This is a genomic window from Pseudomonas huaxiensis, from assembly GCF_003231275.1.
Lineage (GTDB): Bacteria > Pseudomonadota > Gammaproteobacteria > Pseudomonadales > Pseudomonadaceae > Aquipseudomonas > Aquipseudomonas huaxiensis.
On the sequence record NZ_QKVL01000009.1, the window covers coordinates 1 to 115,343 of the forward strand.

The following is a 115,343-nucleotide window of genomic DNA, read 5'->3' on the forward strand; positions in this document are numbered from 1 at the left end:
GAGTGTTGAGCTGAGCTCAATTTCAGTGTCTGGCGCGGAACCCTGTGGGAGCCGGTCTTGCCGGCGATGAGGCCGGCCGGAACAACGCTGTTGCGGGGCCTGGCCCAATCGCTGGCAAGCGGAGCGCCGCCCGGCCAGCGCCCATAGAGTGCTGGCCTGACTACCCCCGCAACACCCGTCCCTTGGGCACCAGCAACGGTGTCCCGGTCACCGGGTCGGCAATGATCAACGACGCCAGTCCAAACACCCGCTCCACCAGTTCCTCGGTGAAAATATCGGCCGGCGCGCCGCTGGCGACGATCGCGCCGTCCTTCATCGCCACCAGGTGCGAGGCATAGCGGCAGGCCTGGTTGAGGTCATGCAGCACCGCGACGACGGTGCGACCCTGACGGTTAAGGTCCGCCAGCAGGTCGAGCAATTCGACCTGATGAGCAATATCCAGATAGGTGGTCGGCTCATCCAGCAGCAGGATCGGCGTCTGTTGCGCCAGCACCATGGCGATCCACACTCGCTGGCGCTGGCCGCCGGACAGTTCGTTCAACGCGCGTTCGGCCAGCTCGCTGACGCCGGTCGCCGCCATTGCTTCCTTTACCACCTGTTCATCCGCTTTCGACCACTGCCGCAAAAATGACTGATGCGGATAGCGTCCGCGCGCCACCAGATCAGCCACGGTGATGCCGTCCGGCGCGGTGGCACTCTGCGGCAGCAGGCCGAGGCAGCGGGCGACTTCGCGAGCGGGAAACTCGCCGATCGGGCGTTGGTCCAGCAACACCTGGCCAGCGGCGGGAACTAGCAGGCGGGAGAGGGCGCGCAGCAGGGTGGATTTGCCGCAGGCATTGGGGCCGACGATAACGGTGAAGGATCCGTCCGGAATGCGCAGCGAAAGGTCCGTGGAAATGGTGCGCTGTTCGTAGCGCAGCGTCAGCGCATCGGCCTGCAGGCGGTGCGTCATGGGGGCGGGTTCCTCGGCAATGATGGCGCGGCAGTATTGCATGTGCGGAATTTATTCCGCAATATGGAATGCGAAACGCTCTCAAATCGTATCATTTCGCATTCAATCTGCCGATATTGACCTCACCATGACGACCTCTTCGCTGTTGCGCCTCGCCGGCGCTACCACCCTGGCCCTGTTGGCGGGCTTCGCCCAGGCCGCGGACACCCCGTCCAAACGCATCGTTTCCACCACGCCCAGCGTGACCGGCATTCTGCTGGCCATGGACGCGCCGCTGGTGGCCAGTGCTGCCACAACGCCGAGCCGGCTGTCCGACGGCAAGGGCTTCTTCACCCAGTGGGCTGAGGTCGCCGATCAGCGCGGCGTGCAGGTGCTGTACAAGAATCTGGTGTTCGACATCGAGTCGGTGATCGGCCAGGACCCGGACCTGCTGGTGATTTCCGCCACCGGTGCCGACAGCGTGATCCAGCACAAGGCCGAGCTGGAAGCCCAGGGCGTCAAGACCCTGGTGGTCAACTACTCGAACCAGAGCTGGCAGCAGATCGCCACCGAACTGGGTCGCCACACCGGACTGGAAACCCAGGCCGCCGCCGCGATCAAGCGCTTCGACGACTACGCCGCCGACGTCGGCGCGCAGCTCAAGGTGCCGGCCGGCAGCGTCAGTGTGGTGGGCTACAACATCGGTGGCAGCTACTCCATCGCCCGCGAGAACAGCCCGCAGGCGCGAGTGATCGAAGCGCTCGGCTTCAAGGTGGCAGGGCTGCCGACGGTGCTGGAATCGCAGGTCAAGCGCAGCTCCGACGTGGCCTTTATTTCTCGCGAGAACCTGTCGGCGGGGATCACCGGCGACAGCGTGTTCCTGCTCAGCGCCACCGACGCCGATGTCCAGGCGTTCCTGGCCGATCCGGTGCTGGCCAACCTGCCGGCAGTGATCAACAAACGGGTGTATCCGCTGGGGCCCAGTTCGTTCCGGATCGACTACTACTCAGGACGGGAAATGATCGACGCTGTGGCGCGGAATTTCCGTTAAGTGGCCGTCGGTTTTTCTTCGTGTGCGCCGCTGACGCTAATGGAGCGTCGGCGGCGTCGACGTTTGCGGGGGCTGGTGTTTGGTCTGACGCTGCTCGCTTTGGCGGTGGTGCTGAGCCTGATGGTGGGTTCGCGTACCGTGCCACCCGCCGACGTGCTGCAAGCCCTGCGCGCCTATGACCGGCACAACGACCTGCACCTGATCGTGCGCGAGATGCGTATCCCGCGCACCCTGGTGGCGATCCTCGCCGGGCTGGCATTAGGGCTGGCGGGGGCGATCATGCAGGCGGTGACGCGCAATCCGCTGGCCGAACCCGGCCTGCTAGGCATCAATGCCGGCGCTGCCCTCGCAGTGATCGGCGCCGCTGCGGCCTTCGGCATGGCGAGCATGGCCAGTTATGTCTGGTTCGCCTTCCTCGGCGCCGGGCTGGCTGGCGCTGTGGTGTTCATGCTCGGCCAGGCCTACGAAACCACCACCAACCCGGTGCGTCTGGTGCTGGCCGGGGCAGGACTGTCGGTGCTGCTGGCATCGGTGACCGGGGTCATCATTCTCAATGCCCCGGCAGATGTGTTCGACCAATTCCGACACTGGGCCTCCGGCTCCATCGAGCGCGCCGGCTTCGATGCCGTGGCGGTACTGCTGGTGGCGGTGCCGCTGGGTGCCCTGGCAACCTTCGCCATCGTCGGCAACCTCAATGTCCTGGCCTTGGGTAATGACCTTGGCCAGGCGCTGGGCGCCAGTGTTCGCAGTACCTGGCTGCTGGCGTGCCTGGCTGTGATGTTGCTGGCCGGCGCGGCCACTGCCGGCGCCGGGCCGATCGCCTTCGTCGGACTGGTGGCACCGCACCTGGCGCGGCTGCTGGTGGGGCCGGATTACCGTTGGTTGCTGCCTTATTCGGCGCTGTTTGCCGCAGTCCTGTTGCTGGTCGCCGACGTGCTCGGGCGGGTGGTGGGCGGCAATGCGGAAATCGCCGCCGGGGTTATCGCCGCCTTGCTGGGCGGTCCGTTCTTTATCGCCGTGGTGCGCAAATACCGGTTGAACACGCTATGAACAAAAGCGCTTCGGTTCTCCGCTTCGGCGGCTGTTCCTTGCTCTGGCGCCCACGGGTGGCGCTGGTCTGTTTGTTGCTGGCGGCGACCGCACTGACGCTGGGCGTCCTGCTGCTGGGCATCGGCAGCCTGCACCTGACCCCGGCCCAGGTCGTCGCCGGCCTGTTCGGCACGGCGGACGATCCCACCCTGCAGCGGGTGATCACCCGGGTGCGCCTGCCACGGGTGCTCACCGCCATGCTGGTCGGCGCGTCGCTGGGCATGGCCGGCTCGATCTTCCAGTCGCTGTCGCGCAATGCCCTCGGATCGCCGGACATCATCGGTTTCACCACCGGGGCGGCCAGCGGTGCGATTGTCCAGATCATCCTGTTCGATAGCGGTCCGCTCGGCACATCCGTGGCGGCGGTCGCGTCCGGCATGGCCACGGCGGCGCTGGTGTTCCTGCTGTCGATGAAAGGCCGTAGCACCGGCGGTTATCGGCTGGTGCTGGTGGGCATCGGTATCGGTGCCATGCTCTCGGCGCTCAATACCATCCTGCTGGTGACCGGCAACCTCGACCAGGTAATGACCGCGCAACTGTGGCTGGCCGGGTCGCTCAACACCCGCACCTGGTCCCATGTGCTGCCTGCCGCGCTGGGCCTGCTGCTGATCGTGCCGGTGGCGCTGTACCAGGCGCGACGGGTCAACTTGCTGGAAATGGGCGATGACAGTGCCAGCCAGCTTGGCGTGGCGGTGGAGCGCACGCGCTTGCTGATGATGCTGGCGGCGGTGGCGCTGACCGCGATTGCCACTGCGGCGGCAGGGCCGATCGCCTTTATCGCCCTGGCCGCGCCGCAGCTGGCGCGGCGCCTGACCGCCAGTGCCGGCGTGCCGCTGGTGTCAGGGGCGTTGATGGGCGCGGTGCTGTTGCTGGCGGCGGACATGCTCAGCCAGCGCTTTCCGCTGTCGCTGAACATGCCGATCGGGCTGACCACGGGGATGTTGGGTGGGGTGTATCTGCTGTGGCTGTTGGCGCGGAATCGACGGGTGTGAGGTGGGGGCCTTATCGCGAGCTCGCGCCTACAGGGATTTTAGAAATGCCAACAATGTAATGCGATCCTCACCCGATAACGCGGCAAACCGCTGCCGCGCCACCGCCGCTTCGCCGCCGTGCCACAACACCGCCTCGGTCAGGCTGCGGGCGCGGCCGTCGTGCAGGTAGCCGGCGCCGGGGTTGATCTGTTCGATCAGGCCCACGCCCCACAACGGTGGCGTGCGCCATTCGCGGCCGCTGGCCAGGTAGTCGTCACGGCCATCGGCCAGGCCTTCGCCCATGTCGTGCAACAGCAGGTCGGTGTAGGGCTCGATCTTGCGCCCGGACAACGCTTTGTAGTCCGGGTGCACCCCGGTAGTCAGTTGCGGCCGATGGCACAGGGTGCAACCGGCCTCGGCGAACAGCCGCTCGCCGTGTTTCACCGCTGGCGTATCGCGTTCCCGCCGAGACGGCGGCGCCAGATGGGACAGGTAGAAGTGCAGCTCGCTCAATTGCATCCCGTCCACTTCCGGCTGCCCGCCGCTGACGGCCTGCTGGCAGGCGCTTTGCTGCGGGGCGCAGTTTTCCTGCGGGTACAGCGACGAGGTCAGGCCCATGTCGCCGTGCAGGGCGCTGGCGATCTGCTGGTTGAGGCTTGGCTGGTTGGCCTTGAGGCCGAAGCGCCCGACTTCCAGGCGCTGGCGCTCCACGCTCCAGACCGTGTTGACCCGCCCGCGAACGCCATCCGGCTTGCGCTCGTCGGCCATGCGCTGCAGGGTGCTGGCGCTGACCGTTTCCAGCAGGCCAAGGCCGAACACCGGTGTGCCGACCCGCGCCGAGGTACGGATATCGCCCAGTGGCCCGTAGGCCAGTTCGCTGAATTTCAGTTGCGGCCGGCGCAGGTTGACGGTCTCGCCAGCAGACAGCGTGACCTGTTTTTCCTGCCAGAGAATCTGTGCCCGGCCTTCGCCGCGCACACCGGGAATGCCCAGCTCGTTGAGCTGGTCGCCATAAGCGGGATGCGGCTGCGGCCCGCCGTGGGCATCGCGGCCCGGCAACGACAGGCGGACCAGCATGGTGCGCATCGGCGAATGTTCATTGATCGGTGCCTGGCCACGGCCGTTTTTCGGGTGGCAGGCAATGCAGGTGATGCGGTTGTACAGCGGGCCGAGGCCGTCCACCGCCTCATCCCGCGACGGGGCGACGACCCAAGCCTGGCGAAACAGCCCGCGTCCGCGGAAGAAACGCTCCAGTTGCGCCTCGTCGTCCATCCCCGCCAAGGGTTGGGCGAAGGCCTCGCGGTCGGCCTCGGCGCTGGCGGAAAAACTCGCCAGCGCCGCGACTAGCGCCACTAACCAACCGCGCATTACAGGCCCATCTCGTCGAGCTGCCGCGCCGCCTCGGCATGTCGGGTGGCGCTGTAGAACTGCCAGGCGATTTCGCGCTTGCCGAGTTCGTCCTGATCGGTGACGGGCTGTTGTTCCATGCCGCTGTCCTGGCGTTGGCCGAACAGGCTGAGCAGGTCCGTCGCGGCGGCCTGTTCCGCGCTGATCGGGGGCACCGTGAGGTACGCCCGCACCGTGCTCAGATCGCGGCCCACCGCCTCGCCGGCATGCACCCGCGCCCACAAGGCCGTGAGGCGTTCATGGGGTTGGCTGAGCCATTGCGCGAACAGCGAGGTGATCAGCGCCAGGCGTTCGCGGGACATCTTGTCGCCATATTGGTACGCGCCATCGCGGGCCGCCGCAAACGGGTCGTGATAACCCGTCGGCAGCTCGGCGTAGACGCTCGGGCGCACCGGCAGCTTGCGGATGTCCGGGTCGGCCAGCAGTTTCTGCCCGGTGTCGGACAACACGAAGCGCACGAACGCCCGAGCACCTTCGACATCCTTCGCACTGCGGGTAATCGCAATGTGCGCAGGGTTGAGCCCGCCGTGGGCCGGGTAGACGAAGTCCACCGGCTGGCCGTTGCTCACCGCCGAGGCGACGAAAAAGTCGATGGACAAGCCCACCGCCGAGCGCCCGCTGGCCACCTCGTCGCTGACCAGGGTGCCGCCGCGACTGACCAGCCGCGACTGCCCGGCGATCTCGCTCCACAACGCCCAACCCCGTTCCCAGCCGTAGGCCTGCAGGACGATGTCGAGCAACACCGGAGCGAAACCGACCCGCGCCGGGTCAGGCAGGGCGATGCGTCCGCGCAGCCGGGCGTCGAGCAGGTCAGGCCAGTCCTTCGGCGGCGCCACGCCCAGTTCGGCGAGCACCTTCGGGTTGGTGGCGAAGCCATAGCCGGCCAGTTCCGTGGCCTGGTAACGGCCGTCGCGGTCGCGCAGGGCGGTGCCGCCGATTCGGTCCGGCAAGCCTTGCAGATCGACACCCAGCGGTTGCCAACTGTTGTCCCGCGCCAGCCGGGCAAAATTGCCCGGCGACGGCGCCCAGTAGACATCGACCCCGCCCTGGTCCGCCTGGCGCAGGAAGGGCAGGGCATCGAAGCCCTGGCGCCAGAGGATCTGCAGGCGGTAATCGGGGTTGGCCTGTTCGAAGGCCTCCTCGAAGCGGGTCATCATCTCTTCCGGGTAGCTGGTCATCACCACCACCGGCTGCGGCGCGGCCAGTGCGCTCGTCGAACCGAGCGCCAGGGCCAGCAGCCAGGCCTTACAGCGGAACATTGAACTGCACGAAGTAGTTACGGCCAATTTCCGGGTATCCCTCGCTGTATTCGTAGAGGCGGTCGAACAGGTTGCGTACGCCGGCTTCTACCAGCACGTCGTTGCTGAAGCGGTAGCCGGACTTGAAGTTGTACACCGCGTAGCCGCCGGACATCTGGCTGCCATCGGACACGTTGTAACGGCGCGAGGCCGCTTCGGCGCTACCGGTCAGGCGCAAGGCGTCCAGGTTCCAGGTGGCCGAGGCGAACAGGTTGTGGCGTGGCGTGTCGATCGGGTGCAGCTCGGGATTGCTGCGGTTTTCGCGGTCGAGGAAGGTGTAGCTGGCGCCCAGCTCCCAGTCGCCCAGATCACCTTTCAGGCCCAGTTCAACGCCCTGGTTACGCGCTTTGGCGATGTTCTGGTATTGCCCGCATGGCGCCGCGCAATTGAGTTGCGCCGGCACGGTGACCTGCTGGATGGAGTCCTCGATATTGGCCACGAACAACGCCGCATCCAGGCTCCACTGCGATGTCAGCGCGCCACTGTAGCCCAACTCGTAATGGGTGGCACGTTCGGACTTGAGGTCCGGGCTCGGGATGACCGTGCCGAAGCGCGTCGAGTAGCGGTCCTTGATGGTGGCGAAGCGGCTCTTGCGCGACACGGTCAGGCGCACCTGGCCGTTGTGGTCGATGTCCAGCAGCGGGCCGGTGTTCATGAACAGGCCAAGCTGGCTGTTGACCGCGTCGTCGCTGCCGGTGGGTTCGTCGTACAGGGTCTTGACCCGTGTCGAGGACGGATTGGTACCGAAGTTCTCGGCGTCCAGGCTCTTGCGGTAGTTGTACGAGACGCCGCCGACCACGCTGAAAATATCGTTCAGGCGCAGGGTGTCTTCCAGGGCGATGGATTGGGTCTGGTCGCGGAAATGGGTTTGCGGGTCGCTGCCGTCGCGGGAGCGGTGCACGTCTTCCTTGAAGTGGTACGCCACGCCCAGGCGGTTACCCTCGGTGATCGCCAGGTCGCCTTCGACCGAGAAACCGGTGGATTCATCGTCGTACTTGCTCGGGAAGCCCGACTGCAGCGTGCCGGGGATGCCGTTGTTGTAGTTGAAGCTTTCCAGCGAGTTCTTGAAGGTGTCGTGGTAGACGCGGGTCTTCAGGCCGTGGTCGCCGAAGCGGGTGTTGGTGGCCAGGAACAGGCTGGTCTTGTCCCAGGTCGGCCATTCCCACCAGCGCTTGCGCTGGCCGGTGGCGGGCAGGTCGCCGGCGTAGGGCGGCTGGCCCTTGCGGCCTTGTTGCTGGACGTAGCCGAGCACGTATTCGTCGGTTGCGTTGGGGGTGAAGCCGAGCTTGAAGCTGAACTTGCCGTCGCGCTTGTCGCTGTTCTCGCGGCGACCGTTGCCTTGCTGGTTGTTGGTCGGCTCGAAGTCGTCCGGCAGCAGGGTGTAGTCGTAATCGACGTAGGAAACGCCGCCCTGCATCCACCAGTTACCCTGGTTGGAGCCGACGTTGGCGTAGCTGCGGTAGGCGTTGACGTTGCCGTGGTCGGTCATCTCCAGGCCGCCGCCGACTTCACCCTCGAAGGCCTCGGTCGGGCGCCGGGTCACCAGGTTGATCGCCCCGCCCAGGGTGTTCGGCCCGTACAGCAGCGACGCGAAGCCCTTGGCCACTTCGATGCGCGACAGGTCGTACGTGGTGAAGCGCCCCAGGTCGATGTTGCCGTCATAAGGCACGTAGGTCGGGATGCCGTCGATGAACACCGGCACCTGCAGCCGATCGAAACCGCGCACGTACACCACCTGCTCGGCGCGGCCGCCGATGTAGCTCTGGTTCACGCCGGGCGCGAGGGCCAGGGCGCGGTCCACGGTTTCGCGGTCGTGCAGGCGCATGTCCTGCAACTCGACCACGGTGCTGCCGGTGGCGAGTTTCTCGTCCTGCGGGGCGGAAATCTGGATTTCACCGAGGCTGAAGGGCTTGCTGGTGTCGGCGGCGATAACGTACTGAGCGTTGATGGCGGCAATGGCCACGACCAGGGCGCGAGGGGTGAACGACTTCATGACTGCTCCATGTTATGGAGGCTGGTGTGTTTTCAGGTCATTTCTCTGTGTGCCCATCGCTGGCAAGCCAGCTCCCACAAGGCCCGGTGCATACCGATCCTGTGGGAGCTGGCTTGCCAGCGATGAGGCCCAAAAACAACGCTCCAACCTCATCGTTATATATTCTTGTATACAGCGACACCCGTAAAAAGACCCGAAACCTCCCTCCCCGGAGAGCTCGAATCCTGACGACCGAACGGATATCTGACCCGGAAGACAACCAGGCCGGGGCGAATACTAGCGTTGCCGACCGCCTGCTGACAACGCTGTATATCAAAATGCATAACGATATTGTCGTAATGGCACTGCCAGGCTCGCGTCGTCCCCAGCAACAGGATCATCCCGTTAGCCCGAAGCATTCGGTAACATGCAGCCTTTCTACCGTTCACGAGCCGCAAACATGGATCTTCACTCGATACTCGCCTTCACCCTGGTCGCCGCGATCGCCATTGCCAGCCCCGGGCCGGCGACCTTGATGGCCATCAACAACAGCCTGGCGCACGGCCAACGCAGCGCCGTGTGGTCGTCCCTCGGTAATGCGAGTGGTTTGTTCTGCCTGTCGGCGGCGGCGATGCTCGGTTTGGGCGCGTTGCTGCTCAGCTCGGAATGGCTGTTCAACGCGGTGAAAATCCTCGGTGCCGGCTACCTGTTTTACCTTGGCGCCAAGCAACTGCTGAACAAGCGCCCGATGCTCGCGGAAGGTATCGAGGAGGGCGCCGAGAAAGTCCGGCCCACCCGGCTCAAACTGTACAAATCGGCGTTTTTGACTGCGGTCACCAACCCCAAGGCGACGATGTTCTTCACCGCGCTGTTTCCGCAATTCATCGACCAGAGCGCGGCGCTGCTGCCGCAGTTCTTTATTCTGACGGGGATCTTCATGACGTTGTCGGTCACGTCGTTAAGCCTGTACGCCGCGCTTGCCTCGCGGGCCAAAGGCGTCCTGACCCGGCCCGCGCTGTCGCGCTGGGTGAGTCGTGTGGTGGGCACCACGTTTATTGGGTTTGGTGCGGCGATTCTCACCCTGCGTCGGCAGACGGTGTAACGCTGCTGTTGGGCAAACCCATTGGGGCCCTTCGCGAAGGTTCGGCGTGAAGGGCCCCAATGGGTTTAACGGGCTGCCATTACGCGAGTGCGCGTCTATTTGAGGTCGATCACTTCAGTGGTGATTCGATCCGGCTCAGATGAGACTTCGCCAACCTTTCGCAAATTTCCAACGAATGACAAGTCGCCCACGTCAGCTTTTTTACACTTATTTCAAGATAGTATTGAGGTCAACGCTTTTTAGGCCCAATGAGGAGCCGGGAGGCGCGAAGTTGGGGCCTTTAATATGTAAAGTTCCGTGATCAAACCCTGCAGGCACCATAAACGGTGAGAACGTAGTTTGCCACCCAGGAAGCGCCCGATAATTGAAGATAATTGTCTCCAACTCCTTGTCAGCGGCGTCGTAAAAAATGATTACCCCCTCCCCACGGATCCATTCTGTGGATTGTGGAGAAATATGGTTTACTTCCAGCCAAATCCAGGCTTCAAGTCCAGCGTCCAGGCGTGTGAATTTTTGTTCGATAAACGCCGTCGAATCAAAGTAAACATAATCGAATAAGTTTTCTCTGTCGTTGGCGTGTACGACAGTTAGCGGGGCTTTCCAATGATTCAGTTTCTCTTTGAATTCAGGGTTTCGGAGCACATTGGCGCCTTTTAAATGCATGTCAACCTTGTTTGTCGTGTTCATCTCTAGGTCCTTCTCATATTTGGTTTGATAGGGCCTGCCCTGATGAACTACAAGGTGGGCAGTCGATACAGCCTATGTCATGCGCCCAGCGCTGTGCTACTGGTAGAAATGTCAGGTTCGACGTCGAATACAAGAGCGTAATGTGGAGAGTTTCAGGTGCCTAAGTCCTTCACCCTGGTCGGCAATTCATGGCGTTGTCGGTGACGTTCTTGGGCCTGTAAGCCGCGCGGTGGTGGGCACCACGTTTATTGGTTTTGGTGCGGCGATTGTGACGGTGCGGCGGCAGGGGGCGTAAGGCTGCGGTAAAGGGGCCGCGAGCGCGGCCCCTTTACGGTCGATCACCTCACCTGCGGCCTTTCGACCCGGCCCAGCAACGACTCCACCAGTGCCTCGCAAATTTCTAGCGAATGACACGTTGCCCATGCCAATCCGCCGAGCGGCGGCGTGTCGATCATCTCGCAAAGCTGCGCGTTGGTTTCGAAGGCTGACTTCAAGCTCATGGACAGATGCACCAGGGCATCTTCGATATCGACACCTTCGCACACGGCAAACAGCGGTTTATGGCTGTCATTGCAGGTGCTGAAACGGGTGTGGACGGTGGTGAGGCGAGGGGCGGGTGGATCGGGGACGATCTTGATCATTGCGGTTCTCCAAGTTCAGTGGAGCCGCCACGCATACGTGACCAAACGATGGGTGGCGACTGTACGCAGGTTGGTCAACCGGGGAACTTGGAACCCGGCGCACACGAAGGTGCCCCACGCACAGCCGCCATAACTCGGAACAGCAGCCATTACTCGCTGCTGAATCGGATGCGCACGCCTGAGCGTTAAGTTCCAACAGGTGACCAAACCTGATCGCTGATGTGCAGCGACCGGCGAAGCGTAGGCACTGATACCGTGGGAAACAACCGCTCAGGAGGCGCGGAAGTATGATTCGGAAATTGCCTACGGGAAAGTCGTACATCGAAGGGATTTCGTAGCTTTTTGCGTCACCTTCCCCGCGAGTTCAACCGCCCGGACTGGCCGCCGACCCTGCCAACAAACCCCCGTCGATATTCACTTCCGTCCCCGTCATATACGCTGCCTCATCCGACGCCAGCATCAGCGCCACCGCTGCGACTTCCTCGACCGTGCCGAAGCGCTTGAGCGGCGTATCCGCGACCAAGGCGGCCATCCGCGTGTCGCGATCAGGCCCGTCGCCGAGCATGGCTTCCCACATCGGCGTCAGAATTGCCCCCGGATGAATCGAGTTGCAGCGAATTCGCCATCCCTGCTGCGCGCAATACAGCGCCACCGACTTGGTGTGATTACGCACTGCCGCCTTGGACGACGCATAGGCCGCCGCCCCCGGAATCCCCACCAGCCCGGAGCGCGAGGAAATATTGATGATCGAGCCCGCACCGCGCCCCTTCATTGCGCCGATCGCATAGCGGCAACCGAGAAAGGTGCCATCCAGATTCACCCGATGCACCGCACGCCAATCCTCCAGGCTCGCGTGCTCGGGATCGTGCGCCACCACACCCGTCTCGAAACCCGTGATGCCGGCATTGTTCACCAGCACATCCAGCCTCGGCACCTGCTGCGCCAGGCGCAGCCAGTCGGTTTCGTCAGCAACATCGAGCTTGATGAACTGCGCGCCGATCGCCTGGGCAACCGCCGAGCCGTTCGCCTCATCGATATCGGTCACGATCACAGTGCCGCCTTCTTCCTTGAAGCGGGTGGCAACGGCCCGCCCGATGCCGCGTGCGGCGCCGGTGATCAGGCAGGTCTTTCCCTTGAGTCGTTCCATGGTTGCTCCGGGTGGGGTGGCTTTTTGCGTGCTATCAACGCTTACACGCGCTGCAGAACGTAACTGCTTTCGAAGCCATGCACACTACCCAGCACATTGAAGCCACGGAAGAACCCTGTGGCTCTGAGTAGATCGACCGCCGGACCGACCTCAGGCGAGTGATCGAAATCGCGGTAATCGTCGAACACGATGAAGCCGCCCTTTACCACGCTCGGCGAATACAGCAGGAAATCCAGCACCACGTTGCGCGTGGTGTGTCCGCCATCGATATGCAACAGCGCAACCTTCGGTTCGAGGTTGTAGAAGCGTTCGACACTCATCTCCGAATAACCACGGATCACCAACACATCAGGCAGCAGCAGTTCCTTGTAGTGACTGAACTCTTCGAACTGGTTGGGCAGCTCGAAGGGGTCGATCCCGATAACACGACGCTGGTGGTTGCAGGCCTCGTTCATCAGCATCAACGACTTGCCTTTCCACACGCCGATTTCCACCACGTCACCTGGCAGATCTTCAATTAGCGTAGAAAGGTAGCCCAGGAGGAGCACATGGTCGTGGAACGATATCTCACGACGGCGCATTGCATGCTCAGGTGGCAAGCTGTCTTGCGCCTGTTCGAAATGCTGGCCGATCAATTCCCAGACTTGCGTTACGCAGCCAGTCAGTGTCGGGTCGCTGGTGAATTCATTAAGTTCTCGGATAGTCGTCATGTTTTCTCTACTTCGAACGGCTGGAAGGACGTTTGTTGGTAAGCAAACCGGAGTTCAGGCCAAGGCTGATGCTGCAATAGGGTGAAATTGAGGACGGCCTGATTGCGCTGGGTGATGGGGCGAGGACCAATAGGAAAGGCCGCTAATATTGGTTAACCCCATCTGGGCCCTTCGCGAGCAAGCTCGCTCCTACAGGTACAACAGCGGCACTTTTGTAGGAGCGAGCTTGCTCGCGAAAATCTCTAATTTCTGATTGGAGTGATGGGAAAACGCTGCCCGAACGGCAGTAGCGGTCATATCCCCAGAGCCGGAATAGACATTGTCGACGTAGCGCCCGTCGACCGGCGTAGCGATGGTAAAAACTTGCGGGGGATCAAGTTTGTTCGGGGTCGCCGATACATCCGTTTGCGTGTATTTGGCAGTGCAACCCGCTGCAACAATCGAGAACAGGATTATCAGAAGTTTCTGCAAGACTTCCCCTCCGTGGAAAGATGATTGCCAGTTCCTTGGCAATGCAGGCACGGTACAAGCAAAAATACTAATTTGCCATCATTCTTTGTCGCCCCTTTATCTGTGTAGGCGAAAGCGGTCGCACACTGCTTTCCTGTTTCAAACCAGCGCTTTGGCCAGCATTCCCAGCGCTATTGGATCTTAAAAATGTTGCTTATCACGGCTAGCGCCTTCTTGCCGTCAGTAGCATAAATACTATTCAGTAACGTTTGGTCGGCGAGGCGATGCAGGTGAAAGAAATTATAAAAGGCCTGGCCGAACCGTTGTTGTTTGAAGGCACCTTGGCTCCAGAGAGCCAGGAACTCATCATAAGTAGCGCGCTCGATTTCTAGTTTCGGTCCATTTTCCATATTGCCTCCACACTCGAGAGCTGTTGCGCTGAATGCGAGCGCTGGTGGGATATTCACCGCCCCCGCTTGCGCGAAACCACCGCCTCAATATTCTTGCGCCCAATCAACTTCGGCTGCTCCAACTCCCCCAACCACTTGTACATCACCAGGCAATCCACCAACCCCAACCGCCCATGCCGATACGCTTTCGGCAATCTTCCCACCACCTCGAACCCAAGTTTCTGCCACAGCGCAACCGCCGCATCATTGGTCGCGACCACGGAATTGAATTGCAGTGCGAGAAATCCTGAGGCGCGGGCCAGTTGTTGGGAGTGTTCGCACATCTGCCGGGCGATTCCGCGGCCGCGGGCGGCTTCGTTGACCATATAGCCGCAGTTGCCGACGTGGTTGCCGGGGCCGGCGGCGTTGGCTTTGAGGAAGTAGGCGCCGAGCAGTTCGTCGTTTTCTTCGGCGACCAGGGTGTGCTGCGGGACGTCCAGCCAGAGGTGGCGGGCTTGTTCGAGGGTCATGGCCGGGTCGTAGGCGTAGGTCTCCCGGGCGGCAATGATGCTCTGGAAGGTGGGCCAGAAGCGGTCGAAGTCAGCAGCGGTCATCGGGCGGATGTGAAGCATGGTGTTCCTTGGCAGGTGATCGGGCAGTGGAGAGATGCTAGCGTTGGGCCGCTAGTCATTCAATGTAAGAGAAGGATACTCATGAATTCCATTGTTCTGCGTCCGGCCAGGGCCGGCGACGGCGCCGCGGTGTTTGCGGTGACGCATCAGTCGATCAGCCGCCTCGGTCGCGAACGCTATTCCAGCGATCAGTTGCTCGGCTGGATGGGCGAGCGCACGCCGGAGGACTACGAGCGTTCGATCGCCAAGGGCGGGATGGTGGTGGCCTGTATCGCGGATCAGGTCGTCGGGTTTGTCGATGCCGAGCCGGGTGAGGTGACGCGGTTGTTCGTGCTGGAACAGGCGGCGGGCCAGCAGTTGGGCAGTCGGTTGTTGCAGGTCGGGATCAAGAAGGCGCAGACGCCGGGCGTGCAGCGGGTGCGGGTGGAGTCGACGCTGAATGCCGAGGGCTTTTATCAGCGCCACGGGTTTGTGACGCTCGGCCATGGCGTGTTTTCCCACGGGGTGGGCGGGGCGCCGATCGCGGTGGTGTATATGGAACGGCCTGTCACCGGCTGAGCCGTGGCAGGCCGTAAGGGTGTTGGTTTATTCGCTGGCCTTGCCCACGGCATCCAGCGCCCGGGCGGAATAGACCAGGGCCGCGCCGGCGTTCATGGCGACGGCGACGCCCAGTGCTTCGGCGATTTCCTCGCGGGTGGCGCCATGCTTGACCGCCTGCTGCGAGTGCACGGCGATGCAGCCGTCGCAACGGGTGGTGACGGCCACGGCGAGGGAGATCAGTTCGCGGGTCTTGGCGTCGAGGTGGTTGGTCTTGGCCCCGGCGCCGCTGGCGGTCATGTAGCCGCTGACGGTGTCGGGGGAAAGTTGCTTCAGGTCACCGATGCCGGCCATCAACTGCTTACGGTAGGCATCCCAGTCCATCATGCTCATCTGCTTCACCTTGTGCGTTGCGACAAATTGAACAGTGAAGCTAGTTTTTTCCAGATTGCCTGGCCGCTGGTCGTTGGTCGCAAGCCGTTAGTGCTTTAGGCCAGTACGTTCACCACCGCCAGCAGGCTGACCACGGCCATGACCACCGCAATCGCCATGCGCTGGATCCAGCGGCGCTGGAACGCGGCGTCGCCTCCCGCCAGTTGAATGGCCATTTCGATCTTGCCCGGCGAGGCGAGGATGGAGATCGCCGCCGCGACGTTATGGGTGGCCATGAACAGCAGCAGGTCGGCACCCAGCGAGCGGGAAATCTCCGCCTGGGTGGCGGCGAACATGGCGTTGGAACCGCTGCTCGAGCCGGTGACGAAACCGCCCAGTGCGCCGACGAAGGGCGACATCGCCAGGTAGCCCGAGCCGATTTCAGCGAGCAGGCGGGCGAGGTACGCCGCAGTGCCAGTGACGGCCATGACGATGCCCATGAAGATGAACAGCGCGGTCACCGGCGCCACTTGCAGCCAGGCTTTCCACGCGCGGGACCAGGGCTCGGCCGGCGGACGCCCCGCGCAGAACCACAGCGCGGCGACAAACAGCCAGAGCGCGGGGGAGGCGAGGTAGCGCCATTGCTCCGGCAGATGACCGAAGCGCATCACCGCGCCCATCACCAGCACGCCGCCCAGCAACAGGCCGTAGGCCTGAAGTGCGCGGCGGCCGATGGGCAGAAGGGGTTCGCTGCCGTGAGCGCGTCGGCTGCTCCAGAGCAGATGCAGGCAAATGATCGCCACGCTGCCGAGGGCGCCGGCGGGGGCGGTGCCGAAGGCGAGGTTGGACAGTCCGACGACGGTGGCGAAGACCAGCGCCGAGACCCCCGCCAATGCCAGCGCGCGGCCTCGCTCACCGGGCGCGCTGATCAGCCAGGCCGCCACGCCGCCGGTGATGGCGAAGGGGATGATGCTCAGCAGTGCCGAGGCGATGCCCAGTTCATCGAAGCCGATGCCGGCCAGGCTGGCGGCGATCATAGTGCCCGGCCCCATCGACCCCCACGGCACCGCGCACAGGCCGAGTAGGCCGATCAAAGCCGCTTGGCGCGCCGGCAGGCCCATGAATACCAGCAGCGGAATGCCGATGGTCACGCCGATACCGAAGCCGGTGACCGATTCGGCAAACGGCGTGATGCCGTGGACCACCAGCAGCACGGCGGCGACGCCGGTGCCGGCGCGGCCCTTGATCCAGTTGGCCAGCGCCGCCTGCGCGCCGGCATGGCGCAGCACTTCCGACATCAACAAACCGCCGCCGACGATCAATACGACCTCTGCTACCAGCGGCAACCATTTGAGGCTTGCATAGCCGATTTCCGTTGCGGGCAGTGGAAACGCCATAATCGCCGCAACGATCGCGGCGACCACCCCCAGCATCGCGGCATGCAAGGAGCGCATGCCGAAGCCAAGGGCCAGGATGGAGGACAACACGGGGGAGGCTGCGAGGAATGCATTCATTTCGAAACTCGACGTTTGCGTATGCGCAATTATTATTTGCGTAACGGTAAAATCGCAAGGCTAAAAAAAGGCTCAGGATGAAAGACAACAACGAACAGGCGGAGCAGGGGCAATTTGGCGCGGCGGTGCGCCAGCGGCGGCTGCAGTTGGGCGTCACCCTGGATCAGTTGGCGCAGAGCAGTGGCGTATCGGCGGCGGCGCTGTCGCGGGTGGAGCGAGGGATGCTGAGCCCGAGCCTGCGCAACGCGCTGGCGATTGCGCGGGGGTTGGGTTGCGATCTGTCTGAATTGATCGAGCAGGACTATGCCGAAGTCACCCGGGCGGGCGAGAACCTGCGCTTTGTCGACGAGGCGACGGGGATTGTCAGGCTGGCGCTGGCGCGGCCGAGTGCGGACCTGGAGTTGTTGTCGTACACCGTGCCGCCGGGGGCGTCATCGGCGCGCTTTGCGCCGCACAGGAGCGGCGGGCGGGAGATCTTCCACATCCTCTCGGGGACGCTGGAAGTGAACGCCGGGGATCAGGTGATCGAGTTGCGGGCGGGGGATACCGCGACGGTGCGGGTGGATTGCGAGCACTGGTTCCGCAATATCGGCGATGAGGATGTGCGGATTGTTTTGACCATCATGAAGTAGCGGACAGTGCAGGAGCCGTCTGGCCGGCTCCTGCCGTGGCAGATCAGATATAGATAAACACCAACGCAATCGCCGCCACCACCGCCCATTTCTCCGCGTAATACCGTGCGCGGTTGCGTTTTTTCAGGGCTTTGCCGCGTTCGCGGATTTTGTAGATGCGGGTGAACAGGCGGTTGATGCCGCCCGTCTTGTCGCCGGCATCGTTCGGTGCGGCAGCGGCGGCCATGACATTGGTGCTGAACCAGCGGTTGAACGCGGTAGCCCAGCGGTATTTCAGCGGCCGCTCGACGTCGCAGAACAGGATCACCCGGTTGTGCTCGGTCTGGTTGGCGGCGTAGTGGATGTAGGTTTCGTCGAACACCACCGCCTCGCCATCGCGCCAATGGTAGTTCTCGCCATCGACGCAGATGTAGCAGGCCTCGTCGTTCGGCGTGTCCAGCCCGAGGTGGTAGCGGTAGGACCCGGCATACGGGTCGCGGTGGCGCACCAGTTTCGAACCTGGCGGCAAGGTGGCGAACATGGCGGCCTTGACCGTGCCGATGCTCTGCAGCAATTCGGTGGTGCGCGGGCAGAGCTTCATCGCCGAGGGGTGACTCTCGCCGTACCACTTCAGGTAAAAGCGCTTCCAGCCGCTCTTGAAGAATGAGTTGAAGCCGACGTCGTCGTAGTTCTTCGAACTCTTGATCTCGCCACCGTGCAACAGTTGCAGCGCTTCTTCGCGGATCGCCTGCCAGTTGTCCTGCAGCGGTTTGAGCTCCGGAAAGGACTCGGTCGGCAGGTAGGGTTTGGCCGGCAGCTTCGAGAACAGGTAAAGGAAAGCGTTGACCGGCGCCAGGAAGCTGGAGTGGTCACCCAACTGGCGGCTGATCTTGTGCCGTACGCGACCGCGGAAGTGGACGTAGGCAATGGAGAGGACAAACAGCAGGACGATAACTACTTTCATGGGCGTTTACTTGTCGATGTGGCGATGCGCCATGGCATGAGCCCGCCAGCATAAACAATCGGCCCTGGGGTTTGTACAAAATGTTGCGCAGGGTAGGGGAGACATTGGTATCAGGCTCACCCTGGCGTATGCCGTGGGGTGAGCCGTTTCAGCAGGCGATCAGTCGGTGATGGTGATGTACGGGTCCCAGGTGTGGGTGCCGCCGATTTGTTGCAGTTCCTGGTTCAACAGCACGAATTCGATCGTGTACCAGATTTTGCCCGGCTTCTCCGCGGTTGCTTGCCACTCGGTGTAGGTCACCTTGTTGCCAGCGATCTTGATCGGGTTGTTGCTGACCAGGTAAGCCACCGGTGCGTCATACACGGTGATGAAGCTGGGAGCCGAAATGGCCCCGTCATAGCCCGGTTGAGAGCGGCCCTGAGTGACCTTGGTGATCAATGCGGTGGTGTCGAAGTTGCGCGACAGGGTAGTCGCGCGCCAGCGGATGTTGTCATTGCGCTTGACGTCGAACCACAACTCGTTGCCGCCATCGAGTTCATTGCCGGTTGCTGCCTTGTCGACCAGATCGTCGCTCACTACCAGCGAAACCGCGCCGGCGACGTCGCCGGGATTGGCAATGAGGTGATCGGCGTTGACCAGCAGCAGTACGTCGACGGTTTGTGTCGTTCCAGACATGGTGTTGCTCCTTGAGGTGTGATGGGCAGTGTGCGACCGCGCCCTTGGCCGGCTGCCAGGGGTGTCCGTTACCCCGACCTTGGGTGCGGTAGCGGATTCAAGCGTGGATGATGGCACTTCAATGTCAATTTTCCGGTTTTTGGCGCACCCCGCACGACCTATAGCGAAGGCGCATCCATCTCCTTGAATCCGTTCACTTGTCGATAATGTCGCGCGTGGATCCGGGCGATTCTCCTGTGCTGCCTATGGGAAATGGCTCACGCCCGCTGTCAGCAACTCCTGGCTGTTTCCGTTGTCGGCCCACCGCCCGCGACCCTTCATCGCGGCTTGTGATCTATCGTTCTGAGGATTTACCGGACACGGATGAGGCCAATGACCTTCAAGCACATCGACCTGCGCACGCTCATCCTGCTGTTCGCCCTGGTGACCGCCGGGGTGACCCTGGCCAACAGTTTCTACGCGGCCCGGCAGGTACAGCATCAGGTGCTGGTGGAGAACGCGCTGGAGGCCAACCGCGCCTATGCCGCCAAGGTGGCGTCGAGCATCGAGGCCTTTCTGCTGTCGGCGCAGCAGCAACTGGCCTACAGCGTCGGCCGGATGAACGTGAACTTCGACGACCCGGACCTGCTGCGCGTCGAAGCCCGGCGTATCCAGGAGCAGGACCAGGGCTTCAATGCCATCACCATCGTCGATGCCGAGGGTCATGTGCTGGCCGCGTGGCCGCCGTCGCTGTTGCGCGATGGCCAGGCACTGACCTCCAGCGGCGCCGAGCACGCGCTCAACAGCCGCGTGCCGCTGATCAGCGACGCTTACACCTCCAGCGCCGGCAACCTGGTGGTGTTCATTTCCCACCCGGTATTCGACGCGCAAAAGCGCTACCTGGGTTTTGTCGGCGGCGCCGTGTACCTGCGCGAGAAGGGCATCCTGCACACTCTGATCAGTAACCATTTCTACCGCGACGGCACCCTCAGCTATGTGGTCGACAACAACCGCCGCTTGCTTTATCACCCGCAGTTCGACCGGGTGGGCAGCGTGGTCGGGGCCAACCCGGCGGTGGACGCGTTGCTGGCCGGCGACAGCGGCGCGATGCAACTGATCAATTCGCAAGGGGTGGAGATGCTCGCCGGCTTCGCCAGTATCCCGCTGACCGGCTGGGGCGTGGTGTCGCAGAAACCCTACCGCGACACCGTGGCACCGCTCGACAGCCTGATGTGGCAGATGCTCTACCGCACAGCGCCCGTGGGGCTGCTGATTCTGCTGGGTATCTGGTGGATGACGCGGCTGATCACCCGGCCGCTGCGCCAACTGGCGGACAGCGCCAATGCCATGGAAGCCACCAGTTCGCCGGAGCGCATCGACAAGGTGCGCGCCTGGTATTTCGAGGCGGACCACATCAAGCGGGCCTTGCTGCGCGGCATCGGCTTGATGCAGGAACGCATGGGTCGGCTCAACCTGCAGGCGCAAACCGATCCGCTCACCGGGCTGTTCAATCGCCGCGCTCTGGGCGAGGTGACTGCCGTGATGACCGAGCGGCAGCAACCGCTTGCCCTGGTGACGCTGGATGCTGATCACTTCAAGTCGATCAACGACACCTACGGCCACGACGTCGGTGATGAGGTGCTGGCGCGTCTGGCCGGGTTGCTGCGCCAGTGCTCGCGGGATGGCGACCTGGCGTTTCGTCTGGGCGGAGAGGAGTTTTTGCTGCTGCTACCGGACACCTCGGTGGCCGATGCCAGCGAGGTCGCCGAGCGCTTGCGTCGGCTGGTGGAACTGACCCGGATCGAGCCGGTGGGTCACGTCACCGTCTCGCTCGGCGTGGCCCGCTGCGCCGTCGGCGGGGATTTCGCCGAGGCGCTGAAGCGGGCCGATGAGTTGATGTACCAAGCCAAGCAGGCCGGGCGTAACCGGGTGCTCAGCGAGCCGCTGTGAAGCTGGTCATGTTGGCGAAGAGTGCCAGTCAGGAGACCGGGTAATGGCGGCCAGGCGCTAGCCGAAAGGTTTTCAGCGTTCTTGAGATCGAGCGCCGTCCGCGCGGCGCATCGCCGGCAAGCTGGCTCCCACAGTGGTTGCAACGTACCTATGCCTGTCAGGCCATGGTTGGCCACCTTGGTGGTTCGCCTCGATTTCGAGGCTGACGCCTCAGCCGCCCCACACTTTCCAGCCATGCGCCAAGGCTGACAACGTAAATCCCACAGGCCGTGGGAGCCGGCTTGCCGGCGATGCGCCGCGCGGGCGGCGCTCGATCTTGAGAGCGCTAGAAAATTCCCGGCATGCGCTTGGTGGCCATTAGCCGGTTTTTTGACAGACACCTTCCAGCCATCACATGACCAAAAGATGTGTCGATACCCATGCTCTCGGCCCTGTGCCAGAGCCTTCCGGGCCGCCACCTGTTATTTCTGTCAGTAGTCGGAAAAGCAAACTCTGGTTAGTTTCGGCGGAGGGCGGCCAGTTGGCGCCGTTGCTCTACCGAAGGAGAACACCTCATGCCCCGGCGCTCCCGTGTTTCCGCACCTGCTTCCCAGCCCCGCGACCTGTTACAGGCGGGGCTCGATTCAGCCTTCAGCATCGCTCGCGGTTCTTTGGAACACCTCATGGCACAGCGACCGGACCTGGCCGATGACGAGGCGCGCACGCTGCACCAGCGCGCGAGCACGCTGGCGGTGCTGGCAGCGCGGCACTACCGCGAGCAGCGGCTGACCGGCACCGCCACCGCCAGTGCACCCTGGCGTACCGGTCTGCGTGCGCTGGTGGACGGGCCGACCTTCGAGGGTCAATTCCAGCCCAGTTGGGGAGACAACTGCGTGCCCGGTGCCATCGAGGCGACGACCTCGCCCGTGGCCTACCTCGTGGCGCTGTACCAGTGGGTGACCACGGTCATCGAGCCGATGGCCAATGACCAGGCCATCACTCTGGCGCAGCGTCGCCCGGACCTCGCTGCGTTGATGCTGGACAACCAGGCGTTCGAGCGGGTCGAACCGACCATTGGTATCGTCAACGGCATCCTCGAGCGCGCGGTACGCAAACACCTGGACGACCACAATCAGAAAGACCGCACGGTGGACGATGCTCTGGCTGAAACGCGCTATCCGTTCGCGCTGCCATTCGAGCGTTACCTGTCGCAGATTCGCGCGGTCCTGCAGCGGGAGGACTATGGCCTGGGTGACCTCATTCGCCAGTTGGACCCGGATTTTCCATACTTCTGTCAGGGCGGGCTGCATTCGCCGCGTTCCGACGACGCCCTGCAAATGGACATGGCCGTGGGGCCGGAGCAGCGTGCGCTGTTGCTGGAGAGCCCTTACTTCCCGCGTGGCGCAAGGCGTGCGAGCACGCGCTCGATCCAGACCCGCACCAACCCGCGCACGCTGTTGCGCGAATCGGTGCACGCCGCCCAGAACGGCTTTTTCATGCGTCATTACGGCGTGGGTGCGCTCAAGGACCTGCTGGACCTGAGCGCGTTCAGCCTGCGCACCTCCCTCGACCAGGACTCTGTGGCGTCTCTGTTGTCGATCGAGCACCACGCGCCGACAGCCTCGCCAAACGTTCCGGGGTTGGCGCCGGCGAGTCCGGCGCGCTTTGGCTCGACCTACATCAACGCCGGTCTGGAGCCGGTGATTTCCTTGTCCAGCAAGGAGGGTACGCACACGTTTACCAACGGGACCGAGGACCATTTCGACCGCATTCAGCGGATCGTTCGCCTGTCCCGCTGGCTGGACCTGTCGCTGGGTGAAACCGACTGTCTGCTCGATGCTGCGTTGCTGGCCGAGCATGGCGAGTCCGGACGTGGCGCGGGCATTAGCGAGAACACCTTGCGCGCGTTGGGCCTGTTCTGTCGGCTGCGCCGTGATTTCAAGGTCAGTGCCGAGGACTTCGCGGCGCTGTTGAGTGGCCTGGCGCTGTACGCGCAGGGGAGCGAGTTGGCGCAGTTCGACCGGGTATTCAACGACCCGACCCTGTTCAGTGACCCGCTGGTGCTGGATAACAGTGTCTTCGACATAGCGCCGTCCACCGACGCGGAGTACCGCAAAGTCCATCACCTGTGCAGCGCCCTGGGGATGAGCTTCGAAACCTACCTGTACGTGGCACGCTACATTGCCCAGACGTTTGGCGAGCAACAGATGCTGGATGGCGGTGTGCACCAGCAACTGCACTGGTCGCATGCGGTGGTGTCGGCCTTCTACCGCCTGACCCGTTTGTCGGCCCTGCTCGGATTGAGCAGCATCGAGGCGATCGCACTGCTGCAACTGATCGGTCAACGCGGTCATCAGTACGTGTCGCGTCTGGTCCGGCCCGCGCTCGCGGTCCATCAGTACACGCACTTGAGCGATACCCTCAGCGTGGTCCAGTCGCTGACCGACACGGTGCAGTGGTGTCGCGACAACGACCTGACCGTCGCGTGGCTTTATCAGCACTTGATGCCGCTGGCGCCGGTCGCGGCCGCCAGCGACCGTGAACTCGACCTGCTCAAGCAGATCAACGGGCGCATGCTGCCGGCGATTCTCAGTGAGACGACGTTCATCGATGCCGGCGTGCCCATGGAGGCCGGGGTCGATCATCCGGTGCCCATCGACTGGTTGCAGCAGCTCGATCATTTCGTCTCGGCGCAAGGCCTGATTCGCGAGTTGCCCGACTACCCGACCACCGATGCTTATGAAGCGGCGCTCAAGGCGCAGTTGGAACACATCATCGACAACCTGGAGCTGTCGTCGGGTCCGGACCTGCTGGTACGGCTCTTTCAGTTGGTGATGGAGGCCCGCGCTGCGCAGCAGAGTCTGGTCTGGGAATCACTGGCCAATACGCTGGGCGGCAGCGCCGAGCTGAGCCGTGAGTTATTGATCTGGACCGGTGGCAACAGTTATCAGTTGCTCCAGGAGGTGTTGCGCCTGTTCGAGGGCTCTGACCCGACGCCTTTGCCGGTGCCGGTGGGTGATGAGATCCTGACGCTGCTGGCACGCCTTACCCACCGCATGGGCATTGTCGAGCAGTTGTCGCTGAGCCCGCTGGCCTTGCGCAGTTACGTCGCGTATCCGGAGTGGTTCGATGCGCCGCGCGACACCGGGCCCGACGCTGTCGATATCACCTTTTCCCGGCTGCATGTGTTGGTGCAGTACCGCTGGCTGCTGGAGCAGACCCGCCAGGGCGAGCAGGCGATTCTCGATTACCTGAGGCTGGTCAACAGCCTGCCACCGGACTTGACCGAGCAGGACCTGCTGATGATTCGTGAAGATGCGGCCGGCAAGATCGCGCTGTTCACCGGATTCGGCATTCGTGATGTGCTGGAGACGATGGCGGAAATCACCGCGACCGGCTTTGTCACCACGGTGCGTCAACTGGATCACCTGGTCCGCGTGCGCCAGGCCTGCCAGGCCTTGCAACTGGGCAGCAGTGCGGCGATCGAATTGAGCCGGTTGCGCAGCAACAGCTCGCGTGAGCAATACCGCAATGCCGCCGAGGGCGCGCTGGCTAGCCTGTCCGAGCACTTGCATGATCAACCTGGCGTGGACCAGGGCGAGTTGGGGCAGAGCGAGGCCTCGTGGATCGTTGTGGACACCCAGAAACTGGTGGCGGGCTCCGGTGAAGCTGCCCAGTGCCTGCTGACGGTGAAAAATTTTCTCGGTCAGCCCATGGCCGGTATCACGGTTACCTGGGAGAACAGCCTGGGGCAGTTGGGTACGCCGTCCTCGACCAGTACCGACGACAACGGTCAGGTATCCGTCGAGTTGCGGGCAGCCGCAGAGATGGGGGTGGCTCAGGTCATCGCCCGCTTTGGTCTGGACCGGCGAATCCTGGCACCGGTGATTCATATTGATTGCGATGAACACTCGCTGCGTTTCAAAGACCCCGTCTGCGAGCCGACGGAGGCGCTTGCGGGCAATCTGCAAGCCATCAGTTATCGCCTTCAGTTGCTCGACCAGTACGACAACCCTGGACGGGATCGGGTGCTGGCATGGAGCACCGACCTGGGGGCGTTCGAGCGTCCGCAGACCCGTACCGACGATCAGGGTTTCAGCAGCGCATCACTGCGCAGCCGGTCGTCCGGCCAGGCACTGGTCATTGTCGATTTCGAGCCCAACGGCGAGCGCGAGCGTTTCGACCCGGTGACGTTCCTCGAGCAGCCGTACTTCCAGTACGTGCGTTTCAGCGGGCCGGTGGCGGCTACGCAGGAGGCCGTCGTGACCTGCCGGGTCGTCAATCTCGATGGCAGTCCGGTGGCCGGTGCATCGGTGGCCTGGACAGCCGATATCGGCGGCTTTGTCGAAGACCCGGCGCAGAGCCTGACCAACGAGCACGGCATCGCCAGTATCACCTACCTCAGCGAGCAGACCGGGCAGGTACGGGTGACGGTCAATGCCGAGGTGGATGATATGCCGTTGCAGACGCTGACGTCAGAAGCGGTAACGGTCTATGAGCTGCCAAGGCTCTTCTACATGTATCCGGAACAACAGTACTTCGTTGTGTACCAGAGTAAGCCGGCTCGCTTCGAAGTCGAACTGAGGCCGCAGGCCGCAGGCTATCCAGTCACATGGTGGGACGGCGAGCGGTTGTTGGCCACCAACTACACCGACCGTAATGGCAAGGCGGAGTACCAATCCCATTTCACTATTGCGCAGGTCGGTGAGCAGTCCATCCGGGTGCGCTCACTGAGAGAAGGCGATTACTTCGACTACAAGGTGTTCGTCACTCACGCTCACACGGCGCTGGAAGTACAGCTTCCCGAAGACGACCCGCATTTTCTTCCGCTGGAGGACACCGTCAACGGGTTTGTCGTAGACCGCGGAGCTACGGGAGAGGTGTTGATCCGCGCGGTTCGGGACGGTGGTCAGGGCGATGACAATGCCTGGCTCAAGGTCAGCCTGGCCTCGGGAGCCGATCCCTCGGCGCTGAAAGTGCGTTTTCTGCCTGCTTTGGGCGAAGCGCTCTACTGTGACGAACACGGTGATACCCGACTGCGCATTGACTGCTCTGAGGCCGAATACCTGCCTGGTAGCGACCCGCACAACAATGAATTCGTGCTGCTGGTGACCTCCAACCTTGGCATAACTACCCGATTGACTGGACGTCTGCGCGACTTCGTCGATCTGGCACGTTGTGATCTCAAGGTGGTCAGGGGCAGTTCGACGGTCATAGGCATCAGTGGCTATCTGAAGCGGCTGGACGACTCATCGCTAGCATTGCAGAACAGCGGCGGGAGGTTGCGTGCCTCGCCATCCGGGGATCCGAGTAACGGCCAGGTGGCGGCACTGTTCAGCGACAGCAAGGGGCGCACCTGCTTAAGGTTCGACAATCTTTACGCCAGTCAGGAACAGCAGCGAGCCTGTAGCTTCTACCCCACCGAGGGCCTGGAGAAACGGCTCCATTTCGTCGGCTCGACCGTACGCACCTTCACCGACGACGAACTGTTCGCCGACATCAACCTGGCGTATGAAGGCGCGGCAGACGTGATGTCGATCAAGGACGGGCGAGTGTATGTGGATACCCATAGCCGCGGTGACTTGAAGATAACGATCCGTAGTGGCGATGTTCCGCTGAGCGGGGTCGGTTACTTTGCCTCGTCCTTCGATGTGGGTGGCGCGAAGCTCGACCTGCAGGATGTTCTGAGTGATGAAAAAGGGCAAATCACCTTCTCGGTATCGACGACCAATGTGTTCATGACAGACGCCTCGCAGACTGATTTCCAGCTTCCAGGCAGGGCCGGTCCCGTTGCGGACCCGCTGCTGTTTTCATTGCGCGAATTCACTGTTGTGAGCGTCAGTGCAGCATTTCGCAAGAGGTCCTCGCGTGACATCTATTGTTCCTACTCGGCATCGTTCAACAGGCTGCCGGGGAAACTACTTGGAGGATCGTCAGATTTTTCCGGGACGCTTGGGGTGAATGGATTGTCAAGGTCGTTCTCCACCTCAGCCACTTCCAGTGGCGTGGTGTTGTCAGGTGAGATTGATGCCCACCAGGCCGAGATACCGGGTTCGTTCTGGGTGGACATGAGCAAGTCAAAGCGGTTTCTGCTGGTAGGTACTACCAGATTCCCGGTCGCAGACGAAACCGGCGGCGCGCCTCAACTACCCACCTCTTCGGGAGACGCATCATGAACCCTCTGTTCGGCACCCTGGCCCAGGACCACCGCGATGCCCTGGTCGCCTATTACCTTGGCCAGATTGTCCCGGAACACCTGGTGCCCGCCGGGCAGGGGCTGGTCACCGAGCAGGACCTCTACGAGTTCTTGCTGATCGACAACCAGGTCAGTGCTCAGGTGGACACCAGCCGCGTGGCCATGGGCATGGCCAGTGTCCAGCAGTACATCCATGCCATCTTCAACGGCATGGAACCCGGTTACCAAGGTGTGTTCGACAGCAAGGCGCAACAAGTGTGGCGCTCCAGCAAAAGCGAGTACGCCGTATGGGCCGCCAACCAGATGCTTCAGGATTACCCCGAGAACTACATTGATCCGGGATTGCGCCTCAAACAGACCCAGGGGTTCGGTGAATTCGTCAACGACATCAACCAGAGCCGGATCTCCACCGACTCGGTGCAAAAGGCGTTGCAGCATTACCTTGGCAAGTTCGAACACATCAGTAACCTCGAGGTACTCAGCGGCTATATCGATGGCGTGGATTTTCGCCATGCCGATTACTACCTGATCGGTCAGCAAAACGTCGAACCCCACGCCTACTACTGGCGCAAGGCTGAGGTGCGTTTCGCCGCCGAGGACGACACTGACCGCGCCGACGATTACCTGAGCCCGACGGCGTGGAGCGAGTGGTTGCCGGTCGAGATTCCCAAGGGCCACGCGGTGCTGCACATTCGCCCGGTGGTGATTGAAGGGCGCCTGCATGTGGCCTGGGTCGAGCACCGTCTGGAGCAGAAACCGATGCCGGCCAGGCGCGCCGACATACCCGGCCTGTTCGAAGAAGTTTCGCGCTACAGCATCAATCTGGCGTACCGCACCCTGGAGGGCAGTTGGTCAGTGCCGATGAGCATCCCGCTGCACAGCGGCAAGGATCATGTCGCCGACACTGATGCGTTCGCCGCCTTTGTCAGCACGTCCGACCCGTACGACAAGCGCATCGTCCTGGCCTATGGCGCTGACAATGAGTGGACCGAAGATTTCGAAGTCGTCGTGCTGAATACCCGGCTACGTACGGTGTTGCATGAGACCGTGAGCGAATTGCCAACGGATGGCAGCTACCTGAACAAGATCGTCAATGCCCTGACGCATTTCTCGACGAACAAGAACGAATTCCAGCATCCGCTGGCGACTGATCGCGCTTCGCGTACCACGGTGCATCGGGATCCTGATGGTGAACATAACGAGCAGGGGCCTCACAACACCAAGCTTGCACTGTGGGCAGCGCTGGGGCAGGACACAGCAGGCAATTACTCGCTGCTGTGCAATGGCCACGCCAATCTGCTCCTCATGGTGGGGGGGGAGCGGTCTTGGCAGATGCGGCGCGCCGCTGTCCGGCTCACCTACCACCCGAGCCAGGGCACGGATCAATCGCTTGAACAAGAGGTGTTCCTGAACGGCGCAGCCCAAACGTCGCTGATGACGATCCCGCTGGGCAATGTGTTCGATGACATTCCGCACACCCTGGCCTTGAGCTTCGGCCTGGTACCGGAAGACCTCCGGGGAGTGGTCCAGTTCGCGGTGAAAGTTGGCGCATTGACGATAAACCGTCCGAGCATCATCACCCAGCCTGACGGTGGGCAGTTCCTCGACCTGGCTGCGCTCGGCCTGCAAGGGTTGCGCTATGTGCGGCTGAACACGCTGTTCGCCAAGGATCTGGTGGCCCGGGCCATGGTGTCGGTCGATGCCCTGCTGAGTTGGGATACGCAGCATATCGAAGAGCCGCCATTGCCGGGCAGCTCGGCCCGCCAGCTCATGGATTTCCATGGTGCCAATGGCCGCTATTTCTGGGAGTTGTTCTTCCACATTCCCCACGCAGTGGCGTGGCGCCTGCATCACGAGTTCGATTACCTGGCCGCCGAGCAGTGGCTGCATTACCTGTTCAATCCACAGGCCCGCGTCAAGCCGACTCACCCGCCAAGCCCGTTCTACTGGTCGGTACGGCCGCTGGAGGAAGCGGGCCGGGGCGAGTACGAAGTGGAGGGTATCGCCGATCCGGATGCCATCTGCTACTCGCAACCAGTGCACTACCGCAAAGCGATCTTCGCCTTCTATGTGCGTAACCTGCTGGCCTACGGCGACCTGCTGTACCGGCGCCTGACCCGCGATGCGCTGACCGAGGCGCAACTGATGTACACCCGCGCGCTGAACCTGCTCGGGCCCAAGCCCGATAACCGTACGGTGGGACGCTGGGAGCCGGTGCCGCTGGAGCAGGCGGCCGAGCCCGACAGCGCGCTGCTCGCCGAGATTGGCGCGTCGCTGCCGCAGGTGATGTCGCTGCACCTGCCGGTCAGCAGCGGACCGTGGCTGGAGTTGCTCGATTCACCGCGCTTTCGCCTGCCGATCAACATCGAACTGCTGGACCTGTGGGATCAACTGGCGAGTCGCCTGAGTAACCTGCGTAACAACCGTACGATCGACGGCAAGCCACTGGTGTTGCCGTTGTACGCACCAGTGGCTGATCCCAGGGACCTGCTGCGGGCGCAAAACAGCGGCAGCGGGCTGGTGCAGCGCACGGTCGGTAGCCTGGCGCCGATTCCGCCGTTCCGCTTCCGCGCACTGTTGCCGCGCCTGCAAAGCGCCGTGGAAACCCTTGGCCGTTTTGGTGAGCAGGTGCGGCTGTACCGCGAAATGAAGGACCGCGCCCTCCAGGAAGAACTGCAGCAATCCCATGTGCTGGAGCTTTCGCAGTTCTCGATCCAGTTGCAGGGCGCAGCGCTGGAGCAGGCCGAGGCCGGGTTGTTGGCGCTGGAGGCGAGCCGGCGCGTGATCGAGAAACGCTTCGGGCATTTCCGGGCCTTGGCGGCCGAAAATATTTCTTCCGATGAACAGGGTGCCATTGCCCTGTACCTGAGTTCCTCGATCAAGAATGCCACGGCGCAAGCCGTCGAGACCGCCGCCGGCGCGATGCAGATGGGCTCGATAGTGGTCACCGCGTTCGGTGGCGGACCGAACCGATTGGGCGCTGCTTTGCTGGCGGGCGCTGCGGTGGTTCGTCTAGGCGCGGCAACTGAGCAGATGATTGGTGATCGGCTGTCGATCAACGAGCAGTACCGCCGCCGCCTGGAGGAATGGACTTTGCTGCGTGACCAGGCCGAGGCCGAACTGGAGGCCATCGACGAGCAGATCGACGGCCAGCACACCACTATCGAGATGGCCCGGATCCAGTTGGCGCAGGTGCGCAAGGGCGAGCAACAGTCGCAGGATTACTACCGTTTCCTCAAGACCCGCAGCACCAACGCCGACCTCTATCAGTGGTTGCTCGGCCAACTGTCGACCTTCTACTTCCAGGCGTATGACGCGGTAGTTGCCCTGTGCCTGAACGGGGAGGCGTGCTGGCAGTACGAGATGGGTGACTACCAGACCCGTTTCATCCAGCCCAATGTCTGGTTCGATAATTACTACGGACTGACGGCCGGCGATGCCTTGCGCCTGCAACTGTTGCGCATGGAGTCGGCGTACCTCAAGCGTTTCGAGCGGCGCCAGGAATTGGTCAAGACGTTCTCGCTCAAGACGCTCTTCGATAGCCAGGCATACCCCGAAACGTCCTGGTCGGCAGTGCTCGAAGAGCTGGCCGAAGGCGAGAGCGGCAGCCTCGGCTTCGAGCTGTTCGCCCGTCTCTTCGACGACGACTACCCCGGCCATTTCCTGCGCCAGCTGGTCAGCGTCTCGGTGACCTTGCCCGGGCTGGTGGGGCCGTATCAGGATGTCCGCGCGGTGCTGACCCAGGTGTCCAGCCGCACGGTCCTCAAAGCGGATCAACGGGCGATGAATCACCTGTATGGCAAACCCGACAGCGATACTCGCCATATCCTCTACAACCCGCGAGCCAGCCAGAGCATCTGCCTGTCTCGCGGGCTGGATGACCACGGCGTGTTCCAGCTCGACTTCAACGACGAACGCTACCTGCCGTTCGAAGGCACCGGTGCGTTGTCGAGATGGGAGCTGCGTTTCCCTCGCCATGGCTCGGAACAGCAGCAGGTGCTGTTGCAGAGCCTGACTGACATCATCGTCCAGGTCCGCTACACGGCCTTGGACGGTGGGCCGGAATTTGCCGCGCATGTGGAGGGGTTGCTGGACGGCTGAAGGGGGCCGGCATGCGTCTGGTCGCCGCTACCCGGTGTGCTGACTGGCGCCTCATGCCCACACCGGTCCCGGCGCTTTCAGAAGCGCCGCAACAGCGGCCCGATGCGTGGATTCGCGACATGCTTGCCCGCAAGCTGCAGTGACTGAACGGCAGCCTCGAATTGCGAAGCCGGCAGCAGGGCTGCATCGAACTGCGGGCCGTCCAACCGGTAATAAATGCTTTGTGCTTCGCTCAGCGAGGCCGTTTGAGACCAGGCTGAGCGGTTGTTGACCGCCTCCATGAGATTGTTCGCCAGCCAGTTCTGACTTAACGCGGGCGCTGTCGAATAATGTTGCGCGCGTAGTTCAGCGACGCGCTCGGTGCTGATTGCAAAGCCCGGGTCACCCGGCATTCGTGGTGTGAAGTCCAGCGTCGGTTGGTCGATGATGTTCTGCCCCCACGACAGCAGGTGGGGAACCGGAGCCGTCACCCATGGATCGACCACTATCGGATCGGTGAGGCGCGGATCACCCAGCAGCCCGAAGCTGTGATCGTGTGTTTGCGCGATGGATACCGGCGTTCCGGGCCATTGGGCGGATGAGGCTGCCAGGTGCACGAACACTGCCGCGTGCTCATCGCACAAGCCTGTCGCGGCGGCCAGGCCATGTTCGGCATGAACCCTTGTCCAGCGGCTGGCCGGCGTCACCGAAAAGCGTCAGGCGCCAGCCGGCGTCGGCGCTCTTGTCGAGGATGGATTTACCAGAGAGGGCCGTCTGCTGTGTCTGACTTGGCACGACGGCATGACCATGATCGAGGCAGGCGAACAGGCGCGGATCCCATTGCTCACGCATCTGGCTGGACGGGGCGTGTCGGCTCAGGGTGATCCGGCGCTCGGCGAATACCTGCGGTGCGGCTCGATGGTAGGCGATACGCCGGATCGCCAGACCGCGAGGGTCGGTCACGTTCAGCGCGGGTGTCTGTGCGTGGACGGAGCTGTTCATGCCGAGCGTCCTCTCAGCGGAAAGTGTTTATCCGGCGAGGCCCGCCCGGTCGCGATATAAATCAGTGGGGGCAGAATACCGCCGCAATTGAAACATGCCGGGAAATCCGCGCCGAGCCCATACCCTTTGCCGGCCACCAGCCGTTCAGTGAAGACATAGGTCTCACTCAAGACTTTATTGATGCCTTCCGGCGGCGTTTGGTTCAGCAGCGCGTTGACTGCCTGAACTTCCGCATGCAAGCCGGGAATACCTGCGCCGATAGGAATTTTGAAGTTGTTCTCTTCGATATGCCCCCTGATGCGTTTTTCGATGAAGGGGTGCAGCTCCTGCTGGTTCTGCTGATAAGCCTGTTTTATTCCCTTTAGAAGCGCATTGGTGTTGCTGACCAGATAGTAGCCAAGGTCTCCCAACGATGGCCTGCTCGGGCCAGGATGTCGGTCGGTGCTGCGGGGGGCGTAGCGGCTGAGCGTTGCCATCGTGGTTTGTTTCAGGGGCAAGACTCCCGGGAAGGTATTTTTCCCGATCGGGCTTCCTGAAAAATTGGTGAAGCCATCGACGGAGATCGAGGGCGTTTCAACATAGGCGCCAGCATGGGCCGCGCTGGTCTTCAGTTTTGCCTCCGTCATCAGGCCCGGATGCGCGTCAAGGTACTTCTGGCGCTGGCTGGCCTTGATGCGTTGCAAGTCCATCGAGTTTTTTCTTGCCGCACCCAGAATCGTCTGGGTTTTCTCCGAAAAGTCGCTGCGCCTGCGGGCCATTCCCGGTGCGAGGTGCAGCGCGGTCGTCATGATCTGGCGCTGGTCTACCGAGTGCAGGGCCAGATCTAGCGCCTCCATTGCTCGCTCCTTGCGCGCGAGACCGTGATCATCGCTGAACCTGAGTGGGTTGTTGGCAACCATGCAGAACAGGTTCAGCCCATCCACATCCCCGGCCGGATCCGGATTGATCCACCGCGCCAGCCATGGCGCGTAGTAGCGAAAACCATAGTCGTACAGTCCGCTGGCATCCCGTTCTTTACCCGCGTATCGGCGCACCTTGTAGCCCGCTTCCACAGCGGAATGCGCCGCCCACCAGGCGGTGCCGCCGAACGGGTAATAGCCTTCGTGGCTGATGATCCTCGCTTCGTCATCCAGTTCCAGGGCGCTGCTATCGAGGTGATCGCCGAGGCTGTAGCGCAGTTGCGGGGTGTCGATACCCTCGGGGTTGCCTTCGTGCCAGTGCAGGCAGCGCACTGCGCAGCGCCCGGCCTGGACGGTGGCCACGCTCAGGCGTTCACCCTCACGATTGCGTATTTCCAGGCCCGGCAGATAGCGCACCTCACTGCGCTGCTGGCGACCGCCAACCAGGCGTGTGGTGACTTTACGCAGCCGCAGACCATCGCCGCCGTAGCGGTAGTGCTCTTCATCGTTTTCGCCACGCTCGCGGGCCACCTGGCGGGTGCCGTGCAACTGATTGCGCGCATTCCAGCGCAAGGGCTGGCCGGCGTGCAGATTCAGCAGGTTGCCGTTGCTGTCGAATCCGGCACGGGGATCTTCCGGGGCGACGCCATCGATCCACGGCAATGCGTGGTTGCTGTCGTCCGCCACCGCCATGTGGCGGGTGTACGCCTGCCCGCCGATGTGTTTGAGGCTGAGCAGGTTGCCGCTGGCGTCGTATTCGTAGTGCTGGCGGTAGTTGAGCAGGCGGCTGGTATCGCCGGGTGCCGGGGTCAGTGGCGGCAGATCGGGGTTGATCAGCGCCCCCACGGCCTCGCGGCCAGTAGCTTCGATCAGGCGGTAGAGGGAGTCGTAGCGGAAGGTGCTGACCGGGTCGACTTTCTGATTGGAAAAATGGCTGACCGGTTGGCTGAGGTCTTCGATACGCAGCACGTTGCCGACCCGGTCATAGGCGTAGATCAGCTCTTGCAGGGCGCTGCGCCCGGGGCGGCTGGCATTCAAGCGTTGCAGGCGGCCGTCGGCGGGATCGTAGTGAGCGTGGCTGATGACGCCGTTGCCGGCGGTCTGTGTTTCGACCTGTCCGAAAGCGTTGTAGTGGATGGCGCGAAGCAGGTCGTGTTCGCTGCCGTTCTCTAGTCGCAGGGTGATAGCCGCCAGCTCTCCGGCCACGTTGGTGCGTGAGCGCTGGCGGTTGCCGAGGGCATCGGTCTGTTCCAGCACCTCACCCAGCGGGCCGTGGAGAAAGACGGTGCGCGCGCCGTCGCCGGGTTCCAGCAGGGCATCGCGTTCGCCGGTTGCGGCGGGCCAGTCGGGCTGGTCGAGGTCGGCCAGGAAGTGGCGAATCTCGCTCTGTTCCGCGCCGCCCAGGCTGTAGTCGGGAATCAGGCGGCTGCCGGCTTCATCGTCGTGGCGCAGCAAGCGACCGCAGCGGTTGTTGGTTGATTCTTCGGGGCCACCGTAACTGAAACGCTCGGCAACGCGTGCGGGCTGCCCGGCTGCGGTCTCGCGAATCAGCAGCGGGCGCAGAAGCTCGTCGTAGTCGGTGTGCCAGTGGCTGTCGCGGCTGTCCCAGTTTTCCAGCGGCTGCCCGGCGTCACCGAACAGCGTCAGACGCCAGCCGCTATCGGCGCTTTCCAGCCACAACGGCTTACCGGACAGCGACGACAACAGCGCCTGGCTGGGCAGGAGGCTGTCGTCCTGGTCCAGCCGCCGGAACAGGCGCGGATCCCATTGTCGTGACCACTGCCCGGCGGCGTCGTACCGGCTCAGGTTGATTTGGCGCTCAGCCGTCTGCTCCAAGGGGGACCGGCAGTAGGCCACGTGGCGCAACTGCCGGCCCAGGCTGTCGTCGACGCTCAGATCAGGCGTGTGCAGGTGCATTGCGCTACGCATTCTGTCCCCGCATTTCTTCCCAGGTGTCGTTTTCGTCTTCACTGATGCTGTACCACGGCAGGTAGCGCTGGCGGCGCAGGTAGCCCTTGGCGGTGAGCGTGCGCAGCACCCGGCCCTGCGGGTCGTAGAACTGTTGGTCGTTGTAGCCGAACAGGCGCAGCGAGGCATCGTTGATGTAGCGCCAGTGGTCGGCGAAATATGGGCGGTAAACCCGCACCGCCAGCCCCTTGTTGTTGTATTCGACACGCTCGCTGACCCGCCAGCGCTCGGGGCTGTCCACCAGCACGGGCTGGCCATCCTCGATCTGCAGCTCACCCCGTTCATCCACCGCGTAGGCGATGCCCGGTTCGACCTTTTGCTTGCTTTGCAGCGCCCGGCCAAAACCGTCGCTGCAACTCAGGCTGATGCGAATCTGCGCCTCGGGATCGCCGGGGTAGCGGTCGGCCAGCAGCACCGCGCTGTGCACCGGCTGGCGCGATTCGGCGGGTTGCATCCAACTGAAGGCGTCGTAGTAACAGACGCTGGCAGCCTGTTGCACGGCGCGGGCGGGGTCAGCGATGGCGTCGGCGAGGCTGTCGCTGTCGCGCTGGTAATCGCTGATGGGCGCGAAACCCACCGGCAGGCCCGCTTCGGTGCCGTGGAAGCTACTCGCCAGCAGGCGCCCCAGACCGTCATACAGGGCTTCCTGTACATTCTGGTTGGGGTCGGTGATGTGCACCGGTTGCAAGCCGTGATAGTCGAAGCGTGCGTGGATTCGGCAGCCGTCGGGCAGGGTGATGTCGCTGATCAGGCAGTGATAGGGATCATGCCCGACCAGGGTCAGGCCGTGGCTGCGTGTCTGGCGGAACGCTACGGTGCGGTGGAAGGCGCTGGCCGGGCCGTAATGCGCGAAACCCTGGCGCACCGCCCACAGTTCCAGTTCCGGTTGCTCCGGCAGAAACGCCGGCATGCGCTCGTAGCCCAGGGTCAGCAGCTTTTCGCGCAGGTCTTCGCGGCTCATGACCCGGTCGTAGGCTTGCAGCGCGGTGTCGTTCAGCTCGGCACTTTCGAGGAAGCCGGGTAGCGCCTCGAAGGTCGCCTGACCGTCCGGCAGGTCGGTGCGGTTGGCGCTGTCGGTGGCTTGGTAGCGTTGCAGGGTCTGACCGGCGAGGGTGCGCTCGGCGTCCGCATGCAGCGGTCCTTCAGCGCTGGCGAAGTGTTCGTAGTTGCGTTTTTCGGCGGGCAGTTGCGTGCGTGGCAGCACCAGGGCGTTGCCGCGCTGGCGCCATGGCAGGGCCAGGCGCCAGCCCTGCGGGTCGGTCAGGTGGATCGCCTCGGCGCGTGATTCGTTCAAGTAGTGGCTGTACTGGGCCTCGTCATGAGCGTCGCGCCACCAGGTTTGTTCGTGTTCGCTCTCGAACGGCGGAGGATCGCTGACCTGGCGGCGCCGCGCACAGTTGATCGTGACGCTATGGGTCAGTTGGCCAAACCGGTCATGGGCGAGGTTGATCTGGTGTTGGCAGCGTGGGTCGTCGGCCTGGCGCTCGTAGTCGTGGAGTACGGTTTCCAGTGTGACCGGGAGCATCCGCGCATAGGGTTGTCGGGCGGTGGCCGGTGCCAGTTCACGTACCCGGTAACGGTGCTGCTCTACCGAGTACGGCACGGTGCTTTCAGGTCCGTCGTCGAGGCCGTAGCGCTCACTGCGGATCGGCAGGCCGCTCAGGGCGTGGGCCTGGGCTCGGCGTTGCGCTTGGTCGGGATTGGTGATGGTCTGTTCGATCCCACTGAGGGTGTCGAACCGGCTGAGCAGGTCGGTGCCGAGCGAGGGGGCTTCATTGTCCTGCCAGAAGGTGTCGAGTGCCGGCGCGGGGTATTCGCCGGTGTGAAACCAGGTCTTGCTCAGCAGGGGTGCGGTGAAGTGTGCATCGTCGTTGCCCCGGGCACTCTCGCTGTCGGTTTGCAGCAGCAGGGCGAAGCCGCGCATCTCGCGCTCGTGGCTGTCGTAATAGCCACCCCGGTAGCGCATGCACTGGACCAGACGATTGCCGGTGATCTCGTCGAACTGGCTCTGCCGCGTCACCAGGTGCAGGGCGAAGGGCAACTGGCTGACCGGCGAATCGCCGGCCTGACGCCGCTCCTGCTTTTCGTCCAGCCATTCCTGCGCCGAACTGCGGTATTCGACGCAGCCGACCGCGCCCATGTGGTTGTCAGTGCACTGCAGCAGGTAGGGCTTGCGGGTGTTGAAGTCCAGTCGCCAGTGGCGAGGATTGATGTGCGGCACCGTCAACACCAGGCTGGCACAGCCGAGCCCTTGCAGGTCAGCGGCGCTGACCTGGCACAGGCGGTCGTAGCGCACGCCGTCCGGCCAGGGCTGCATAACCGGGGCTTCGAAGCCGGAGCCACAGCGATTCATGAACACCTGTACGCCGTCGCTGTGCAGGTACAGCAGGTCGCTGGCGCCGGAACCGTCCAGGTCGGCCAGGAGCAGGCGCGCGGCATCGAATTCGCTGTGGCTGAAGGGCAGGCTGGCGAGGTGAAAGCCCTTGCCGAAGCGCCCGCGGCCAAGGTTCGGCCAGCAACGCACTTCATCGTGGCGAATGCGAACCAGATGTTGCTGGCCGCTGCCGAGCACATCGCTGAAGGCCACCAGTTCGGCGCGGCTGTCGCCGATCAATGGCAGGTCGCCGTCGCGGTGTTCGACCTCCAGGCCCTGGCCGTACCCCTGTTCGCGGCGTGACGGATACAGCCGCACGCTATGCGGGCCGATCAATGCCAGGTCGCGGAGGCCGCCGCCGCCCAGGTCCGCCAGTTGCGCCAAGGGATGCAGCACCTCGCTGGGTACTGCGGCAAACGGCACGAAGGTTGACCAACTACGGTCCGGATTGAGGGTGAAAAAGCCGTTCAGCCCTGGCGCGCTGACGCACCAGTCGAGTCGGCCGTCGCCGGTCATGTCGGTCAGGTGCTGGCGCACCGGGCGCGAGCGGTCGGCCAGCGGGATGCGCGGCAGGAGGGTCCAGTCGCCGTAGGTCACGGCATCGGGATTGTCGTCCTCTTCGCGGCGCAGGGGTTCACGGTAATACCAGCCCTGATCATTGCCGTGCAGCACGCCGGGCAACCCTTCGCCATACAGGTCGACCAATTGGTAGCGCTCGCCGTCGTTGAGGCCCGGCATGGCCGGGAATTCGCTGAATGTGGGGCCGGACTGGTTGTCAAAGGCGCTGTAGCTGAAGTCCAGTGGCGGCAGGCTGCTGCGCTGACCGTTGGCGGCCCAGCCTTGTTGGTGTGCGCTAGTGAGCAGGCTGTAGGACAGATCGGTAGTCTGATAGTCGAGCAGCAGGCGGGACACCAGCACCGGGTCCGGGCCCAGCTCGTCGGGGAAATGATGGAACATCAGCAATTGGCGGCACAGGCGCAGCGTGCCCAGTTCGAAACCATAGGCGAAGGTGCTGTGTGGGTCACTGCGCACCGGCCAGGGTGTGGTCGGGGCGTAGTCTGGCGTATCGTCGATGCCGCCCGGGCGTTCACCATGGTCCAGCAGTAGGTCGAAGTGCCATTGCTGGCGCTCGATGTCGTCCGGCTGCCACAGGTACAGCCACGGATGGGCCTCGGCGTTGCCGTAACGTACTCGGCTCAGGTAACGGCGGGCGCGGAAGTCACGCGGCGTGTCCGGCGCGAGCCCGGCCAGATCCTCGGCCTTGTACTGGTAGAGGATGTGCTCGCCGTGGGCGTTCATGCTTTCTTCCAGCAGCCATTCGCCGACCCGATGAGGATCGTCCGGATCGCAGTGGCGCGAGGCAGGGTTTCGCCCGTACAGGTGCAGGCTGCCGTCAGCCCCGTGGACCAGCCAGAAACCAGGATCGCCGTGGTCCGCGCGCCAGTGTTCGATGCGCTCGAAGGCGCCCTCGATTCGCGGAAAATGGCGGATGACCTGATAGCGTCGATCCAGCGTCAAGCCACGGTAGCTGTCGGTTTCGCTGAACAGCGGTGTGCCGCTGTCATCGCGCTCCACCAGCCAGGGCTGGCCATCGGGGCCGACGATCATGTCGTCGTCGGTGTAGTGCGGCACGCCTTTGCTGGTGCGCCGGGCAACGCAGCCCACCGAGAGGCTCCAGCCCATGCCGAACACGCCATTGCTGACCGTGCTTTGGTAGTTCAGCGAAAGTACCGGGGCGTAGCCACGCCCCGGCGAGAGCGGCAAGGGAATCTCGAAGGAGCCGGCACCGCTGCTTCCGGCACCGCCCCAGCCACCGCCGAGACTCTGGATTGCGCCGCCGCCCTTGGGTAGGGCGGGCGGCGTGATAGCGGGCGTCTGATCCTGCATGTCCTTGCTCCATGTCCGGTAGGCATGGGGTCAAGAGTGCACTGTTAGGCGATTTCCGTTAACTGACAAAAATAACAGGTGGGCGCACGGCCTATGGCGTGCCGAACAACGCAGTCCAATAGATTCCCGCGTCGCTTTTCGGGTCGGTGGCATACGCCGCGCCGAGTTCACGCAGGGCCGGGTTCATCAGGTTGGCGCAGTGGCCGGGGCTGGCCAGCCAGCCTTCGAGTACTTTGCGCGGGCTGTCGAGGCCGGCGGCGATGTTCTCGCTGATGCGCTGGCCGTTGTAGCCGGCCAGTTCGGCGCGGTCGCCGGGGGTGCGGCCGTCGCGGTCGATATGGTCGAAGAAATTCTGGTTGGCCATGGCCCGGCTGTGACTCTGGGCGACCCCGGCCAGAGTGGCGTTCCAAGCCAGCGGGCTGGTGGCGGCCATCGCCTGGCTGCCGCACTGGCGAGGTTGGGCGCGGGCACTGTTGATCGCTTCGAGCAGTTGCTGGCCTTCACTCTGCCAGTCGCCCAGGCGCGCGCTGAGCAGTGGCCGGGCAACGACGATGCGCCATTCGCGGTCCACGCGGCTCACGCCGATATCGACGAACTGCGGGTCGAGCACCACCTGGCAGAAACTCTCGCGTATCGCCTGCATGGCGGCCGCCGCATCCCGCGGGCCGGACAGGCTGATGGCCTGGACATTGACCATGGGGTAAGTGGCCCGGGTCAGTTGCTGTTGCAGGTCGCCCATGCCGGTGACCGACAGGATCAGGCGCGGATCACTGGCCAGTGGCGGCAGTTCCAGTGAGGCCTGGCCTGCGCAGTGTTGAGGCTGGTTGCGAAAACTGTTGATCGCATCGATCAGTTGCGTCTCCTCGCTTGCCACGGCCTGACTGGCGAACAGCGGGGCCAGGCAGAACATGGCGATACGCAGGATGGATGAGCTGACGCGCATTTGAATCTCCCTTGATCTGGCGCCACGGGGCATGCTGGAAGGCCCGGTGTGGCACGTCTTGCAGTAAATCCGGCGGTCCGCGGTCATGGTCGGCCGGTGCTCCCCGGTCACTTGGGGAATGGTTGCCGTATGGCGTGCATGGTAGCCAGATATGACGTGCGCGTGTCGTCTTTGTCTGGCCCAGGGCCTTCAGGGTTCCGCATCGCTATTAACGGGCGGCGCCATTCTTGGGTCGGTAAAAGACGAATTTGCCGGTCTGTGCGGTTCTGAGGAAGGTTTTCGACCAATCGGGGGAGACATTGCGGTCGTGGAAGTAAAGGGCGCCGCGGCTGTTGTCCGGCAGTTGACGGTTGAGTACCTGGCGGGCGACTTCCTTGGCCTGGAGGTATTCGTCGTCTTCCTTGATCTGGTCGGCGCGGCCGTCGCACCACCAGGAGAACTGGCACGCATGGCGCTCCGAGCCGTCCTTGACCACCGCGCAGACAGTGTCGGGGAACCCGTCGTGCCCGACGCGGTTGAGCACCACATTGGCCACCGCCTGCATGTCGGCGCTGCTGGCGCCCTTGGATTCCCAATAGATGGTCCGGGCCAGGCAGGTCAGGGTGTCGTCGAGGGGCGCGGCGCCTTGCGGGTCCACCGCCTTGGCTTCGGTAGCGGTGATGGTCTCGCTGGGGGCCGGTTTGGCAGGAGCAGCCTGCGTCGCGACCGCGTGCTCCAGCGCTTCGGCTTTCTCTTCCGCCTTGGCGGCAACGGCGGGGTCGGCCGCACCGGCGGTGGCGCTGAGCACAAGCGTGATGGTCAAGCAGATGGCATTCAGCATGAGGCGCATGATCGAACCCTTCCCGCAACAGGCGCTACCTGACTCGGTAGACCTTCGATGACGTTCAATCATTCCGGGGTTGCCGCCGGACGGTAGCGTTGCGCTTGTTTTTTCGCAGCAGCAGGTGGCCAGTGGCGGCGTCAGCTCATGGCCGATCCCGTAGATACCGTTCCAGGAATTCCACGCACACCCGCAATTTAGCCGAGTCCGATAGTCGCGTCGGGTACACCGCCCAGACGTTGGCGCTCTGGGTGTAATCGTGCAGCACCTGAACCAGCTTCCCTTGTTCCAGCAGCGGTCGCACGTCCCATAGCGAGCGCAGCAGGATGCCTTTGCCACCCAGTGCCCATTGCAGGACGATCTCGCCGTTGTTCGATGATAACGGCCCGCTGACCCGAACCGCTTCTTCGCGCCCAGCGCTTTCCAGGTGCCAGACGCCGAAGGGGTTGTTGCGTTCCTTGAGCACCAGGCAGTCGTGGTCGGCCAGGTCCTTGAGGGTGTTTGGCGCGCCGCGGGCGGCAAGGTATTCCGGGGTGGCGCACAGCACCCGACGGTTGCTTACCAGCTTGCGGCTGATGTGTTGCCCCGGGATGTCGTCGCCGACGCGGATTTCCAGGTCGAAGCCTTCGGCGACGATATCCACCACCCGATCGAACACGTCCAGACGCACTTCCAGGTCAGGGTAGGTGGAGCTGAGCCCGGCAATCGCCGGGGCCACATGGTTACGACCGAAACCGAAGCTGCTGCAGATATGCAGCATGCCCCGCGGCGCCTTGCGTGCTTCGGTCAGCTCGCCGACGAAGTCGTCCAGATCATCGAGAATGCGCACCGCCCAGCGCTGGGTGCGCTCGCCGGCTTCGGTCAGGGCGATACGCCGGGTGGTGCGGTGCAAGAGGCGGGTACCCAGGGTTTCTTCAAGGATGCGAATGCGCTTGCTGACATAGGCGGGCGATTGGCCCAACTCATCGGCGGCCCCGGCGAAACTGGATTTGCGGATCACCGTGAGGAACACACGGAGGTCTTCGGGTAACGGAGATTCGATACGAAGTGTGTTCATGGCTCTTATGGTTTGCACGTTTATTCCACTAAACGCGAAGGATAGCATTCCTTATCGACGCTCCGGGCCACAGATTCGGCAGCGTCGCTACTCCTCCTACAACAACAAATAGAGGAACGACCATGAGCCTGGTTTCCGATTCCCCGGTGGCGCCTGCCGACACTGCCACCTCCTCGTTGCGCCGACTGCTGCGTTATGAAATCGGCGTGATCCCGTTGCCGTACTTCATCGGTATCGCCCTGACGGTGTTTCTGTCCGCACACTTTGGCCTGTTGCCAAAAACCATGATCGGCGGTCTGGCGGTGATCATGACCTTGGGCATGTTCTTCGGTCAGGTTGGCCAACGCCTGCCGATACTCAAGGAAATCGGCGGCGGCGCGATTCTGTGCCTGATGCTGCCGTCGGTGCTGGTGTTCTACGGCTTCTTCGGCAGCACCACCATCGACGCGACCAGGATGCTGATGAAGGACGCCAATTTCCTTTATTTCGTCATCGCGAGCCTGGTGGTGGGCAGCATTCTCGGCATGAACCGCTTCATCCTGGTCCAAGGCATGGTGCGCATGTTCGTACCGCTGCTGGTCGGCACGCTGGCCGCAGTGGGTGTTGGCCTGGTGGTAGGCTCGCTGTTTGGCTACAGCGTCTACCACACGTTCTTTTTCATCATCGTGCCGATCATTGGCGGCGGCATCGGCGAAGGCATCCTGCCGTTGTCGCTGGCTTACTCGGCGATTCTCGGCGGCAGCCCCGACCAGTACGTGGCGCAACTGGTTCCGGCGGCGGTGGTGGGCAATATTGTCGCGATCATCTGTGCCGGGGTGCTGGCGCGCCTGGCCCTGCGTCGGCCGGAAATGAATGGCGACGGCATGCTAATCCGCGCCCGGGAAGAGAACGACCGCTTCCGCGAGCCGGAAGACAAAAGCCAGGGCATCGACATGCGCTACATGGGCGCGGGAGTGCTGGTGATCTGCGCCTTCTTCGTCCTCGGCGGCCTGCTGGAGAAGGTGGTGCACATACCGGGGCCGGTGATGATGATTCTGGTGGCGGTGCTGTTCAAATACCTGCAAGTGCTGCCGGCACGGCTGGAGGAGGGCAGCAAGTCGTTCTACAAGCTGGTGTCCACGGCGTTCATCTGGCCGGTGATGATCGGCCTCGGCATGCTGTATGTGCCGCTGGACAGTGTGGTCAAGGTGTTCTCGCCGGGCTATGTGGTGGTCTGCGCCTCGGTGGTGATCGCCATGACTCTGGCGGGTTTCCTGATCGGCAACCTGCTGAAGATGTTCCCGATCGAGTCGGCGATCGTCACGTGCTGCCACAGCGGGTTGGGTGGCACCGGGGACGTGGCGATCCTGTCAGCTTCCAACCGCATGTCACTGATGCCGTTCGCGCAGATTTCCACGCGGATCGGCGGTGCTTCGACGGTGATTCTTGCCACCTTGCTGCTGGGCTTTTTGCACTGAGCCGAAGGCCACGCCAACGCCCGGAAAAATCCCCGGGCACGACGTGGCAAGCCGTCTATGCTTGGCCTTTCACCGGAGGCTCTTCATTGGGCGGGTCGCCGACGGTAGGCGGAACGGTTGGTTTGACCGGTACGCCTTCGGGCTCCTGTACCGGATCCGGTGGTGGCAGGTTCGGGTCGTCGATGTTCGGATCGGGCGTTTCTGCCGGGATAGGGATATTCATTGGCCTCACCTCGAAGGGACGTTGATTGCGACGTTCAAGGCTTCGACCTCGCACTCCCGGCATCGCTCACTTTTTATTGAACCCCCGCGCCAGCCATTGCTCTGAACCATTACCGCCAGCCGTAACGGAGCGATGTTCGATGACCCGCAATGAGCCTTTCGAAACCGAGCGAATGGCCGGTGGCGACAGCCCCGCCGACGAACCCCTGAGCCTGTCCCAGGCCCTGTTGCTGCCGCGTGTGGTGATCGAGAACACCAGTCCCGTGCTCGATGCCGGGCTGTTTCCGGTCAAGACCGAAGTGGGCAAGACGGTGACGGTGAACAGTTCGGTGTTCGCCGATGGCCATGACGTGCTGGCGGTCACCCTCAACTGGCGCCAGGCCCGCAGCCGGCGCTGGCACAGCATCCCGATGGTGGCGCTGGGCAATGACCGCTGGCAAGCGGCGTTCCGCATCAACGAGGTGGGCCGGCACCTGTTCCTGATCGAGGCGTGGATCGATGGCTACGCCACCTTTTGTCACGATCTGGAGAAGAAATTCAGCGCCGGCGTGGATATCGCCCTAGAACTGAAGGAAGGCCGCCTGCATCTGGAGCACGGCGCCGAACGCAGCGCCGGCCCGCTGCGCGAACAACTGCTGACGATCGCCAAGCGCCTGCGCAAAGGGCTATCGGCGCAGGCTCAGGTGGAACTGCTGATGGCGTCCCCCACGCGGGTGCTGATGGCCCAGGCCGAACCGCGCAGTTACCTCAGCCGCAGCCCGGAATTCCCTCTGGAAGTGGAGCGCGAGCGGGCGGTGTTCGCCAGTTGGTACGAGTTGTTCCCGCGCTCGATCACCGACGATCCACAGCGCCACGGCACCTTCAATGACGTGCACGAACGCCTGCCGATGATCCGCGACATGGGCTTCGACGTGCTGTATTTCCCGCCCATCCATCCCATCGGCAAGCAGTTTCGCAAGGGCCGCAACAATGCCCTGCAGGCCGCGGCCGACGATCCCGGCAGTCCCTATGCCATCGGCAGCGCCGACGGCGGCCATGACGCCATCCATCCGCAATTGGGCAGCCGCGAGGATTTCCGCCGGTTGGTGGCCGCCGCCGCCGAGCATGGCCTGGAGATCGCCCTCGACTTCGCCATCCAGTGCTCCCAGGACCATCCCTGGCTCAAGGAGCATCCCGGCTGGTTCTCCTGGCGCCCGGACGGCAGCATTCGTTACGCGGAAAACCCGCCGAAGAAATACCAGGACATCGTCAACGTCGATTTCTACGCGCCCGACGCCATCCCCTCGCTGTGGCTGGCGCTGCGCGATGTGGTGCTGGGCTGGGTGGAAGAGGGCGTGACGCAATTTCGCGTCGACAACCCGCACACCAAACCGCTGCCGTTCTGGCAATGGCTGATCGCCGACATTCGCGGCCGCCACCCGGAGGTGATTTTCCTCGCCGAGGCCTTCACCAAGCCGGGGATGATGGCGCGGCTGGGCAAGGTCGGTTTCAGCCAGAGCTACACCTATTTCACCTGGCGCAATACCAAGGCCGAGATCGAAGAATATTTCCAGACCCTCGACCAACCGCCGTGGTCGCTGTGTTACCGGCCCAACTTCTTCGTCAACACCCCGGACATCAACCCGTTCTTCCTGCACCACAGCGGGCGCGCCGGCTTCCTCATCCGCGCCGCCCTGGCGACCATGGGTTCGGGCGTGTGGGGCATGTACTCGGGCTTTGAACTGTGCGAAGCGACGCCGATCCCCGGCAAGGAGGAGTACCTGGACTCGGAGAAATACGAGATCCGTCCGCGCGACTTCACCCAGCCCGGCAACATCGTTGCCGAGATCGCCCAGCTCAACCGCATCCGCCGCCAGCAACCGGCGCTGCAAAGTCACTTGGGCGTGCGCTTCTACAACGCGTGGAACGACAACATCGTCTATTTCGGCAAGCCCGATCCCGATGGCGAGGGCTTCATTCTGGTGGCGGTCAGCCTTGATCCGCACAACGCCCAGGAAGCGCACTTCGAATTGCCGCTATGGGAACTGGGGCTGGATGACAACGCCACCACCCGCGGCGAAGACCTGATGACCGGCCACCGCTGGAACTGGCACGGCAAGACCCAGTGGATGCGTATCGAGCCCTGGCACCTGCCGTTCGGTATCTGGCGTCTGGACAAAGCGAACTAGAAAGGGAACCGACCATGGCGAGAAAAAACCGTCCCGCGGCCTTCATTGATGATCCCCTCTGGTACAAGGACGCGATCATCTACCAGATCCACATCAAATCCTTTTTCGACTCCAACAACGACGGTATCGGCGATTTTCCCGGCCTGCTGGCCAAGCTCGACTACATCGCGGACCTGGGGGTGAACACTCTCTGGCTGCTGCCGTTCTACCCCTCGCCGCGCCGCGATGATGGTTACGACATCGCGGCCTACAAGGCGGTGCACAGCGACTACGGCACCCTGGCCGATGTCCGCCGCTTCATCGCCGAGGCGCATAAACGCAACCTGCGGGTGATCACCGAGCTGGTCATCAACCACACCTCCGACCAGCACCCGTGGTTCCAGCGGGCACGGCACGCCAAGCGCGGCTCCAAGGCGAGGGATTTCTATGTGTGGTCCGACAGCGACCAGAAATACGACGGCACGCGGATCATCTTCCTCGACACGGAAAAGTCCAACTGGACCTGGGATCCGGTCGCCGGCCAGTACTTCTGGCACCGCTTCTACTCGCATCAGCCGGACCTGAACTTCGATAACCCGCAAGTGATGAAGGCGGTGATCGACGTTATGCGGTTCTGGCTCGACCTCGGCGTCGACGGCCTGCGCCTGGACGCCATTCCGTACCTGATCGAGCGTGATGGCACCAACAACGAGAACCTGCCGGAAACCCATCAGGTCCTGAAGCAGATCCGCGCCGAAATCGACGCCAACTATCCCGATCGCATGCTCCTGGCCGAGGCCAACCAATGGCCGGAAGACACCCAGTTGTATTTCGGCGAAGGCAAGGGCGACGAATGCCACATGGCCTTCCACTTCCCGCTGATGCCGCGCATGTACATGGCGCTGGCCCAGGAAGACCGTTTCCCGATCACCGATATCCTGCGCCAGACCCCGGAAATCCCGGAGAACTGCCAGTGGGCGATTTTCCTGCGCAACCATGATGAGCTGACCCTGGAAATGGTCACCGACCGTGAGCGCGATTACCTGTGGAACTACTATGCCGAGGACCGCCGGGCGCGGATCAACCTCGGCATCCGCCGGCGTCTGGCGCCGCTGATGCAGCGCGACCGCCGCCGCGTCGAGCTGCTGACCAGCCTGCTGCTGTCGATGCCCGGCACGCCGACCCTGTACTACGGCGACGAAATCGGCATGGGCGACAACATCTACCTCGGTGACCGCGATGGCGTGCGCACGCCGATGCAGTGGTCGCTGGACCGTAACGGCGGGTTCTCCCGCGCCGATCCGGCGCGGCTGGTATTGCCGCCGATCATGGACCCGCAGTACGGTTACCAGACGGTCAACGTCGAGTCGCAGGCCGAAGACCCGCACTCATTATTGAACTGGAACCGTCGCTTGCTGGCGGTGCGCAAGCAGCAGAAGGCCTTCGGTCGCGGCACCCTGAAAATGCTCGCGCCGAACAACCGCCGCATTCTTGCCTACCTGCGCGAGTTCACAGGACCCGATGGCGTCAGCGAAACCGTGCTGTGCGTGGCCAACGTGTCCCGCGCCGCCCAGGCGGTGGAGCTGGACCTGGCGCCGTGGGTCGACCGGGTGCCGGTGGAAATGCTCGGCGGCTGTGCCTTCCCGCCGATCGGCCACTTGCCGTTCATGCTGACCCTGGCGCCGTACGGCTTCTATTGGTTCCTGCTGGCGCCGAAGGACAGCATGCCCAGTTGGCACGTGGAAGCTGCGCAACCGCTGCCGGAGTTCACCACCCTGGTGTTGAAGCAACGCATGGAGGAACTGCTCGACGCTCCGGCGCGCGGCACACTGGAACAGAGCATCCTGCCGCAGTACCTGCCCAAACGGCGCTGGTTCGCCGGCAAGGACGCGGCCATCGATCAGGTGCAGATCGCCTACGGCGTGCGTTTCGGCTCGCCCACCAGCCCGGTCTTGCTCAGTGAGATCGAGGTGGACAGCGGTGGCCAGCGGCGCCGTTACTTCCTGCCGTTCGGCCTGATCGGCGAGGAGCAGATTCATACCGCGTTGCCGCAGCAACTGGCCCTTGCGCGGGTGCGCCGTGGCCGTCAGGTCGGCTTCATCACCGATGGCTTCAGCCTGGAGACCTTCGTTCGCGGCCTGCTCGACGGTTTCGCCCAGCACACCCGGCTGGCGGGCAGCGACGGCGAACTGCAATTCGAATCCACCCCGCAACTGGCGGAACTGAACCTGGGCGCTGACGCCGAGGTGCGCTACCTGTCCGCCGAGCAGTCCAACAGCTCGGTGGTGGTCGGCGGCAAGCTGGTACTCAAGCTGATTCGCCGGGTCAACGGCGGGATCCACCCGGAACTGGAAATGGGCGCCTACCTGACCGCCGTCGGCTTCGCCAATATTTCGCCATTGTTGGGCTGGTTGAGTCGCGTCGATGCGTCCGGCGAACCGCACCTGCTGGCGATTGCCCAGGGTTACCTGAGCAACCAGGGTGATGCCTGGGACTGGACCCAGAACAACCTCGAACGCGCCGTGCGCGATGAAATGGATGCCCCGCAACTGCGCGGCGAAGGCCACGCTGACGCGCTGGAAGACCTCACCGTCTTCGCGGCATTGCTCGGCCAGCGCCTGGGTGAAATGCACCAGGCCCTGGCATTGCCCAGCGACGACCCGGCGTTCCAGACTCGCGTCAGTGATGGCCAGGACAGCCAGCGCTGGGGCGAGCAGATCGCCGAGCAACTGCGCACCGCGCTGGACCTGCTGGTGCAGCACCGTGACCAGCTCGACGGCGAAAGCCAGGCCCTGGTCGCCGACCTCGAACAGCAGCGCGAAGGCCTGCTGCGCGAAGTCGGCCAACTGGCCCAGCAGGCCGAAGGCGGCCTGGTGATGCGCGTGCATGGTGACCTGCACCTGGGCCAGGTGCTGGTGGTGCAGGGTGATGCCTACCTGATCGATTTCGAGGGCGAGCCGGCGCGGCCGCTGGACGAGCGTCGGGCCCGGCACAGCCCCTACAAGGACGTCAGCGGCGTGCTGCGTTCCTTCGACTATGCTGCTGCGATGGCGCTGCGCGGCGCGGCGGGAGCTGGCGCGCTGCCCGACAATGTGCAGGCGCGGCAACGTGTCGCCCGCCGCTACCTGCATCAGTCACGCCACGCCTTCGTCCAGGCCTACGGCCTGGCCACCGCCAGTCTTCCCCATGCCTGGGCGCAAGACGGCGGCGAGCAGGCGGCGTTGGAACTGTTCAGCCTGGAGAAGGCTGCCTACGAAATTGCCTATGAAGCCGAAAACCGCCCGAGCTGGTTGGCCGTGCCCTTGCATGGTCTGCACGGGCTTGTCAGTACCTGGGGAGAGCAGTAGATGAGCGTGCACAAGCGGGAACATGGCGGGCTGAGTCGTACCGATGTCGATGATCTGGTGAATGCCCGGCACAGCGACCCATTTTCGGTGCTCGGTGCGCACGGCGATGGTGCGGGAGGCACCTGGTTGCGCGCCTATTTGCCCGATGCGCTGAGCGTACATGCGCTGAGCCGCGGCAATGGCGCGGAACTCGCCGAGCTGGAGCAGGGAAGCGTGCCAGGACTGTTCATCGCACACTTCACCCAGCCACCGGGCGATTACCTCTGGCGCATCCGCTGGGCCGGGGGCGAGCAGGTCACCGAAGACCCCTACAACTTTGGTCCGCAACTGGGCGATATGGACCTTTACCTGTTCAGCGAGGGCAATCACCGTGACCTCGCTAACCGCCTTGGCGCGCAGCCGATCGAGGCCAATGGCGTGCATGGCGTGCGGTTCTCGGTATGGGCGCCGAATGCCCGGCGCGTCTCGGTGGTGGGCGCCTTCAACAACTGGGATGGCCGTCGTCATCCGATGCGCCTGCGCCATGCCAGCGGGGTCTGGGAGTTGTTCATTCCGCGCCTGGGCGCTGGTGAAACCTACAAATACGAAGTGCTCGGCCAGGACGGCGTGCTGCCGCTCAAGGCCGACCCGTTGGCCCGGGCGACCGAATTGCCGCCCAGCACCGCCTCGAAAGTGGCCGGCCCGTTGGGGCACCAATGGCGCGACCAGCAATGGCTGCAGGAGCGAGAAGCGCGTCAGCGCAGCAACGCGCCGTTGTCGATCTACGAACTGCATGCCGGCTCCTGGCAGTGCGAGCTGGACGAGGTCGGCGAGGTCAGCCGGTTCTTCAACTGGCGTGAGCTGGCCGAGCGTCTGGTGCCGTACATCCAGGAAATGGGCTTCACCCATATCGAACTGATGCCGATCATGGAGCACCCGTTCGGTGGCTCGTGGGGCTATCAGCCGCTGTCGATGTTCGCACCCACGGCGCGTTACGGCTCGGCGGAGGATTTCGCCGCATTCATCGATGCCTGCCACCAGGCCAGCATCGGCGTGATCCTCGACTGGGTGCCGGCGCATTTCCCTACCGACAGCCACGGCCTGAGCCGCTTCGACGGCACCGCGCTGTACGAATACGAAAATCCGCTGGAAGGCTTCCACCAGGACTGGGACACCCTGATCTATAACCTCGGCCGCACCGAAGTGCACGGTTTCATGCTGGCTTCGGCGCTGCACTGGCTGCGGGAATTCCATATCGACGGACTACGGGTCGACGCGGTGGCCTCGATGCTCTACCGCGATTATTCGCGCAAGGCCGGCGAATGGGTGCCGAACCGCCACGGCGGCCGCGAGAACCTTGAAGCCATCGACTTCCTGCGTCACCTCAACGAGGTGGTGGCGGTCGAAGTGCCGGGTGCGCTGGTCATCGCCGAGGAATCCACCGCGTGGCCCGGCGTCAGCCAGCCGGTGCAGCAGGGCGGGCTGGGCTTCTCCTACAAATGGAACATGGGCTGGATGCACGACACACTGCACTACATCCAGAATGACCCGATCCATCGCCAGCACCACCACAACGAAATGAGCTTCGGCCTGATCTATGCGTACTCCGAGCATTTCATCCTGCCGATTTCCCATGACGAAGTGGTACATGGCAAGCACTCGCTGATCGACAAGATGCCCGGCGACCGCTGGCAGAAATTCGCCAACCTGCGCGCCTACCTGGCGTTCATGTGGTGCCATCCGGGCAAGAAGCTGTTGTTCATGGGTTGCGAGTTTGGCCAGTGGCGCGAGTGGAACCACGACAGTGAACTCGACTGGTACCTGCTGCAGTACAGCGAACACCTTGGGGTGCAGCGCCTGGTCGGCGACCTCAACCGCCTGTACCGCGAAGAGCCGGCCCTGCACCAGCAGGATTGCGCGCCCCAGGGTTTCCAGTGGCTGATTGGCGATGATGCACACAACAGCGTCTATGCGTGGTTGCGCTGGAGTGCCAGTGGTGAGCCGCTGCTGGTGGTCGCCAACTTCACCCCGATTCCTCGCGAGGGCTACCGCATTGGTGTGCCGTTCGGCGAGCGTTGGGATGAGGTATTCAACAGCGATTCGCAGCGCTATGCCGGTACCAACTACGGCAATGAAGGGGCGGTGGTCGGGCAGGCGCTGCCGAGTCATGGCCAGCCGATTTCGCTGGCGTTGAACCTGCCGCCGTTGGCGGTGTTGATTTTGCGGCCGGCTTGAGGGTTTGGCGCCGAACCGCAGCGATGCGCCGCGCAAGCGGCGCTCAATCCTCTTAACCAAACACCGCCCGCAGATGCCCGCGATAGGCATCGAACGCATTGATCGCACCCTTCACCGCATGAGCCTCTTCCTCGCTACTCAGCTCCAGCGCATCCACCAGCGCAACGAACTGCCGCCAGTGCGGCGCGCGGCCGTCCGGGTGGGCGGCCAGGTGGCGGGCGCCTTGCTCGCCGTCCAGGCCCAGGCGCTGGGTCTCCTTGAACAGAAACGCCGCACCCAGGTTCGAGCCTTCACTGCAATACAGCCAGCCCAGGGCTTCAGCCGGGTGCGCCAGTTCCACCAACGCCGGCGCGGCGGGTGTTTCCAGGCCGAGGTCACGCAGGTCCGATTCCACCGCTGCAAAACGCGACAGCAGTTCCAGGCCGGGCAGTTGCGCGTTCAGGTCGCTATCGCGGTACAGCCCCAGCAGGCTGCCGTGAAAACGGTGTTGCAGCTGCAGGAACAGCGCGTAGCGCTCGCGGCTGGCGAATGGCTGCGCGGCCATGACCAGTGCGTCAACGCTGTCGTGGTCGCTACTGCTGGCGGCTTTCAGGCGTTTGCAACGGCTGGGGGAGGGGGCGGAAACGGCGGGAGCATTCATCGGGCATTCCATCGAAGGTGACTGTGCCGGGAATGATGCGCAGCGGGGTGGGAGGGGGACAATCGTGGCTCTATTAAGATCGCTTAAGGTCAGAGAGTTGAGTCCCCGCATCGCGAGCAAGCTCGCTCCTACAGGTGTGTGTGTGAACTGTAGGAGCGAGCTTGCTCGCGATGCGCAAAACTCAGAACGCCGACTCCCGAATCACCACCGCCACCAGATTATTCACCCCCCGCCACAACAGGCTCTGCCGCTCACCTTCCAGCACCACCGTACCCCGCAGGACCATGGCGTTCTCCGGCGCATCACCACTCACCTTCAGCGTCGCCCGGTACAGCGCTTGTTCGGGCTTGGGCGGTTCGTTGCCGTCGAGGCTGGCGGCGATGCTGCCCTGGTAGGGTGAGGCGAGTTCCGGGGCCGAGCCGAGGCGGCGGCTGGCGGTCTGCGCCAGGTGTTCGAGTTGCACCGGCCGCGCGGCGCGGCTGAAGGTCTCGGGGTAGAACCAGCCGCGGCTGTCCGGTGGCAGGCGGTGCAAGTCATGTTCTTCGACAAACGCCTCGACCTGCTGGCCAGTTCCCCCCACCAGTGTGCCCAGCCATTGCCCCGCGGGCAGCCATTCGCCGACGGCCAGCGGTTCGGCCACTTCGCGGACCTCGCCGGCAAACGCCGCACGCACGGTGAGTTCCTGCCATTGCTGGCGCAGCACCTGCTGGCGCTGTTGCGCGGCAGTCAGTTCCTGGCGCACCACGCCCAATCCGGCAGCGCTTTCGCGGTCGAGCAACTGGAAGCTGGTCTGCCATTGCAGGATCAGGATGCGCCGTTCGACGCTGTCCAGTTCATGCCGCAGGTCCGGTGCATCGAGCATGAACAGCGGCTGCCCGGCCAGCACGCGGTCGCCGGGTTGTACCAGCACCTGCGCCAGCCGTGCGGCTACCGGTGTGTACAGGCTGCTCTGCTGCGCGGCCTTGAGCAGCGCCGGGGCTTCGACGCTGCTGCGCCACGGCAGGCACAGCAGCACCAGCGCCAGCAGGCAGGCGGACAGGCTGATCACACTGTTGCGGTTCATGCGGTAGTCCTTGCGGCGGGCGTACCACTGGCGGGCTTCGTTGACCAATGGCATCAGGATGAAATAGCCGATCTCCACCGCGAACAGCAGCAGGCCGAGCAGCTTGAAGGCGAAGTGGTAGACCAGCAGGGCGATGCCCAGAAACAGGAAGAACCGGTAGATCCAGGTGCCGATGGAGTAGCCGATCAGCAGCCTGCGCAAGCCCGAGGAAAACGGCTCCGGCGCGGCATCGCCGAAGCCGAACAGCATTTCGCGCAGGCGCCAGCGGGTCAGGGCGAAGGCCCGTTGTTGCAGGTTGGGCACGCCGAGCAGATCGGACAACAGGAAGTAGCCGTCGAAGCGCATGAACGGGCTGAGGTTGACCGCCAGGGTGAGAATCCAGGTGGTGCTGGCCAGGGTAAACACGGCGCTGCGCAGCATGCCGTCCTGCAGGAAACTCCAGAGCAGCGTGGCCCAGCAGGCCAGGGCCAGTTCCGCGGCCATGCCGGCGGCGCCGATGGCCAGGCGCTGACGACGACGGGCCAGGCGCCAGGCGCCGGACGTATCGGTGTAGAGCACCGGCCACATCACCAGCAGCGCCACGCCCATGGTTGCCACCCGCGCACCGTAGCGCTTGCAGGTGTAGGCGTGGCCCAGTTCGTGGAGCACCTTGGCGAGGATCAGGGTCAGTCCGGCCAATGCCGCGCCCTGGAAGGTGAAGAAGTGCAGGAAGGTGTGGGTGAAGGTGTCCCACTGGCGCAGCACCAGGGCCAGGCCGAGCAGGCCGGCGGCGACGGTCAGCAACAGGAAGGTGCGACTGAAGAACGGCGCGACCCAGGGCAACGTGCGTTGCAGAAAGGCGTCCGGGCGCAGCAGCGGTACGCGCACGAACAGGTAGTTTTTCAGCAGCCAGCGCGCCCAGCCGGTCTTGCGGCTGTGCAGTGCTTCTAGCAGGCGCCCGCGGTCTTCGTCGTCGCGGCATTGCAGCAAGTGGTTGTTGCGCAGGAAGGCGCGCAGGCGTTCGACGTCTTGGGTGTCCAGTTGCAGGGTAGTGCTGGCGCTGACCTGCTCGGCGATGCGTTGCGCGCAGCCCAGGCTCCAGCGCTTGAGGATCTCCAGTTCAGCCCAGCCAAGGCGGAAGAACTGCCCGCTGGCCGGGTCTTCCAGGGTCCAGCCGGGCGCGCCGCTGGCGTCACGCGGACCCGGGTGCAGGCGCAGTTCTTCGCGCAGTTCGCCGAGGGTGGCGCTGGCGGCGGTCACAGGGCGAACCAGATGCGCAGGGTCGCCAGCGGGCGGCGCAGCAGGTAGGTGAACAGCGTGGTGCGTTCGCCGTAGACCTTGGCCGTGCCTTTGAGGCCGATGCGGATGCGCGGGTCGGCCTCGCTGAACGCGGCTTTCAGCCGATAGGCCATGCCGCCTTCGGCGGTGGCCGTGGCGCGGTAGCCCAGGCGCTTGAGGCTGCCTTGCAGCGGTGCCGCCGGATCGGTGTTGAGGAACAGCAGCACCTCGGCGCCGCTCTGCAATTCGATGGCGTCATTGACCGGCAACTGGATCTCCAGTTGGGTGTGCGCCGGGTCGGCCACCTGCATGATCTGTTCGCCGAGGGACACCGGGCGACCCTGCCATTGCGCCGGGTCGTCGAACAGCGCGACGCCGTCGTGCGGGGCGAGGATCCGTGTGCGTTCGAGGCTTTGTTCGAGAAAGCGCACTTCGGCCATGGCCTGTTCGCGACGGCCTTGCAGCACCGCCAGCCCGGCCTTGCTGCGGGCGTCACTGAGGGCCTGTTGCTGGGCCTGGCGGAACTCGCCTTCGGCGATTGCCATGGCCTGGCGCGAGGCTTCCAGGCGGCTTTGCAGTTCACGGGCATCGAGCTGGATCAGCGGCTGGCCGGCGTTCACGCTCTGGTTCGGTTCCACCAACAGGCGTTCCACCACACCTTGCAGCGGCGCGCGCAGCACGCTGGGTTGCAGGGCGACGATTTCCGCCGGGGCGAGGGCGGCCTGGCGGATCGGCAGCAGCAAAATCACCAGCAACGCGCCGGCACCGCCCAGCCACCAGCGACGGTCACGGCGCAGGCGTTGCAGCGGACGCTGGCGCGCCGGTTGCAGGCTGGCCCAGGCGTGACCGAAAGCGTCTTGCATCAGCGGCAGCAGGCTGGCGTCGTTGCCGTCGAGCGCCTGGTCGCGGGCCAGCAGCAGGGCGCCGAGCAATTGCCCGTGGCGGTCCGCCAACGGTAGCCAGACCAGCCACGACGGCAGGTATTCGGCCCATTGCGCCTGATCGGCAGCGTCCAGTTGGCTGGCATTGAACTGCGCCAGTTTCGGTCCCGGATGTTGCTGCTGCCAGACGCGGCACTGGCTGGCGAGCCAGTGATTGAACGGCGCGTCGGCTTCCACCGTGGCCAGCCCGGATAGAGTCAGCAGCCGTTGCTCGCGGGCATCCCAGAGCATCGCCTGGCGATAGGGCAGCAGGCGCCGGCTGTCGTTGACCATGACGAAGCCCAGCGCCGCCATGTCCTCGGCGGCGCGGACCTGGCGTTCGAGCTGGACCAGACCGGCCAGCGCAGGCGTCGGCAGGGCGGCGCTCATGTCGGCGGCGCCGCTGGCGGATCGATGCGCGCCGTGCCGCTCATGCCCGGCAGCAGTTGGCCGGGTTGAGCGTCGAGGCGGCCGAAGACTTTGAGGGTCTGGCTCAGCGGGTCTATCACCGAGCCCAGCCGTTCGACCCTGGCCGGGTAGTCGCCACCGGTTTCTTCCAGGTGCACGTCGAAGCGGTAGCCCGGCTTGAGCCAGGCCATCCAGCGCGACGGCACGATCAGTTCCACCTCGAAGGCGCTGTCGTCATACAGCGCCAGCAGTTCCTTGCCTTCGGCGACGTATTCGCCCGGCTGCACCTTGCGCTCGGCAACCCGGCCGGAGAACGGCGCGGCGATGCTGCAATGCTGCACCATCACCTGGTTCACGCCGTTCTGCGCCCGCGCCATGTTCAGTTCGGCCTGGGCCTGGCTGAGGTCGGAGACGCTGATGGACTGCAACTGATCAAGCTTCTTCGCCACCCCGAGCTTCTTGTTCGCCGCTTCCTGGGCGGCGCCGGAGTGCCCCAGGCGCGCACGGTGAATGGCGCAGTCAAAGGCCACAAGGCGGTCGCCCTTGCGGAAGCTGTCGCCTTCCTTGACCTTCAGTTCGGTGATCTTGCCCGCCAGTTCGCTGGAGATCACCGTGCGCTGGCTGGCACTGAGCTGGACCCGCAGGTCCGGCGCGTTGATCGCGTTGGCCGGCGGCGCCTGCAATGGCGCAGGCTCCTCGGCCAGGGCCGTGGCGCTGCCGAGCAGCAGCGCCAGTAGCCAGGTTTCAGCGGCGGGCCGGCGCATGGCTGACCTCGACCACTTCGGTGCCATGCAGCGAACCGACGCTGCTCCACAGGTCCATGTTCACCGGCTGCAGTCGTTTCGGGGTGACGTAGTCGCTGCTGCTCACCGCGTAGCGCACCATCAGTGGTGCCTGGATCGAGCCTTGGGCCAGGGCCGCGCTTTTCTGGCCGATGGCGCGGGCCAGTTCGGCGACGCTGTCCCCGGCCAGACGCTCCGGCAGCGGGTCGAGGCCGGCAGCCTGGTAGATCGCGCCGTAGGCGGTCTGCAACTGGGCGAAGCTACGGTCGCGGCTGCGCAGGGCGAGGACGGTTTCAGTGCTGGTGCGCACTTGTTCGAGCACGGTCTGGGCGTCGCTGCGCACGGCGTTCTCGGTTTGCAACAGGATGCCGTTCTGGATCCGTTGCAGCTCATTGGAACGCTCGAACAACTGGGTCGCCTGATGGTATTGCTGCCAGGCCACGTTGACCTGGGTCAGCACCGCCATGCGCATCGCCTGGCGGCGCATTTCGCCCAGTGCTTCGCGGGCTTCGCCGGTGCGGCTGATCGCCGGGTAGGCGAGCACGTTGAACAGGTTCCAGCTCACTTGCACGCCCGCGTCGGCCCAGTGGCTGTTGGCGGTGTAGCTATTGCTGTCGTAGTTGCCGCCGACGAACAGCGAGGCCCCCGGCAGCAGGCGCAGCAGCGCGGCGCGGGTTTCCAGCACGGCGTTGCGCGCCTGGTAGCTTTCTTCGCGGACTTCCGGGCGGCGGACCATGGCCATGGCTTCCAGGTCGTCGAGGCGGTAGGCCAGGTTCGGTGCCTGAAGCTGTTGATCGCTGGGCACCACGACGTCGAAGCGGGTTGCCGGTGGCAGGTTCATCAAACCGGCCAGGCGCGCCTTGGCGGTAGCCAGTTCGCCGTCGACGGTTTCCAGTTGGCGGACCATCTCCAGCAGGCCTTTCTGGTAGCGCAGGGCGTCCACCGGGGCGAGCAGGCGCTGGCGTTCGGTTTGCCGGGCCTGTTCCAGTGCCTGGCGGGCGTCGGTGAGGGCGCGCTGCACTTGCGGTTGCAGGCGCTGGGCGGTGGCGGCTTCCCAGTAGGCGCTGCGCACCTGCTGGATGATATCGGCGATCACCCGACGGCGGCGTTCCTCGGCGGCCAGCACCTTGTTGGCCTGGGCTTTGGCGCCGAAGTAGCCGATGCCGAAGTCGAGCACGTTCCATGACATCTGCAGGTCGGCGCTGCGCACCGAGCGGTCCTGGCTGGTGGACGGCTCCAGCGACTGGTTGCCGGTGCGGATCGACTCGCTGGACGAGGCCAGGGTGTTGTCGCGGCCACGCCAGCCGGCGCGGGCGGCCAGCTTGGGCAACATGTCGAAGCTGCTCTGGTCCAGCAGGTTGTCTTCCAGGGCGCGCTCCATCAGGCCCAGCCGCTGTTGCAGGTTGTACTTGACCGCGCGGGCCATGGCCTGGTCCAGGTCGATGGCCTGGGTCACCGGTTCCTGGTTGTCGAACATCTGGCTGCGGTCGGCGCTGGCCTGGGCGAGTTGCTGGTCGAGGGTCAGCGGCTCGGGGGTGATGGCACATGCACTCAGGCCCATGGCCATGAAGCCGACGGCGAGGTTCAGCGGTAGCCGTTTCGGCGAGCCGGGCAGTTGCTTCTTGATCACGTTATTTCCCTTGAACGAATGGTAAGCGGCGAACCAGCGGCGGGCGGTCGGCTTGGTGCTGGCGAGGATAAGAATCATTCCCAATATTGGGCAATTGCGGGTTCATTAAGATTGCTTAAGGTCGGGGAGCCGGTGGTGTGGGTTCGGGCCTCATCGCCGGCAAGCCTGCTCCCACAAGGTGCGGTGCATGCAATACCTGTGGGAGCCGGCTTGCCGGCGATGAGGCCGCGAATCGGCCTCCGGGTGCTTACAGCGCAGCCAGCATCTGGCTCAGCGACTGGCTACCAGGCAAGGCAGCTTGCTGGTGCTGCCCTTCGGCGCTGAGCTGCACCTTGATCGACGCCTGCTGCCCCTGGGCATCCAGCCCGCGCAGCATCAGCTCCAGCTGGCCGAAGCGCGCCAGTTGCCGGTTATCGACCCGCAGCTCGCCGCTGCGCGGGTCGAAGCGGATCCAGCCCGGCAGGTCGAGGCCGTTGGCCAGACGCAGGCTGACCTGGGTCTGACCGCCGCGGCCTGGCAGCAACCCCGTTGGAAGCTGTACCACGCCATCGACGCCGGCCTGCACATTGATCTCGGGGGGAACGGCGGCGCTGCCGATCACCAGCGGATCCAGGGTAATGACCGTGCTGGCGACGGTATTCAGGTCGTCGGGCTCGGGCAGGTCGTCCGGCTCCGGCAGGCGGGCGATGGCCTGGCTTTCCTCGGTGAAGGCGGTCCGGCTTTCCTCGGTTTGTTGCAGTACCTGTTCGGCGCTGGCCGGGGCCTGCTGTTGAACCGCTGCTGCCGGCAAACCGATGCCCGCACCGCTCTGTCCGGCAGGTTGTGGCCAGTCCTGGTCACTGTCGCCCTGTTGGAGCACTACGGGCGTGACCCTGTCGACCACAGGCGGTATGACGGGGGTTACAGGTTCGACCGGGTCCACTGGATCTACTGGGTCGACCGGGTCCACCGGATCAACGGGGTCCACAGGGTCGACCGGGTCCACGGGATCAACAGGGTCCACTGGGTCGACTGGGTCCACGGGATCAACAGGGTCCACTGGGTCGACTGGGTCCACGGGATCAACAGGGTCCACCGGGTCGACCGGGTCCACGGGATCAACAGGGTCCACTGGGTCAACCGGATCAACCGGATCAACAGGCTCCACGGGATCAACAGTCCCCGCCGTCCCGGTCAGCCGCAGACCGCTGCTATAGGTCGCACTGTCCGACTGCCCGTCATTGAGCTGGATGATCAGGCTGATGGTTTCGTCGCCGCTGCCCGTGCTGTTGGCGAACGACAGCTGGCGCAACAGGTTGTTGACCTGTGCGGTGGTAAGCGCGGCGTCGATGCTCAGGGTCATCTGCCCGCCGGCCGATTCCAGCTGCGCCACTTCGACGCCGTTGAACAGCACCTTGCCGTCCTTGAGGCTGAAGCCATTACCCTCGATCAGGCCGAACTGGTCGGCAGACGAGCCGTCGAACTCGCGACGGATGGTCAGGCTGGCGCCCTGGTAGTTGCCCTGACCGTTATTGCCGGCGTCCAGTTCGTAGTCGCTCAGGCGCAGGGTGGGGGCCAGGGCCACTGGCTGGCCGCTGCGGTTGTACAGTGGATCGGCCGTGCCGGCGGCTTTCAGCACCGCCAGCCCGTCGCCGAGCACCAGCGCGCGGCCATCGCTGCCAAGCAGCAGTTGCCCGGCGCTGTTCAGGGCGGCCAGCGAGCCCGCCGCCTGCAAACCTTCCACCGTGCTGTAGCGCTGCACCGTGCCGTCGGCCTGGCTGATGTAGAGCAGCCGGCCATCGCCGGACAGCCGCAGGCCGCTGATGTCTTTCAGCGCCAGGGTTTCGGTGACTTTCAGGGTCTTTCCGGCAGTATCGAGGGTGAGGCGCTGCACCCCGTTGGCGTCGGCGATGTACAGGGTCTTGCCATCGCTGCTGACTTGCAGTTGTTCGATTTTGAAGGTGATTGCCACCCCGTTGGCGTCGACCTCGCCGTTGCTCAGGTTGGTCACCAGGGTCAGTTCGCCATTGCTGTTGCGGCTATAGACGATCACCCCCGCGTTCCTTTGGAACTCGGTAGTGACGATCAGGTAGTCACCGCGCACGCTGAGGGCGGACGGCTGCCAGAGCCACGGCTCGCCGAAGGCGGAGGTGGGCAGGATGCGATTGAGGGTCAGGCTGCCGTCGCTGCCACGGTTGAACACCGCAATGGTGTACTCACCGACCACATACGCCAGCTTGCCGTCGGCGGACAGGTCGAGGTCCTTGAACTGGGTAATCTCGTTGTTCATCTCGTCGGTGGTGGTCACCACTTGCACCAGGCTCAGCGCACCCAGGGCATCGCGCTGGTAGACCCGCAACTGGGCGTTGTTGTTGGCCGACACGTAGAGGTTCTTGCCGTCGCTGCTCAGGCTGATGCGCTGGATGCTGGTCAAGCCGTCGGCCAGCGCCAGGTTGCTGACCAGCGTCACCTGGCCATCGGCGCCAAGACTGAACAGGGCCAGGTGGCCTTTGGCGTCCGCCAGGTAGAGCAGCTTGCCGTCGGCACTCAGGGCCGCGCCGCTCAGTTCGCCGAGACCGGCGAGGCTGGCGGTGGTGCGGGTCACGCTGAAGTCGCCGAGGGACAGCAGGGGATGATCCTCCACCACTGGCGTGTCATTGAACAATTCGGTTTTGATCTGTACTTCCAGCACCACCGAGGCCAGGCGACCGTCGCTCAGGCTGACCGTGAAGCGCTGCACTTCATCCGGGCTGTGGCTGGTGCTGGCGTAGGTGAGCTGGTGCAGGACGTTATTGACGTCCTCCGTGGTCGGAATGGTCCCGGCATCATCGTTGAAGCGCACGGTGACCTTGCCGTTGCCACTCTCCACGCTGCCGATGACCACGTTGCCCTTGAGCAATTTGCCATCCACCACCTTCAGACCGTTGCCTTCCTGGAAGCCCAGGGTGTCGCCGGCTTTGACGTTGAGCAAGGTCACTTCCAGCGTGCTGCCCTGGTAGTTGCCCAGACCGCCGTTGAGGGCGTCCATCTGGGCGTCGCGCAGGGTGGCGGACGGTGCCAGTGCCACGGCACTCTCGCGTTCGCGATAGAGCACCGCCGCGCCCTTGTTTTCCACCACCGGCGCGGTGTTTGTCGCCGCCGGCCCGAAGGTCACCGTGACCGCGCTGGCCAGCGTGGTGAGGGTTTCGCCCTGGACGCCGTATTCGACGTATTCGTCGATCGCCAGGTTGATCTGGCGGCTGCCGCTGTTATCGCTGCCGCTGTTGTAGAAGGCCAGGCTGTCGATCAATGCGGCGGCTTCAGCGGCCGGTTTCATGGCAAAGAGAGTCAGGATGGTCGTGCCATTCTCGTAGCGCACCTGGTATTGCAGGTTGTCGCGCAGAGTGCCGAAGCCTTCGCTGTCGAGGTAGATCTTCTGGTCGCCGACCACGATCACGTCATGCTGCTTGGTCGCATCCAGAGTCAGGATGATCCGCTGTACGAGTTGCTCCGCTTCGATGGTGTCGATGCTGGTCTTGTCGAACAGCTTCACCGGCACGCCGAGGTCGATCAGGGTCGGGTTCAACGGGGTGCTGTCGAGGATTGCGGGGTCGTTGATGGCGACCAGGGTCACACCGATGTTCTGCGCCGCGCGGTTACCATCGCCGTCGAGGAAGACCATCTGCATTTTTACCTGGGCGCCGTCACGGGTCGGGTCCTGGCTGACGTTGCGGTAGTCGAGTTGACGCAGCACCTGCTGGGCATCGGCCTGGCTGACCGTAGCGGTGAAGGTCAGGGTCAGCTTGCCGCCTTGTTGCAGTAGCGTGGCGATGACCGTGCCGTCCTTGAAGAGCTCGCCGTTGACCAGGCTAAAGCCGTTGCCTTCGCTGAAGCCGAACAGGTCATCGGCGGAGGCACCGCCCTGGCGGGCGATTTCCACCGAGGCGCCGTTGTAGTCGCCCAGTGTGTCCAGTTGCAGGTCGCTGACAGTGGCCGAGGGCAACAGCGCTACTGCGCCGTCGCCTTCGGTGAAGGTCAGGCCGGTGAGGCCCGGTTGCAGGGTGTAGAGCTTGCCACCGTCGTTGTTGCCGCCTACCAGGTAGAGGCTCTTGCCATCGGCACTGAGGCTGAGGCCGGTCAGCTCGTTCAGGCCGCTTTCGTCATTGCCGTAGCGGCGACCCTCGCCGTTGAGCAGCCCGTTGCTGTTGCGGGCGTAGCCGGTCAGGGTCTTGCCGCCAGCGATGAACAACGCGCTGCCATCGGCACTCAGGGCCAGGTCAACGGCGTCGTTGGCCACCGCCCGGCTGGCGAGCAGTTGCAGGTTGCCGTCGCTGCCGAGGGCGAGGATGCGCAACTGGACGTTGCTCTGGTCCACCCGGTCGATGGCGTAGATGAAGCGACCATCGGCGCTCTGGGTCATGGCGGTGAGCGAGTGCAGGGTGGTGCCGTCGCCAAGGCCGGCGCGCGCCACTTCGGTGAGGCTGCCGTCGCTGCCGATGCGCAGGCTGACCAGCAAGTCGCTGGCGCCCAGGCTGCTGGCCAACAGGTATTGGCCGTCGCTGCTCAGCAGCAGGTGGCTGGGGTTTTCCAGGCCCGGCAAGGTGGCGAAGAGCGCCTGCTGGCTGAGGCTGCCGTCTGCGGCCTGGCGCAGTTGGAGGATGCCGGCGCTGGTGGCCAGGTACAGGTTGTCACCTTGCTGGACGATGTCCTCGATGCTGGAAAAATCCCCCAGGCCGCTGCTGGAGAAGCTCGACGCCAGTTGCAACTGGCCGCTGTCGCTGTTGCGCGAGAACACCAGGACGTTGCCGTCGCTGTCGTTGCGAGTCAGCACGTAGAGCCATTGCTGGTCGGCGGACACCAGCAGCTTCTCGGCGCCGGTGAGGCTGGCGCTGTCGCTACCGAGGGTTTGCAGGAAGGTCAGGTTGCCCTGGTCATCACGGCTGAACACGATCAGGTGCGGCGTGCTTTCGCCGGCCCAGTCGGTGCCGTCGCTGACCACGTAGAGGTACTTGCCGTCGCTGCTGAGCAGGGTGTCGCGGGAGGCGAGCAGGGCGCGGTAGTCGTAGTCGATGTTATCGATGGTCTCTACCAGTTCCAGGTCGGTGCTGGAACCGCCGAGGCTCGGCCGCTGGTCAGGCTGGGCCTGCACTTCCAGTTCGAGGCTGATGACCTGTTGCGCGCCACGGGCGTCGGTGGCGGTGAAGGTCAGCCTGTACACACCGACGGTGCCGTCGGCAGGGCTGCCGCTCAGTTCGCCCGTCAGCGGGTCGAACACCAGGCCGGCGGGCAGGCCGTCGAGGGTAAAGGTCAGGGCGTCACCATCGCTGTCACTGAAACGGTCGAGGGGCAGGGTGATCTGCAGGGCCTGGCCGATTTCGATCGGTTGCAGCGCGGCGAAGGGTTCGCTCAGTTGTGGCGCGTGGTTGACCAGCACGACGATTGGACGCTCGGTCTGCTTGACGCCGTCGTTGAAGCGAATGGTCAGGTTCAGTTGCTTGTCCGTGGCGGTGGGCCCGGCGACGTAGTTCAACTGGTGAAGAATCTGGTTGGTGACCTGGCCGTTGACCGCAGCGGTCAGGGTCACGGTGAGGGTGCCGGCGCTTTGCACGAAAGTCGCCACTTGCTGACCATCGAGCAGGATGCGCTGGCCGTCGAGGCTCAGGCCATTGCCGGCGCTGAAGTCGAAACGGTCGGCGGCGTTGGCGCTGGTGGTGCGGGCGAGGGTGATGACCAGGCCCTGGTAGCTGCCGAGCGCCTCGTAGTCGACGTCACTCAACTGCATGCCGGCGGCGACGTGGGTCGGGGTGTTTTCGTTCCAGTGCACGTTGTAGCGCGCAGAGAAGATTTCCAGGCCGCTGTTGATCAGCGCAACGCCACTGTAGATGTTCTGGCCGTCCGGGCTGACGGCCAGGAAGGCGCTGTTCTTGGTCAGGCCGCTGATGTTGCTGTCGAAGGTCAGCAGCCCGGTTGCGCTGTCACGGTTGAACACCATCAGCGAGCGGCCGTTGGTGGCGACGTAGAGCGTGCTGCCGTCGGGCGACAGGACCATGTTGCGCATGGCAGTGGCGGCCAGCAGGTCGTGGGTGTTGATGTAGCCGGTGAAGGTCACTTTGCCGGTGGCCGGGTCGCGGCTGAAACTGGTGAGGTAGGCCGTGTCGTTGGAGTTCAGGTAGACCGAGCGGCCGTCCGCCGACACCACCACATCGGTGGCATACAGGTAGCGGGTGGCGTTGTCACCGGTTGGCTGGGCGGCGCTGTTGGCATCGGCGGCAATGCTGGCCGCGGTGATGCGCTCGACAAAGGTCAGCAGGCCGGTTGCCGGGTCCCGGGCCAGTACGGTCATGCTGTTGTTGCTGGCATTGCCGATGTACACCGAGGTGCCGTCGGCCGTCAGCGCGATCGAACTGGGGCGTGGCATCTGCGCGGTGTCGTAATAGCTCCCCAGGTAGGTCAGGGCCCCGCTGTCCGGATCACGGGTGTAGATGCCGATCGCCGCCTTGCCGGTGCTCTGGAAGGCGGAGTTCATACCGTTGATGGTGTAGAGCGATTTGCCATCGGCACTGATGACGATTTCCGTGAGCATGCCGTCCAGACGGACAAGGGCCTGGGTGTCGGTTTGCTCGCGGATGATGTCGTTCTGTGTGGCGGCGACACCGGCGTAGCTGAGCAGGCCGGTGCCTGCATCGCGGCTGAAGCGCAGCAGGGTGGCGTAGCCCTTGGCACTGTCGAAACCGGCAACGTAGACCGACAGGCCGTCGCCGGAAGTGGTCAGCGAGGTGATGCGGTTCAGGCCATCCACCTCGATCGCGCTGGTGGCCGGGTCGTCGCTGGCGCCCTGGGTGAAACTCTGTACCAGGCTCAAGGCGCCGCTGGCGCCATCCCGGGCGTAGACCCGCAGGTAGCTGATGCCGCCACCGTTGCTGCCGGTGGTGCCGGACAACAACAGGGTCTTGCCGTCGGGGCTGACCTGGACGGCGGTGACGTATTCGCTGTACCCGCTCAATTGGCCGTTCAGGTAGAACAGGTCGGCCTGTGGGTCCACCTGTTCGGTTACCGTCGGCGCGGTGCCGGTCTTCACGGTCAGGCTGCTGCTGATCTGCAGGGTGCTGGTGTCGCTGCCACCGCCGCCGCTGCCGCCGTTGTCCTGCACGCTGGAAAGGGTGACGCTGCGCTGGCCGCTGACGGCCACCGGATTGTCGTTGCGGTAGCTGATGCCGTTGACCAGGGTTTGCAGAGCCGAAGGCGCAAGGCCGGCGGCGCTGCTCAACACCAGCGTCGCGTCGTCGCCGTCGACGCTGTAGGTGTACGTCATGCCGTTGGCCAGGGTGCCGCTGGCGGATTGGCCGAGGGCGATGGCGGTGTTGTCCACCAGCACGAATTCGTTACTGGCGCCGGCCACGCCGGCGAGGGTCAGGGTCAGGCTGCTGATGCTCTGGCCGGCCTCGCCGGTGTTGACCTGGGCGTCCTTGAACAGTTTCACCAGGGTGCCGTAGGTGTCGTAGGTCGGGTTGACCACTGTGGTGGCGCTCAGTTGCGGGGCGCTGTTGACAGTGATCATCAGGCTGACGCGCTGTTCGCTGCTGTCCAGTTGGCCGTCGTTGGCCACCAGACGCAGTTCCACCTGGCCGCTGTCGCTGGTATTGCGATAGATCACCTGTTGCAGTAGGGCATTGGCTTCGGCGCGGGTCAGCGCGGCGCTGATGCTCAGGGTCAACTGGCCGCCGCTCTGCACGAAACGACCGATTTCCACGCCGTTGCGCATCAAGGCTTCGCCATTGAGGCTGACACCGTTGCCGGCGGCGAAGGCGAACTGGTCAGCGGCATTGGCGCCGCCGACCCGTTCGAGGGTGATGCGCATGCCGCTGTAGTCGCCGGCGCCGGAGGCCAGTACATCGGCGTTGCTGTCGCTGAGTTTCAGGCCCTGGCCGATCACCAGGTCACTGGCGCTGAGGTAGGTGCGCACGCTGGTGAAGCGGCTGACTCCGCTGCCGGCCACCAGCATCGACTGGCCGTCGGGGCTGGCGACCACCGCCTTGGCGCCGGTCACGCTCTGGCTGCCGGTTTCGCTGAGCAGGCCGCTGCTGGTGTTGACCTGATACTGGTGCAAGGTGCCGTCGGCGCTGGTGGCGTAGAGCTGGCTGCCGTTGGCGCTGAGGGTCAGGCCGTTGACCTCTGCAAGGGCGATGCTGTCGATGCGTAACAGGCCGTCGTTGCCCAGTTGATAGACCTGAATTACCCCTTGCTCGCTGTCGCCCAGGTAGATGAAACGGCCATCGGCGCTGGCTGCCAGGCTGTGGTCGGTGGTGCCATCGAAGCTACCGTCGGTGGTGTAGGCCCAGCCCTGATCGACCACCGACAGGCTATCGTTGCTGCCGCGCTTGAGAATCGTCAGGGTGTCGCGGGCGACGAACGAGTCCGGGTCGAGCACCACGTAGACATAGTCGCCGATGCTCTGCACCAGCTTGGCCCGGCCCGACTGCAGCGTGCCTTCATTGAGGGTCTGCAGGGCGCTGGTGGCGATGGCGCCGGTCAGCGCGTCGCGGCTGCGCACTTCGAGGCCGCCGTACAGGGTGGTGAAGTAGACCTGCTTGCCATCGTCCGACAGCGCCAGCCCGCGCAGGTTGCCGACGCTGGTGCCCTGGATGCGGCTGAGGGTGCCGTCCGCCGCCACCTGGAAGGTATGGATAGTGTCGCTGCTGGCGCTGTAGAGGAATTTGCCGTCCTTGCTCAGGGCGACATCCACCAGTTCGGTCATCCCGCTGGGCGCGGCGAGGTTCTGCACCAGGCTGAGCATGCCCTTGGCATCGATGCCATAGACCAGCAGCCGGCCGTTGTCGGCGGCGGCATAGAGGAACTTGCCGTCGCCGCTGTAGATCGCCTCTTTCAGGGTGATACCGCTGGTGGTCAGGGACTGCGCCAGGTCCAGCGGGTTGTCGCGCTCCAGCACCGGCGCGCGGTTAACCCCGCTGATCAGGTTGACCGTCGCGCTGATGTTCAGCGCGGTGCTGTCGCCGCCTTCGCCGCCGTCGTTGATATCGCTGAACTGGGTCAGGCTGATGGTGCGGCTGCCGTTTTCCGGGGTGCCGTCGAGGGTCTGGTAGCGGATGCCTTCCACCAGCGCCTTGACGTCGGAGGCGCTGTTGGCGAGGCTGGAATGGAAATTGATGTCGATGGTGGTCGTGCCACCGGTGCTGCTGACGGTGTAGCTGTAGAACTTGTCCGCTGTCTCGCCGCTCGGGGGGCCGTCGAGCAGGATCTGCGTGCCGTCGATCAGCAGGGCCTCATGGCTGCCGCTGCTGTTGAGGGTGATGCGCAGGTTGTTGAAGTGCTGGCCGCTGTCGTTGGTGTCGGCCAACACATTGCTGAACAGCGGGCTGCCGCTCACCGCGCCTTCGGTCACGGTATGGGTGACCTGCGTTGCCTCGGCGCTCAGGCTCGGCGCATGGCTGGCCGCGGTCTGCTGGGCATCGGCCTGGTCGGCGGTCTGCACCGCGGTGGTCACCGCGGCGGCGTCGAACATCATCCTCGGTTCGAGGGCCAGTGCCAGGCTGGTGTGGGGCTTGCGGTTGCTCATGGCGTGTCCTTGTCGGGAAGCGGAAAGAGGGGCGGTCAGTCGATCAGGCGCACGAAGCGTTCGTGCTTGATCTTGTTGGCGATGTCGCGAAGCAGACTGCGTAGCTGGGCTTCGCCGTCGCCGAAGTTCTCGGCATTGGCGAAGGTCATGCTGCCGTCCTGGGCGCAGACCCGCAGACCGGGGCCGGCGACCCGGTCGAAGAGGCGGCGGCCGAAGTCGTTGGGGTCACCGGGGCGAACCCCGAGGAAATGAAACTTCAGGCCACGGGCGACGAAGCTGTTGCACAGGCTCATGAAGCGCCGGCCGGCAATGTCGTTGGACGACACCGTGGAGTTTTCGCCGTCGATGGCCTGGCCGACCTCGGCGTTGTACGAGTCGGTGTCGAACCAGTTACCGCTGGTGTTGGCCAGCATGACCACGATCTTCACGTTGTCGCCCTGGCGGTCGGCGTTGAAGTCCAGTGGCAGGCGGCTGTCGCCCCAGCCGGCGGACCCGCGCATTTGCGGCGAGAGGCTGGCGGCGGCCCAGCCCATGGCGATGGCGTAGTTGGTGTTGAAGCGGGTCGAGAACTCCTGTACGCGGCGCTCGATGCGGGTCATGTCGCGGGTCAGCGGCAGCAGGGCGGCGGCCGGACAGCCACGGTCGGCGACCATCCAGCGGATGTCGTTGACCCCGCTGGCCTGGCCGAAGTCGGGGTTGGGGCCGGTCCAGGAAATTGCCGGCGCGCCGGGGCTGCCGTTCTCCGGCAGGTCGTGGCGGTAATGGATCTTGAATTGCCCGGACGGCGGCTGGTCCCAGTAGTAGTTCTGGCCCAGGCTGAGGCCGCGGTAAACGCACAGCAGGTTGGCGCGGCGGTCGGGAATGCGCTGGTCGGCGAGGCCGCTGTAGCCGGTGCGGAACAGCGAGCGCAGTTCCACCGGGGTCAGCGCACCAGGCGCGGCCCAGCGACGGATGCGTCCGCTGTCTTCGCTGCTGTAGACATTCACCGACTGGCTGTAGGGCACCAGGGAAATCCAGGTCTGACCGTCGGGGCGGGCGCCCAGCACCTGCTCGGCGAACTCGCGGACCAGACGACGCAAGGCTGCAAGGTCCCGGGCCTGTTCGCTGAGGGTGTTGGGGATTACCAGAGCAACTTCCACCGGCCGATTGACCACCTCCACCGTGGAACTGACCTGCATGCGTTGCGTGGGTGCTTGCAGCAGTTGCGACTCGGCGCTGTAGGCGGCGCTGACGGTCAGGCGCACCACGCCTTCGCCGTCGCGCTCCTGGGTGATATTGATGGCGTCGCCAGCGACCTGCTTGCGCAGGGCCAGGTCGGTGCCGAGGTTGGCCTGCACCATGCTCGTTGCCAGTTGCTGCATCTGCTGCTGGCTGAGGCGGTCATCGAGCAGGCGTTGATTGCCCACGGCCATGGCTGCGGCGTCGGTGGCGCGCTTGAGCTGGGCGGTGTTTTCCAGGGCGCGGCTCTGGTCGATGACATAGGCGGTGGCCATCAGCGCACCGCCGAGCACCAGAATCGCAAAGGGCGCTACGGCCCCCTGTTGTTGCCGGGCGAAGTGACGGAGGCGGGTTGCGAAGCGGGGGAAAGCGGGCATGGCGGGACGGGTTCCTGCGCAGTGAGCGGGCCGGAGGTGCCTCGGCCGAGGGTGGCGACAAAGATAAGAATCGTTCTTGTTCGCGGCAATTGGCGCATCATTAAGATTGCTTAAGGGTGGGGGCATCGCGAGCAAGCTCGCTCCTACAAGGTCCGCGGCACGTCGCCTCTGTAGGCGCGAGTTTGGCGGGGCGCCGAACCCTTGGGAGGTGGCCCTCTAACCCCGCTCCGGCCGCGACCAGATAAACACCGCCCCGCAGCCCATCCCGCCGCCTGCGCACAACAACAGCCACAACGGCGGCTGGTGCCACAGCAGCAATCCCAGGCACAGCAGCATCGCCACGCTGGCGACCACTTTGCTCCGCCGGCTGATAAACCCGCCCGCCTGCCAGTCGCGCAGCAGCGGACCGAACAGGCGGTGCTGTTCCAGCCAGCGGCTCAGGCGCGGGGAACTGCGTGATGCAGCCCACGCGCTAAGCAGAACGAACTCGGTGCAAGGCAGCCCCGGCAGGATGGCGCCGAGCACCGCCATGCCGAGGCTGGCCCAGGCCAGCAGCAAGTACGCCAGGCGTTTCAGCCCTCGCGCCTGAGGGACGGTCTGGCTCATTCGTCTTCCTGTGGGTCGAGTTCGCGGGTCAGGACGTCGTCCAGGGTCGGCGTGCCGTGTTGCAGGCGGCTGATGGCCTGGACTTCGATCTTGTCGCTGCCCAGCAAGGCGTAGCTCAGGGCCAGGGCATCGACGCTGGCGCACACCTGCACCACCACTGTGGGCACGCTGGTCAGGGTCTGTTCGTCATCGGCGCGCAGCGCATCGGGGAATTCGCCGGTAAAGCGCGAGCCGGCACTGTGCCGTTCACACACGCCCTGAGCCTCGCCGCGATACAGCGGTCGCCAGTTCATGCTGCGGTCGCTTTCGACCTTGCTGATGATCAGTTCGACCGGTGTGCGGTTCATGCTGGTGGCGCGCTCGACCAAAGCTTGCAGGCCATTGTTGTCGAGGGTGCTTTGCACCCCGAGCACCGAGGCGATGGTGTGCGCCGACTGTTCCATGTAGCTGCGTGCCTGATGCAGGTTGTAGAGGTCGGCGGCGAGCAGGGTGACGCCGATCAGCACCGGGAACACCAGTACTGTTTCCAGCAAGGCACTGCCACGCTGAGATTGCTTGCGCTTCATTGGCTGTCCTCGTTGTCCGGGTCGCTGGGCAAGTTGCCGAGGAGGTGACGGTATTGGTACTGGTAGCCGTCGCCGAGGCCGAACAGGCCCGGGAAGACGGTCATGTAGTCCTGCTTGAGGTCCACCGTGACGCTGAGGATCGGTGGCGAAAACACGGTGTCCAGCGGCGTTTCAACCGTGGCTTCACCGTCGCTGCCCGTCTCGCTGGCGCTGCTTGAGGCGCTGGCGCCCGGGCGCGATTCGCCATAGCGGCGCAGGTTGTCGAACGGCAGCACATCGACCTTCAGTTCGCCCGCCTCGATCAGCCCGAAGCTGCGCGCCTGCATGCTTTCGGCCAGCCGCTGCTGCAGGTCGCTGGCGCCGAGCCGGTAGTAATCCGGCATTTCCCGCAGGCGCTGCACGGCATGTTCCAGCGCCAGGTTGCCGGCGCCGATGACCAGGGCCATGTGCGCCAGTTCGAACAGCATCATCAGGCCGAACAGCAGCACCGGCAGGATGAACGCGGTTTCCACCGCAGTGACACCGTCATCGGCGCCGCGCAAGCGACGCAGGGCAACGAGCAGTTTCATCGACGCTCTCATCGACAATCAGTCCTGGCTGGCCAGTTTCAGGGGTTGCTGGCTGGCGGCGAGCAGTTCGCTGTCGACCGGCGCGCCGTTGACGATGCGCTCGCGGGTGGCGCGGAAGCGCTCGAGGATGTCCTGGGCGTACTGCGGCTCCAGGTTTTCCTCAAGGATGCGCAGGGCGGTGTCGTCGTGGCCGTCCAGCACCCAGGCCAGGGCCAGGTTCAGTTGCAGGGCGACTTCGCCGCTCTGCCGCGCACCGTTGAGCAGGCCGATGGCCTTGCTGCGCTCGCCGTCGGCCAGCCAGCTCAGGGCCAGGTTATTGGTCGCCGGGCTGTAACCGGGTTCCAGCGCCAGGGCTTGCTGGAACGACTCGCGCGCCGCAGGGCGCTGGCCGAGCAGGGTCTGCGCCACGCCGAGGCCGTTGAGCAGTTGCGCGCGCTGGCTGTGTTCGCCTTGCACCTTCAACGCGCAACTGAAGTTCTGTTCGGCGCTGCTGGCGTTACCCAGGGCCAGCGCGGCGCGGCCCAGTCCACCGCACAGGGCCTGACGCTGGGCCGGGTCGAGGGCGGCGAGGTCGCTTTGCTGGCGGGCGCGGTCGTACAGCGCCCAGGCATCGCGCGGCGGGCGTACGGCGGCGGCGACGCTGGCGTACTCCAGCAGGTAGGCACCGGTGAGCGGGCTGCGCTGGTCGAGTCGCTGGTAGACCTCGAACGCGCCTTCCAGGCGGCCGTTGTCGCGCAGTACCCGGGCCAGTTTCAGCGCTTCGCGGTTTTCCTTGCCTGACAGCGTCGGGGCGCCGCCGGGCAGGGCCGAACCGAGGCTGCTGCAACCGCTGAGGGTGAGCAGGGCCAGGAGGGTCAAGGTGGTCAGGGAGCGGGGCATGGCGGTCACTCGAAAAGGGCAGTCGATAGGTTCAGTTGGACAGCAGGCGGACGATGCGCACCAGCGCCGGCGCACCCATCATCGCGATGATCGGCGGCAGGATCAGGGTCATCAGCGGCACGCTGAGCTGGGCCGGAAGTTTGCCGGCGCGCTCTTCCAGGGTGAGGATCAGGGTCTTGCGGCTCTCGTCGGAAATCGTCCGCAGCGCCTGGGACAGCGGCGTGCCGTAACGCTCGGCCTGGATCAGGGTCGAAACCATGCTGTCGATGCCGCTGACGCCGGTACGTTCGGCGAGGTTGAGCAGGGCGCGCGGACGGTCGGCGAGGATCTGCAGTTCGGCGCAGGTGTAGCGCAATTCGTCGGCCATCTCCGGCGCCGACAGCGCCAGTTCCTTGGCCACCACTTGCAGCACGCGGCCCAGCGGCAGGCCGGCTTCGGCGCAGATCACCATCAGGTCGAGGGCGTCTGGCAGACTGCGGGCCAGCCGGCCACCGCGGCGGGCGGCGCGCCATTTCAGCCACAGTTCGGGGATCAGCCCGCCGACGAACAAGGCCACCAGCGACGCGGCGACGCCGTTCAGGCCAAAGCGTTTGCCCGGTTCCATCAGCGCCATCACCAGCGCCACCAGCAGCAGGCCGAGCAGGTACTTGCCGGCCACCAGCAGGCCGAGGGCCTCGCGCTGGCGCAGGCCGGCCATGGCCAGCAGAACGCCGAGCTTGTCGCGGTCACGCGGGCTGCCGGCGGCCTGTTCGCCAACCCGGGCCACGGCTTGCAGCATGGCGAGCAGACGCGGCGGTGATTGCAGGCCCTGGTCGCGGAGGATGTCGGCGCTGCCGCTGGTGGGGCTGCTGGCCGCACGGCGGTTGAGGCGTTCGTGCAGCACCGGCTGGCGCTGCTGGCGATACAGGCCGATCAGGCCGATGCCAAGGCCACAGCAGAGCAGGCCGAGCGCGGCCTGGATGAACGGATCCTGGAGCAAGCTGTTCATGCGATCTTCCGTACCATCAGGTGGGTGATGACCAGGCCCAGCGTCACGCTGCCGAAGGCGTAGAACAGCACGTTGTTGCCGGTCGGGTCGTTGAGCAGGAACTGGAAGTCGCGCGGTGAGTTCAGGTACATGTAGCCCAGCGCGCAAGGCACCAGTGCCGCGACGATCTTGGCCGAGGCGCGGGCCTCGGAGGTCTTGGCCTGCACCTTGAGGTGCAGCTCCTGGCGTTCGCGCAGGGTCGCAGAGAGACGATCGAGGGTTTCGCCGAGGCGTCCGCCGGCTTCCTGGTTGATGATCAGGATCACCGCGAAGAAGCGGTATTCATTGAGCGGAATGCGGTTGGCCGAGTCCTGCATCACCTGGCGCAGCGGCAGGCCGAGGCGCAGCCAGTTGTCGATCTCGGCGAACTCCACCGACAGCGGTCCGCTGATGTTCTGCGCCACCAGGGTGAAGGCGTTGCTCACCGGCACCCCGGCGCGGGCCGCGCGGGTGATTGCATCGATCGCCTGCGGCAGGCTCAGCTTGAGGTCGTGCAGGTAGCGGTTCATCGCGTTGCGATAGATCACTGCGGCAACGCCGACGAAGGTCAGCACCGCCAGCAGGCTGCCGTACAGCCACGGCCACGGCATCTGCCGGCCCAGTACCACGCCGACGATCAGGCTGGCGACGGCCAGCAGGCCAAGGCGTGAACGCAAGGTGCCGTGCCAGCCGAGGCTGCGGGTACCCAGCCACAGACGCCCGAGCGGCGCGCCCAGCAGCGGCCAGCGGGTACAGGCTGGGGCGTCCTGGCCACGCAGCAGGTCGGCGTTTTGCTCCAGGGCCAGGGCCGCGCCCGGATGCGCCGCGACGAAACCGGCCTTGAGCGCAGTCAACCGTTCGGCCTGGGCCTCGGCGCGCTGGCGTTTGCGGCTCAGGCTACGGACCGCGAAGAAGCCCAGCAGCACGCAGAGGAACACCAGCAGGGTGAACAGATCGAGCAGCGCGTCCATTCACTGGCCTCCCGTGAACAGGTGGGCGTGCCGGGTGTAGAACTGCGGGCGCTGGCCGCTGGCGTTGAACTGGCCGACCAGGCGCCCGTCGGCATCCACGCTGCTGGTGGTGAAGCCGTACAGTTCCTGGGTCTGGATCACGTCGTTTTCCATACCGCAGACCTCGGTGATGGAGACGATGCGGCGACCACCGTCGCGCATCCGCTCGACCTGGACGATCAGGTTCACGGCACTGGCGATCTGTCGGCGGATGGCCTCCAGCGGCAGTTGCATGCCCGCCATCATCACCATGTTTTCCAGACGCATGATGGCGTCCCGCGGGGTGTTGGCGTGGACAGTGCAGAGCGAGCCGTCGTGGCCGGTGTTCATCGCCTGGAGCATGTCGAAGCTTTCGCCGCCGCGAACCTCGCCGAGGATGATGCGGTCCGGGCGCATCCGCAGGGCGTTGCGCACCAGGTCGCGCTGGTCGACCTTGCCGGTGCCTTCGGCGCTGACCGGGCGGGTTTCCAGGCGCACCACGTGACGCTGTTGCAGTTGCAACTCGGCGGCGTCTTCGATGGTGATCACCCGGTCCTCGTCGCTGATGTTCTGCGACAGGGCGTTGAGCAGGGTGGTCTTGCCCGCGCCGGTACCGCCGGAAACCACGATATTGAGCTTGGCCAGCATGCCGCGCTTGAGCACCTCGGCCATTTCGAAGGACAGCGCGCCCCGCTCGGCGAGGATGTCCAGGGACATGTTGCGGCGCATGAACTTACGGATCGAGATGGTGGTGCCGTCGATCGCCAGCGGGTAGGTGATGACGTTCACCCGGCTGCCATCGGCCAGCCGGGCATCGACCATCGGGTGCGTTTCGTCGATGCGCCGGCCCACCGCTGCGGCGATGCGCTGGGCGGTGTTGAACACGTGTTCTTCGTCGATGAAGGTGATCGGCGACAGCTCCAGCTTGCCGTAGCGTTCGACAAACACCTGCCCGGCGCCGTTGACCAGGATGTCGTTCACCGAGTCGTCGCCCAGCAGCGGCTGGATCGGGCCGATGCCGACCATCTCGTTGAGCATTTCCTCGCCGACCGCCTGTTCTTCCTGGCGGGACAACTGCAGGCGGCTGTCGTCGCAGATCTTACGGATCACCGACTCGACCTGCTGGCGCAGGGCATCGCGGCCGAGGGCAGCGGCCTTCAATGGATCGATCTGGTCGTAGAGCTGGTTGCGGATCAGCCGACGGTTCTGGGTGCCAAGGGTGTCCACCGGGCGGGCGGGGGCCGCGCGCTGCACCGAGGTCGGCTCGGTGCTGGCGCGGGGGCTGTGGGTCGGCGCGGGCACGTCGCTGACGGCGACGGCGGCGAGGTTCTTTTTCGGGTGTCGGATGATCATTGGCCGGTTCCTCGCTTCAGGCGGCGCGACGGCCGCGGCCCAGGGCCTGGCGCAGACGCAGGATCAGGTTGCCGCTGGCTGCCGGGACGCTGCTCGGAACTCGTCCGCAGGCGAGGTCGGCGAGGTCCAGCAGTGCCTGTTGCAAGGCCGGGGCGCGGGCGGTTTGCAGCGGGCCGGCGAGCAGGCTGTCGGCGATCACGCTGCCGGCGTGGGGCAGGATCAGGTCCACTTTGTGCCCGACAAAGTCTTCGAACTGCTGGCGCTCCACCAGGTCCAGGTGACCCGGTCGTACCGGGTTACCTACCAGCAGCAGGCGCTGACCATTGCTCTCGTCGCCGATCTCGCGCAGCAGGCGCAGGCAGTTGCGTGCGTCCTGCACGCTGAAGTCGCACAGCAGGATGCGCGTGTCGGCATGCTCAAGTACCTCCAGGGCGCCGTGGCAGCGGCCGCTGGGCAAATCCCAGATCACCTGGTTGAACAGTTGGCAGAGGCTGGCGCCGAGGTTGAGCAGGTGTTCGCCGCTGAAACCGTCGGTGGCGCGCAGGTCGGGTTGCTGGCCGAGCAAATAGAGGCGTTCGTCGATCCGCGCCAGGGCCCGTTCGAGGAAACGCGAGTCGATCTGCGCGGTGCCGAGCGCCGCAGCGAGGCCGGCGTCGCCGTCATGCCCGAGGAGCAGGGCCTGGTCGCCGCGACCGCGGTCGAAGTCCACCACGGCGCTGCTGCTGTGACGCTGGCTGGCGAGCAACTGGCCAATGCCGGCGACCACGGTGCTGGTGCCGCGGCCACCGCTGACGCCGGTGATGGCGATGGTGCGGCCGGTGCGGCTGCCGGGGTGCTGGCTGTCATGCGGATCGCGGGCGCGGCGCAGGGTGTTGGCGAACTGGTCGAGGGGCACCGGTTTGCACAGGTAGTCCTGTACGCCGTTGTGCAGCAACGCACGGTAGAGGTTCAGGTCGTGGGTGCTGCCGAGGGCGATAAGGCGGCAGTCCGGCGGGCAGACCTGGGCCAGTTCGGCCACCGCTTGCAGCGGCGAGGCCTGGCCGTCGAGATCAACCACCAGCACTTCAGGCGCCGCGTGCTCGCGGCAGCCTTCCAGGGCGGCGGCGAATCCGCCGGCGCGGGCCAGTTGCGCCGGCAGGCCGAGGCGTTGCAGGTACTGGCCGAACAGTTCGGCGTCGGCGGCAGTGGCGGCGTACAGCAGCACCGGTTGCACGTCGTTGCCGGGCGGGGTGACTCGCGTGGTGTCGTTCATGGCTCGCTCCCGGTCAGTCCTTGTTGAAGTTGATGTCCAGCAGTTCCACGGTCTCGTGGCGCTGGTAACGCTCGACGGCGTTCACCGCGGCGACGCCGTCGGCGCCTTCGAGGCTTTGCGCGCGGTTGAGGTCGCGCGGGTCGGCGACCATGCGGGCGATGTTGGCGCGGTTGGCGCAGCCCAGGTCGCCGATGGCGCGGTACGGCTTGACCGCCGAACGGCTCGGGTCGCTGATGGTGCAATCGGGGATCTGCGCCACCAGCGCTTCGGACACCACTTGCAGGTCGGCACCCTGGGCTTTGTCCAGCTGGGTCGGGGCGACGATCACCTGGCGGGCGCCGAGCTGGGTCAGCACCTCGCTCAGGCGTTTGGCGACCTGCTCGCCAACCGGTGTGGACGGGCGCAAGGTCAGGGTCTGCTGGCTGAGGCGGCCCTGGCGGGCGAGCAGGGTGTTGAGGTCGGCCAGCGACTCGCGGCTCATGCCGCCACCGGCGGTGGCGGTGAGGTGCGCGACCATCGCCGACGGCACGGCACGGATCGGTGCCTGCGGGCTTTGTGGGGCGTAGGGGGCGATACGCTGGTTGTTGACGTTGCGGTCGCAGGCGCCCAGCAACAGCGCGAGGGACAGGGCGACGAACAGGGGTTTGGCGGCGTGCATGCGAAGTGCTCCGAAACTTAGTACAGGTAGCCGGCGGAAGCCTGGGCAGGCAGTTGCGCATCCAGGGAGCGCAGGCCTCGGCCCGGGGTTTGCAACTCGCCCGCAGTGGTGGGCTCGACGACGTAGGCGGTGGCGATGATCACCAGCTCCGTGTCGGCCTGGCTGGAGGTGTGGGTCTCGAACATGCGGCCAAGGCCGGGGATGCTGCTCAGGCCGGGAACGCCGCTGACCTGCTGGGCGCTGTTGCTGCGCAGCATGCCGGCGAGGGCGAAGCTCTGGCCGCTGGCCAGTTCCACCGTGGTGTCGGCGCGGCGCACCTTGAACGCGGGGATCACGTTGCCTTGCAGCTCCACCGCGCCTTCGTCGGACAGGTCGCTGACCTCCGGGGCCACGTGCAGGCTGATGCGGTTGGGCGAGAGCAGGGTGGGGGTCATGCGCATGATCACGCCGTACTGCTTGTACTCGATGGTGATGTTGTTGTTGGTGGTGATGACGATCGGCACCTCGCCACCGGCGGCGAAACCCGCCGTCTCGCCGGACATGGCGGTCAGGTTGGGTTCGGCCAGCACCGTGGCCAGGCCGTCCTGGGACAGGGCGGTGAGCAGGCCGGAAACGGTGGTCGAGCCATAGCGGTGGAAGCCGCCGGCTACCGCGTTGGTAGCCGTGCCGCCGGTAAATGCGCCGGTGGTGGCGTCGAACAGACTGCGGGCGTTGCGGAAGAAGTAGTTGCCGTCCTTGAGGGTCGCTTCCCAGTTCAGGCCCAGCTCGGAGCTGAGGCTGCGCGAGACTTCGACGATACGCACACTGAGGTTGACCTGGGCCGACAGCTCGACCTTGAGCTGGTTGATCACCCGTGGTCCGTCGCTGCCGGCGGCGCCGCCACCGTTGGGGCTGCTGCTGGGCGAGCCGAGGTAGGCTTCGACCGCGCTGATCACCTGGCGCGCCTGCTGCGGCGTGCGGACATTGCCGCGCACCACCAGGCCCTTGGCCGAGGACGGGCCGAACTCGACCTTGGCTCCCGGTACTTCGGCGCTGATCTGCTTGCTCAGGGCATCCAGGTCGTAGTCGGCGATCACCCGGATCGCGGCGATCACCTGGTCCTGTGCATCCAGGGCGTAGAGCGTGGTGGCGCCGGCGCTTTCGGCGAACACGAAGACGCTGCCGGGAGTCGGCACCTGATAGCTGGCGATCTTCGGATCGGCCACCAGCACTTTGCTCGCCGCCTTGGGCAGTTGCAGCAACCGGCCCTGTTTGAGCAGCAGGTGCAGGTCGCGGGTTTCGCGAACTTCAGTCAGGGTTGCCGGCAGGCGTGGCGCGGCGACTTTGGGCGCCGGCGCGACAGGGTATTCGGCCTCGCTGGCGTAGGCTTCGGTGTCCACCGGCTGGGCCACTTCTTCATATTGCGGCGGCAGTTGCAGCGGCGGGTCGAGCACCACGACCTCGGCGCGCAGCGGCAGGGCGCAGAACAAACCGAGGCCCAGCGCGCAGGACAGCGACAGGGGGGAGCAGGCAGGGGCGAACTTCATCGTCAGGAATTCCGGAAAGGCCAGTCAATGCCCGGGGTGCGGGCACGGTCGGGAGGGGCGGGCGCCTCAGTGGATGGGCAGCACGATCTCGGTGGTGCCGCCGCGATAGAGCATGACCGGGGGCGCGGCCTTGGCCGGGTAGAGGTCGGTGGTCTGGGCCAGGCGGGTAACCTCGCGGCTGCCGCTGCGGGGCAGGCTGTCGCTCTCTTCGCGGTTGCTGCGCAAGGCCAGTTGCAATACGCCGATTTCCTTGCTCAGGGACAGGCGCTCGGCCTGGCGCGGCGTGACTTCGACGGTGACGCTGTCGAAGTACGGGTGTTCTTCTTTCTTGCCTGGCGTGGCCGGGGTCTTGGCGCGGTCGTTGCGCTGGGTCAGGTCACGGGCGCTGCGGTTCAGTGCCAGTACGCGGACGTTGCGCAGCAGGGTCTGGGCTGCGTACGGCGGCGGGAAGATTGGCGCGCCAACGGATTCGCGGCCTTCGAGGGCTTCCTTGTTCAGCGCCAGGATGATGTCGACGCGGTCACCCGGTGCCACCAGGCCCTGGCCGGCAGCGACTGCCGACGTGGGCAGGGTCAGGGCGCGCATGCCCGGGGTCAGCGCGGTGGCCAGGAAGCCCGCCTCGCCGGGACGCACCAGGGCGTTGGCGAACACCGGCTGGCCCTCGGCGACGGTGCGCCGCACAGTGGCGCCGACCACCAGGCCGAGGTCGTCCTGGCCACGCAGGTAAACCTGTTCGGCCGGCAGTTCGGCCTCGGTTTCCTGCCAGCGCACAAGGCTGCTGTCGATGAACTGGCCGGGCTTGAGTTCACGGGTAGCGACCAGCACCGCCAGTTTGCTCACGGAGACGGGGGCGGCTTCAGGGGCCTTGGCTGCGACGGGCGCGGCGGGCGGTGCGAGCAAGACGCGCGCCAGCAGGGCAGCGCCGCCAGCCAGGGTCAAAGCGCCTGCCAGCAGGAGGACGGAAGGGGTTTTCATGGTTCAACCGGTCGTCAGGAGTGAATGGGAAACAGCAGGGTGTAGAAGCTGCCGGTCGCGATGGCCAGGCCGTAGGGCAGGCCTTGCGGGCGGTCGCTGGTGAGTACCGTGGGCGTGGCGATGGCCAGCACCGGGAAGCGTGCGCCGAGGCGTTGCCAGAGCAACGCGACGATCTGTTCCAGTGGCGTCAGCAGCGGCATGGCCAGGGCGAGGATGCCGCCGGCCAGGGCCGTGACGATCAGGAACGCCATCTGGTTGCCGCTGCTCCACAGGCACAGCACGGTCATCAACTTGACGTCGCCGGCGCCGACCTGGCCCAGGTTGAACAGCATGAAACCCACCGCCAGTACCAGCGCCGCGCCGAACAGTGCGCTGCCGGTCTGGTTCAGCAGCGCCTGGCCGGAGAGTCCGGCCCAGGGCCCGAGGCCGAGCACCGCGAACAGCGGCAAGGCGCACCAGACCAGCAGCAACAGCACCACCAGCAGGTTGTGGATGCGGCGATAGAGCAGGTCCGAGCAGATCACCCAGCACAGTGCGGGGAGCAGGACGATAAGGGCGTAAGTGCTGTTCATCTGGACTGGCTGGCCGGCTTACTGCGCGGCGCCGCCCTTGTCGCCGTTGATCTGGTTGCCGATGGCGGCGAAGCGATCCTTGAGCGCTTTGATGAACACCCCGTCCTCGCCAAAGATGATGCCGATGGCCGCGGCCATGGCGGCAGCGAGGATGCCATACTCGATGGCGGTCACACCGCTTTCGTCGTTGAGGAAGGCACGGATGCGTGGGGTCATGAACAGTCTCCGGGAACAGGGTTGGGGGGAGGAAAGCCCCCGGCGGGGCGTGGCGATATTAAGATTTATTCTCAATTGGCGAGCAAGGCGACAACCATTAAGAATGCTTAACGAACCTCGCCCGCCGGGCCGAGGCGCTGACGGCGCACGCACAGGGTGGCGATCAGGCCGGGGCGGTTGTCGCCCAGGCGCAGTTCGCCGCCGTGCAGCTCGGCGATGGCCCGCACCAGGGTCAGGCCGAGGCCGTGGCCGGGGGTTTCGGCGCTTTCGCCGAGGCGCTGAAAACGCTCCATCGCCCGCTCGCTCTGAGCGGCGGCGATGCCGGCGCCGTGGTCGCGCACCTGCAGTTCGCCATGGCCGTTGCGCGACTGCGCGCGCAGGGTGATCGGCAGCCCCGGTGGCGCGTACTTGAGCGCGTTGTCGATCAGGTTGGCGAGGGCCTGGAACAGCAAGGCGCGGTCACCGTAAAGCTGACAGTCACGGGCCACGTCCAGGCGCAGCGGACAGCCGCGTTGCTCGGCCAGGGGCTGGTAGTAATCGGTGACGTCGTGCAGCAACTCGTATACGTCGATGGTCTGGAAGTGGCAGGTCATGCGCCCGGTTTCCACCTCGGCGATCCGCATCACCGCGCGGAACAGGTTCTGGATCCGCTCGCTGTCCTGCACCGCGCAAAGCAACTCTTCGCGGGCCGGGCCTTCGAGCATTTCACTGGCGGTGAGCAGGCGACTTTGCAGACGGGTCAGCGGTGTGCGCAGCTCATGGGCGATATGGCTGGTGATGTGCTTGACCTCGTCCATCAGCTTGTTGATCCGCAACAGGCCGTGGTTGATCTCCATGCCCAACTGGTCGAATTCGTCGCCTTGCTGGGTGGTCGGCGCGCGGGCGGTGTAGTCGCCGTTGGCGTAGCGCACCAGCGCATCGCGGATGCGGTTGATGCGGTAGAGGTTGTGCAGGCCGAAGGGCAGGGCGGTGATCAAAATCGACAACAGCAACAGCAGCAACCCGGCGCCGGTGGCCAGCGGGATGATCCGCGTGCGCTCCAGCATCGGCCGCAGGTCGAAGGCGCTGAAGTACTGACCGCCATCTGGTAGCGGAATCGACAACCCGAGAATTTCCGCGGTGTAGCCGTTGCGGGTGGTGAGGGTCATGTGGTGCCAGCGCGGCTTGCCGGTGACCGGGCGGCTGGTGTCGGGCAGGTAATCGGGGTTGCCCAGCAGCAGTCGACCGTGGCGGTCGATGACCACCGCCTGGTGTTCCTTGCGCACCTCCAGTGACTGGCGATGCTGCAGCGACCAGGCCAACTGCGCGGCATCGTCGAAGCGACCTTGCAACTGCCCGCTGCGCACCTCGTTGAGGATCATGTCGCGCACATGGCTGCGCATCACGACCTCCAGCAACTGGTTGCTCAGCACGATGGAGATCAGCGAGAACAACAGGCAGATGAAGGCGATGGTGGTGGCTTGGCGCAGGCTGCTGGTGGCGAGGAGTGGGCGAAAGCTAGCCCAGGACATAGCCGATCGCCCTTACCGTCTTGATCAGCGGGTGCTCGAAGCCTTTTTCCAGCTTGGTGCGCAACTTGGACAGGTGCACGTCGATGAGGTTGGTCTGTGGATCGAAGTTGTAGCCCCAGATCTTCTCCAGCAGCATGCCGCGGGTTACCACTTGCCCGGCGTGTTCAGCCAGCACCTGGAGCAGCTTGAATTCCTTGTCGGTGAGGTCGATGGCTTTTTCGCCGCGCTGTACCCGGCGGCTGGCGAGGTCGATGCGCAGGTCCTGAATCTGCAGGATCTCGCTCGGCACCTGGCGCTGGTGACGCCGCGCCAGCAGTTCCAGGCGCAGCAGCAGCTCGTTGAAGTCGAAGGGCTTGCCCAGGTAGTCGTCGGCGCCGGCCCGCAGGCCCTCGACGCGGTCGCTGCTCTGGTCGTTGGCTGACAGGATCAGGATCGGCGGACGATTCTGGCCGTGCAGCCGTTGCAGCACTTCGATGCCGTCCATCTTTGGCAGGATCCGGTCGAGAATCACCACATCGAAGACCTCGTTGCCGATCATCTGCAAGGCACATTCGCCGTTGTCGATCAGCCGGCAGTTATGCCCGCACGCATGCAGCTTGCAACCAAGCCAATGGCTGACCGAAGGGTCGTCCTCTACTACTAATACCCGCATTCACCGCTCCTTCACTGGAGATTCGCGTTTGTTCTATCAGCCTGCTGACTCATCGTTCAGTTAAGAATTATTAAGATTAGATACTGAGAATCATTACCAATAATTGTATGACAACTAATTCCACTTTGGAATCGATTGATGGCATTTGCCTATCAGCCTGAAACCCGCATCAGGGAAAGCCTTACTCCATTTACGGTCTTCCAGTAAGCAGTACTTGGCCGGGTAAAATGAGCCACTTTGCTGTCAGATGACCGACCTTAATCTGGTAGACCAACTTCTTGCGTGGGCCTTTCATGCACACCCTTTCGCGAACTTTCGCCGGCGCGATTCTTGCCGCGCTCGGTGAGTCTGATCCCGCTGTGGCAGCGCTTTGCCGGCGCCTTGGCGAGCCGCTGCTGGCGGCGTCCGGGCCGACGTTTATTTCACTCGCTTCGCTTACCACGTTGTTCGAGCAGGCCAGTTCCCTGAGCGGCGACCCGGACATCGGCCTGCGTGCCTTCCACCACGCCCATCCGGCCAACCTCGGGCCGTTGGGCTATGCGCTGATGTCCAGTCCGACGATCGGCAGCGTATTGACGGCCATGGCCGAGTTTCACCACCTGATTGGCACCGGCTTCTGCCTGTTCATCGAGGAGCGGGTCGAGGGCGTGCGTCTGGTGGGTGTCGTGACCGACCCCGAGCAGCCGCCGTTGTCGCGAGTGTTCATCGATGCCATAGCGGCCATCACCCTCGGCTTGTTGTGCTGGCTGGTGCCGGGGCGGGCGATTCGGCCGTTACGGGCGGAACTGAGCTACCCGCGACCGGCCGACACCCGCGCCATCGAAGCGCTCTACGGTGCTGAAATCCACTACGGCGCGGCGCAGAACGCGTTGCTGTTCAGTCACGCTGATGTCCAGCTCGCGGTGGCCACCCACGACCCGGCGCTGCACGCGGTGCACAGCCAGTACCTGGCTCAGTGGCAGCGGCAACTGGATAGCGATGCCTTCAGCCTGCGGGCCCGGCGCGTGATCAGCGAATACTTCGCCCAAGGCCGGCCGGTGACCCTGGCGGGTGTGGCCGAGGGCCTGGGGCTGAGCCAGCACCAGCTCAGTCGCGGCCTCGAAAGCGAAGGCCACGGCTTTTTACGACTGGTCGATGAAGTGCGCCTGCGCGACAGCCACAACCTGCTGCGCAGCAGCACCCTGAGCTTCAAGCAGATCGCCTACCAGGTGGGTTTCCGTCATCAGAGTGCGTTCAACAAGGCCTGTGAGCGGTGGTTCGGGATGGGGCCGGGGCGGTATCGGGACGAGGGCAGCAGCTAGTTTCCTTTATCCATGCAGCCCTTTCATTTATCCCTCGGCCGGCACGGGGTTAAAGCTCGCCGCGAAAGTACGGACAATAGCCCGCACACGTTTGCGCCCCCGCCGAGGTCTCCCATCTCCATTCCACGCTTTGTCCTCCTGCTTGCCCTGTCCGCCGTAGCCTTGAGTGCGCCGCAGGTGATTGTGTTCGGCAAGACGGCGGGCTTGTGTGTGTTGTTGCTGATGCTGGCTTGCTGGCAGACGGCGCGGCTCCGCACGGCGCGGCGTGAGGTGGAAAGGCTGCGCCAAACCCTGTCCGCGCTGCATCACGATACGTTGCTGTTGGCACAGTTGGCTGCGCGCCTCAACGTCCTCACTGACGGTTGCGACATCGCTTTGCAACAACAGCAGCGCAAGCTTGAACACACCGCACCGGCCTTCGCCCGGATCAAGGCGCAAGCTCTGAAACTGGCCGGCACGGCGCAGCAGGTCGGCAACGAATCACGCCAGTCGTTGCGCCTGGCGCGCAAGGGCCAGGCCGGGCTCAGTGCGATGCTGATGGCGTTCCGTTCAATGGACAAATCGGCGAGCGGTGCCGAAGCCGAGGGCGCGATGATGGTGCAGGACGTCCGGGCGCTGGCCCGGGAAAGCCGCGATCAGACCTACAGTGCCAACCTCGCCCTGGCCGGGATCAGCGATGCGGCGAGCAGCATCAGCCAGTGCGGCACGCTGATTGCTCGCGATTGCGAGGCCCAGGGGCGCGCGGCTGATGAGCTTGAGGGTGCCCTGGCAACTATCGAACAACTCGCGCAGACCTCGGCCTGGCGCTCACGCCAGGTCAGCGCCGCCAGCCATGAGCTGGCGCGCAAGGCCGCACGGCTGGAAACACGATTGAAGGCTTGTCCACGGCCCGAGGGCCTCCACGCGTAGTGCCGGAGGTAAGAGTGATCCTGTTCAAAGCGCTGATACGTCGTTATCACGACCTGATGAAATGTGTCGCCCAGCGGCCCGAGCCGGTGGATGCCGAGTCCGCCAAGCCACTGCTGGAGGCCCTGGAGCAACTGGCAGCCGAAGCCGAGCGGCTGGAGGCGCGGTTGCGCGTGCTCAGCGAGAATCGTCAGCGCCTGCGAACTCCCCAGCCGCACCTGCGGCTGGTCTGGCCGCCGAAGGACGATCAGGACAAAGCCAACGGTTGATTGCTAGCGTTTGAATACTGTTATGAATGTAAATCGATTTGTTGATTAGCAAATTCGCTAATCCTTTTCTATTTTTCTCGTTTCTTGTGAATGCATTGGTGTATGTTTGCGGCCGCAGGCCATACCTCTGCCATTACTCTTACAAGAACGAGGCATTTCATGTCCGGGTTGAGAAAACTCCGCATCAGTACGCGTGTCACCCTGTTGGTTGCGTGTATTTCCCTGTTTGTCTTGTGCCTGAGCGGCTGGCTGGGGCTGACCCTGCAGCGCACCTTGCTCAGCGAAAAAATGGCCGGCGTCGGTACCGCACTGAACACCGCCTCGAATATTCTCGGCCACTACCAGCGCCAGGCCAGCGAAGGTCATCTGAGCACGGAAGAAGCACAACGCCAGGCGCTGCAGGCGGTGAGCACCATCCGCTATCTCGGCGACAACTACCTGCTGGTCCTCGACCTCGACCACCGCATGCTCATGCACCCGACCGCGCCGACGCTGGTGGGCAAGCAACTGGCGGACTTCAAGGACGTCAACGGCAAGCTGTTTTCCCGCGAGATGATCGACAAGGCGCGCACCCTCGGCCGCGGCACGGTGGAGTACTGGTTCCCGCGAGCCAATGGCGCCCAGGCCGAGTTCAAGGTCTCGGAAGTGTTGCTGTTCAAGCCTTGGGGTTGGGTGTTGGCCAGCGGCATCCATCCGCAGGACGTGCGTGACGAAGTCAACCAGGTGCTGCGCGTGCCGGCCTTTATCGTCGGCCTTGCCCTGCTGGCCATCGGCTTGTTCGCCTGGTTACTGATCCGCAGCATCACCCGGCCGCTGAACGACACCGTCGATGCCCTGGCCCGCGCCACCCAAGGCCACACCGACCTGACCCTGCGCCTGCCGGTGGACGGCAATGACGAACTGAGCCAGGTGTCGCGCAGCTTCAACAGCCTGGTCCTGGCGGCCCATGACGTCACCGCCAGTGTGGTCGACGCCAGCCAGGCCATCGCCAAGGCCAGTGACGACCTCGGCCGCATCACCCGCACTGCCCAGGACAACATGGCCGCCCAGCAACAGGAAACCGACAGCGTGGTCGCGGCCATGACCCAGATGGTCTGCACCGTGCAGGAAGTGGCGCAGAACGCCAGCGTCGCCGCCCGTGCCACCGAAGAAGCCGAGCGTCACGCCAGCGAGGGGCGTGGCACGGTGGACGAAACCGTCAGCGCCATTGGCGTACTGGCTGACGGCCTGAATGACAGCCGCCGTGTGGTGGACCAGTTGGCCGCCGATTCCGGCAGCGTTGGCCAGGTGCTGGAAGTCATCTCGGCCATTGCCGAACAGACCAACCTGCTGGCGCTCAATGCTGCCATCGAAGCCGCCCGCGCGGGCGAGCACGGGCGTGGCTTCGCCGTGGTCGCGGACGAAGTGCGCAGCCTGGCCATGCGTACCCAGAAATCGACCCTGGAAATCCAGCAAATCATCACCCGGGTCCAGGCGGGCGCCAGCGAAGCGGCGGGCCAGATCGGCACCAACGTCGCCGCCGCGCAGCACCCGGTGCAGGCTTCGGCTCGTGCCGGGCAGGCGCTGGAGCGCATTACCGTGTCGGCGGCGACGGTCAGCCAGATGGCCTTCCAGATCGCCAGTGCGTCAGAGGAACAAGCGGCCACGGCGGACGAAATCAACCGCAGCATTACCCGCATTCACGATGCCGCCTCCACCGGCACCCAGACCCTGCGCCAGACGGGGGAGGCGTGTGAGGGGTTGAAGCGGGTGTCGCGGCAGTTGCAGGAGCAGGTGGCGAAGGTGGTGATTTGAGGTAGAGGGTGGGTGACAGATTTTGTGGGGCCCTTGAAATCACCCCTCAATACGGCTCAGGCAATCACCCCCATATACTCGCGCGCCAACCCCAGGTATTCCTCTGCGCCGCTGTACCGCGCCACCAGTTCCGAAGGCTTGAGTACGGTGTCGGTGGCCAGTCCGCGCTGCGCGCGAAGGGTGTCGTAGGTGGCCTTGATCGCGGCGAAGCAGGCGGCGTGTCCGTCCACGACGATGCGCACACCGAGGCGGGCCACGCGCTGTTCATCCCACTGCTGGACGGTGCCATAGCTCACCAGCATCAACGGTACCCGCAAACCGTCGGCGATGGCTTCAAGGTGCTCAAAATCCCGCACGCCCATCAGGCAGATACCATCGGCGCCCGCGTCCTGGTAGGCGCGGGTCCTCTGGACCACCTGTTTCAGCGATTGTGCACCGGCATGGGTACGGGCGATCAGAGCCAGCCCGGAGTCTTTGCGGGCACGTTGCGCGGCGCGGAGTTTGCCAATGGCTTCCTCGACGCTGATCAACTCCGATAACGGCTCTTCGAAACGTGCCGGCAGCAGGGTGTCCTCCAGTGTGAGGGCGGCGACACCGGCACGTTCCAGTTCTGCCACGCAGCGCATGACGTTGAGGGCGTTGCCGTAGCCATGGTCGGCATCGGCGATCACCGGCAGGCGCGCGACGCGCCCGATTCGGGTGGCCTGTTCGACAAATTCACTCAGGGTGAGCAAAGCGATGTCCGGGGCACCGAGGACGTGCAGTGAAGCGACCGAGCCACCGAGGATGCCGACCTCAAAGCCAAGATCGGCGGCGATGCGGGCGGACAGCGGGTCAAAGACGGAGGCGGTGCGAAAGCTCATGTGGCCGGCGAGCAGGCCACGAAAGCGCTCGCGCAGTTCAAGGGGACTGGCGTTGTGCATGGCGATCTCGGGTGGTTGCGTTGTTCAAAAGACGCCCGGCCAGGCTGCGTGGGCCATGACCGGGCGGGGGATCACTTGATGAAGCGCACCTGGCTGTTGATCTTCTCGATCACTGAGCCCTTGCGTTCGTTGAAGCGTGCCTTGTTCTGCTCGAACAGGTTGTTGCCTTTGGTGTCGATGGAGATGATCAGCGGGCCGAACTCACGCACGCGGTTGACCCAGAGGGTTTCCGGCATGCCGAGGTCTTGCCATTCGGCCCGTTCGATTTCTTCGACCTGGGTCGCCGCCAGTACCGCGCAGCCACCGGGGAACACCGCATGCACCGCCTTGTTTTCAAGGCAACCGGTGGTGGTTTCCGGGCCCATGCCACCCTTGCCGACAATCAGCTTCACGCCCGTCTGTTCGATGAATTCCTTCTCGAACTTCTCCATGCGCATGCTGGTGGTCGGGCCAATGGAAACCATCTCGAAGCTGCCGTCGTCCTTCTTCCGGACGATGGGGCCGGCGTGGAAGATTGCCCCGCCGCGCAAGTCCACCGGCAGTTCGCGCTTGAGTTCGATCAGGCGCCGGTGCGCCACGTCGCGGCAGGTCACCAGTTGGCCGGTGAGGTAGACCACGTCTCCGACATTGAGAGAGGCCAGGTCTTCGTCCTTGATTGGGGTATTGAGGATCTTTTTCACAGGACTACTCCTTCGTGGGACAGGATGTCGTAGGACAGGTCGGCATTGATGCGGATCTTGCCGCGGCGATGGGCCCAGCAGCCGGTGGACACCGCCACGCCGATGGTCGAGGGGTGGCGCGCCGAGGACTCGATGTTCACGCCCATAACGCTGCTGTTGCCGGTCAGGCCCTGCGGGCCAATGCCGATTTCGTTGAGGCCGTCTTCCAGCAGGCGCTCCATCAGCGCGGCGTTGGCGTTGGGATGGCTGGAGTCCACCGGGCGCAGGATGGCCCGCTTGGACAGGCGTGCTGCGGTTTCCACCGAGGTCGATACGCCGACACCAACCAGCAGGGGAGGACAGGCGTTGACGCCGCGGGAAGTGATCACGTCGAAGACGAACTCGGTCACGCCTTCGTAGCCTTGGCCGGGCATCAATACCTTGGCCGAACCGGGCAGGGTGCAGCCGCCACCCGCCATGTATACGTCGACAATGGCGTAGTCGGCGTCGGGGATGATTTCCCAGTCCAGCCACGGGATTTTCGAGCCGGTGTTGGTGCCGGTGTTTTTCTCGTCGAACGTCTCTACCGCGTTATGCCGCAGCGGGCCCTTGATAGTGGCCTCCAGCGTGGCGTTCTGCATGATCCCTTCCAGCTCGCCGAGCAGCGGGAAACGCGCGCCGGCGGCGATGAAGTATTGAATCACCCCGGTGTCCTGGCAGCTCGGACGGTCGAGCTTGTCGGCGTACTCCTGGTTCTCGGCCATCGAGTCGTACACGGCGATGGCCAGCGGGTTGGTTTCCGCGGCGCGCAGCTTGGCGGTTTTCTCTTTCACGTCTTTGGGCAGGCGCTTGCCGATGTAGGCGGTGAATTTCGCCATGGTGTCGGTGAGCGACTCAACTGCTGCTTCTTTATCCACTTTTGTTCTCCTTACTGCATCACAAGGCGGGTTTCCGGGCAGCGGCGTTCATGCGCCGCTGACGGTGGTTGCCGATTTCACGGTCTGATTCAACGCGGGGGATTCTTCTTTCTGGCACTGCTGAACCGGCTCGGCCTGGCCGTCCAGCATGCGGTTCATGCGTTCGGTATCGAGGGCGCCAACCCATTTGGCGATGGCCATGGTTCCGACGGCGTTGCCGATGGTGTTGGTGATGGCGCGGGCTTCCGACATGAAGCGGTCCACGCCCAGCAACAGGACCATGCCGGCCACCGGAATGCTGCCGAGGGAGGCGAGGGTGGCGGCCAGGGTGATGAAGCCGGAGCCGGTCACCCCTGCCGAGCCCTTGGAGGTCAGCAACAACACGCCGAGGACGATCAACTGGTCGGTCAGGCTCAGCGGCGTGTTGGTGGCCTGGGCAATGAAGATGGCGGCCATGGTGTAGTAGATGCACTGGCCATCGGGGTTGAAGGTCAGGCCGGACGGGATCACCAGGCCCACCACCGGCTTGGACACGCCGACGTTTTCCAGCTTGCCCATCAATTGCGGCACCACCGATTCCGACGAACTGGTGCCAAGCACGGTGAACAGCTCTTCCTTCAGGTACTTGAGGAACTTCCACAGGCTGAAGCCGGACAGCCGGGCGACGAAGCCGAGGACGATGGTCACGAACAGGAAGCAGGTGACGTACATCGTTGCCATCAGCTTGCCGAGCGAGACGATCGAGCCCAGCCCGTACTTGCCGACGGTGAACGCCATCGCGCCGCAGGCCGCCAGTGGCGCGACCCGCATCACCATGCCGACGATATGGAACATGCCGTGGGAGAACGACTCCAGCACATCGACTACCGGCTTGCCGCGCGGGCCGAGGTGCGCCAGGGCGATACCGAGCAGGGTCGAGAACAGCAGGATCGGCAGGATCTCGTTCTTGGCGAAGGCGTCGGTCACGCTGGCGGGAATGATATGCAGCAGGAAGTCGGTGAAGCTGCCAGAGCCGGCAGACGCGGCCGAGGTGTAGCTGGCGATACTCTTGGTATCGAGGGTCGCCGGGTCGATGTTCATGCCTTGGCCGGGCTGAACCAGGTTGACCACCACCAGCCCCAGCACCAGGGCGAAGGTGGACAACACCTCGAAATAGATCAGTGCGCGTGCACCGACCCGGCCCAGTTCCTTCATGTTCTCCATCTTGGCGATGCCGAGCACCACCGTGGCGAAAATGATCGGTGCGAACACCATCTTGATCAGTTTGATAAAGGCATCGCCCAGAGGCTTGAGGTCAACGCCGACTTCGGGCCAGAACACACCGAGCGCAATGCCGATGGTCACGCCGATCAGAACCTGGACATACAGCTTTCCTAAGAATCGCATGGCCGTTTTTCTCCGCTTTATTGTTGTGAGTCGGATTTTTTTGTTGGCGGCCGGGCTGTCCGTCGGCGGCGAGGCATTGCCACCGGGAGGAGAGCCCAGATTTCGTGTGGGTAATCACGGGAGGCAAAGTTAAAGGTTTTTCTGAAATGTGGTAATACAATGAAATTAACTACATTGTTTACCTGAGGTTACTAATGAGTCCGGTCTCGGAATTGGCGTTTTTCGTCCAGCTGGTGCGCCTGGGCAGCCTTGCGGCCACGGCGCGAGAGCTCAACCTGACCCCGCCGGCGGTATCCAAGCGTCTGGCCCAATTGGAGCAGCGCCTGGGTGTGCGCCTGCTCAACCGCACCACCCGTAGCATCAGCCTCACCGCCGAAGGTGAGCTGTACCTGGTCAATGCCCAGCGCATCCTCGGCGAGATCGAGGAAATGGAGCAGCAAGTCTCCAGTAGCCGCGCCGAGCCCAAGGGGCTGTTGCGGGTCAACGCGCCACTGGGTTTCGGCCGCACCCATGTCGGGCCGGCGATTTCTTCGTTCGTCAGGCGTCACCCAGAGGTCGAGGTGCAACTGCAACTGACCGACCGGCCGATCAACCTGCCGGACGACGCCACCGACGTTGCCATTCGCTTTGGCGAGTTGCCCGACTCACGGCTGATCGCCCGCAAGATCGCCAGCAACCGCCGCCGCCTGTGCGCCACGCCGGCCTATCTGGAGCGTCATGGCCACCCCGAAACACCGAAGGACCTGACGCGGCACAGTTGCATTGTCTTGCGCCAGAACGACCTGGCCTTCGGCGCCTGGCGTTTCAGTCGCGGCAAGCAGTCGGAGTCGGTCAAGGTGCACGGTGGGCTTAGCACCAACGACGGTGAAGTGGCATTGAAATGGGCGCTGGACGGTCACGGCATCCTCATGCGCGCCGAGTGGAACCTGGCGCGCTACCTGCGCTCCGGGGAACTGGTTGAAGTTTTGGGCGACTACGAGACCCCGCCGGCGGATATCTACGCCGTGTATCTGGAGCGCTTGAACCTGTCAGCCAAGGTGTCGTTGTTTATCGAGCACCTGCGTGAGTTCTTCCGGCGCAACGCCGACGGCCCCGAAGACAGCCTGTCGGCCTGGCAATGACCCAAGGAAAAATATCTTCCAAGGGTAGGAAAAACCTATCCTGGCGGCCAAGCTGTCATCCCACGTCTACGGTAAGGTGACAGCTTCATCGACCCACCTTGCTGCGGGACGGAGCCGGCAGCCGGCCAGGAGAGGTTCACGTGGCTTCCTACACCCTGCGACAACTCAAGTACTTCGTCACCACGGTCGAGGCCGGTAGCGTTGCCGAGGCCTCACGTCAGCTCTACATTGCGCAGCCGTCGATTTCGACGGCGATCAAGAGCCTGGAAGAAAGCTTCGGCGTGCAACTGTTCATTCGCCACCACGCCCAGGGCGTGTCCCTGACGCCCAGCGGCAAGCGCTTCTACAGCAAGACCAAATTGCTCTTGCAGATGGCCCGCGAGTTCGAACAGAACGCCCTGGCCGACAACGACACCGTGGCCGGTCAAATCGATATCGGTGTGTTCGAGACGGTCGCGCCGCTGTACTTGCCGCGGCTGATCGCCGGTTTTCGCCAGCGCTATCCGGGCGTGGATATCCGCATGCGCGACGGCGAGCAACAGGAACTGATTCAGGGTCTGACCTCGGGCGCCTTTGACCTCGCGTTTCTCTACGATCACTACCTCGACAACACCATCGAAACCGAGCCGCTGATGCCGCCGCAGAAACCCTATGTGTTGCTGCCGCAGAAGCACCGTTTCGCCAGCCAGAGCCAGGTCTCGTTGCGTGACCTGTGCCCGGAACCGATGATCCTGCTGGACGTGGCGCCGAGCCGTACGTATTTCGTCAGCCTGTTCAACGACCTGGGCCTGACGCCGAATATCGTTTTCAGCTCGCCGTCGATCGAGATGGTGCGCGGCATGGTGGGGCAGGGGTTCGGGTTCTCGCTGCTGGTAACCCGGCCGAGTTCCGAATGCACCTATGACGGGCAGAAAGTGGTGGCGGTGGAGATTGCCGAACCGGTGGAAATGTCCGGGCTGGTGACCGCCAGGCTGAAGCGGATGCAGTTGACCCGGCCGGCGCAGTTGTTTGTGGATTTCTGCCGAGAAGAGTTGGCGCGGTTGGGCTGATGGATGCTTTGTGGTCCATCGCGAGCAAGCTCGCTCCTACAGTTCACAGCACGCACTGTAGGAGCGAGCTTGCTCGCGATGAATTACTCCGGAATTACTGCGATTACGTCAATCTCCATCAGCCACTCCGCCTGCGCCAATCCCGCCACTACCAGTCCGGTGGAAATCGGGAACACGCCCTTCAGCCATTTTCCCACTTCCCGGTAGACCGGCTCGCGGAAGCGCGGGTCGGTGATGTAGGTGGTGGTCTTGACGATATGCGACAGGTCCGAGCCCGCTTCTTCAAGCAGTTGCTTGACGTTCTTCATCGCCTGTTCGGCTTGCGCTTGAGGGTCGCCGAGGCCCACCAGGCGGCCTTCGAAGTCGGTGCCGACCTGGCCGCGGACATAGACGGTGTTGCCGGCCCGCACGGCCTGGCACAGGTCATTGTCCAGGGTCTGGTTGGGGTAGGTTTCCTTGGTGTTGAACATGCGCACGCGGGTGTGAGTAGGCATCAGTTGACTCCCATGAGGTCGGCTTTGGCAGTGGAGGATTCGCTGGTTTCAGGGGCCTGGCGCTGGTCGCGGTCGCGGTAGGCCAGGTAGGTGCGTTGGGTGGCGATGTGTCCGGCGACATGCTTGGCGTCGTGCCACACGCCCCAGATGAACGATGAACCGCGACGCGACAGCCATGGCAGGCCGACGAAGTACACGCCCGGCTCGGCGGACACGCCGCGCTGGTGCTTCGGCTTGCCGTTGGCGTCGAAGGCATCCACTTTCAGCCAGTTGAAATCGACGGCGTAACCGGTAGCCCAGATGATCGAGGTGACGCCGGCGACGGCCAGGTCCAGTTCGAGAGTCGGCGCCGTCACGCACTCGGGGTCGGCCAGGCGGCGACGGGCCTCCGGCTCCAGTGGCAAATCCAGGCCGTTGCGCTCGACGTAGGCGTCGGCGGCATCCAGCAGGGCCAGGTAGTTTTCATCGCCACGGCGGATGTTGTCGGCCAGGTTGTCTTCGAAGTACGCGACGCCGTTGTCGAACGAGCGAGTCAGGCCGACCAGATTCATGCCTTGGTGGGCGAGGGCGCGGAAGTCCACGGTGTGGCCACCGCGGGCACCGCTGACGGCGATGGTCACGTGCTCGCGGCCGGGCTTGGCGATCTCCGCGTCCCATTCGCCCAGCACACCCAGCCACCAGCAGAAATCACGATTGCGGTAGCTGCGCGGCGGCCGGTCGTGAGCGCCGACGGAGAGGTAGACCTTGCGCCCGGCGCGCATCAGTTCGTCGGCGATCTGTACGCCGGAAGAGCCGGCGCCCACCACCAGCACGGCACCTTCGGGCAACTGCTGCGGATTGAAGTAGGCGGCGGAATGGATCTGGTGCAGGCCGGCGTCTTTCGGCGCGATCGGCGGAATCACCGGCCGCTGGAACGGCCCGGTGGCGGCGACCACACGGTTGGCGCGGATCACGCCTTCGCTGGTGTCGATGGTGAAGCCTGGACGGTCGGCGTTGCGCACCACGGATTTGACCTCCACGCCGGTGCGGATCGGCAGGTCGTACTTGCGCACATAGGCTTCGAAGTAGTCAGCGACCTGGTCCTTGCCGGCGAAGGCGTCCGGGTCGAGGTCGAATTCCAGGCCGGGAAAGCGGTCGTGCCAGACCGGACCGTTGGCGACCAGCGAGTCCCAGCGGCCGCTGCGCCAGGCTTCGGCGATACGGTTGCGCTCCAGCACCAGGTGCGGCACGCCGAGTTTGCTCAGGTGTTCGCTCATGGCCACGCCGGCCTGTCCGGCGCCGACGACGAGGGTGTCGATTTCGAGGTTGTTCAAAGTCATGTCCATGCCCTGTTTGGTAGGCGTTGTTGTTCGGGACGGTCGTGGGGCCGTCGTTGCCTGGAGCCAGACTAGGGACGGGCGGTTTTTCGCGAAAATAGTAATTAGCGAGGGATTGCCGACAAAAAAGCGAAGGCCCGGCGCGACGGGCCTTGCGGCGGGCTAGACAGGTTTTTCCTATGCCCGAAGCATATTTTTAATCGTTTTCCTGTTGCCGGACGTCCCGCACCATCTGCTCGAACAGCCGCAACCAGTGGCCGCGCGGGCGGCCCTCAAGGAGCACACATGACCTTTTCCATCATCGGACGCTGCGCAGAGTCCGGGCAGCTCGGCATCGCCATCAGTTCTTCCAGCATCGCCGTCGGCGCGCGTTGCCCGTGGGTACGCGCGGGCGTGGGTGCGGTGTCGACGCAGAACATCACCCTGCCGGCCCTCGGTCCACAGATACTCGATCTGCTGGAGGGCCAGCAACTCGCGCCGGGCATTGCCCTGGAACGGGTGCTGGGGACCAACGGCTGGAGCGAATATCGCCAGGTCACGGTGATCGACAGCAATGGCCAGGTGGCGCTGTTCACCGGCCAGGAAGCCCTCGGTGTGCACAACGCGGTGGCCGGCGAGCAGTGCGCGGCGGCGGGTAATTTGCTGACCAGTCGCGAGGTGATCGAGGCCATGGTGGCGGCCTTCGAAAACAGCCACGGCCTGCTCGCCGACCGCCTGCTGGCGGCCATGCACGCGGCGATGGCAGCGGGTGGCGAGGCTGGGCCGGTGCATTCGGCGGCGCTGAAAGTGGCGGGCGAACTGACCTGGCCGCTGGTGGACCTGCGGGTGGACTGGGCTGATGAAGACCCGATCGGCCAGCTCGACGCCCTCTGGCAGGCATACCGGCCACAGATGCAGGATTACGTCACCCGCGCCCTCGACCCCACCGCCGCGCCCAGCTACGGAGTGCCCGGCGATGAGTGACACCCGCAGCCGTGAGCTGTTGGGCCGGCTGATCGGTTTCGCCACGGTCAGCCGGGAGTCCAACCTCGAATTGATCACGTTCATCCGTGATTACCTGGCCGGGCATGGCGTGGACAGCGAGCTGTTCCATAACGCCGAAGGTACCAAGGCCAATCTGTTCGCCACCCTCGGTCCGCAGGGTCGGGGTGGCGTCGTGCTGTCCGGGCATACCGATGTGGTGCCGGTGGACGGCCAGGCCTGGACCCTTGATCCGTTCGCCATGACTGAACGCGAGGGTCGCCTTTATGGCCGCGGCGCCGCCGACATGAAGGGCTTTATCGCCTCGGTGCTGGCGGCGGTGCCGGCGTTTCTTGCCGAGCCGTTGCAGATACCCGTGCACCTGGCGTTTTCCTATGACGAAGAAGTCGGCTGCCTGGGTGTGCGTTCCATGCTCGCGGCACTGGAACAGCGTCCGCACAAGCCAATCATGTGCCTGATCGGCGAACCCACTGAACTCAAGCCGGTGCTGGGTCACAAGGGCAAGCTGGCGATGCGTTGCCAGGTGCAGGGCGCGGCTTGCCATTCGGCTTACGCGCCTTACGGGGTGAATGCCATCGAGTACGCGGCGCGCCTGATTGGCAAGCTCGGTGAGATCGGTGATCGACTGGCCCGTCCTGAACAGCATGACGCGCGTTTCGATCCGCCGTTTTCCACGGTGCAGACCGGCGTGATCAAGGGCGGCAGGGCGTTGAATATCGTCCCGGCGGAGTGCGAATTCGATTTTGAAGTGCGTGCTTTGCCGGGCTTCGATGCACAGACTGTGGCCGATGAATTGGGCGCTTACGCTGAAACGGAACTGTTGCCGAAGATGCGCGCCGTGCAGGTGGAGACGTCGGTACGGTTGCAGCCGCTGAGCGCCTATCCGGGGCTGGCGACGCCGGCTGACAGTGAAGCGGCGCGGGTATTGGCGCTGCTCAGCGGCTCCAGTGAGTTTGGCACTGTGGCGTTTGGCACTGAAGGCGGGTTGTTCGATCAGGCGGGAATTCCTACGGTGGTCTGTGGTCCGGGGAGCATGGATCAGGGGCACAAGCCGGATGAGTTCGTCAGCCTGGAGCAACTGCAAGGGTGTGATGCGATGTTGATGAGGCTGGTGGAGTATTTGCGACAGCCTGCTTGAGAGATAAAGCGCCGCTTGCGGCTCATGCCAGTCAGTTAAACCAGTTGGGGCCGCTTTGCGGCCCTTCGCGACGGTTCGGCGTCCCGACAGGCTCGCACCCACAACCTGCATCTTGGCTAGATCCTGTGGGAGCGAGCTTGCTCGCCAAGGGTTCATGATTGAGCTGTGGGAACTGGCCTGTCACACCAGCGTAAAGCCCCGAATTTTTACGCGTTTTTTACGCCCCGCCCCAACGCATAAAACGATACTGAGCGCGTTTTTTTCCGCCCCCGGACGCCTCCGGTGAACTACACCAGCTCATGAAGGGCCCGCGTCAGCCCCTCAACCCAGAGAAATCACCCGTGAGTGAAGCACTGACCGTTGCAGAACCCTCCCATCACGCCAAAACCTCCGGCATCGGCATGCTGATCGCCGCTGCCGGCGTGGTGTATGGCGATATTGGCACCAGCCCCTTGTACACGCTCAAGGAGGTGTTCTCCGGCCACTACGGCGTTCAGCCCAGCCACGACGGTGTGCTGGGGATCCTGTCACTGGTGTTCTGGTCGCTGATCTGGGTGGTTTCGATCAAATACGTGCTGTTCATCCTGCGCGCCGACAACCAGGGCGAAGGCGGAATCATGGCCTTGACCGCCCTGGCTCGGCGGGCCGCCGCACCCTTTCCGAGAATGAGCAGGGCGCTGGTGCTCCTCGGCCTGTTCGGCGCAGCGCTGTTTTACGGCGACAGCATGATCACCCCGGCGATTTCGGTGCTGTCTGCGGTTGAGGGCCTGCAACTGGCCTTCGACGGCATTGACCATTGGGTCGTGCCGTTATCGGTGATCGTGCTGGTGGCGTTGTTCCTGATCCAGAAACACGGCACCGCGCGCATCGGTATCCTGTTCGGTCCGGTGATGGTGGTGTGGTTTGTGGTGCTGGGCGCACTGGGACTCTACGGCATCGTGCAGCGCCCGGAGGTGCTGCTGGCGCTCAACCCCGCCTGGGCCGTGCAGTTTTTCGTGGTGCATCCGGGCATTGGCGTCGCGATCCTCGGTGCGGTGGTGCTGGCGCTGACCGGCGCGGAAGCCCTGTACGCCGACATGGGCCACTTCGGTCGCAAGCCGATTGCCCGGGCCTGGTTCAGCCTGGTGCTGCCGGGTCTTGTCCTCAACTACTTTGGCCAGGGCGCGCTGATCCTCGATAACCCGGAAGCCGTACGCAACCCGTTCTACCTGCTGGCCCCCGGCTGGGCGCTGCTGCCGATGGTCGCGCTTTCCACCCTGGCGACGATCATTGCGTCCCAGGCGGTCATTTCAGGCGCCTTTTCCCTGACCCGTCAGGCCATCCAGCTGGGCTACGTCCCGCGCATGTTCATCCAGCACACCTCCAGCCAGGAGCAGGGGCAGATTTACATCGGCACGGTGAACTGGGCGTTGATGGTCGGCGTGGTGCTGCTGGTGATCGGCTTCGAATCTTCCAGTGCCCTGGCCGCAGCCTACGGCGTGGCGGTCACCGGCACCATGCTGATCACCACCATCCTTTCGTCCGCCGTGGTGCTGCTGTTGTGGAAAAAACCACGCTGGCTGGCCGTGCCGCTGCTGCTGGGTTTCCTGTTGGTGGACAGCCTGTATTTCTCGGCTAACGCGCCGAAGATCGTCCAGGGTGGCGCCTTCCCGGTGATCGCCGGGATAGGCCTGTTCATCCTGATGACCACCTGGAAGCGCGGACGCAAGATCATCGTCGAGCGCCTGGACGAAACCGCGCTGCCACTTCCACTGTTCATCAGCAGCCTGCAGGCGCAGCCGCCGCACCGGGTGCAGGGCACGGCGGTGTTCCTCACCGCGAGGACCGACGCGGTACCCCACGCCTTGCTGCATAACCTGCTGCACAACCAGGTCATGCATGAGCAGGTGGTGCTGCTCACCGTCGTGTTCGAGGACCGTCCACGCGTCAACCCCGCCAAACGTTTCGACGTCGAGGCGTATGGCGAGGGCTTCTACCGGGTCAACCTGCACTTCGGCTTCATGGAAGAGCCCGACGTGCCATTGGCCTTGAGCCAATGCCCGCGCACCGACCTGGATTTCAGCCACATGCGCACCACCTACTTCCTGAGCCGCGAGACCGTCATCCCGACCAGCCGCATTGGCATGGCGAAGTGGCGCGAGCACCTGTTCGCCTTCCTGCTCAAGAATGCCAACAGCAACCTCAAGTACTTCAAGCTGCCGTTGAACCGGGTGATCGAACTGGGCACGCAGGTGGAGATATAAGGCGAGCGCGCAGGCCGATGAGGCTGCCGGGCTGCTGAGAGCGAGTGCCGCCCGCGCGGCCCCTCTCGGCGCGATCAGGCCATTACCGTCCGTCGCCCCCCCGACTGGCACGGAATTCTCATGGTTTGGCTAAGCTCTCTCGTTACAAGCACGAACAGACGTGCCTTTCCCACCACAAAAACAACCCAGGGGGATCCATGAGTTGCCTTATTTGCGCGGGTCGCGCTGAATCCATCGAATGCTCACCGGGGTGGGAACAACGGCGTTGTTTCCAATGCGGGTGTTACCGGATGTCTCAAACCTTGATCCTCAGCATGATGGAAGAGGGGCAGATTTTCGATGCGCGCAAGATGCGCGAGTGGCTTGATGGGCAGCGCGGCAGGGTGCCGGTCCCTTCCATCGAGGTGCACGAAGCCATCTTGATGCCGTGATGTTCGTGCGCTGAAATGGCGCCCGTGTGAACTTTGTCCGGGGTCGCGGATTCCCAACCTGCGTGGGATCCAGTGCGACAACGCTCCTGCATCCCATGCCCCGCGCAACGGACAGGAGCTACCGAGTGCCCCGAATCATCACGCCCGCCACCCCCGATCACCAGATCGACGCCCAGAACGCCCGGATGTTCGGTTCTCCCAAGGAGCGTCTGGACTTTTACCGGCGCGAAATCCAGTACGAAACCAGCATCCTCGCCAACCGAACCGACGCCTACCTGGCCGCCCAGTCGTTCCTGGTGATCGCCTTCGTGTCGTCCATGGCCAACCTCAACCCCGAGTGGGGCAAGATGTTCACCATGGTAGTGCCCCCGTTTCTCGCACTGCTGGGGGTATTGAGTTCGCTGAACGCATGGCCGGGGATTCATGCGGCGTACCGGATCATCGATCACTGGCAGGTCAAACAGAGCCATCTGCTGCACAGCGACCCGCTGATGGGCCTGGCCTACGACGAATCGCCGCTGTTCAGCGAAGCCGAGACGTCCCGCGTCGGTCACCGCAAGTCGCTGCTGTTTTCGCTGCGCACGCCGTGGATCTTCCTCGGGTTCTGGATGTTGCTCGGCGGCTATTCGCTGTACATCCAGATCGCCTGAGCCGCTGGCGCAAATCAATCTGAACAGTCACCTCATGCCCTCGCAGCAGGGCGCGGGGTCAGCGCGGCTCGTGAATCGGACAGCCGTTGTGGCTGGCGCGATAGTCTGCCGACATTTCATACGACGGCTTGCGTACCCGCATCACCCCGCCCAGCGGCCGGTGCGCGGCCAGTCCGTGCCACGGACTGAACGCCATGCCGTCGTCGATTTCCCTGACCTTTTCCGCGTCCCAGGTGCTTTGCGCGGGGATTTCGACCCGTGCCACGGTCACGAACGGGCTGAGTTTTTCGTCCCATTGCACCGAGGCATCCTCGATGGGCATCTGCTCGCTGTCGGTGGCGAGCTGGACGCGTAATTCCCAGGTGCCGCCGTGCCCGGCGAAGTACTGGGTGACTGCCGCCCGCAGCCCATCCGGGTTGCCATGAAAATCGACATGCAGGTTGGTCAGCTCGGTCAGCGACGCCGACACCGGCACCATCGCCAGCTTGGCGTAGTAGGGGCCGTAAAGCACCGGCACCACGGTGTTGAAGGTTTCGCCGAGGATGTGGGTTTGCGGATGGCCGCCGAGGCTCTTCAGCGTCGCGCTTTCACCGCCCAGGGCTTCCACCGCCGCCTCGACACCGCGTAGCACCGCCGACAGCACTTTCTTCGAGCCCGGCGCCTTGTCCGTGGTTTTCGCCAGCAGCTTGAGGCTTCTCAGAAACGCTTTTGGCGTGGCGGAAATGAACGCCTTGGCGTTCTGCATCACGAAGTCCTGGGTAACGTCGCCCTCGCTGCCCGGCAGGCGTGGTCCTTCGACGCCCACCAGCTTGATCGCCAGGCCCCGGGGCGTAGACACCTTGTCATCGAGGATATCGCCGGGGTTGGTGGACAGCCGCAGGTAGACGGGCAGGGTGGCGGGGCGGGCAAACGCGCCCTGGGCCAGTTCGGGCGGCAAGTTGTCGAGGACCGTCAGTTCGCCCCGCAGCAGACCGTGGCCCTTGGCATGGACGCTGCGGTCGGCATGGCCACGGTCGGCGAAGGTGGTTTCCATGATCGAGCGCAGGGTCTCGGCCAGCTCCTTGCTGGTCTGCGCCTCGTCCTCCGGGATCTGCTCGAAGTCCGGTTGAAAGCGCAGTGGGGTTGCGACGGGTCGTGTGGTCGGTAGATCGCTCATCGGTACATCTCCAGTCAGGCTCGGGAATCACGCAGGCGTCGCGCTTCTTTGGATGAGCGCTGTAAAGAGGACTTCGCAGGCAATGACGTCGTTCGCCAGGAGCGCGCTGTATGCGACCGGTGGCAAGGGTAAATGCACACGCCGTTTTACTTTGCGCGCAAGTTATAGATAAACACTGACAGGTCGCTAGCAGACGGTGTTGCCAGGTGTGTTGATGTGCATCAGGAAGTTGTCACTTATTCTCAATAAATAAAATATTTACGGTCAGGGTTACAGGGCGATGAAAACTTTACATAGCCTGCCCTCATCACTAATGGCTATGGGCCATGGGTGGGCGTAAGCTATGCGCCGCGCCCGGAGGGGCGTTTCCCGGTTATTGAGGCAGTCCCTGTAAAGCGTGTGATGAAAGACGCTTTCATCGAACTGACTGTGCCTTCGCAACTGCAAATATGCTTTTTCGGATCGAGTTGATGCCCATTTCCCAGAACCTCTCTGATATCTTCGTGCAAACGCTGGAACAAGCCATTGATAGTGTTGTGGTAATCGACACCCAGAATTGCGTGGTGTTGTTCAATGCGGCAGCGGAACAGTTGTGGGGGTTTTCCAGAGAAGAAGTGCTCGGAAGAAATGTCAGCATGCTGGTGCCGGAAAACATTCGAAGTAAACATGATAATTATGTCGATTCCAATCGGCGTACCGGTATCAACAAGATTGTCGGAACGACCCGTGATGTTCCCATTCATAAAAAAGACGGCACGCAGCGCTGGGGTTCGATGTCCATTTCGCGGGTGGTCAGCGACGGTCAGATATTATTCACCGCGTTTGTCAAAGATGTGACGGAACAGCGCAAGGAACGTAAACGGATCAAATTGTTATCGATGGTTGCCGATCAGACCGATAATGCGATCTTTATTACCGATGGCGCCGGCAAGGTGGTGTATTCGAATAAAGGCTTTGCCACGCTGTTTGGTTATGCCTTCGGTGAAGTTGAAGGCTGCATGCCGGCGAAGTTGCTGGTGCCGCATTTGCCGGCCACGCGTATTGCCAAAGTTCAGGAAGGCCTGAAAGGTGGACGCTCATTCCGCCTCGAAGAGTTGCTGCAAGTCAAAGGCGGCGAACGGATCTGGTGTGATGTTGCAATCAACCCGGTGGTGGGCGCCAATGGCGAACTTGCCCACACCGTAACGGTATTGACCGATATCACCGCGTCAAAGATTCATGAGGTGCTGCAACATTGCATTCTCGACGCCATGGTGCGGGAGATGCCGCTGGAATCTGTCATGGATTTGCTCTGCAAGGAAGTCGAGCGGATGTCGCCGGAGATCCGCGCGACGGTGATCCAGGTCGATGAAGACGGCGCCATGCACCCGCTGGCGGCGCCGAGCTTCTCCGAGCGTTACGGGCATTTGCTCGAAGGCATGCCGATCAAGAACGGCATCGGCTCGTCCAGCCTCGCGGCTGAGCGTGGCGAGATCGTGTTTGTCCGGGATATCGGCAGCGATCCGCGCTGGACGCTGATCCGTGACGAATTCCTTGGCCAGGGAATCAAGAGCTGCTGGTCCATCCCGATCAAGAGTGCCAAGGGCCTCGCCATCGGCGTGTTGGCCTTCTACTACAGCGATCACCGCACGCCCTCGGTCCTGCACCAGCAGATGGTCGATGTGATCATTCCGCTGTGTGCGCTGGCGATGGAGCGCGAGGTCAACCGCGAAAGCATCCGCCAACTCGCGTTCTACGACAGCCTGACCCAATTGCCCAACCGCAGCCTGCTGCACGCCAAGGCCGATCACGCGCTGATCGAGGCGCGGCGCAGCAAAACCTCGCTGGCGGTGTTGTTCATCGACCTCGACCGTTTCAAGCAGATCAATGATTCGCTGGGTCACCCGGCGGGGGACGAGTTGCTCAAGTTGATTGCCCAGCGCCTCAACGCCAACCGCAACGCCGCCGATATCGTCGGCCGGCTGTCGGGCGATGAGTTCGTCATCGTCCTGCCCAATTGCGACAGCGAAAACGTCACCGAGGCCATCGAGGAGATCAAGCATGCGATCTCCCAGCCTTGCCAGATCGCCGGCTCGTGTTTCTCGCCGTCCGCCAGCATGGGCGTCAGCATCTACCCGCGCGACGGCCACGACATGGGCACCCTGATCCACCGCGCAGACATGGCCATGTACCAGGCCAAGCACTCGGGCCGCGGCCGCTTCAGCTTCTTCAGCCATGAGCTGAACGAGCTGGCCCAGGAACGCCAGGCGCTGGAAAACGCCCTGCGCGACGCCATCGAACAGGGCGGCCTGCATCTCAATTACCAGCCACAGGTGAATATCGAAGACGGCGAGGTGTATGGCGTCGAAGCCCTGGCCCGCTGGACGCACCCGACCTTCGGCGTGGTCTCGCCCGCGCGTTTCATCCCTCTGGCGGAGGAGTGCGGCCTGATTACCGAGCTGGGTCACTGGGCGGTCAAGGAAGCCTGTCGGCAACTGGCGGTATGGCGCCGCAAGGGCCTGAAGATCCCGTCGGTGTCGGTGAACCTGTCGCCCAGCAACTTCCACAACCTCGACCTGGCCGGGATGATCGGCAACGTGCTCGATCAACATGGCCTGGCGGCCAAGGACCTGACCATCGAACTCACCGAAAACCTGCTGCTCGACACCAACCCCGGGACCATGAAGGTCCTTCACGACCTCAGCGAACGCGGCATCAAACTGGCCATGGATGATTTCGGGACAGGCTACTCAAGCTTGAGTTACCTTCGCAAACTACCCATCCAGGAATTGAAGCTGGACCGTAGCTTCGTGCTGGATCTGGAAGCGGATGAAACCAGTCGTGCGCTCAGTGACGCAGTGATGCGCATCGGCGACAGCCTTCGCCTGAAGGTGGTTGCCGAAGGGGTCGAGGAGCAAGGCCAGTACAAGATTCTCAAGGATCAGGGGTACCACGTTGCTCAGGGTTACCTGCTGTCGAAGCCGCTTACGCCGCAAGACCTGGAAGCCTGGATGACGAAGTACTGACGTATTGAAGGTGCAAGCTGCTTATCTCTCTCGTAATTGGAGGACTTCCTCATGTTTTCAGCATATCGGCGGCTCAAGCAGGAGCTTGCAGAAGCGCGTGAAAAGCTCTCGTCGCTCGAACAGGTCAAGGACAGCCTGGACAGCGAAATGCTTGTTCTGACGTTGAGCTCGCAAGGTGAAATCACCTATGCCAACGGCAACTTCCTCAAGGAGATGCAGTACTCGGCCAGCGCCGTGGAACGCAAGATCCTTTTCGGGCTGGTGCCGGAGTATGCTCAGAGCACCAACCACTTCGGTCTCATGAAGCGCGCGATCCAGAGCGGCGAGCACTGGGCCGGCGCCCTGCAACTGCGCCGCGGCAACGGTAACGAGGCCTGGTTGCGGGCGATCGTGCAGCCGGTCCGGAACGCCCGCGGGCAAATCGACTATGTCTCGCTGTACGCCAACGACCTGACCCGCACTATCGAAACCTCGCGGGAGCGGGAAAACCTCATCGAGGCCCTGCAACGTTCCACCGCCGTGGTCGAATTCGACCTGCAGGGCACGGTGCTGAACGCCAATGAGCGGTTCCTCAACGCGATGGGTTACACCCTCAAAGGCATCCAGGGCAAACACCACCGGGTGTTCTGCGACGCCGAAGAACAGGCGTCCGCGGGCTACGAGCGCTTCTGGGAAAAACTGCGCCGTGGCGAGTTCATCGCCGATCGCTTCAAGCGCATCGACAGCCATGGCCATGTGGTCTGGCTGGAAGCGACTTACAACCCCATTTCCGATGCCCATGGCCGGCTGTACAAGATCGTCAAGTTCGCCACGGTCATCACCGACCAGGTCAACCGCGAAATCGCCGTGTCCCAGGCGGCGGAAATCGCCTTCACCACCTCACAACAGACCGACGACAGCGCCCGGCGCGGCAGCGTCGTCATCCAGGAAACCGTCGATGTCATCCAGGGCCTGGCGGTGCAAATGACCGCGGCGGTGGAAGGTATCGCGGCGCTGGACAAGCAGTCGCAGATCGTTGGCAGCATCGTCAAAAGCATTGGCGGCATTGCCGACCAGACCAACCTGCTGGCCTTGAACGCGGCGATCGAAGCGGCGCGCGCGGGCGAACAGGGGCGCGGGTTTGCGGTGGTCGCCGATGAAGTCCGGCAACTGGCCTCGCGCACTACAAAGGCGACCGAAGAAATCGTCGACGTCGTCACACAAAACCAGAAACTGGCCGAAGAAGCCGTGCGCATCATCGAACAGGGCAAGCGCCATGCCGAGCAAGGTCTCGAACTGTCTGCGCAGGCCGGGACCGTCATCATCGAGATTCAGGACGGCGCGCAGAAAGTGGTAAATGCGGTGGGGCAGTTCACGAATCAGTTGTCGGTGTAACGGCGCGCTCTGGCGGAGCGCTGCACAACCCCGCTTGACTCTCCCCCAAGGGGCAGCCTCTATGTTTTGACGATCAAGAAACCCGTTGATCCCAAGGCAAGGAGGTTGTGTGAGCGCGTTATGTCTGGTGACAGGTGCCAACGGGCATTTGGGCAACACCCTGGTCAGGGCGCTGCTCGATCAGGGCTACCGGGTGCGAGCCGGGGTGCGCGATATCACCAGCACCGCACCCTTCGCGGGACTGGATTGCCAACTGGTCTACGCCGAGCTGCAGGATGAAGCGGCCATGCTCAACGCCTTGGACGGGGTGGACGTACTGTTCCAGGTGGCCGCGGTGTTCAAGCACTGGGCCCGCGACCCGCAGGCCGAGATTGTCGAACCCAATATCCGCGGCACCCGCAGCGTGCTGGAGGCTGCGGCACGTGCCGGGGTCAAGCGTGTGGTTTATGTCAGTTCGGTCGCAGCGGTCGGTCACGACGGCACGCCGCTGGACGAAACTACCTGGAACGACGAGACCGAAAACGCCTACTACCGGTCGAAGATCCTCGCCGAACGCATGGCTTGGCGCACCGCCCGTGAGCTGGACCTCTGGATGGTGTCGGTGCTGCCGTCAGCGATGGTGGGACCGAATGCCACGCAACTGACCGACACCATGGGCTTTCTCGAATCCGTCCGGCAGCACCAGGTTCCGCTGGACCCGGGATTCCATTTCAATTTCGTCGATGTGCGCGACGTCGCGCAGGGCTTGATCCTGGCCGCAGAAAAGGGCCGCGCCGGCGAGCGTTACATTCTCGCCAATGAACATTCCTCGTCGCTTGCCGATCTGATCGACGCCGCCAATGCGGCCTCGCCGGGGCATCGCCAACCGCCGCAAGCACCCGCATGGCTGCTGATGGGTGTCGCCTGGATGCAGGAGGGCCTGGCGAAACTGACGGGGCGACCGGCCCGCTTGATGATGAGTCAGGTCCGTCTGTTTCATGGCGTACGGCAGGAATACAGCCTCGCCAAGGCGCGCCGGGAGCTGGGTTATTGCCCGCGCTCGCCGGAAGAGGCGCTGGCCGCCGCGTTCCGTTATCTCGACAAGCGATTGACTCAGCCTTACGAAGTGCAACCGGCGTCGTCAGCCGTCAGAGCGCCTTCAGCATCTTTTCGACCTGCTGCACTTCCCACTGACTCATGAACTCCACCGGATTGGTCCCGTACGGGTGCGTGCTGTCGTAGAGGTAGGCGGCGCCTTCGGGGTCGTAGCAGCGGTCGCAGTGGCTCAGCCGCTCGCCATTGTTGTGCAGGGTGAAGACCCAGCCATCGACTTCCACGGTCAGCAGTCCGTTGCCAATCTCCAGCCAGCCTTGCTCACCGATCCGCCGCATCAGGCGAATGCCCTGGGCGATGTCTCGGAGAATCTGGTAGGCCTCGCGGGGTGTCAGGGTTTGGGTGGTCACGTTGGGCAAGTATCCGGGGGATTTCGCCGGAGGGTACAGGAGCGCCTTGTGCGGTTTCCAGTTTGCGGGGCGTTTCTGTGGTCCAGTCGAGGCTACGATGAAAGCCTGGACGGGGAGGAGGAGAGGTGATGGTGCGGTTATCCGGGTGCGGTTGGCTGTGGGCGTTGGCCTTGATGCTGGCGCCGCTGCGGTTGTTGGCCGCTGCTGAGGGTGCTTGCAGCGAGCACGCCGACGCTGCGTGTTTGCGCGCATTCGAGTTGCCGGAGAATGCAGGGCGCATGAGCTTTTACGTGTCGGATTCCACCCCGGCGCCACAGTCGGTGCTGGTGGTGATGCACGGCCATCCACGGGACGCCAACCGCAGTTTCGACGCCGGCCTGCAGGCGGTGCGCGGGGCGGGGCGACTGACGGACACCCTGGTGGTCGCGCCGCTGTACCAGGTCTCCGACGCCAGCCATTGCCAGACCCAAGGCGTGCCGCATGCGCAAGCGGGCGATGCGGTGTGGACCTGCGGGGGATGGCTGGCCGGCGAACCTTCGTTGGGCGCGCAGCCGATTGGCTCTTTCGCCGCCCTCGACGCGCTGGTGGTGGAACTGGTCAGGCAGTGGCCGAGCCTGCGCAGCGTGACCCTTGCCGGGTTCTCGGCGGGTGCGCAGATGCTGCAACACAGCATCGGCTTCGCCGCCGACCCGCCGGCGGGCGTCGCGGTGCGTTATGTGATCGCCGATCCGGGCAGCTGGCTGTATTTCGATCCCGTGCGGCCTGCGCCCGAGGGCTCGTGGGAGACGTGTGGCGGCGACTGCCGCTTCACCTTTTCAGTACCGCAGGCGTGCCCCGGCTATGACCACTGGAAATACGGCGTTCAGGCCCTGCCTGGCCATCTCGGCCGCAGCGCCGAACAGGCACGGGCGCGTTATGCCGCGACCCAGGTGGATTATCTCGAGGGCGCGCTGGACAGCAGCGCCGCGAAAGGCGCGTTCTACCCGATCCTCGACAAGTCCTGCGCGGCCATGGCGCAAGGTCCTTTCCGTCTGCAGCGGGGTCTGGCCTATGCAGCGTACGAGCAGGCGCTGCTCAAACCGCAGCGGGCCCGGCGGATGATTGTGGTGCCGGGGTGCGCGCACGATGTGGCGTGCGTGTTGCCTTCCGAGGCGGCGCGGGCGGTGTTGTTCGGGCGCTAGCGGTGGGCCGCTATCTGCTAGCCGACAGGTTTTCTGGCGTCCTCTGGATCGAGCGCCGCCTGCGCGGCGCATCGCCGGCAAGCCGGCTCCCACAGTGTGGAATTGGTGTTGTCAGCCTTGGTACATGGGTGGAGAGTGCGGGGCAGTTGAGGCCTTCAACCATGGCTCACCAACCTGTGGGAGCCGGCTTGCCGGCGATGCGCCGCGCAGGCGGCGCTCGATCTCGAGGGCGCTAAAAGTCTAAAGACATGCACTGTCATACCGCGCCAGCTAAGCCTTCGTCGGCTGACGCTGCACGGTATCCGGCGCGGTCTGGCGCCGCCTGCAAGGCTGGCCGGCCATAGAACACCAGCGCCGTCGCCCAACTGGTCAGCCAGACGAAAATCCCGGCCCAGAAGGTGTGCGACATGTAGTGCCAACCCTGCAGCACGCGGGTGGTGCCGTAGATGAGCCCGATCACCAGAATCGCCACCAGCAACGTGCGCGCGTGAACCCAGCGGTACCGCCGTGCGACGAAGTACAGGGCCAGCAGGGTGAAACCGCTGGACGCGTGCCCGGCTGGCCAGCAACGACCGTCGCCTGCCTTGCTCAGCAGGCTGAACTGGTTGAACCACTCGAGGTGCGGCTGGGCGCCGCCATACAGCGTGGTTTCCACCGGGCAATACACGCCGGTGTGGCTTTTCAGGTAGTGAATGACCCCGGTGCACAGGGCGAAGGCCACCACCACGAAAACGAAATCGCGACGATGGCGCGCAGTGAAGCGCAACACCGGGGCGATCCGCGCGGTTTCCAGCAGGCGCACCGGCGCCGTATGGGAAAACTTCGCAAGGCCCGGCCAGAGCAACGACAGCAACATCCCCACGATGGCCGCCTCGCCGGTCCAGTCCGGCAGGATGCGCGGCCATTTGTGGGTCAGCTTCTCGAACAGTTGATCGTGAAAGAACAGGAACTGGCCGGTGGCCGGGTCGATCAGCAGGTTGCTGATCCAGCGGTCGAGGTTGGTCAGGTCGAACAGCAGGAACACGGCCAGGGCCAGTGCCAGCGGAACACCCAGGTTGAGCAGGTAAAAGCGGCTACGGGACGAAGACGGCATGCTCAACTCCCGGCACGGTTAACGAGTTTTTTCCACTGCTCGGCATTCATCTGCCCGAGAATCCGCGCCTTGCCGTTGTTGCCCATGGAGACGAACAGCGCGCTGGCGTACTCGCTGGAGCGTTCCCCGCCGGGCACTTGCAACTGCCGCTCGACGCGGTCGATGCAGCCGCTGTGGGTCACCAGGACCAGGTTGTAGCCGGCCTCCTTGTGGCTGAAGGCGTTTTTCGCGAAATCGCGGTCGCATTGGCCGAGCCAGTCCTGGGTGGCGATGGCCTTGCCGAACAGGAAGTGCGCGGTCTGTTGAGTGCGCACCTCGGGGCTGCTCAGCAACTGGGCATGCTGCAGGCCGAGTTGCGCAATGCCTTTGCCGACCTCGGCGGCTGACTGGCTGCCCGCCACGGTAATCCCGGCGGGGTCGCTCAGGCAGGTATTGTCCGAGCGGTCGCAGCGCTCGGCGTGGCGGATCAGCACGATCACCGCGCCTTTGGCCCATTCGCTCAAAAGGCCGCTGCTGTTCATCTGTTGCTCACTGCGAAAGTCCATGACCCGTGTCCGAGTTGCATACCAGGTAGAGAAACCGGCGAGCACGACCAGCATGCCCGTCACCACGGCCAACGCCCTCGTGGACAGTCGTCGGCGTCGGTTGGCCGGGTGGGGAAGCTCGGGATGGGTGATTGCGCCTTGCAACATGAGGTCACTCCGGACAAAAAGACCGGGCACCGCCGAAGAGCGGGCCCTGGGAATGACGGCACTGTAGGGAGCGGGGTGTTCAGCGGGAGTGAAGCGGATGTGAAAAATGCCTTGAGGCGGGGGGAGGTGGTTTGGTGTTCAGGCAAGGGAGCGCGTTACAACCCTTGGTCAGTATGGGTATCTACACCTCTTATGGCTGGATGAAACCATGAGGCGCTGGTCAGGAGACCGGGTAACGGCGACCAGGAGCTAGCCGACAGTTTGTCAGCGCACTCAAGATCGAGCGCCGCCCGCGCGGCGCATCGCGGATGAATCCGCTCCTACATTTGTTGCAACGTGCAATGGCCTGTCAGATAAGCGTTGCCTGCCTTTGGCGTTTGGCGATGAATCGCGGGGAGGCTGTTGAGGTCGACTCGATACCGCGACGTACCACCAAGGGGGTCAACTATGGCCTGACAGGCATCGGTACGTTGCAACAAATGTAGGAGCGAGCTTGCTCGCGATGCGCCGCACGGGCGGCGCTCGATCTTGAGTGCGCTGAAAACCTGTCGGCTAGCATTTGGCCGCTATTGTCCGGGTTAGGTGAGCCACCAGGCACGACAAACGCACTAACAAATCCGCGGCAACTGCTCCCCCACCAGCCAATCCACAACCCGCCTCCCGCCAAACCGAGTATGCATCTGCACGAACCCGTGTTCATCGGCGATGACGGTGCCGATACGGGCGGCGTTCTGGCCCAGGGGATGGGCGCGGAGGGTGCGGAGCAGGGCGTCGGCGTCCTGTTCGGCGCAGATGGCGACCAGCTTGCCTTCGTTGGCGACGTACAGCGGGTCGAGGCCGAGCAGTTCGCAGGCGGCCTCGACCTGGGGCTGGACGGGAATGGCGGCTTCGTCGAGGAGCATGCCGACGCCCGACTGTCCGGCAATTTCGTTGAGGGTGGTGGCCAGGCCGCCTCGGGTCGGGTCGCGCAGTACGCGCAAGCCGGGAGCCACGGCCAGCATGGCGGCGACGAGTTCATGCAGCGCCGCGCTGTCGGAGAGGATCTGGGTTTCGAATTCCAGCGACTCCCGCTGCGAGAGAATGGCCACGCCGTGCTCGCCAATGCTCCCGGAAAGCAGGATCACGTCTCCCGGCCGGGCGCGGTGGCCGCTGGTGTCGATGCCGGCGGCAACCACGCCGATGCCGGTGGTGCTGATGAAGACGCCGTCGCCCTTGCCACGTTCGACCACTTTGGTGTCGCCGGTGACGATGGCGACGCCAGCTTCTCGGGCAGCCTGGCCCATGGAGTCGGCGATGCGCTTGAGGTCGCCGAGGGGGAAGCCTTCTTCGAGGATAAAGCTGGCCGACAGGTACAGTGGCTGCGCGCCGCTCATGGCGACGTCGTTGACGGTGCCGTGCACCGCCAGGCTGCCGATGTCGCCGCCGGGGAAGAACAGCGGCGAGATGACGTGGGCATCGGTGGCCATCACCAGCCGCTCGCCGGGGTTGAGCATCGGCGCCAGCGTCGCGCCGTCGTTGCCCTGGCGCAGCCAGGGGTTGTCGAAGGCGCGCAGGAAGATCTCGTCGATCAGTTGCGCCGAGGCGCGGCCGCCAGCGCCGTGGGCCATTTCGATCTGGCCGTCGCGCAGGTTCAGCGGGCGCACGTAGCCGCGTTTGACGGTGGAGCGGGCGTTCATACGGCGCGTACCTCGATGTCTTTGTAGCGCCCGTAGGCGTAATGCGCGGCGCAGGCGCCTTCGTTGGAAACCATGCACGAGCCGATCGGGTTTTCCGGGGTGCATACGGTGCCGAACAGGCGGCAGTCGATGGGCTGTTTCTGCCCGCGCAGGATCGGCCCGCAGTCGCACGCCTTGTGGTCAGGCACCGACTGGTAGTTCAGGGCGAAGCGCGCTTCGGCGTCGTGACGGGCGAAGGCCGGGCGGATCTGTCGGGCGCTGGCCGGCATCTCGCCGAGGCCACGCCATTCGAAGCTATCGCGCAACTCGAAGACCTCTTCCATCAGCGCCTGCATCGGCCGGCTGCCGTGGTCGCTGACGGCGCGGATAAATTCGTTTTCCACTTCGGCACGGCCGTCGTTGACCTGCTGCACCAGCATGAGGATGGCCTGCAGCACGTCCAGCGGCTCGAAACCGGCGATAACCACCGGTTTGCGATAGCGCTGGGCGAATTCGCCGTAAGGCGCCGCGCCGATCACCACGCTGACATGGGCCGGGCCGATGAAGCCGTCCAGCGCCACCGCCTGTTCAGCGGGGGTGTCGAGGATATGGGCGATGGCCGGCGGGGTAAGGACGTGGCAGCAGAGCACGCTGAAGTTGTCCAGACCGCGTCGGGCGGCCTCGCGGATGACGAGGGCGGTGGGCGGCGTGGTGGTTTCGAAGCCGACAGCGAAGAACACCACGTCGCGGCCGGGGTTGGCCTCGGCGATCTTCAGCGCGTCTTGCGGCGAGTAGATCATGCGGATGTCCGCGCCCCGGGCCTTGGCCCGCAGCAGCGAGAGCCCGTCGGACGCCGGCACGCGCATCGTGTCGCCGTAGCTGCAGAGGATCACCCGTTGTTCCAGCGCCAGGCGGATGGCCAGGTCGATGCGCCCGATCGGCAGCACGCACACCGGGCAACCGGGGCCGTGGATCATGCGCACATTGCCCGGCAGCAGGTCGCTTACGCCGTAGCGCGAAATGGCGTGGGTGTGTCCGCCGCAGAATTCCATGAAGCGGTACTCACGGTCGGTGCGGGCGGCTTCGCGGATGCGCCCGGCGATCTGCCGGGCGAGATCGCCGTCGCGGTATTCGTCGATGTACTTCATGGTTGTTGCGCCTGATCGAGTTCGTTGAACATTTCCAGGGTGCGCCGGGCTTCTTCCGGGTCGATCAGGCCGAGGGCGTAGCCGACGTGGACGATCACGTAGTCGCCGATCTGCGCGCCACTGACCAGCGCCAGGGAGATTTCCTTGCGGATGCCGCCGAGGTCGACCAGCGCCTGATCGTTGTCGCGCAGTTCCACCACGCGGGCGGGGATGGCTAGGCACATGCGGGGAGATCCTCCAGTGGCAGGGCGGTATGACCGCTGAGGTCGTTCCAGTGCGCGGCGACCCAGGCCTGACCGACGGCCAGACCGGCGTCGCCGCAGGAGATGCTGTTGGCGCTGAACACCTGGCGGCCCTGGGCGGTGAGGTGTTGTGTGAGGTAGCTGCTGAGCAGGCGATTGGCGAAACAGCCGCCGCCCAGTAGCACCGGCAGGTCGCGGGACTGGCGCCCGACCTGATCGGCCAGGGCCGCAGCCAAGGTCAGGTGAAACAACGCGGCGCCTTCGCCGACCCGACCCTGATCGGCCAGGTCGAACAGTCGCGCCAGCAGTGGCAGCAGGTCAAGGCGGCCATCGTCGCGCAACCACCAGAGCCCGTCGACGCGAGGCACTGGCGCCTGTTGCAGGTACGCGCTGGCGCGTTGTTCGAGGGCGATGGCGGCTTCGGCTTCGAAGGCCTGGCGCAGGCTCAGGCCGAGGATCCCTGCGGCGGCGTCGAACCAGCGTCCGGCGCCGCTGCTCAACGGACAGTTGAGACGGCGTTCGAGCATACGCGCCACGGTGCTGGCGGCGGGCGCGCCGACCAGCGCATTCAGGCGCGGGGCGATTTCGTCGTCGCGACCCAGCAGGTGCAGCGCGGCGGCCATCAGCCGCCAGGGCTCACGCGCCGCGATATCGCCACCGGGCAATGGCAGCGGCAGCAGGGCGCCGAGGCGGCGCCAGGCGCGATCATCGACCCACAACAATTCCCCGCCCCAGGCGCCGCCGTCGCTGCCCAGGCCGACGCCATCCAGCGCCAGGCCGAGCACCGGACCGCGCAGGCCGTGTTCGGCTTGCAGGGCGGCAATATGGGCGTGGTGATGTTGCACGCCGAGCGCCGGCACGCCCAGTTGCGCGGCGGTGTCGAGGGCCAGGCGGGTGCTGTGGAAGTCCGGGTGCAGGTCATGGGCGACGGCCCGTGGCGTCGCGTCGGCGCGGGCCAGCAGGTGCTGCACAGAATCTTCCAGGGCCAGGCAGTTGCTGGCTTCGCCGAGGTCGCCATGCACCGGCGACCAGATCACCTGGTCGCCCTGCAGCAGGCAGGCGCTGTTTTTCAGCCAGGCGCCACAGGCCAGCACTGGCGGCCAGACCGCCGCGCCGGGCAGGGTTTGCGTGCGCAATTCACTCATGACGGTCGCCCAGCAGCCAGTCCAGCCATTCCTGCAGGCCGCTGCCGTCGCGGGCGCTGAGCTGGATCACGCGCAGACCGGGGTTGACCCGGTGGGCGTACTCCAGGCAGCGCTGCACGTCGAAATCCAGGTGCGGCAGCAGGTCGGTCTTGGTCAGTAGCATCAGGCCGGCGGCGGCGAACATGTCCGGGTACTTCAGCGGTTTGTCCTCGCCCTCGGTGACCGAAAGGATCGCCACCTTGGCCGCTTCGCCCAGGTCCCACAGGGCCGGGCAGACCAGATTGCCGACGTTCTCGATAAACAGGATGCCGGCCGGCCCGCGGGCTGTCAGCGGGCGCAGCGCACCGGCAAGCGGCGCGGCACTGGCCGGCGCGAGGGGCGCGGCGGCGTGGCCGTGCGCGTGACCCAGAGCGTGCACCGCCGCGTGTAGCGGCAGGCGCGCATAGGCATCGGCGACCATCCGCGCATCCAGGTGGCAGCCCTTGCCGGTATTGACCTGGATCGCTGGCACGCCGGTGGCGCGGATGCGCTCGGCGTCGTTGCTGGTCTGCTGGTCGCCTTCGATCACCGCCAGTGGCAGGTGCGGCCGGCGCTGGCGCAGGGCGTCGAGGGTGGCGCAGAGCAGGGTGGTCTTGCCCGAGCCTGGGCTGGACACCAGGTTCAGCGCCAGCACGCGGTGGCTGTCGAAATCCTGGCGATTGCGCGCGGCGTGCTGGTCGTTGGCGCCGAGCACGTCCTGCTCGATGCGGATGGTGCGCGACTGGCTCACGCCGGGCAGCGATACGCCGGCGCTGCCGAGGCCGT

General features: G+C 64.3%; 87 protein-coding genes and 4 pseudogenes (1 of these 91 running past the window's edge). 31 read left to right on the top strand and 60 right to left on the bottom strand.

The genetic code is table 11. The features are described from left to right. Positions 1–160 precede the first annotated feature (160 nt). Complete coding sequence (locus DM374_RS12610) at positions 161–952, bottom strand: ABC transporter ATP-binding protein (RefSeq protein WP_110970262.1); 792 nt, start codon at positions 950–952, stop codon at positions 161–163. Positions 953–1,079: 127 nt separating this feature from the next. On the opposite strand from DM374_RS12610, the gene fepB reads away from it, so the two are divergent. The 3 genes from fepB to DM374_RS12625 are packed head-to-tail and all read left to right on the top strand — an operon-like array spanning position 1,080 to position 4,063. Further along, positions 1,080–1,982: a Fe2+-enterobactin ABC transporter substrate-binding protein gene (fepB, locus tag DM374_RS12615; RefSeq protein ID WP_110970118.1), complete on the top strand. Its 903-nt coding sequence runs from the start codon at positions 1,080–1,082 to the stop codon at positions 1,980–1,982. Between the two features lie 39 nt (positions 1,983–2,021). Further along, positions 2,022–3,032 (top strand): FecCD family ABC transporter permease, encoded by a 1,011-nt coding sequence (locus tag DM374_RS12620; protein ID WP_110970119.1) that lies wholly within the window; start codon positions 2,022–2,024, stop codon positions 3,030–3,032. Further along, positions 3,029–4,063 carry a FecCD family ABC transporter permease gene (locus tag DM374_RS12625; protein ID WP_110970120.1) on the top strand — a complete coding sequence of 345 codons (1,035 nt, stop codon included), beginning with the start codon at positions 3,029–3,031 and terminating at the stop codon, positions 4,061–4,063. Before DM374_RS12620 ends, DM374_RS12625 begins: the two co-directional genes overlap by 4 nt. Before the next feature lie 27 nt (positions 4,064–4,090). Here the strand turns inward: DM374_RS12625 and DM374_RS12630 are convergent, their stop codons facing one another. The 3 genes from DM374_RS12630 to DM374_RS12640 are packed head-to-tail and all read right to left on the bottom strand — an operon-like array spanning position 4,091 to position 8,740. Next, a complete protein-coding gene (locus DM374_RS12630) occupies positions 4,091–5,410 on the bottom strand; it encodes a di-heme oxidoreductase family protein (protein ID WP_110970121.1) in 1,320 nt (439 codons plus the stop codon). Next, a complete protein-coding gene (locus DM374_RS12635; RefSeq protein WP_110970122.1) occupies positions 5,410–6,708 on the bottom strand; it encodes an ABC transporter substrate-binding protein in 1,299 nt (432 codons plus the stop codon). Before DM374_RS12635 ends, DM374_RS12630 begins: the two co-directional genes overlap by 1 nt. Then, on the bottom strand, positions 6,695–8,740 hold the full coding sequence (locus DM374_RS12640) for a TonB-dependent receptor plug domain-containing protein (protein ID WP_110970123.1): 2,046 nt from the start codon (positions 8,738–8,740) through the stop codon (positions 6,695–6,697). Before DM374_RS12640 ends, DM374_RS12635 begins: the two co-directional genes overlap by 14 nt. 439 nt (positions 8,741–9,179) lie before the next feature. Here DM374_RS12640 and DM374_RS12645 point away from each other — a divergent pair, with 439 nt between their 5' ends. After that, positions 9,180–9,821 (top strand): LysE family translocator, encoded by a 642-nt coding sequence (locus DM374_RS12645; RefSeq protein ID WP_110970124.1) that lies wholly within the window; start codon positions 9,180–9,182, stop codon positions 9,819–9,821. A gap of 207 nt (positions 9,822–10,028) precedes the next feature. Here DM374_RS12645 and DM374_RS12650 read toward each other — a convergent pair whose 3' ends face one another. Beyond that, positions 10,029–10,508 carry a hypothetical protein gene (locus tag DM374_RS12650; RefSeq protein WP_110970125.1) on the bottom strand — a complete coding sequence of 160 codons (480 nt, stop codon included), beginning with the start codon at positions 10,506–10,508 and terminating at the stop codon, positions 10,029–10,031. A gap of 217 nt (positions 10,509–10,725) precedes the next feature. Here DM374_RS12650 and DM374_RS34310 point away from each other — a divergent pair. After that, a pseudogene (locus tag DM374_RS34310) lies at positions 10,726–10,803 on the top strand (LysE family translocator); the annotation flags it as partial. Positions 10,804–10,846: 43 nt separating this feature from the next. Here the strand turns inward: DM374_RS34310 and DM374_RS12660 are convergent. The 6 genes from DM374_RS12660 to DM374_RS12685 form a co-directional block, all read right to left on the bottom strand. Then, positions 10,847–11,149, bottom strand: a complete 303-nt coding sequence (locus tag DM374_RS12660) for a DUF3077 domain-containing protein (RefSeq protein WP_110970126.1) — start codon at positions 11,147–11,149, stop codon at positions 10,847–10,849. A 364-nt stretch (positions 11,150–11,513) separates the two neighbouring features. Further along, positions 11,514–12,296, bottom strand: coding sequence for an SDR family oxidoreductase (locus DM374_RS12665; RefSeq protein WP_110970127.1), 783 nt, complete (start codon positions 12,294–12,296; stop codon positions 11,514–11,516). 41 nt (positions 12,297–12,337) lie between these two features. Next, complete coding sequence (locus tag DM374_RS12670) at positions 12,338–13,006, bottom strand: class I SAM-dependent methyltransferase (RefSeq protein WP_110970128.1); 669 nt, start codon at positions 13,004–13,006, stop codon at positions 12,338–12,340. A gap of 189 nt (positions 13,007–13,195) precedes the next feature. Continuing rightward, positions 13,196–13,477: a hypothetical protein gene (locus DM374_RS12675; RefSeq protein ID WP_110970129.1), complete on the bottom strand. Its 282-nt coding sequence runs from the start codon at positions 13,475–13,477 to the stop codon at positions 13,196–13,198. Between the two features lie 170 nt (positions 13,478–13,647). Beyond that, positions 13,648–13,866 carry a hypothetical protein gene (locus tag DM374_RS12680; protein ID WP_110970130.1) on the bottom strand — a complete coding sequence of 73 codons (219 nt, stop codon included), beginning with the start codon at positions 13,864–13,866 and terminating at the stop codon, positions 13,648–13,650. Positions 13,867–13,919: 53 nt separating this feature from the next. Beyond that, positions 13,920–14,477 carry a GNAT family N-acetyltransferase gene (locus tag DM374_RS12685; RefSeq protein ID WP_110970131.1) on the bottom strand — a complete coding sequence of 186 codons (558 nt, stop codon included), beginning with the start codon at positions 14,475–14,477 and terminating at the stop codon, positions 13,920–13,922. A gap of 81 nt (positions 14,478–14,558) precedes the next feature. Here DM374_RS12685 and DM374_RS12690 point away from each other — a divergent pair, with 81 nt between their 5' ends. Next, complete coding sequence (locus DM374_RS12690; protein ID WP_110970132.1) at positions 14,559–15,035, top strand: GNAT family N-acetyltransferase; 477 nt, start codon at positions 14,559–14,561, stop codon at positions 15,033–15,035. 27 nt (positions 15,036–15,062) lie between these two features. Here DM374_RS12690 and DM374_RS12695 read toward each other — a convergent pair whose 3' ends face one another. Both DM374_RS12695 and DM374_RS12700 read right to left on the bottom strand, forming a co-directional pair. Beyond that, positions 15,063–15,407: a carboxymuconolactone decarboxylase family protein gene (locus tag DM374_RS12695; RefSeq protein WP_095153678.1), complete on the bottom strand. Its 345-nt coding sequence runs from the start codon at positions 15,405–15,407 to the stop codon at positions 15,063–15,065. A 95-nt stretch (positions 15,408–15,502) separates the two neighbouring features. Continuing rightward, positions 15,503–16,900, bottom strand: a complete 1,398-nt coding sequence (locus DM374_RS12700; protein ID WP_110970133.1) for an L-lactate permease — start codon at positions 16,898–16,900, stop codon at positions 15,503–15,505. Positions 16,901–16,977: 77 nt separating this feature from the next. Between DM374_RS12700 and DM374_RS12705 the strand changes: the two genes are divergently transcribed. Beyond that, complete coding sequence (locus DM374_RS12705; protein WP_110970134.1) at positions 16,978–17,532, top strand: helix-turn-helix domain-containing protein; 555 nt, start codon at positions 16,978–16,980, stop codon at positions 17,530–17,532. A gap of 43 nt (positions 17,533–17,575) precedes the next feature. On the opposite strand, the gene lpxO is transcribed toward DM374_RS12705, so the two are convergent. Both lpxO and DM374_RS12715 read right to left on the bottom strand, forming a co-directional pair. Continuing rightward, a complete protein-coding gene (lpxO, locus tag DM374_RS12710; protein ID WP_110970135.1) occupies positions 17,576–18,475 on the bottom strand; it encodes a lipid A hydroxylase LpxO in 900 nt (299 codons plus the stop codon). Between the two features lie 159 nt (positions 18,476–18,634). Beyond that, the gene (locus tag DM374_RS12715; protein ID WP_110970136.1) at positions 18,635–19,150 is read right to left on the bottom strand and encodes an AidA/PixA family protein; all 516 of its coding nucleotides are present in this window, start codon (positions 19,148–19,150) and stop codon (positions 18,635–18,637) included. 372 nt (positions 19,151–19,522) lie between these two features. Between DM374_RS12715 and DM374_RS12720 the strand changes: the two genes are divergently transcribed. From DM374_RS12720 to DM374_RS12730, 3 genes are all read left to right on the top strand, one after another. Further along, positions 19,523–21,079: a GGDEF domain-containing protein gene (locus DM374_RS12720; protein ID WP_225422490.1), complete on the top strand. Its 1,557-nt coding sequence runs from the start codon at positions 19,523–19,525 to the stop codon at positions 21,077–21,079. Between the two features lie 554 nt (positions 21,080–21,633). After that, positions 21,634–27,234: a Tc toxin subunit A gene (locus tag DM374_RS12725; RefSeq protein WP_110970138.1), complete on the top strand. Its 5,601-nt coding sequence runs from the start codon at positions 21,634–21,636 to the stop codon at positions 27,232–27,234. Continuing rightward, complete coding sequence (locus DM374_RS12730) at positions 27,231–31,355, top strand: Tc toxin subunit A-related protein (RefSeq protein WP_110970139.1); 4,125 nt, start codon at positions 27,231–27,233, stop codon at positions 31,353–31,355. The genes DM374_RS12725 and DM374_RS12730 overlap by 4 nt, the downstream gene beginning before the upstream one ends. A gap of 77 nt (positions 31,356–31,432) precedes the next feature. Here the strand turns inward: DM374_RS12730 and DM374_RS12735 are convergent, their stop codons facing one another. From DM374_RS12735 to DM374_RS12765, 7 genes are all read right to left on the bottom strand, one after another. Beyond that, positions 31,433–31,957, bottom strand: a complete 525-nt coding sequence (locus tag DM374_RS12735; protein WP_110970140.1) for a hypothetical protein — start codon at positions 31,955–31,957, stop codon at positions 31,433–31,435. Positions 31,958–31,967: 10 nt separating this feature from the next. Further along, the gene (locus DM374_RS12740) at positions 31,968–32,336 is read right to left on the bottom strand and encodes a hypothetical protein (RefSeq protein ID WP_110970141.1); all 369 of its coding nucleotides are present in this window, start codon (positions 32,334–32,336) and stop codon (positions 31,968–31,970) included. Further along, the gene (locus tag DM374_RS12745) at positions 32,333–35,164 is read right to left on the bottom strand and encodes an RHS repeat-associated core domain-containing protein (protein ID WP_110970142.1); all 2,832 of its coding nucleotides are present in this window, start codon (positions 35,162–35,164) and stop codon (positions 32,333–32,335) included. Before DM374_RS12745 ends, DM374_RS12740 begins: the two co-directional genes overlap by 4 nt. Next, positions 35,157–39,464 carry a SpvB/TcaC N-terminal domain-containing protein gene (locus tag DM374_RS12750; RefSeq protein WP_110970143.1) on the bottom strand — a complete coding sequence of 1,436 codons (4,308 nt, stop codon included), beginning with the start codon at positions 39,462–39,464 and terminating at the stop codon, positions 35,157–35,159. Before DM374_RS12750 ends, DM374_RS12745 begins: the two co-directional genes overlap by 8 nt. Positions 39,465–39,555: 91 nt before the next feature. Further along, complete coding sequence (locus DM374_RS12755; RefSeq protein ID WP_110970144.1) at positions 39,556–40,407, bottom strand: CAP domain-containing protein; 852 nt, start codon at positions 40,405–40,407, stop codon at positions 39,556–39,558. Between the two features lie 208 nt (positions 40,408–40,615). Further along, the gene (locus tag DM374_RS12760; RefSeq protein ID WP_110970145.1) at positions 40,616–41,236 is read right to left on the bottom strand and encodes a cell wall hydrolase; all 621 of its coding nucleotides are present in this window, start codon (positions 41,234–41,236) and stop codon (positions 40,616–40,618) included. Positions 41,237–41,372: 136 nt separating this feature from the next. Then, the gene (locus tag DM374_RS12765) at positions 41,373–42,284 is read right to left on the bottom strand and encodes a LysR substrate-binding domain-containing protein (RefSeq protein WP_110970146.1); all 912 of its coding nucleotides are present in this window, start codon (positions 42,282–42,284) and stop codon (positions 41,373–41,375) included. Positions 42,285–42,406: 122 nt separating this feature from the next. Between DM374_RS12765 and DM374_RS12770 the strand changes: the two genes are divergently transcribed. Beyond that, positions 42,407–43,741: a 2-hydroxycarboxylate transporter family protein gene (locus tag DM374_RS12770; RefSeq protein WP_110970147.1), complete on the top strand. Its 1,335-nt coding sequence runs from the start codon at positions 42,407–42,409 to the stop codon at positions 43,739–43,741. Positions 43,742–43,796: 55 nt separating this feature from the next. On the opposite strand, the gene DM374_RS33455 is transcribed toward DM374_RS12770, so the two are convergent. Continuing rightward, positions 43,797–43,964, bottom strand: a complete 168-nt coding sequence (locus DM374_RS33455; protein ID WP_175649702.1) for a hypothetical protein — start codon at positions 43,962–43,964, stop codon at positions 43,797–43,799. Positions 43,965–44,103: 139 nt separating this feature from the next. Here DM374_RS33455 and DM374_RS12775 point away from each other — a divergent pair, with 139 nt between their 5' ends. Genes DM374_RS12775 through glgB form a run of 3 tightly spaced genes read left to right on the top strand, consistent with a single transcriptional unit; the run spans position 44,104 to position 51,671 of the window. Continuing rightward, positions 44,104–46,131 carry an alpha-1,4-glucan--maltose-1-phosphate maltosyltransferase gene (locus DM374_RS12775; RefSeq protein ID WP_110970148.1) on the top strand — a complete coding sequence of 676 codons (2,028 nt, stop codon included), beginning with the start codon at positions 44,104–44,106 and terminating at the stop codon, positions 46,129–46,131. A 14-nt stretch (positions 46,132–46,145) separates the two neighbouring features. Beyond that, complete coding sequence (gene treS / locus DM374_RS12780; RefSeq protein ID WP_110970149.1) at positions 46,146–49,457, top strand: maltose alpha-D-glucosyltransferase; 3,312 nt, start codon at positions 46,146–46,148, stop codon at positions 49,455–49,457. Then, positions 49,458–51,671, top strand: a complete 2,214-nt coding sequence (gene glgB, locus DM374_RS12785; RefSeq protein ID WP_110970150.1) for a 1,4-alpha-glucan branching protein GlgB — start codon at positions 49,458–49,460, stop codon at positions 51,669–51,671. A gap of 52 nt (positions 51,672–51,723) precedes the next feature. Here glgB and DM374_RS12790 read toward each other — a convergent pair whose 3' ends face one another. From DM374_RS12790 to DM374_RS12895, 22 genes are all read right to left on the bottom strand, one after another. Continuing rightward, positions 51,724–52,311 (bottom strand): biliverdin-producing heme oxygenase, encoded by a 588-nt coding sequence (locus tag DM374_RS12790; protein ID WP_110970151.1) that lies wholly within the window; start codon positions 52,309–52,311, stop codon positions 51,724–51,726. A gap of 181 nt (positions 52,312–52,492) precedes the next feature. Further along, positions 52,493–54,613, bottom strand: coding sequence for an HlyD family efflux transporter periplasmic adaptor subunit (locus DM374_RS12795; protein ID WP_110970152.1), 2,121 nt, complete (start codon positions 54,611–54,613; stop codon positions 52,493–52,495). Continuing rightward, positions 54,610–55,941, bottom strand: a complete 1,332-nt coding sequence (locus tag DM374_RS12800) for an efflux RND transporter periplasmic adaptor subunit (protein WP_110970153.1) — start codon at positions 55,939–55,941, stop codon at positions 54,610–54,612. Before DM374_RS12800 ends, DM374_RS12795 begins: the two co-directional genes overlap by 4 nt. Further along, positions 55,938–56,723 carry an efflux RND transporter periplasmic adaptor subunit gene (locus DM374_RS12805; RefSeq protein ID WP_157969689.1) on the bottom strand — a complete coding sequence of 262 codons (786 nt, stop codon included), beginning with the start codon at positions 56,721–56,723 and terminating at the stop codon, positions 55,938–55,940. The genes DM374_RS12800 and DM374_RS12805 overlap by 4 nt, the downstream gene beginning before the upstream one ends. Further along, positions 56,704–58,449, bottom strand: a complete 1,746-nt coding sequence (locus tag DM374_RS12810; protein WP_225422491.1) for a TolC family protein — start codon at positions 58,447–58,449, stop codon at positions 56,704–56,706. Before DM374_RS12810 ends, DM374_RS12805 begins: the two co-directional genes overlap by 20 nt. Before the next feature lie 169 nt (positions 58,450–58,618). Beyond that, positions 58,619–67,903 (bottom strand): beta-propeller fold lactonase family protein, encoded by a 9,285-nt coding sequence (locus DM374_RS34075; RefSeq protein ID WP_110970155.1) that lies wholly within the window; start codon positions 67,901–67,903, stop codon positions 58,619–58,621. Between the two features lie 35 nt (positions 67,904–67,938). Further along, a complete protein-coding gene (locus DM374_RS12820) occupies positions 67,939–69,498 on the bottom strand; it encodes a TadE/TadG family type IV pilus assembly protein (RefSeq protein WP_110970156.1) in 1,560 nt (519 codons plus the stop codon). A 216-nt stretch (positions 69,499–69,714) separates the two neighbouring features. Beyond that, positions 69,715–70,104, bottom strand: a complete 390-nt coding sequence (locus DM374_RS12825; protein ID WP_110970157.1) for a YbaN family protein — start codon at positions 70,102–70,104, stop codon at positions 69,715–69,717. Then, on the bottom strand, positions 70,101–70,670 hold the full coding sequence (locus DM374_RS12830; protein ID WP_110970158.1) for a TadE/TadG family type IV pilus assembly protein: 570 nt from the start codon (positions 70,668–70,670) through the stop codon (positions 70,101–70,103). Before DM374_RS12830 ends, DM374_RS12825 begins: the two co-directional genes overlap by 4 nt. Continuing rightward, positions 70,667–71,239 carry a TadE/TadG family type IV pilus assembly protein gene (locus DM374_RS12835; protein WP_110970159.1) on the bottom strand — a complete coding sequence of 191 codons (573 nt, stop codon included), beginning with the start codon at positions 71,237–71,239 and terminating at the stop codon, positions 70,667–70,669. Before DM374_RS12835 ends, DM374_RS12830 begins: the two co-directional genes overlap by 4 nt. A gap of 18 nt (positions 71,240–71,257) precedes the next feature. After that, positions 71,258–72,118, bottom strand: a complete 861-nt coding sequence (locus DM374_RS12840) for a tetratricopeptide repeat protein (RefSeq protein WP_110970160.1) — start codon at positions 72,116–72,118, stop codon at positions 71,258–71,260. A 31-nt stretch (positions 72,119–72,149) separates the two neighbouring features. After that, positions 72,150–73,106, bottom strand: a complete 957-nt coding sequence (locus DM374_RS12845) for a type II secretion system F family protein (protein ID WP_110970161.1) — start codon at positions 73,104–73,106, stop codon at positions 72,150–72,152. Then, positions 73,103–74,095: a type II secretion system F family protein gene (locus DM374_RS12850; protein WP_110970162.1), complete on the bottom strand. Its 993-nt coding sequence runs from the start codon at positions 74,093–74,095 to the stop codon at positions 73,103–73,105. Before DM374_RS12850 ends, DM374_RS12845 begins: the two co-directional genes overlap by 4 nt. Beyond that, entirely contained in the window at positions 74,096–75,466 is a 1,371-nt protein-coding gene (locus DM374_RS12855; protein WP_110970163.1) for a CpaF family protein, read from the bottom strand. 16 nt (positions 75,467–75,482) lie between these two features. Next, positions 75,483–76,718 carry an AAA family ATPase gene (locus tag DM374_RS12860; RefSeq protein ID WP_110970164.1) on the bottom strand — a complete coding sequence of 412 codons (1,236 nt, stop codon included), beginning with the start codon at positions 76,716–76,718 and terminating at the stop codon, positions 75,483–75,485. Between the two features lie 13 nt (positions 76,719–76,731). Further along, entirely contained in the window at positions 76,732–77,376 is a 645-nt protein-coding gene (locus tag DM374_RS12865) for a CpaD family pilus assembly lipoprotein (protein WP_110970165.1), read from the bottom strand. A 17-nt stretch (positions 77,377–77,393) separates the two neighbouring features. Beyond that, the gene (locus DM374_RS12870; protein ID WP_110970166.1) at positions 77,394–78,902 is read right to left on the bottom strand and encodes a type II and III secretion system protein family protein; all 1,509 of its coding nucleotides are present in this window, start codon (positions 78,900–78,902) and stop codon (positions 77,394–77,396) included. Positions 78,903–78,968: 66 nt separating this feature from the next. Then, on the bottom strand, positions 78,969–79,877 hold the full coding sequence (cpaB, locus tag DM374_RS12875) for a Flp pilus assembly protein CpaB (protein ID WP_110970167.1): 909 nt from the start codon (positions 79,875–79,877) through the stop codon (positions 78,969–78,971). Between the two features lie 14 nt (positions 79,878–79,891). Next, on the bottom strand, positions 79,892–80,449 hold the full coding sequence (locus tag DM374_RS12880; protein WP_110970168.1) for an A24 family peptidase: 558 nt from the start codon (positions 80,447–80,449) through the stop codon (positions 79,892–79,894). Between the two features lie 18 nt (positions 80,450–80,467). Then, complete coding sequence (locus tag DM374_RS12885; RefSeq protein WP_095158855.1) at positions 80,468–80,665, bottom strand: Flp family type IVb pilin; 198 nt, start codon at positions 80,663–80,665, stop codon at positions 80,468–80,470. A 107-nt stretch (positions 80,666–80,772) separates the two neighbouring features. Continuing rightward, positions 80,773–82,176 carry a sensor histidine kinase gene (locus DM374_RS12890; RefSeq protein ID WP_110970169.1) on the bottom strand — a complete coding sequence of 468 codons (1,404 nt, stop codon included), beginning with the start codon at positions 82,174–82,176 and terminating at the stop codon, positions 80,773–80,775. Continuing rightward, a complete protein-coding gene (locus DM374_RS12895) occupies positions 82,163–82,828 on the bottom strand; it encodes a response regulator transcription factor (RefSeq protein ID WP_110970170.1) in 666 nt (221 codons plus the stop codon). The genes DM374_RS12890 and DM374_RS12895 overlap by 14 nt, the downstream gene beginning before the upstream one ends. A 293-nt stretch (positions 82,829–83,121) precedes the next feature. Between DM374_RS12895 and DM374_RS12900 the strand changes: the two genes are divergently transcribed. From DM374_RS12900 to DM374_RS34320, 5 genes and pseudogenes are all read left to right on the top strand, one after another. Beyond that, a complete protein-coding gene (locus tag DM374_RS12900; RefSeq protein WP_110970171.1) occupies positions 83,122–84,129 on the top strand; it encodes an AraC family transcriptional regulator in 1,008 nt (335 codons plus the stop codon). Between the two features lie 162 nt (positions 84,130–84,291). Beyond that, on the top strand, positions 84,292–85,038 hold the full coding sequence (locus tag DM374_RS12910) for a hypothetical protein (protein ID WP_157969690.1): 747 nt from the start codon (positions 84,292–84,294) through the stop codon (positions 85,036–85,038). Between the two features lie 14 nt (positions 85,039–85,052). Then, positions 85,053–85,304: a hypothetical protein gene (locus tag DM374_RS12915; RefSeq protein ID WP_110970174.1), complete on the top strand. Its 252-nt coding sequence runs from the start codon at positions 85,053–85,055 to the stop codon at positions 85,302–85,304. A gap of 288 nt (positions 85,305–85,592) precedes the next feature. Beyond that, positions 85,593–86,228: pseudogene (locus DM374_RS34315) on the top strand (cache domain-containing protein); the annotation flags it as partial. Positions 86,229–86,504: 276 nt separating this feature from the next. Next, positions 86,505–87,098: pseudogene (locus DM374_RS34320) on the top strand (methyl-accepting chemotaxis protein); the annotation flags it as partial. Between the two features lie 56 nt (positions 87,099–87,154). Here DM374_RS34320 and DM374_RS12925 read toward each other — a convergent pair. The 4 genes from DM374_RS12925 to DM374_RS12940 all read right to left on the bottom strand — a co-directional run bounded on the left by DM374_RS12925 (position 87,155) and on the right by DM374_RS12940 (position 90,983). Next, positions 87,155–88,021, bottom strand: a complete 867-nt coding sequence (locus DM374_RS12925) for an isocitrate lyase/PEP mutase family protein (RefSeq protein ID WP_110970176.1) — start codon at positions 88,019–88,021, stop codon at positions 87,155–87,157. Positions 88,022–88,092: 71 nt separating this feature from the next. Continuing rightward, positions 88,093–88,701: a L(+)-tartrate dehydratase subunit beta gene (ttdB, locus tag DM374_RS12930; protein WP_110970177.1), complete on the bottom strand. Its 609-nt coding sequence runs from the start codon at positions 88,699–88,701 to the stop codon at positions 88,093–88,095. Next, the gene (gene ttdA, locus DM374_RS12935) at positions 88,698–89,597 is read right to left on the bottom strand and encodes a L(+)-tartrate dehydratase subunit alpha (RefSeq protein WP_110970178.1); all 900 of its coding nucleotides are present in this window, start codon (positions 89,595–89,597) and stop codon (positions 88,698–88,700) included. Before ttdA ends, ttdB begins: the two co-directional genes overlap by 4 nt. 48 nt (positions 89,598–89,645) lie before the next feature. Continuing rightward, positions 89,646–90,983 (bottom strand): dicarboxylate/amino acid:cation symporter, encoded by a 1,338-nt coding sequence (locus tag DM374_RS12940; protein ID WP_110970179.1) that lies wholly within the window; start codon positions 90,981–90,983, stop codon positions 89,646–89,648. A 194-nt stretch (positions 90,984–91,177) separates the two neighbouring features. Between DM374_RS12940 and DM374_RS12945 the strand changes: the two genes are divergently transcribed. Together DM374_RS12945 and DM374_RS12950 are read left to right on the top strand one after the other, a co-directional pair. Continuing rightward, positions 91,178–92,104 (top strand): LysR family transcriptional regulator, encoded by a 927-nt coding sequence (locus tag DM374_RS12945; RefSeq protein ID WP_110970180.1) that lies wholly within the window; start codon positions 91,178–91,180, stop codon positions 92,102–92,104. Positions 92,105–92,244: 140 nt separating this feature from the next. Further along, the gene (locus tag DM374_RS12950; RefSeq protein WP_110970181.1) at positions 92,245–93,153 is read left to right on the top strand and encodes a LysR family transcriptional regulator; all 909 of its coding nucleotides are present in this window, start codon (positions 92,245–92,247) and stop codon (positions 93,151–93,153) included. 83 nt (positions 93,154–93,236) lie between these two features. On the opposite strand, the gene DM374_RS12955 is transcribed toward DM374_RS12950, so the two are convergent. Continuing rightward, complete coding sequence (locus DM374_RS12955; protein ID WP_110970182.1) at positions 93,237–93,647, bottom strand: RidA family protein; 411 nt, start codon at positions 93,645–93,647, stop codon at positions 93,237–93,239. Continuing rightward, positions 93,647–94,966 (bottom strand): flavin-containing monooxygenase, encoded by a 1,320-nt coding sequence (locus DM374_RS12960; protein ID WP_110970264.1) that lies wholly within the window; start codon positions 94,964–94,966, stop codon positions 93,647–93,649. Before DM374_RS12960 ends, DM374_RS12955 begins: the two co-directional genes overlap by 1 nt. A gap of 282 nt (positions 94,967–95,248) precedes the next feature. On the opposite strand from DM374_RS12960, the gene DM374_RS12965 reads away from it, so the two are divergent. From DM374_RS12965 to DM374_RS12980, 5 genes are all read left to right on the top strand, one after another. Continuing rightward, a complete protein-coding gene (locus tag DM374_RS12965; RefSeq protein ID WP_110970183.1) occupies positions 95,249–95,926 on the top strand; it encodes a DUF1028 domain-containing protein in 678 nt (225 codons plus the stop codon). Next, positions 95,919–97,082 (top strand): acetylornithine deacetylase, encoded by a 1,164-nt coding sequence (gene argE, locus DM374_RS12970; protein ID WP_110970184.1) that lies wholly within the window; start codon positions 95,919–95,921, stop codon positions 97,080–97,082. Before DM374_RS12965 ends, argE begins: the two co-directional genes overlap by 8 nt. Positions 97,083–97,423: 341 nt before the next feature. Next, on the top strand, positions 97,424–99,325 hold the full coding sequence (locus DM374_RS12975) for a potassium transporter Kup (protein WP_157969691.1): 1,902 nt from the start codon (positions 97,424–97,426) through the stop codon (positions 99,323–99,325). A gap of 290 nt (positions 99,326–99,615) precedes the next feature. Continuing rightward, positions 99,616–99,756: a hypothetical protein gene (locus DM374_RS33460; RefSeq protein ID WP_175650860.1), complete on the top strand. Its 141-nt coding sequence runs from the start codon at positions 99,616–99,618 to the stop codon at positions 99,754–99,756. Positions 99,757–99,881: 125 nt separating this feature from the next. Beyond that, positions 99,882–100,406 (top strand): hypothetical protein, encoded by a 525-nt coding sequence (locus DM374_RS12980; RefSeq protein WP_110970185.1) that lies wholly within the window; start codon positions 99,882–99,884, stop codon positions 100,404–100,406. Between the two features lie 58 nt (positions 100,407–100,464). On the opposite strand, the gene DM374_RS12985 is transcribed toward DM374_RS12980, so the two are convergent. Then, positions 100,465–101,562 carry a catalase family protein gene (locus tag DM374_RS12985; protein WP_110970186.1) on the bottom strand — a complete coding sequence of 366 codons (1,098 nt, stop codon included), beginning with the start codon at positions 101,560–101,562 and terminating at the stop codon, positions 100,465–100,467. A gap of 470 nt (positions 101,563–102,032) precedes the next feature. Here DM374_RS12985 and DM374_RS12990 point away from each other — a divergent pair, with 470 nt between their 5' ends. From DM374_RS12990 to DM374_RS13000, 4 genes and pseudogenes are all read left to right on the top strand, one after another. After that, complete coding sequence (locus DM374_RS12990) at positions 102,033–104,567, top strand: EAL domain-containing protein (RefSeq protein WP_110970266.1); 2,535 nt, start codon at positions 102,033–102,035, stop codon at positions 104,565–104,567. 147 nt (positions 104,568–104,714) lie between these two features. Beyond that, a pseudogene (locus DM374_RS34325) lies at positions 104,715–105,395 on the top strand (PAS domain-containing protein); the annotation flags it as partial. A gap of 135 nt (positions 105,396–105,530) precedes the next feature. Continuing rightward, positions 105,531–105,941: a methyl-accepting chemotaxis protein gene (locus tag DM374_RS34330; protein WP_371929289.1), complete on the top strand. Its 411-nt coding sequence runs from the start codon at positions 105,531–105,533 to the stop codon at positions 105,939–105,941. Between the two features lie 109 nt (positions 105,942–106,050). Then, a complete protein-coding gene (locus DM374_RS13000) occupies positions 106,051–107,121 on the top strand; it encodes an NAD-dependent epimerase/dehydratase family protein (RefSeq protein WP_110970188.1) in 1,071 nt (356 codons plus the stop codon). On the opposite strand, the gene DM374_RS13005 is transcribed toward DM374_RS13000, so the two are convergent. Further along, the gene (locus DM374_RS13005; RefSeq protein WP_110970267.1) at positions 107,069–107,383 is read right to left on the bottom strand and encodes a DUF7693 family protein; all 315 of its coding nucleotides are present in this window, start codon (positions 107,381–107,383) and stop codon (positions 107,069–107,071) included. The genes DM374_RS13000 and DM374_RS13005 overlap by 53 nt on opposite strands. 128 nt (positions 107,384–107,511) lie before the next feature. Here DM374_RS13005 and DM374_RS13010 point away from each other — a divergent pair, with 128 nt between their 5' ends. Beyond that, positions 107,512–108,564, top strand: a complete 1,053-nt coding sequence (locus DM374_RS13010) for a hypothetical protein (protein WP_225422492.1) — start codon at positions 107,512–107,514, stop codon at positions 108,562–108,564. 256 nt (positions 108,565–108,820) lie between these two features. On the opposite strand, the gene DM374_RS13015 is transcribed toward DM374_RS13010, so the two are convergent. The 7 genes from DM374_RS13015 to hypB all read right to left on the bottom strand — a co-directional run. Further along, on the bottom strand, positions 108,821–109,657 hold the full coding sequence (locus DM374_RS13015) for a phosphatase PAP2 family protein (RefSeq protein WP_110970189.1): 837 nt from the start codon (positions 109,655–109,657) through the stop codon (positions 108,821–108,823). A 2-nt stretch (positions 109,658–109,659) separates the two neighbouring features. Then, a complete protein-coding gene (gene pmrG / locus DM374_RS13020) occupies positions 109,660–110,349 on the bottom strand; it encodes a lipopolysaccharide core heptose(II)-phosphate phosphatase PmrG (RefSeq protein ID WP_110970190.1) in 690 nt (229 codons plus the stop codon). A 608-nt stretch (positions 110,350–110,957) separates the two neighbouring features. Next, entirely contained in the window at positions 110,958–111,992 is a 1,035-nt protein-coding gene (gene hypE, locus DM374_RS13025) for a hydrogenase expression/formation protein HypE (RefSeq protein ID WP_318531811.1), read from the bottom strand. A 29-nt stretch (positions 111,993–112,021) separates the two neighbouring features. After that, positions 112,022–113,152, bottom strand: coding sequence for a hydrogenase formation protein HypD (gene hypD / locus DM374_RS13030; RefSeq protein WP_110970192.1), 1,131 nt, complete (start codon positions 113,150–113,152; stop codon positions 112,022–112,024). Next, complete coding sequence (locus DM374_RS13035; RefSeq protein WP_095156680.1) at positions 113,149–113,376, bottom strand: HypC/HybG/HupF family hydrogenase formation chaperone; 228 nt, start codon at positions 113,374–113,376, stop codon at positions 113,149–113,151. The genes hypD and DM374_RS13035 overlap by 4 nt, the downstream gene beginning before the upstream one ends. Next, positions 113,367–114,539 (bottom strand): Kae1-like domain-containing protein, encoded by a 1,173-nt coding sequence (locus DM374_RS13040; protein ID WP_110970193.1) that lies wholly within the window; start codon positions 114,537–114,539, stop codon positions 113,367–113,369. Before DM374_RS13040 ends, DM374_RS13035 begins: the two co-directional genes overlap by 10 nt. Further along, positions 114,532–115,343, bottom strand: the 3' portion of a protein-coding gene (hypB, locus tag DM374_RS13045) for a hydrogenase nickel incorporation protein HypB (RefSeq protein ID WP_110970194.1). Its footprint extends 97 nt past the window's final position; the window shows 812 of its 909 coding nt (coding positions 98–909); its start codon lies beyond the right edge, outside the window — the gene reads right to left on this strand; it ends in the stop codon at positions 114,532–114,534. Before hypB ends, DM374_RS13040 begins: the two co-directional genes overlap by 8 nt.

What these genes read in the sequence shown, in the direction of transcription:
- DM374_RS13015 (WP_110970189.1), bottom strand. Translation starts at nt 109,657, where the DNA reads ATGCCGTCTTCGTCCCGTAGCCGCTTTTACCTGCTCAACCTGGGTGTT.
- lpxO (WP_110970135.1), bottom strand. Translation starts at nt 18,475, where the DNA reads ATGAAAGTAGTTATCGTCCTGCTGTTTGTCCTCTCCATTGCCTACGTC.
- DM374_RS13040 (WP_110970193.1), bottom strand. Translation starts at nt 114,539, where the DNA reads ATGAGTGAATTGCGCACGCAAACCCTGCCCGGCGCGGCGGTCTGGCCG.
- DM374_RS12660 (WP_110970126.1), bottom strand. Translation starts at nt 11,149, where the DNA reads ATGATCAAGATCGTCCCCGATCCACCCGCCCCTCGCCTCACCACCGTC.
- DM374_RS12680 (WP_110970130.1), bottom strand. Translation starts at nt 13,866, where the DNA reads ATGGAAAATGGACCGAAACTAGAAATCGAGCGCGCTACTTATGATGAG.
- DM374_RS12690 (WP_110970132.1), top strand. Translation starts at nt 14,559, where the DNA reads ATGAATTCCATTGTTCTGCGTCCGGCCAGGGCCGGCGACGGCGCCGCG.
- DM374_RS12755 (WP_110970144.1), bottom strand. Translation starts at nt 40,407, where the DNA reads ATGCGCGTCAGCTCATCCATCCTGCGTATCGCCATGTTCTGCCTGGCC.
- DM374_RS12985 (WP_110970186.1), bottom strand. Translation starts at nt 101,562, where the DNA reads ATGAGCGATCTACCGACCACACGACCCGTCGCAACCCCACTGCGCTTT.
- DM374_RS12665 (WP_110970127.1), bottom strand. Translation starts at nt 12,296, where the DNA reads ATGGAACGACTCAAGGGAAAGACCTGCCTGATCACCGGCGCCGCACGC.
- DM374_RS12820 (WP_110970156.1), bottom strand. Translation starts at nt 69,498, where the DNA reads ATGCCCGCTTTCCCCCGCTTCGCAACCCGCCTCCGTCACTTCGCCCGG.
- DM374_RS12925 (WP_110970176.1), bottom strand. Translation starts at nt 88,021, where the DNA reads ATGCACAACGCCAGTCCCCTTGAACTGCGCGAGCGCTTTCGTGGCCTG.
- DM374_RS13035 (WP_095156680.1), bottom strand. Translation starts at nt 113,376, where the DNA reads ATGTGCCTAGCCATCCCCGCCCGCGTGGTGGAACTGCGCGACAACGAT.
- DM374_RS12645 (WP_110970124.1), top strand. Translation starts at nt 9,180, where the DNA reads ATGGATCTTCACTCGATACTCGCCTTCACCCTGGTCGCCGCGATCGCC.
- glgB (WP_110970150.1), top strand. Translation starts at nt 49,458, where the DNA reads ATGAGCGTGCACAAGCGGGAACATGGCGGGCTGAGTCGTACCGATGTC.
- DM374_RS12895 (WP_110970170.1), bottom strand. Translation starts at nt 82,828, where the DNA reads ATGCGGGTATTAGTAGTAGAGGACGACCCTTCGGTCAGCCATTGGCTT.
- DM374_RS12845 (WP_110970161.1), bottom strand. Translation starts at nt 73,106, where the DNA reads ATGAACAGCTTGCTCCAGGATCCGTTCATCCAGGCCGCGCTCGGCCTG.
- DM374_RS12640 (WP_110970123.1), bottom strand. Translation starts at nt 8,740, where the DNA reads ATGAAGTCGTTCACCCCTCGCGCCCTGGTCGTGGCCATTGCCGCCATC.
- DM374_RS12890 (WP_110970169.1), bottom strand. Translation starts at nt 82,176, where the DNA reads ATGTCCTGGGCTAGCTTTCGCCCACTCCTCGCCACCAGCAGCCTGCGC.
- DM374_RS12955 (WP_110970182.1), bottom strand. Translation starts at nt 93,647, where the DNA reads ATGCCTACTCACACCCGCGTGCGCATGTTCAACACCAAGGAAACCTAC.
- DM374_RS12840 (WP_110970160.1), bottom strand. Translation starts at nt 72,118, where the DNA reads ATGCCCCGCTCCCTGACCACCTTGACCCTCCTGGCCCTGCTCACCCTC.
- DM374_RS12870 (WP_110970166.1), bottom strand. Translation starts at nt 78,902, where the DNA reads ATGAAGTTCGCCCCTGCCTGCTCCCCCCTGTCGCTGTCCTGCGCGCTG.
- DM374_RS12745 (WP_110970142.1), bottom strand. Translation starts at nt 35,164, where the DNA reads ATGCGTAGCGCAATGCACCTGCACACGCCTGATCTGAGCGTCGACGAC.
- DM374_RS12730 (WP_110970139.1), top strand. Translation starts at nt 27,231, where the DNA reads ATGAACCCTCTGTTCGGCACCCTGGCCCAGGACCACCGCGATGCCCTG.
- DM374_RS12630 (WP_110970121.1), bottom strand. Translation starts at nt 5,410, where the DNA reads ATGCGCGGTTGGTTAGTGGCGCTAGTCGCGGCGCTGGCGAGTTTTTCC.
- DM374_RS33460 (WP_175650860.1), top strand. Translation starts at nt 99,616, where the DNA reads ATGTCTCAAACCTTGATCCTCAGCATGATGGAAGAGGGGCAGATTTTC.
- DM374_RS12620 (WP_110970119.1), top strand. Translation starts at nt 2,022, where the DNA reads ATGGAGCGTCGGCGGCGTCGACGTTTGCGGGGGCTGGTGTTTGGTCTG.
- DM374_RS12965 (WP_110970183.1), top strand. Translation starts at nt 95,249, where the DNA reads ATGACCTTTTCCATCATCGGACGCTGCGCAGAGTCCGGGCAGCTCGGC.
- DM374_RS12725 (WP_110970138.1), top strand. Translation starts at nt 21,634, where the DNA reads ATGCCCCGGCGCTCCCGTGTTTCCGCACCTGCTTCCCAGCCCCGCGAC.
- DM374_RS12775 (WP_110970148.1), top strand. Translation starts at nt 44,104, where the DNA reads ATGACCCGCAATGAGCCTTTCGAAACCGAGCGAATGGCCGGTGGCGAC.
- DM374_RS12835 (WP_110970159.1), bottom strand. Translation starts at nt 71,239, where the DNA reads ATGAAACTGCTCGTTGCCCTGCGTCGCTTGCGCGGCGCCGATGACGGT.
- DM374_RS12685 (WP_110970131.1), bottom strand. Translation starts at nt 14,477, where the DNA reads ATGCTTCACATCCGCCCGATGACCGCTGCTGACTTCGACCGCTTCTGG.
- DM374_RS12635 (WP_110970122.1), bottom strand. Translation starts at nt 6,708, where the DNA reads ATGTTCCGCTGTAAGGCCTGGCTGCTGGCCCTGGCGCTCGGTTCGACG.
- DM374_RS12940 (WP_110970179.1), bottom strand. Translation starts at nt 90,983, where the DNA reads ATGCGATTCTTAGGAAAGCTGTATGTCCAGGTTCTGATCGGCGTGACC.
- argE (WP_110970184.1), top strand. Translation starts at nt 95,919, where the DNA reads ATGAGTGACACCCGCAGCCGTGAGCTGTTGGGCCGGCTGATCGGTTTC.
- DM374_RS12770 (WP_110970147.1), top strand. Translation starts at nt 42,407, where the DNA reads ATGAGCCTGGTTTCCGATTCCCCGGTGGCGCCTGCCGACACTGCCACC.
- DM374_RS12990 (WP_110970266.1), top strand. Translation starts at nt 102,033, where the DNA reads ATGCCCATTTCCCAGAACCTCTCTGATATCTTCGTGCAAACGCTGGAA.
- DM374_RS12885 (WP_095158855.1), bottom strand. Translation starts at nt 80,665, where the DNA reads ATGACCCCACGCATCCGTGCCTTCCTCAACGACGAAAGCGGTGTGACC.
- DM374_RS12670 (WP_110970128.1), bottom strand. Translation starts at nt 13,006, where the DNA reads ATGACGACTATCCGAGAACTTAATGAATTCACCAGCGACCCGACACTG.
- DM374_RS12765 (WP_110970146.1), bottom strand. Translation starts at nt 42,284, where the DNA reads ATGAACACACTTCGTATCGAATCTCCGTTACCCGAAGACCTCCGTGTG.
- DM374_RS12830 (WP_110970158.1), bottom strand. Translation starts at nt 70,670, where the DNA reads ATGAAGCGCAAGCAATCTCAGCGTGGCAGTGCCTTGCTGGAAACAGTA.
- DM374_RS12760 (WP_110970145.1), bottom strand. Translation starts at nt 41,236, where the DNA reads ATGCGCCTCATGCTGAATGCCATCTGCTTGACCATCACGCTTGTGCTC.
- DM374_RS34330 (WP_371929289.1), top strand. Translation starts at nt 105,531, where the DNA reads ATGACCGCGGCGGTGGAAGGTATCGCGGCGCTGGACAAGCAGTCGCAG.
- pmrG (WP_110970190.1), bottom strand. Translation starts at nt 110,349, where the DNA reads ATGTTGCAAGGCGCAATCACCCATCCCGAGCTTCCCCACCCGGCCAAC.
- DM374_RS12865 (WP_110970165.1), bottom strand. Translation starts at nt 77,376, where the DNA reads ATGCACGCCGCCAAACCCCTGTTCGTCGCCCTGTCCCTCGCGCTGTTG.
- DM374_RS12900 (WP_110970171.1), top strand. Translation starts at nt 83,122, where the DNA reads ATGCACACCCTTTCGCGAACTTTCGCCGGCGCGATTCTTGCCGCGCTC.
- DM374_RS12695 (WP_095153678.1), bottom strand. Translation starts at nt 15,407, where the DNA reads ATGAGCATGATGGACTGGGATGCCTACCGTAAGCAGTTGATGGCCGGC.
- DM374_RS12610 (WP_110970262.1), bottom strand. Translation starts at nt 952, where the DNA reads ATGACGCACCGCCTGCAGGCCGATGCGCTGACGCTGCGCTACGAACAG.
- cpaB (WP_110970167.1), bottom strand. Translation starts at nt 79,877, where the DNA reads ATGAAAACCCCTTCCGTCCTCCTGCTGGCAGGCGCTTTGACCCTGGCT.
- DM374_RS33455 (WP_175649702.1), bottom strand. Translation starts at nt 43,964, where the DNA reads ATGAATATCCCTATCCCGGCAGAAACGCCCGATCCGAACATCGACGAC.
- DM374_RS12750 (WP_110970143.1), bottom strand. Translation starts at nt 39,464, where the DNA reads ATGCAGGATCAGACGCCCGCTATCACGCCGCCCGCCCTACCCAAGGGC.
- DM374_RS12850 (WP_110970162.1), bottom strand. Translation starts at nt 74,095, where the DNA reads ATGGACGCGCTGCTCGATCTGTTCACCCTGCTGGTGTTCCTCTGCGTG.
- DM374_RS12960 (WP_110970264.1), bottom strand. Translation starts at nt 94,966, where the DNA reads ATGACTTTGAACAACCTCGAAATCGACACCCTCGTCGTCGGCGCCGGA.
- DM374_RS12825 (WP_110970157.1), bottom strand. Translation starts at nt 70,104, where the DNA reads ATGAGCCAGACCGTCCCTCAGGCGCGAGGGCTGAAACGCCTGGCGTAC.
- DM374_RS12715 (WP_110970136.1), bottom strand. Translation starts at nt 19,150, where the DNA reads ATGTCTGGAACGACACAAACCGTCGACGTACTGCTGCTGGTCAACGCC.
- DM374_RS12720 (WP_225422490.1), top strand. Translation starts at nt 19,523, where the DNA reads ATGACCTTCAAGCACATCGACCTGCGCACGCTCATCCTGCTGTTCGCC.
- DM374_RS12650 (WP_110970125.1), bottom strand. Translation starts at nt 10,508, where the DNA reads ATGAACACGACAAACAAGGTTGACATGCATTTAAAAGGCGCCAATGTG.
- DM374_RS12740 (WP_110970141.1), bottom strand. Translation starts at nt 32,336, where the DNA reads ATGAACAGCTCCGTCCACGCACAGACACCCGCGCTGAACGTGACCGAC.
- hypD (WP_110970192.1), bottom strand. Translation starts at nt 113,152, where the DNA reads ATGAAGTACATCGACGAATACCGCGACGGCGATCTCGCCCGGCAGATC.
- DM374_RS12800 (WP_110970153.1), bottom strand. Translation starts at nt 55,941, where the DNA reads ATGAGCGCCGCCCTGCCGACGCCTGCGCTGGCCGGTCTGGTCCAGCTC.
- DM374_RS12805 (WP_157969689.1), bottom strand. Translation starts at nt 56,723, where the DNA reads ATGCGCCGGCCCGCCGCTGAAACCTGGCTACTGGCGCTGCTGCTCGGC.
- DM374_RS12855 (WP_110970163.1), bottom strand. Translation starts at nt 75,466, where the DNA reads ATGATCATCCGACACCCGAAAAAGAACCTCGCCGCCGTCGCCGTCAGC.
- DM374_RS12945 (WP_110970180.1), top strand. Translation starts at nt 91,178, where the DNA reads ATGAGTCCGGTCTCGGAATTGGCGTTTTTCGTCCAGCTGGTGCGCCTG.
- DM374_RS12700 (WP_110970133.1), bottom strand. Translation starts at nt 16,900, where the DNA reads ATGAATGCATTCCTCGCAGCCTCCCCCGTGTTGTCCTCCATCCTGGCC.
- DM374_RS34075 (WP_110970155.1), bottom strand. Translation starts at nt 67,903, where the DNA reads ATGAGCAACCGCAAGCCCCACACCAGCCTGGCACTGGCCCTCGAACCG.
- DM374_RS12705 (WP_110970134.1), top strand. Translation starts at nt 16,978, where the DNA reads ATGAAAGACAACAACGAACAGGCGGAGCAGGGGCAATTTGGCGCGGCG.
- DM374_RS12790 (WP_110970151.1), bottom strand. Translation starts at nt 52,311, where the DNA reads ATGAATGCTCCCGCCGTTTCCGCCCCCTCCCCCAGCCGTTGCAAACGC.
- fepB (WP_110970118.1), top strand. Translation starts at nt 1,080, where the DNA reads ATGACGACCTCTTCGCTGTTGCGCCTCGCCGGCGCTACCACCCTGGCC.
- DM374_RS12625 (WP_110970120.1), top strand. Translation starts at nt 3,029, where the DNA reads ATGAACAAAAGCGCTTCGGTTCTCCGCTTCGGCGGCTGTTCCTTGCTC.
- DM374_RS13010 (WP_225422492.1), top strand. Translation starts at nt 107,512, where the DNA reads ATGGTGCGGTTATCCGGGTGCGGTTGGCTGTGGGCGTTGGCCTTGATG.
- DM374_RS12810 (WP_225422491.1), bottom strand. Translation starts at nt 58,449, where the DNA reads ATGATTCTTATCCTCGCCAGCACCAAGCCGACCGCCCGCCGCTGGTTC.
- DM374_RS12860 (WP_110970164.1), bottom strand. Translation starts at nt 76,718, where the DNA reads ATGAACGACACCACGCGAGTCACCCCGCCCGGCAACGACGTGCAACCG.
- DM374_RS12880 (WP_110970168.1), bottom strand. Translation starts at nt 80,449, where the DNA reads ATGAACAGCACTTACGCCCTTATCGTCCTGCTCCCCGCACTGTGCTGG.
- treS (WP_110970149.1), top strand. Translation starts at nt 46,146, where the DNA reads ATGGCGAGAAAAAACCGTCCCGCGGCCTTCATTGATGATCCCCTCTGG.